At 69.8% G+C, this 115,343-nt stretch carries 97 protein-coding genes and 2 tRNA genes (2 of these 99 cut by a window edge); 52 read left to right on the top strand and 47 right to left on the bottom strand.

Annotated elements, in window-relative coordinates:
- The 3 genes from ACZ6TB_RS25390 to ACZ6TB_RS25380 form a co-directional block, all read left to right on the top strand.
- Positions 1 to 1,255: the 3' portion of an MDR family MFS transporter gene (locus ACZ6TB_RS25390; RefSeq protein WP_465557655.1), read on the top strand. Its footprint begins 332 nt before the window's first position; 1,255 of the gene's 1,587 nt are visible here — the last part of the coding sequence; its start codon lies off the left edge, out of view; its stop codon occupies positions 1,253 to 1,255.
- Positions 1,256 to 1,410: 155 nt separating this feature from the next.
- Positions 1,411 to 2,994, top strand: coding sequence for a tetratricopeptide repeat-containing diguanylate cyclase (locus tag ACZ6TB_RS25385; protein WP_465557653.1), 1,584 nt, complete (start codon positions 1,411 to 1,413; stop codon positions 2,992 to 2,994).
- Positions 2,995 to 3,104: 110 nt separating this feature from the next.
- Positions 3,105 to 3,914 (top strand): SAM-dependent methyltransferase, encoded by an 810-nt coding sequence (locus tag ACZ6TB_RS25380; protein WP_465557651.1) that lies wholly within the window; start codon positions 3,105 to 3,107, stop codon positions 3,912 to 3,914.
- A 591-nt stretch (positions 3,915 to 4,505) separates the two neighbouring features.
- On the opposite strand, the gene ACZ6TB_RS25375 is transcribed toward ACZ6TB_RS25380, so the two are convergent.
- On the bottom strand, positions 4,506 to 4,760 hold the full coding sequence (locus tag ACZ6TB_RS25375; protein WP_465557649.1) for a hypothetical protein: 255 nt from the start codon (positions 4,758 to 4,760) through the stop codon (positions 4,506 to 4,508).
- 264 nt (positions 4,761 to 5,024) lie between these two features.
- Between ACZ6TB_RS25375 and ACZ6TB_RS25370 the strand changes: the two genes are divergently transcribed.
- Positions 5,025 to 5,261 (top strand): DUF397 domain-containing protein, encoded by a 237-nt coding sequence (locus tag ACZ6TB_RS25370; protein ID WP_433299085.1) that lies wholly within the window; start codon positions 5,025 to 5,027, stop codon positions 5,259 to 5,261.
- Between the two features lie 91 nt (positions 5,262 to 5,352).
- Here ACZ6TB_RS25370 and ACZ6TB_RS25365 read toward each other — a convergent pair whose 3' ends face one another.
- Positions 5,353 to 6,258: a helix-turn-helix domain-containing protein gene (locus ACZ6TB_RS25365; protein WP_465557647.1), complete on the bottom strand. Its 906-nt coding sequence runs from the start codon at positions 6,256 to 6,258 to the stop codon at positions 5,353 to 5,355.
- Between the two features lie 325 nt (positions 6,259 to 6,583).
- On the opposite strand from ACZ6TB_RS25365, the gene ACZ6TB_RS25360 reads away from it, so the two are divergent.
- Complete coding sequence (locus ACZ6TB_RS25360; RefSeq protein ID WP_465557645.1) at positions 6,584 to 6,919, top strand: hypothetical protein; 336 nt, start codon at positions 6,584 to 6,586, stop codon at positions 6,917 to 6,919.
- A complete protein-coding gene (locus ACZ6TB_RS25355) occupies positions 6,916 to 7,104 on the top strand; it encodes a hypothetical protein (protein ID WP_465557644.1) in 189 nt (62 codons plus the stop codon). The genes ACZ6TB_RS25360 and ACZ6TB_RS25355 overlap by 4 nt, the downstream gene beginning before the upstream one ends.
- Positions 7,105 to 7,275: 171 nt before the next feature.
- Here the strand turns inward: ACZ6TB_RS25355 and ACZ6TB_RS25350 are convergent, their stop codons facing one another.
- Together ACZ6TB_RS25350 and ACZ6TB_RS25345 are read right to left on the bottom strand one after the other, a co-directional pair.
- Positions 7,276 to 9,486, bottom strand: coding sequence for an LLM class flavin-dependent oxidoreductase (locus ACZ6TB_RS25350; RefSeq protein ID WP_465557642.1), 2,211 nt, complete (start codon positions 9,484 to 9,486; stop codon positions 7,276 to 7,278).
- Positions 9,487 to 9,539: 53 nt separating this feature from the next.
- Positions 9,540 to 10,280, bottom strand: coding sequence for a potassium channel family protein (locus tag ACZ6TB_RS25345; protein WP_465557640.1), 741 nt, complete (start codon positions 10,278 to 10,280; stop codon positions 9,540 to 9,542).
- A 129-nt stretch (positions 10,281 to 10,409) separates the two neighbouring features.
- Here ACZ6TB_RS25345 and ACZ6TB_RS25340 point away from each other — a divergent pair, with 129 nt between their 5' ends.
- A complete protein-coding gene (locus ACZ6TB_RS25340; RefSeq protein ID WP_465557638.1) occupies positions 10,410 to 10,709 on the top strand; it encodes a DUF3040 domain-containing protein in 300 nt (99 codons plus the stop codon).
- Here the strand turns inward: ACZ6TB_RS25340 and ACZ6TB_RS25335 are convergent.
- From ACZ6TB_RS25335 to ACZ6TB_RS25310, 6 genes are all read right to left on the bottom strand, one after another.
- Entirely contained in the window at positions 10,696 to 11,535 is an 840-nt protein-coding gene (locus ACZ6TB_RS25335; protein WP_465557636.1) for a phosphoribosylaminoimidazolesuccinocarboxamide synthase, read from the bottom strand. The genes ACZ6TB_RS25340 and ACZ6TB_RS25335 overlap by 14 nt on opposite strands.
- Before the next feature lie 94 nt (positions 11,536 to 11,629).
- Positions 11,630 to 12,718 carry an outer membrane protein assembly factor BamB family protein gene (locus tag ACZ6TB_RS25330; RefSeq protein WP_465557634.1) on the bottom strand — a complete coding sequence of 363 codons (1,089 nt, stop codon included), beginning with the start codon at positions 12,716 to 12,718 and terminating at the stop codon, positions 11,630 to 11,632.
- Between the two features lie 77 nt (positions 12,719 to 12,795).
- Positions 12,796 to 13,401, bottom strand: a complete 606-nt coding sequence (locus ACZ6TB_RS25325; RefSeq protein ID WP_465557632.1) for a DUF305 domain-containing protein — start codon at positions 13,399 to 13,401, stop codon at positions 12,796 to 12,798.
- A complete protein-coding gene (locus ACZ6TB_RS25320) occupies positions 13,386 to 14,174 on the bottom strand; it encodes a lytic polysaccharide monooxygenase (RefSeq protein WP_465557630.1) in 789 nt (262 codons plus the stop codon). The genes ACZ6TB_RS25325 and ACZ6TB_RS25320 overlap by 16 nt, the downstream gene beginning before the upstream one ends.
- 55 nt (positions 14,175 to 14,229) lie before the next feature.
- A complete protein-coding gene (locus ACZ6TB_RS25315) occupies positions 14,230 to 15,510 on the bottom strand; it encodes a HAMP domain-containing protein (protein WP_465557628.1) in 1,281 nt (426 codons plus the stop codon).
- Complete coding sequence (locus ACZ6TB_RS25310) at positions 15,507 to 16,193, bottom strand: response regulator transcription factor (protein WP_465557626.1); 687 nt, start codon at positions 16,191 to 16,193, stop codon at positions 15,507 to 15,509. Before ACZ6TB_RS25310 ends, ACZ6TB_RS25315 begins: the two co-directional genes overlap by 4 nt.
- A 51-nt stretch (positions 16,194 to 16,244) precedes the next feature.
- On the opposite strand from ACZ6TB_RS25310, the gene ACZ6TB_RS25305 reads away from it, so the two are divergent.
- From ACZ6TB_RS25305 to ACZ6TB_RS25295, 3 genes are read left to right on the top strand one after another with little or no spacing between them, the layout of a single operon-like run.
- The gene (locus ACZ6TB_RS25305) at positions 16,245 to 16,823 is read left to right on the top strand and encodes a DNA mismatch repair protein MutL (protein ID WP_465557624.1); all 579 of its coding nucleotides are present in this window, start codon (positions 16,245 to 16,247) and stop codon (positions 16,821 to 16,823) included.
- Positions 16,824 to 16,875: 52 nt separating this feature from the next.
- The gene (locus ACZ6TB_RS25300) at positions 16,876 to 17,295 is read left to right on the top strand and encodes a phage holin family protein (protein ID WP_465557622.1); all 420 of its coding nucleotides are present in this window, start codon (positions 16,876 to 16,878) and stop codon (positions 17,293 to 17,295) included.
- A complete protein-coding gene (locus tag ACZ6TB_RS25295; protein WP_465557620.1) occupies positions 17,292 to 17,867 on the top strand; it encodes a DUF3618 domain-containing protein in 576 nt (191 codons plus the stop codon). Before ACZ6TB_RS25300 ends, ACZ6TB_RS25295 begins: the two co-directional genes overlap by 4 nt.
- A 49-nt stretch (positions 17,868 to 17,916) precedes the next feature.
- Here ACZ6TB_RS25295 and ACZ6TB_RS25290 read toward each other — a convergent pair whose 3' ends face one another.
- On the bottom strand, positions 17,917 to 19,062 hold the full coding sequence (locus tag ACZ6TB_RS25290; RefSeq protein ID WP_465557619.1) for an acyltransferase family protein: 1,146 nt from the start codon (positions 19,060 to 19,062) through the stop codon (positions 17,917 to 17,919).
- Between the two features lie 130 nt (positions 19,063 to 19,192).
- Between ACZ6TB_RS25290 and ACZ6TB_RS25285 the strand changes: the two genes are divergently transcribed.
- From ACZ6TB_RS25285 to ACZ6TB_RS25270, 4 genes are read left to right on the top strand one after another with little or no spacing between them, the layout of a single operon-like run.
- Positions 19,193 to 19,795, top strand: a complete 603-nt coding sequence (locus tag ACZ6TB_RS25285) for a hypothetical protein (RefSeq protein ID WP_465557617.1) — start codon at positions 19,193 to 19,195, stop codon at positions 19,793 to 19,795.
- Positions 19,795 to 21,708 (top strand): flotillin family protein, encoded by a 1,914-nt coding sequence (locus ACZ6TB_RS25280; RefSeq protein WP_465557616.1) that lies wholly within the window; start codon positions 19,795 to 19,797, stop codon positions 21,706 to 21,708. The genes ACZ6TB_RS25285 and ACZ6TB_RS25280 overlap by 1 nt, the downstream gene beginning before the upstream one ends.
- Complete coding sequence (locus ACZ6TB_RS25275; RefSeq protein ID WP_465557614.1) at positions 21,705 to 26,534, top strand: DNA repair ATPase; 4,830 nt, start codon at positions 21,705 to 21,707, stop codon at positions 26,532 to 26,534. Before ACZ6TB_RS25280 ends, ACZ6TB_RS25275 begins: the two co-directional genes overlap by 4 nt.
- Before the next feature lie 23 nt (positions 26,535 to 26,557).
- Entirely contained in the window at positions 26,558 to 26,893 is a 336-nt protein-coding gene (locus tag ACZ6TB_RS25270) for a cupin domain-containing protein (protein ID WP_465557612.1), read from the top strand.
- On the opposite strand, the gene ACZ6TB_RS25265 is transcribed toward ACZ6TB_RS25270, so the two are convergent.
- Positions 26,881 to 27,252, bottom strand: a complete 372-nt coding sequence (locus ACZ6TB_RS25265; RefSeq protein ID WP_465557610.1) for a MerR family transcriptional regulator — start codon at positions 27,250 to 27,252, stop codon at positions 26,881 to 26,883. The genes ACZ6TB_RS25270 and ACZ6TB_RS25265 overlap by 13 nt on opposite strands.
- 58 nt (positions 27,253 to 27,310) lie before the next feature.
- On the opposite strand from ACZ6TB_RS25265, the gene ACZ6TB_RS25260 reads away from it, so the two are divergent.
- The gene (locus ACZ6TB_RS25260; protein ID WP_465557608.1) at positions 27,311 to 28,003 is read left to right on the top strand and encodes an SDR family oxidoreductase; all 693 of its coding nucleotides are present in this window, start codon (positions 27,311 to 27,313) and stop codon (positions 28,001 to 28,003) included.
- Here the strand turns inward: ACZ6TB_RS25260 and ACZ6TB_RS25255 are convergent.
- Entirely contained in the window at positions 27,994 to 29,916 is a 1,923-nt protein-coding gene (locus ACZ6TB_RS25255) for a discoidin domain-containing protein (RefSeq protein ID WP_465557606.1), read from the bottom strand. The two genes, ACZ6TB_RS25260 and ACZ6TB_RS25255, sit on opposite strands and share 10 nt — an antisense overlap.
- A 103-nt stretch (positions 29,917 to 30,019) precedes the next feature.
- Between ACZ6TB_RS25255 and ACZ6TB_RS25250 the strand changes: the two genes are divergently transcribed.
- Together ACZ6TB_RS25250 and ACZ6TB_RS25245 are read left to right on the top strand one after the other, a co-directional pair.
- Positions 30,020 to 31,018 (top strand): LacI family DNA-binding transcriptional regulator, encoded by a 999-nt coding sequence (locus ACZ6TB_RS25250; protein WP_465557604.1) that lies wholly within the window; start codon positions 30,020 to 30,022, stop codon positions 31,016 to 31,018.
- 1,108 nt (positions 31,019 to 32,126) lie between these two features.
- The gene (locus ACZ6TB_RS25245) at positions 32,127 to 33,392 is read left to right on the top strand and encodes a ThuA domain-containing protein (RefSeq protein WP_465557602.1); all 1,266 of its coding nucleotides are present in this window, start codon (positions 32,127 to 32,129) and stop codon (positions 33,390 to 33,392) included.
- Between the two features lie 72 nt (positions 33,393 to 33,464).
- On the opposite strand, the gene ACZ6TB_RS25240 is transcribed toward ACZ6TB_RS25245, so the two are convergent.
- From ACZ6TB_RS25240 to ACZ6TB_RS25215, 6 genes are all read right to left on the bottom strand, one after another.
- Complete coding sequence (locus ACZ6TB_RS25240; protein WP_465557601.1) at positions 33,465 to 33,806, bottom strand: hypothetical protein; 342 nt, start codon at positions 33,804 to 33,806, stop codon at positions 33,465 to 33,467.
- 97 nt (positions 33,807 to 33,903) lie between these two features.
- A complete protein-coding gene (locus tag ACZ6TB_RS25235; RefSeq protein ID WP_465557599.1) occupies positions 33,904 to 34,776 on the bottom strand; it encodes a hypothetical protein in 873 nt (290 codons plus the stop codon).
- Positions 34,777 to 34,830: 54 nt separating this feature from the next.
- Positions 34,831 to 36,039 (bottom strand): ABC transporter permease, encoded by a 1,209-nt coding sequence (locus ACZ6TB_RS25230; protein WP_465557597.1) that lies wholly within the window; start codon positions 36,037 to 36,039, stop codon positions 34,831 to 34,833.
- Complete coding sequence (locus ACZ6TB_RS25225) at positions 36,020 to 36,721, bottom strand: ABC transporter ATP-binding protein (RefSeq protein WP_465557595.1); 702 nt, start codon at positions 36,719 to 36,721, stop codon at positions 36,020 to 36,022. Before ACZ6TB_RS25225 ends, ACZ6TB_RS25230 begins: the two co-directional genes overlap by 20 nt.
- Positions 36,718 to 37,752: an efflux RND transporter periplasmic adaptor subunit gene (locus ACZ6TB_RS25220; protein ID WP_465557593.1), complete on the bottom strand. Its 1,035-nt coding sequence runs from the start codon at positions 37,750 to 37,752 to the stop codon at positions 36,718 to 36,720. Before ACZ6TB_RS25220 ends, ACZ6TB_RS25225 begins: the two co-directional genes overlap by 4 nt.
- Entirely contained in the window at positions 37,749 to 38,231 is a 483-nt protein-coding gene (locus ACZ6TB_RS25215; protein WP_465557591.1) for a hypothetical protein, read from the bottom strand. Before ACZ6TB_RS25215 ends, ACZ6TB_RS25220 begins: the two co-directional genes overlap by 4 nt.
- Before the next feature lie 87 nt (positions 38,232 to 38,318).
- Here ACZ6TB_RS25215 and ACZ6TB_RS25210 point away from each other — a divergent pair, with 87 nt between their 5' ends.
- Both ACZ6TB_RS25210 and ACZ6TB_RS25205 read left to right on the top strand, forming a co-directional pair.
- Complete coding sequence (locus ACZ6TB_RS25210; protein ID WP_465557589.1) at positions 38,319 to 38,960, top strand: response regulator transcription factor; 642 nt, start codon at positions 38,319 to 38,321, stop codon at positions 38,958 to 38,960.
- Between the two features lie 7 nt (positions 38,961 to 38,967).
- Positions 38,968 to 40,164, top strand: coding sequence for a sensor histidine kinase (locus ACZ6TB_RS25205; protein WP_465557587.1), 1,197 nt, complete (start codon positions 38,968 to 38,970; stop codon positions 40,162 to 40,164).
- Here the strand turns inward: ACZ6TB_RS25205 and ACZ6TB_RS25200 are convergent.
- The 3 genes from ACZ6TB_RS25200 to ACZ6TB_RS25190 form a co-directional block, all read right to left on the bottom strand.
- Positions 40,093 to 41,559, bottom strand: a complete 1,467-nt coding sequence (locus ACZ6TB_RS25200; protein ID WP_465557585.1) for an aldehyde dehydrogenase family protein — start codon at positions 41,557 to 41,559, stop codon at positions 40,093 to 40,095. The genes ACZ6TB_RS25205 and ACZ6TB_RS25200 overlap by 72 nt on opposite strands.
- Positions 41,556 to 42,872, bottom strand: a complete 1,317-nt coding sequence (gene gabT / locus ACZ6TB_RS25195) for a 4-aminobutyrate--2-oxoglutarate transaminase (RefSeq protein WP_465557583.1) — start codon at positions 42,870 to 42,872, stop codon at positions 41,556 to 41,558. Before gabT ends, ACZ6TB_RS25200 begins: the two co-directional genes overlap by 4 nt.
- A gap of 141 nt (positions 42,873 to 43,013) precedes the next feature.
- Positions 43,014 to 44,420: an APC family permease gene (locus tag ACZ6TB_RS25190; protein WP_465557581.1), complete on the bottom strand. Its 1,407-nt coding sequence runs from the start codon at positions 44,418 to 44,420 to the stop codon at positions 43,014 to 43,016.
- 208 nt (positions 44,421 to 44,628) lie between these two features.
- Between ACZ6TB_RS25190 and ACZ6TB_RS25185 the strand changes: the two genes are divergently transcribed.
- Both ACZ6TB_RS25185 and ACZ6TB_RS25180 read left to right on the top strand, forming a co-directional pair.
- Entirely contained in the window at positions 44,629 to 46,101 is a 1,473-nt protein-coding gene (locus tag ACZ6TB_RS25185) for a PucR family transcriptional regulator (RefSeq protein ID WP_465557579.1), read from the top strand.
- Between the two features lie 150 nt (positions 46,102 to 46,251).
- Positions 46,252 to 46,728 carry a DUF4345 family protein gene (locus ACZ6TB_RS25180; RefSeq protein ID WP_465557577.1) on the top strand — a complete coding sequence of 159 codons (477 nt, stop codon included), beginning with the start codon at positions 46,252 to 46,254 and terminating at the stop codon, positions 46,726 to 46,728.
- Positions 46,729 to 46,968: 240 nt separating this feature from the next.
- Here the strand turns inward: ACZ6TB_RS25180 and ACZ6TB_RS25175 are convergent, their stop codons facing one another.
- Together ACZ6TB_RS25175 and ACZ6TB_RS25170 are read right to left on the bottom strand one after the other, a co-directional pair.
- Positions 46,969 to 47,628 (bottom strand): response regulator, encoded by a 660-nt coding sequence (locus tag ACZ6TB_RS25175; RefSeq protein WP_465557575.1) that lies wholly within the window; start codon positions 47,626 to 47,628, stop codon positions 46,969 to 46,971.
- Positions 47,616 to 48,842 (bottom strand): sensor histidine kinase, encoded by a 1,227-nt coding sequence (locus ACZ6TB_RS25170; RefSeq protein WP_465557573.1) that lies wholly within the window; start codon positions 48,840 to 48,842, stop codon positions 47,616 to 47,618. The genes ACZ6TB_RS25175 and ACZ6TB_RS25170 overlap by 13 nt, the downstream gene beginning before the upstream one ends.
- A gap of 152 nt (positions 48,843 to 48,994) precedes the next feature.
- Here ACZ6TB_RS25170 and ACZ6TB_RS25165 point away from each other — a divergent pair, with 152 nt between their 5' ends.
- From ACZ6TB_RS25165 to ACZ6TB_RS25150, 4 genes are all read left to right on the top strand, one after another.
- The gene (locus tag ACZ6TB_RS25165; protein WP_465557571.1) at positions 48,995 to 49,171 is read left to right on the top strand and encodes a hypothetical protein; all 177 of its coding nucleotides are present in this window, start codon (positions 48,995 to 48,997) and stop codon (positions 49,169 to 49,171) included.
- Positions 49,172 to 49,300: 129 nt separating this feature from the next.
- Complete coding sequence (locus tag ACZ6TB_RS25160) at positions 49,301 to 51,079, top strand: DUF4331 domain-containing protein (RefSeq protein ID WP_465557569.1); 1,779 nt, start codon at positions 49,301 to 49,303, stop codon at positions 51,077 to 51,079.
- Between the two features lie 58 nt (positions 51,080 to 51,137).
- Entirely contained in the window at positions 51,138 to 52,442 is a 1,305-nt protein-coding gene (locus ACZ6TB_RS25155; RefSeq protein ID WP_465557567.1) for a tetratricopeptide repeat protein, read from the top strand.
- A complete protein-coding gene (locus tag ACZ6TB_RS25150; protein WP_465557565.1) occupies positions 52,439 to 54,046 on the top strand; it encodes a HoxN/HupN/NixA family nickel/cobalt transporter in 1,608 nt (535 codons plus the stop codon). Before ACZ6TB_RS25155 ends, ACZ6TB_RS25150 begins: the two co-directional genes overlap by 4 nt.
- Positions 54,047 to 54,123: 77 nt before the next feature.
- Here the strand turns inward: ACZ6TB_RS25150 and ACZ6TB_RS25145 are convergent, their stop codons facing one another.
- On the bottom strand, positions 54,124 to 55,437 hold the full coding sequence (locus tag ACZ6TB_RS25145) for a ferredoxin reductase family protein (RefSeq protein WP_465557563.1): 1,314 nt from the start codon (positions 55,435 to 55,437) through the stop codon (positions 54,124 to 54,126).
- A 312-nt stretch (positions 55,438 to 55,749) separates the two neighbouring features.
- On the opposite strand from ACZ6TB_RS25145, the gene ACZ6TB_RS25140 reads away from it, so the two are divergent.
- Positions 55,750 to 57,375 carry a glucuronyl esterase domain-containing protein gene (locus ACZ6TB_RS25140; RefSeq protein WP_465557561.1) on the top strand — a complete coding sequence of 542 codons (1,626 nt, stop codon included), beginning with the start codon at positions 55,750 to 55,752 and terminating at the stop codon, positions 57,373 to 57,375.
- A 5-nt stretch (positions 57,376 to 57,380) separates the two neighbouring features.
- Here ACZ6TB_RS25140 and ACZ6TB_RS25135 read toward each other — a convergent pair whose 3' ends face one another.
- Together ACZ6TB_RS25135 and ACZ6TB_RS25130 are read right to left on the bottom strand one after the other, a co-directional pair.
- Positions 57,381 to 57,650, bottom strand: a complete 270-nt coding sequence (locus ACZ6TB_RS25135; protein ID WP_465557559.1) for a 2Fe-2S iron-sulfur cluster-binding protein — start codon at positions 57,648 to 57,650, stop codon at positions 57,381 to 57,383.
- Between the two features lie 99 nt (positions 57,651 to 57,749).
- On the bottom strand, positions 57,750 to 58,661 hold the full coding sequence (locus ACZ6TB_RS25130) for a S66 peptidase family protein (protein WP_465557558.1): 912 nt from the start codon (positions 58,659 to 58,661) through the stop codon (positions 57,750 to 57,752).
- A 38-nt stretch (positions 58,662 to 58,699) separates the two neighbouring features.
- On the opposite strand from ACZ6TB_RS25130, the gene ACZ6TB_RS25125 reads away from it, so the two are divergent.
- From ACZ6TB_RS25125 to ACZ6TB_RS25095, 7 genes are all read left to right on the top strand, one after another.
- Positions 58,700 to 59,053 carry a hypothetical protein gene (locus tag ACZ6TB_RS25125; RefSeq protein WP_465557556.1) on the top strand — a complete coding sequence of 118 codons (354 nt, stop codon included), beginning with the start codon at positions 58,700 to 58,702 and terminating at the stop codon, positions 59,051 to 59,053.
- 122 nt (positions 59,054 to 59,175) lie between these two features.
- On the top strand, positions 59,176 to 60,387 hold the full coding sequence (locus tag ACZ6TB_RS25120; RefSeq protein ID WP_465557554.1) for a helix-turn-helix domain-containing protein: 1,212 nt from the start codon (positions 59,176 to 59,178) through the stop codon (positions 60,385 to 60,387).
- Between the two features lie 132 nt (positions 60,388 to 60,519).
- Positions 60,520 to 61,113, top strand: coding sequence for a toll/interleukin-1 receptor domain-containing protein (locus ACZ6TB_RS25115; RefSeq protein WP_465557552.1), 594 nt, complete (start codon positions 60,520 to 60,522; stop codon positions 61,111 to 61,113).
- Complete coding sequence (locus tag ACZ6TB_RS25110; RefSeq protein ID WP_465557550.1) at positions 61,110 to 63,347, top strand: hypothetical protein; 2,238 nt, start codon at positions 61,110 to 61,112, stop codon at positions 63,345 to 63,347. The genes ACZ6TB_RS25115 and ACZ6TB_RS25110 overlap by 4 nt, the downstream gene beginning before the upstream one ends.
- A gap of 3 nt (positions 63,348 to 63,350) precedes the next feature.
- A complete protein-coding gene (locus tag ACZ6TB_RS25105; RefSeq protein WP_465557548.1) occupies positions 63,351 to 64,178 on the top strand; it encodes a hypothetical protein in 828 nt (275 codons plus the stop codon).
- Positions 64,175 to 65,383, top strand: coding sequence for an OmpA family protein (locus ACZ6TB_RS25100; protein ID WP_465557546.1), 1,209 nt, complete (start codon positions 64,175 to 64,177; stop codon positions 65,381 to 65,383). The genes ACZ6TB_RS25105 and ACZ6TB_RS25100 overlap by 4 nt, the downstream gene beginning before the upstream one ends.
- Complete coding sequence (locus tag ACZ6TB_RS25095; protein ID WP_465557544.1) at positions 65,380 to 66,708, top strand: hypothetical protein; 1,329 nt, start codon at positions 65,380 to 65,382, stop codon at positions 66,706 to 66,708. Before ACZ6TB_RS25100 ends, ACZ6TB_RS25095 begins: the two co-directional genes overlap by 4 nt.
- 39 nt (positions 66,709 to 66,747) lie before the next feature.
- On the opposite strand, the gene ACZ6TB_RS25090 is transcribed toward ACZ6TB_RS25095, so the two are convergent.
- From ACZ6TB_RS25090 to ACZ6TB_RS25065, 6 genes are read right to left on the bottom strand one after another with little or no spacing between them, the layout of a single operon-like run.
- A complete protein-coding gene (locus ACZ6TB_RS25090; RefSeq protein WP_465557542.1) occupies positions 66,748 to 67,398 on the bottom strand; it encodes a hypothetical protein in 651 nt (216 codons plus the stop codon).
- 16 nt (positions 67,399 to 67,414) lie between these two features.
- A complete protein-coding gene (locus ACZ6TB_RS25085) occupies positions 67,415 to 67,675 on the bottom strand; it encodes a hypothetical protein (RefSeq protein WP_465557540.1) in 261 nt (86 codons plus the stop codon).
- Positions 67,676 to 67,693: 18 nt separating this feature from the next.
- Complete coding sequence (locus ACZ6TB_RS25080) at positions 67,694 to 69,604, bottom strand: hypothetical protein (RefSeq protein ID WP_465557539.1); 1,911 nt, start codon at positions 69,602 to 69,604, stop codon at positions 67,694 to 67,696.
- A 5-nt stretch (positions 69,605 to 69,609) separates the two neighbouring features.
- Positions 69,610 to 69,867, bottom strand: a complete 258-nt coding sequence (locus ACZ6TB_RS25075; protein WP_465557537.1) for a hypothetical protein — start codon at positions 69,865 to 69,867, stop codon at positions 69,610 to 69,612.
- Positions 69,857 to 72,697, bottom strand: a complete 2,841-nt coding sequence (locus tag ACZ6TB_RS25070) for an ATP-binding protein (protein WP_465557535.1) — start codon at positions 72,695 to 72,697, stop codon at positions 69,857 to 69,859. Before ACZ6TB_RS25070 ends, ACZ6TB_RS25075 begins: the two co-directional genes overlap by 11 nt.
- Positions 72,694 to 74,670: a hypothetical protein gene (locus tag ACZ6TB_RS25065; RefSeq protein WP_465557533.1), complete on the bottom strand. Its 1,977-nt coding sequence runs from the start codon at positions 74,668 to 74,670 to the stop codon at positions 72,694 to 72,696. Before ACZ6TB_RS25065 ends, ACZ6TB_RS25070 begins: the two co-directional genes overlap by 4 nt.
- A 183-nt stretch (positions 74,671 to 74,853) precedes the next feature.
- Here ACZ6TB_RS25065 and ACZ6TB_RS25060 point away from each other — a divergent pair, with 183 nt between their 5' ends.
- Entirely contained in the window at positions 74,854 to 75,135 is a 282-nt protein-coding gene (locus tag ACZ6TB_RS25060) for a hypothetical protein (protein ID WP_465557531.1), read from the top strand.
- A 310-nt stretch (positions 75,136 to 75,445) separates the two neighbouring features.
- Complete coding sequence (locus ACZ6TB_RS25055; RefSeq protein ID WP_465557529.1) at positions 75,446 to 78,259, top strand: RICIN domain-containing protein; 2,814 nt, start codon at positions 75,446 to 75,448, stop codon at positions 78,257 to 78,259.
- Positions 78,260 to 78,531: 272 nt separating this feature from the next.
- Here the strand turns inward: ACZ6TB_RS25055 and ACZ6TB_RS25050 are convergent, their stop codons facing one another.
- The gene (locus tag ACZ6TB_RS25050) at positions 78,532 to 79,260 is read right to left on the bottom strand and encodes a helix-turn-helix domain-containing protein (protein WP_465557527.1); all 729 of its coding nucleotides are present in this window, start codon (positions 79,258 to 79,260) and stop codon (positions 78,532 to 78,534) included.
- A 223-nt stretch (positions 79,261 to 79,483) separates the two neighbouring features.
- Between ACZ6TB_RS25050 and ACZ6TB_RS25045 the strand changes: the two genes are divergently transcribed.
- From ACZ6TB_RS25045 to ACZ6TB_RS25030, 4 genes are read left to right on the top strand one after another with little or no spacing between them, the layout of a single operon-like run.
- Positions 79,484 to 80,146, top strand: a complete 663-nt coding sequence (locus tag ACZ6TB_RS25045) for a DUF4097 family beta strand repeat-containing protein (RefSeq protein WP_465557525.1) — start codon at positions 79,484 to 79,486, stop codon at positions 80,144 to 80,146.
- Positions 80,147 to 80,173: 27 nt separating this feature from the next.
- Positions 80,174 to 81,115 (top strand): ATP-binding cassette domain-containing protein, encoded by a 942-nt coding sequence (locus tag ACZ6TB_RS25040; protein ID WP_465557523.1) that lies wholly within the window; start codon positions 80,174 to 80,176, stop codon positions 81,113 to 81,115.
- On the top strand, positions 81,112 to 81,894 hold the full coding sequence (locus ACZ6TB_RS25035; protein ID WP_465557521.1) for an ABC transporter permease: 783 nt from the start codon (positions 81,112 to 81,114) through the stop codon (positions 81,892 to 81,894). The genes ACZ6TB_RS25040 and ACZ6TB_RS25035 overlap by 4 nt, the downstream gene beginning before the upstream one ends.
- 55 nt (positions 81,895 to 81,949) lie before the next feature.
- Entirely contained in the window at positions 81,950 to 82,810 is an 861-nt protein-coding gene (locus tag ACZ6TB_RS25030) for an alpha/beta hydrolase (protein WP_465557519.1), read from the top strand.
- Here the strand turns inward: ACZ6TB_RS25030 and ACZ6TB_RS25025 are convergent.
- Positions 82,807 to 83,826 carry a macro domain-containing protein gene (locus ACZ6TB_RS25025; RefSeq protein WP_465557517.1) on the bottom strand — a complete coding sequence of 340 codons (1,020 nt, stop codon included), beginning with the start codon at positions 83,824 to 83,826 and terminating at the stop codon, positions 82,807 to 82,809. The two genes, ACZ6TB_RS25030 and ACZ6TB_RS25025, sit on opposite strands and share 4 nt — an antisense overlap.
- 239 nt (positions 83,827 to 84,065) lie before the next feature.
- On the opposite strand from ACZ6TB_RS25025, the gene ACZ6TB_RS25020 reads away from it, so the two are divergent.
- The 3 genes from ACZ6TB_RS25020 to ACZ6TB_RS25010 are packed head-to-tail and all read left to right on the top strand — an operon-like array spanning position 84,066 to position 87,846.
- Positions 84,066 to 85,940 carry a 5'-methylthioadenosine/S-adenosylhomocysteine nucleosidase family protein gene (locus tag ACZ6TB_RS25020; protein WP_465557515.1) on the top strand — a complete coding sequence of 625 codons (1,875 nt, stop codon included), beginning with the start codon at positions 84,066 to 84,068 and terminating at the stop codon, positions 85,938 to 85,940.
- 56 nt (positions 85,941 to 85,996) lie between these two features.
- Positions 85,997 to 86,551: a hypothetical protein gene (locus ACZ6TB_RS25015; protein ID WP_465557513.1), complete on the top strand. Its 555-nt coding sequence runs from the start codon at positions 85,997 to 85,999 to the stop codon at positions 86,549 to 86,551.
- Between the two features lie 26 nt (positions 86,552 to 86,577).
- On the top strand, positions 86,578 to 87,846 hold the full coding sequence (locus ACZ6TB_RS25010; RefSeq protein ID WP_465557956.1) for a DUF4407 domain-containing protein: 1,269 nt from the start codon (positions 86,578 to 86,580) through the stop codon (positions 87,844 to 87,846).
- 4 nt (positions 87,847 to 87,850) lie between these two features.
- On the opposite strand, the gene ACZ6TB_RS25005 is transcribed toward ACZ6TB_RS25010, so the two are convergent.
- The 5 genes from ACZ6TB_RS25005 to ACZ6TB_RS24985 all read right to left on the bottom strand — a co-directional run bounded on the left by ACZ6TB_RS25005 (position 87,851) and on the right by ACZ6TB_RS24985 (position 98,244).
- Entirely contained in the window at positions 87,851 to 89,470 is a 1,620-nt protein-coding gene (locus ACZ6TB_RS25005) for an HEXXH motif domain-containing protein (RefSeq protein WP_465557511.1), read from the bottom strand.
- Positions 89,467 to 90,549 carry an FxsB family cyclophane-forming radical SAM/SPASM peptide maturase gene (locus tag ACZ6TB_RS25000; RefSeq protein WP_465557954.1) on the bottom strand — a complete coding sequence of 361 codons (1,083 nt, stop codon included), beginning with the start codon at positions 90,547 to 90,549 and terminating at the stop codon, positions 89,467 to 89,469. Before ACZ6TB_RS25000 ends, ACZ6TB_RS25005 begins: the two co-directional genes overlap by 4 nt.
- Before the next feature lie 675 nt (positions 90,550 to 91,224).
- Positions 91,225 to 95,121, bottom strand: coding sequence for an FxSxx-COOH system tetratricopeptide repeat protein (gene fxsT / locus ACZ6TB_RS24995; RefSeq protein ID WP_465557509.1), 3,897 nt, complete (start codon positions 95,119 to 95,121; stop codon positions 91,225 to 91,227).
- A gap of 9 nt (positions 95,122 to 95,130) precedes the next feature.
- On the bottom strand, positions 95,131 to 96,366 hold the full coding sequence (locus ACZ6TB_RS24990) for a TIR-like protein FxsC (RefSeq protein ID WP_465557507.1): 1,236 nt from the start codon (positions 96,364 to 96,366) through the stop codon (positions 95,131 to 95,133).
- Between the two features lie 93 nt (positions 96,367 to 96,459).
- A complete protein-coding gene (locus ACZ6TB_RS24985) occupies positions 96,460 to 98,244 on the bottom strand; it encodes a RyR domain-containing protein (RefSeq protein WP_465557505.1) in 1,785 nt (594 codons plus the stop codon).
- A gap of 80 nt (positions 98,245 to 98,324) precedes the next feature.
- Here ACZ6TB_RS24985 and ACZ6TB_RS24980 point away from each other — a divergent pair, with 80 nt between their 5' ends.
- Complete coding sequence (locus ACZ6TB_RS24980) at positions 98,325 to 99,149, top strand: AAC(3) family N-acetyltransferase (protein ID WP_465557503.1); 825 nt, start codon at positions 98,325 to 98,327, stop codon at positions 99,147 to 99,149.
- Here ACZ6TB_RS24980 and ACZ6TB_RS24975 read toward each other — a convergent pair.
- Positions 99,106 to 100,230 carry an FxsB family cyclophane-forming radical SAM/SPASM peptide maturase gene (locus ACZ6TB_RS24975; RefSeq protein WP_465557501.1) on the bottom strand — a complete coding sequence of 375 codons (1,125 nt, stop codon included), beginning with the start codon at positions 100,228 to 100,230 and terminating at the stop codon, positions 99,106 to 99,108. The genes ACZ6TB_RS24980 and ACZ6TB_RS24975 overlap by 44 nt on opposite strands.
- A gap of 103 nt (positions 100,231 to 100,333) precedes the next feature.
- On the bottom strand, positions 100,334 to 100,525 hold the full coding sequence (locus ACZ6TB_RS24970) for a hypothetical protein (protein WP_465557499.1): 192 nt from the start codon (positions 100,523 to 100,525) through the stop codon (positions 100,334 to 100,336).
- Between the two features lie 247 nt (positions 100,526 to 100,772).
- Here ACZ6TB_RS24970 and ACZ6TB_RS24965 point away from each other — a divergent pair, with 247 nt between their 5' ends.
- From ACZ6TB_RS24965 to fxsT (ACZ6TB_RS24955), 3 genes are all read left to right on the top strand, one after another.
- Positions 100,773 to 101,363, top strand: coding sequence for a hypothetical protein (locus ACZ6TB_RS24965; RefSeq protein WP_465557497.1), 591 nt, complete (start codon positions 100,773 to 100,775; stop codon positions 101,361 to 101,363).
- A gap of 145 nt (positions 101,364 to 101,508) precedes the next feature.
- A complete protein-coding gene (fsxC, locus tag ACZ6TB_RS24960) occupies positions 101,509 to 102,681 on the top strand; it encodes an FxsC protein (RefSeq protein ID WP_465557495.1) in 1,173 nt (390 codons plus the stop codon).
- Between the two features lie 108 nt (positions 102,682 to 102,789).
- A complete protein-coding gene (fxsT, locus tag ACZ6TB_RS24955) occupies positions 102,790 to 106,686 on the top strand; it encodes an FxSxx-COOH system tetratricopeptide repeat protein (RefSeq protein WP_465557493.1) in 3,897 nt (1,298 codons plus the stop codon).
- Between the two features lie 4 nt (positions 106,687 to 106,690).
- On the opposite strand, the gene ACZ6TB_RS24950 is transcribed toward fxsT (ACZ6TB_RS24955), so the two are convergent.
- The gene (locus tag ACZ6TB_RS24950) at positions 106,691 to 108,058 is read right to left on the bottom strand and encodes an aKG-HExxH-type peptide beta-hydroxylase (RefSeq protein WP_465557491.1); all 1,368 of its coding nucleotides are present in this window, start codon (positions 108,056 to 108,058) and stop codon (positions 106,691 to 106,693) included.
- 761 nt (positions 108,059 to 108,819) lie between these two features.
- On the opposite strand from ACZ6TB_RS24950, the gene ACZ6TB_RS24945 reads away from it, so the two are divergent.
- On the top strand, positions 108,820 to 109,059 hold the full coding sequence (locus ACZ6TB_RS24945; RefSeq protein WP_465557489.1) for a tyrosine-type recombinase/integrase: 240 nt from the start codon (positions 108,820 to 108,822) through the stop codon (positions 109,057 to 109,059).
- Here ACZ6TB_RS24945 and ACZ6TB_RS24940 read toward each other — a convergent pair.
- Positions 109,037 to 109,534 (bottom strand): hypothetical protein, encoded by a 498-nt coding sequence (locus tag ACZ6TB_RS24940; RefSeq protein ID WP_465557487.1) that lies wholly within the window; start codon positions 109,532 to 109,534, stop codon positions 109,037 to 109,039. The genes ACZ6TB_RS24945 and ACZ6TB_RS24940 overlap by 23 nt on opposite strands.
- A gap of 997 nt (positions 109,535 to 110,531) precedes the next feature.
- Here ACZ6TB_RS24940 and ACZ6TB_RS24935 point away from each other — a divergent pair.
- From ACZ6TB_RS24935 to ACZ6TB_RS24925, 3 genes are read left to right on the top strand one after another with little or no spacing between them, the layout of a single operon-like run.
- Positions 110,532 to 110,849, top strand: a complete 318-nt coding sequence (locus ACZ6TB_RS24935) for a hypothetical protein (protein WP_465557485.1) — start codon at positions 110,532 to 110,534, stop codon at positions 110,847 to 110,849.
- The gene (locus tag ACZ6TB_RS24930) at positions 110,842 to 112,008 is read left to right on the top strand and encodes a putative T7SS-secreted protein (protein WP_465557483.1); all 1,167 of its coding nucleotides are present in this window, start codon (positions 110,842 to 110,844) and stop codon (positions 112,006 to 112,008) included. The genes ACZ6TB_RS24935 and ACZ6TB_RS24930 overlap by 8 nt, the downstream gene beginning before the upstream one ends.
- A gap of 19 nt (positions 112,009 to 112,027) precedes the next feature.
- Positions 112,028 to 112,429 carry a contact-dependent growth inhibition system immunity protein gene (locus ACZ6TB_RS24925; RefSeq protein WP_465557481.1) on the top strand — a complete coding sequence of 134 codons (402 nt, stop codon included), beginning with the start codon at positions 112,028 to 112,030 and terminating at the stop codon, positions 112,427 to 112,429.
- A gap of 9 nt (positions 112,430 to 112,438) precedes the next feature.
- On the opposite strand, the gene ACZ6TB_RS24920 is transcribed toward ACZ6TB_RS24925, so the two are convergent.
- Positions 112,439 to 112,846, bottom strand: coding sequence for a hypothetical protein (locus ACZ6TB_RS24920; protein WP_465557479.1), 408 nt, complete (start codon positions 112,844 to 112,846; stop codon positions 112,439 to 112,441).
- Between the two features lie 249 nt (positions 112,847 to 113,095).
- Here ACZ6TB_RS24920 and ACZ6TB_RS24915 point away from each other — a divergent pair, with 249 nt between their 5' ends.
- The gene (locus tag ACZ6TB_RS24915; protein ID WP_465557477.1) at positions 113,096 to 114,187 is read left to right on the top strand and encodes a hypothetical protein; all 1,092 of its coding nucleotides are present in this window, start codon (positions 113,096 to 113,098) and stop codon (positions 114,185 to 114,187) included.
- Positions 114,188 to 114,285: 98 nt separating this feature from the next.
- Positions 114,286 to 115,032: a DUF7662 domain-containing protein gene (locus tag ACZ6TB_RS24910; RefSeq protein WP_465557476.1), complete on the top strand. Its 747-nt coding sequence runs from the start codon at positions 114,286 to 114,288 to the stop codon at positions 115,030 to 115,032.
- Between the two features lie 170 nt (positions 115,033 to 115,202).
- On the opposite strand, the gene ACZ6TB_RS24905 is transcribed toward ACZ6TB_RS24910, so the two are convergent.
- Positions 115,203 to 115,275, bottom strand: a tRNA-Arg gene (locus ACZ6TB_RS24905).
- 37 nt (positions 115,276 to 115,312) lie between these two features.
- Positions 115,313 to 115,343 (bottom strand) — tRNA-Ser (locus ACZ6TB_RS24900) (it continues 60 nt past the right edge of the window).

Here is a 115,343-nt window from a genome sequence, read left to right as displayed (position 1 = left end):
GGGCCTCGGCATGGGCGGCGTGCAGGCGCTGGTCCAGGTCGCGATCGCCGCGATGATCCCGCCGCGGGAGCGCGGCCGGTACAACGGCTACCTCGGCGGCGTGATGGCCGTCGCGACCGTCGGCGGCCCGCTGCTCGGCGGCCTGATCGTGGACACCGCCTGGCTCGGCTGGCGCTGGTGCTTCTTCATCGGCGCGCCGATCGCCGTCATCGCGCTGGTCGTGCTGCAGAAGACGCTGAACCTCGCGGTCATCCGCCGGGAGAACGTCAAGGTCGACTACGTGGGCGCCTCGCTGATCGCGGCCGGCGTCAGCGTCCTGCTCGTCTGGGTGTCGTTCGTGGACAGCTCGTTCGCCTGGATCTCCTGGCCGACGTTCGCCATGGTCGGCGGCGGGCTGGCGATCCTGGCCGCGGCGGTCTGGGTCGAGACCCGGGTGGCCGAGCCGGTCGTCCCGCTGCACATCGTCAAGCAGCGCGGCACGGCCCTGGCGATCGTCGCCAGCCTCGCGGTCGGCATGGCCATGTTCGGCGGCGCGGTCTTCCTCGGCCAGTACTTCCAGATCGGTCGCGGGTACAGCCCGACCCAGGCCGGCCTGCTGACCATTCCGATGATGGCCGGCGTGCTCGTCTCGTCGACGATCTCCGGGCGGCTGATCAGCAAGACCGGGCGGATCAAGCCGTACATCGTCGCCGGAACTTTGATTTTGGTCGGCGGCTTCGCCGGGCTCTCGATGCTCGACCACGACACGTCCCTCTGGTACGTCGGCGCGGCCATGGCCCTGGTCGGCATCGGTGTCGGCATGTCGATGCAGAACCTGGTGCTCTCGGTGCAGAACACGGTGTCCCTCAAGGACATCGGCGCGGCGAGCTCGACGGTGGCGTTCTTCCGCTCGCTGGGCGGCACGATCGGCGTCTCGGTCCTCGGCGCGGTGCTGGCCCACCGGGTCACCGACAACCTGACCCACGAGCTGGCGGCGGCCGGCGGGCCCGCCTCGTCGAGCAGCGCGGCGTCGTCGAGCACGCTCAACCTGTCGGCACTGCCGGACGCGATCCAGCACCTGGTCCGGGTCGCCTACGGCGACGCCACCGGGCACATCTTCCTGATCTCCGCGGTGATCGCGGTGGTCGGCGTGATCGCGGCGCTGCTGATGAAGCCCACCGCGCTCCGCTCGACCGTCGACCTGGCCAAGGCCGCGGACGAGACCCCCGCGGCCGAGGACGCGGCCCCGATTCCGGCCGAGGCCCTGGCCCGCTGATTCACCCCAAAGGCGGCGCTCCCGACACGGGAGCGCCGCTTTGTGTTACCTGAGGGTTTCGAAGGGCGAGATGGATCACCCGGCCGAGCCGGAGATCTTGCGCTTACCCAGAGCTAGCCTTTGAAGACGGAACGCTGTTGGGGAGGGGTGAACGGTTGGACGGCGACGCGGTCGACGGTTCGGGGTTAGCTGCTGCCCTTCTCGAGCTCGAAGACGAGATCAACTGGGATGCCGACGCCATGCTCGAGCGCGCCCAGTGGCTCGAGCGGGAGGCCAAGGCGCTCGGTGACGAGCTGCTGGTGGCCCGCGCCCGCCTCAGCCAGGCCAACCTGCACATGCGCTCCGGCGATCTGGCCGGCGCGGCCCGGCGCATCTGGAAGGTGCACCAGTGGGCCGTCGAGCACGACGCGCGGCAGCTCACGGCCCGCACCCACCTCGTCTGGGCCAACATCCACCGGCTTCTCGGGGACGCCGCCCAGTGCCTCGAGCACTCGGTGCTCAGCGTCGAGCTGCTCGACGAGACGGCGACCGATCACATGCGCATCTGGCATCGGGTCAAGCTCGCCGACGCGCTCAGCCTCAACGGCTCGATCGACGCCGCCCGCCTGCGGTATCAGCAGGCGGCCGAGCTCGCGACCCGGCTCGGCCGGCCCGACCTGCTGCTGGTGCTGCTCAACAACTTCGCGTACGCGGAGATGGCCGCCGGCAACCACGAGCGGGCCCAGCAGGTCGCCGGCCGGTTGCAGGAGCACGCCCGCACGTTCGGGTTCCGCCTCGACGCCTCGCTGCTCGACACGGTCGGCGCCATCCAGATCGAGAACGGGCAGCACGCCGAGGCCGAGCACACCCTGCTCACCTGCATCGACCAGCACAGCTCCGGCAGCCATGACGACGCCGACGCACTGCCGGAGTACCTGCTCACGCTCGCGCGGGCGCAGCGCGGCCTCGGGGCGTACGACCGGGCGCAGCACAGCCTCGACGAGTCGCACCGCCTCTGCGTCGACCGGGAGCTCGGTCACGTGCTCGTGCGCGTGCACCAGGAGCAGTCCGAGCTGTACGCGGCCCGGGGCGAGTTCGCCGAGGCGTTCGCGGCCCACAAGGAGTTCTTCGCGGCCTACACCCGGCAGCACTCGCTGCAGCGGGAGGCTCAGGCGCGTACGCGTCAGGCGATGTTCGAGACCGAGGAGGCGCGGCAGGAGGCCGAGCGGTTCCGCGAGCAGGCGCGGCGCGACCCGCTGACCGGGCTGCGCAACCGGCGGTTCCTGAACGAGCAGCTGCCGGGGCTCATCGAGTCGGACCCGGCGCTGACCGTGGCGATCGTCGACCTCGACCATTTCAAGCGGATCAACGACCAGCTCTCGCACGACATCGGCGACCGGGTCCTGGTGCAGGCGGCCAAGATCCTGGAGGCCGGGCTGGCGGCGGCGGTGCCGGACGGTTTCGTCTGCCGGCTCGGGGGCGAGGAATTCCTGATGGTGCTGCCCGAGACCCCGGTCGGGCAGGCGGTCTCACTGATGGACGACATCCGGCGTACCGTCAGAGGGTTTGGCTGGGAAACGCTCACCGGGGGCTTGCCGGTTACCGTGAGCATCGGGGTCGCCGGCGTTCCCGATGTCGCGAAACCCACCCAACCAGCACTTTTGTCCATTGCGGACCGCCATCTTTACGCCGCCAAGCACGGCGGACGCGACCGGGTGGTCTACGCGCGGTCACTTCGGGGCCGCGTCTCGGCCGCCTGACCGGCTATAGCGCTCCGTAACCACGTCCACGAGAGCGCTCCCACGCCGAGCCGCTACCCTTTACGACACTGACGAACGTCGACCTCCGGGTCGGGCGAGGAGGCCGGGTCGTGGAGCAGGGCAACGAGGTCGCGCCGCCCGGCGTCAACATCAACGTGCCCCACTCGGCCCGCATCTACGACTACTGGCTGGGCGGCAAGGACAACTTCGCGGTCGACCGGGCCGTCGGCGAGGCCATGATCCAGGCCATCCCGGGCATGCGCCACATGGCCGGCGAGAACCGCAAGTTCGTCCATCGCGCGGCCCGTGACCTGGTCAAACGGGAAGGCATCACGCAGTTCCTGGACGTCGGCACCGGCATACCGACCCGACCCAACCTGCACGAGATCGCCCAGAGCGTCGCGTCCGACGCGCGCGTGGTCTACGTCGACAACGACCCGATCGTCCTGGTGCACGCCCGGGCGCTGATGATCAGCACCGAGCAGGGGCGCAGCGAGTACATCTCGGCCGACATCCGCGATACCCGATCGATTTTGGACGATCCGGTCCTCAAGGACACGCTCGACTTCACGAAGCCGGTCGGCCTCACGCTGATCGCGATCCTCATGCTGCTCTCCGACGCCGACGACCCGTGGGCGCGCGTGGCCGAGCTGCGCGACGCGATGCCGTCCGGCAGCTGCCTGGCGATCACCCACCCGACCGCCGACTTCGCGCCCGACGAGGTCAACCAGGCGGTCGAGGCGGCGATCGGCGCCGGCATGACGCTGGTGGCGCGCGACCGCGAGGCGGTGCAGCGCCTGTTCGGCGAGTGGGAGCTGCTGGAGCCGGGCCTGGTGCCGGTGTCGGCGTGGCGGCCCGATGAGGCGGTCGAGAACCCCGAGGCCGCGTACTACTGGGCGGGCGTCGCGCGTAAGCCCTGATTTCTCTTTTGGTGGGGGCCAGGACGCGAAACCCTGACCCCCACTATGAGGAGGAAGGCTGGCGGGAGGCGGACCGAGGATCGCCCTTGGGTTAGCGATCCCCGGTCGGTACCCCCAAATCCACCGAGCAGGCGTGGGTTGCTCGGCGGCCTATGGACCGGCCGGGCGATCAGGCACGGGGGAACCGGACCGCCCGACCGGCGTTGGGGGCGCCCTCGCGGGCGCCGGTGGGTGTTACGGCGTCACACCCGTAATCGCGGTCTCTTCCGTGCCAGTGGCGCCGGAAGGCGCTCCGCGCGGATCAAAAGCGTGCGTCGGCCGGCATGGCGACCGGCCGAATCGATCTCTACCGCGTCCGCCCGGAGCCACGTGACGCCCTCACGGACGATCTCGCGGCTCCAGTCGACGTGCACGATGCGTAACCGAACAGTTCCCGTTCCATGACGATAGTCCGCCGCCGCAAACTCGTGCGCGGGCCAGATCGGCCGGCGCGGCAGAAGGCGGCCACCGCGATAGACGATCGCGGGCGGCACCGGGACGGGCGGGCCGGGAAAGTGGCCGGCCCGGCGTCCCCGCGTGCAGCGGAGGAGGTCACTCGCGCGCGTCGGACTCATCCTCCTCGCCCGGCCGCCCGTCGGCGGTCCCGGTCACGTCGTGGCGGGTCAGGGCATATCTGACACCGCCGAATCGGTGCGTCACCGCGCTGGCACGGGCCGTCGCGGAGGACACCTCGTCGGTCAGTGGCTCGTCTCGGAAGACGAGCGGCGGGTTTCCCCTCCGGGGGGTTTCCATCCCATCGGGGTCACCCGGTTCCGCATGTTCCGGGCCGATGTTGGGAATCGGCATAAACGTCACCTCTCGCTCGGACGCCCCCGCCAGGGAGCCTCGCGTCGAGGCCGCAGACGCCGTTTCCGCGACCGACCAGTCACTCAAAGATGTCACCGTAAGTGACCCCCATGAGGATGTGTACGTGCGTTATCATGCTCACAATCCCGTGAGTACGCAAGGCCAAATGCACGTGCATTTGCACTACGCGTGATGCGGCAGTTGCCACGAGAGACCACCTGTGTCCGGGCGATCCCCGACCGGACCGAATCAAGGGAGCTACACATGACGCACGCGGTTAACGGCATCCCCGCCGGCGAGTTGGACGGTGTCACCTGGCAGAAGAGCCGGCGCAGCAACCCCAGCGGCAACTGCGTCGAGTGCGCCTTGCTGCCGAACGGCGACGTCGCCGTGCGCAACTCGCGGGACCCTGAGGGCCCGGCCCTGATCTACACCCCGGCCGAGATCGAGGCTTTCCTCGGTGGCGTCCGCGACGGCGACTTCGACAACCTGCTCGGCTGACGCCCTGACGTCCTCCCGCAACGCCAGGCATAAAAGGGGCCGCGATCGTCCACTGACGACGCGGCCCTTTTTCGCTGCTCGGTCCGGCGGATCAGGCCAGGCGGCCGACCTCGTGCAGGAGCTTGCCGAGGATCTCGGGCGTGTGGTTGGGCGCCTCGGCGTCGATGCAGACCCGCTCCATCGCCATCGCGTACTGATCGACGTCCTCGCGCTTGTCGAGGTAGATGGCGCTGGTGAGCTGCTCGACGTAGACCACGTCGGGCAGCTCGGGCTCGGGGAAGCGCAGGATCGCGAACGGGCCGCCGGCCGCGGCGTGGCCGCCCGCGTTGAACGGGATGATCTGAAGGCGCACGTTCGGCTTCTTGGCCGCCTCGATCAGGGCCTCGATCTGCGCCTTCATCACGTCGACGCCGCCGATCGGGCGGCGCAGCACGGCCTCGTCGATGACGGCCCACAGCTGCGGCGCGTCGGGCCGGTCGAGGACCTGCTGGCGCTGGCGACGGAGCTCGACGCGGCGGTCCATTTCCTCCGGGGTGACGCCGGCGTGGCCGAGCATGATCACGGCACGGGCGTAGTCGGGCGTCTGGAGCAGGCCGGGCACGAACTGGATCTCATAGGTACGGATCAGCGTCGCGGCCGCCTCGAGGCCCAGGTACGACTGGAACCAGCCGGGCAGGATGTCGCTGAACTGCTGCCACCAACCGGGGTTGTTCGCCTGGCGGGCCAGGACGAGCAGGGCCTCGCGCTCGGCGTTGTTGTCGACACCGTAGAGCGTCAGCAGGTCGGCGACGTCGCGTTCCTTGAAGCTGACTCGGCCGAGCTCCATCCGGCTGATCTTCGAGCCCGAGGCACGGATCTCCCACCCGGCATCTTCCCGGGTGATCGCCTTGGTTTCCCGGAGACGGCGGAGCTGGGCACCGAGCAGGATGCGCAGCACTGTAGGGCCGCTGCCCGGTGCCTCCTCCTGCGAACCCGCGCTCACTTGACTCCTCGTCATCGCTGTCCTGGGCTGCCGGCCGCAGTCCCTACGCATCCTAAAGGGGAGATCGTCCACAACGAAACAGCACCTGCGTACTTCCGGAGCGTAACGCTCGAGGCATTCGCCCGCTGCGGATGCACGTGCATCCGGCCTTGCGGACGCACTTGTTGGCGAGGATGATAGCGGACACACATGCACCACCTACTGACAGACCGTGTTGAGGGCAGGCCCGTCAGTTAGTTGAGGCGTGTGCACAGTTCGGCTTTCTCGGCCGACAAGTACGGAGGATGGCGCCCCCGCCGCACCTCACGACCAGTCTCCGAGATCTGGGAGGGTCATCTCGATGTCCACGGCACCCCCGCCTTCGTCATCCACGCCGACCACCGCCCCGCCACAGCGCGACCCCGCCGATGTGGCACCCGCCGACAGCTACCACCCCGCGGACCGCGTCTGGGTCTACCGCGACGGCTGGCGCGCCGGCGTGATCGAAGCGGCCTCGCCCCGGGCCGTGACCGTGACCTATCGGCCGACCGAGCACCGCGGGACGGGCGTCGACACGTTCACCGCTCCTTATGTATCGGCCCGCTCGTCCGAGGATCCGGCTCTTGACCGGCGCGATCGCGGCCAGGGCCGCCGGATGACCCCCACGGGCCTCCCGGTGCGAGGCTCGGCGGCATGACCGGCGCGGTGGCGGTCGCGGCCTTCGTCGGTCTCCTTAGCCTGCTGGGCGGCGTCGCCCTGGGCTGGTACCTCCGCCGGTCGAACGACTGGTGCCCGGCCTGCGGCGAGCAGCTCGCCTGCGGTGGCTGCGGCAACGGCGCGGCCTGGCCGAAACGGCCGGTAGCCACCACCACCCATAGATGACCCGAGCCGCCCGCCCGCGGTGCAGGGGAAGCAGAGAAGCCGGCGCTGAGCGCCGGCTTCTTGTGTATCCCCCGTCCGTACCGTCTAACGGGTGAATTCGAGGCGTCGATCCGGAGCCGAACGGGCCATCAGCGGTGACTGTCCGTAGTCGACTGAGCGACCGGGCGAGTCCTAATCACCCAAAGGGTCGATATTGAAGTTGTCGCGGAAGACGTTCGTGGCGTCGTAGCGCTTCTTCAGGGCCCGCAAACGAGCCAAAGTCGCAGGTGGCCACGCCTCTCCGATCCGCTCGGGACGCTGGTCGGTCTCGAACGAGAGATACAGTCCGCGGAAATATGGGGTCAGTTCGGTCCACGCCGCGTCCAATCTCGACGCCGATGCACCGAATGCCACCACCGAGAAGTTTGCCGACCGGTGCGAATACGCCGTCTGGTCATCGGCCACATCGGCCACTGCGCCGCCGACCGAGCGCACCTGGAAGAAGTAAACGGTGCCGGAGGCGATCAGCTCGGCCGCCTTGGCCGCGAACGCCGGGGTCAAATGGTCGATCAGGCCGGAGCGCGCGACCGGATCACCCTGGCCGTCGTGCGGCGCGTCCGGCACGTTCATCACGCCCGCGTACGGCACGAGCTGCACCTGCTGATCGAGCAGCGGCGCGATCCCGGCGATCGGCGTGAGCCGGTCGATGATGATGTCCGGTGTGGACGAGTCGACGACGCCGTACACCTGGGCCAGCGCCTGACCGCGGCGGGGCGGTCCCAGGATCAGGTTGGTGGTGACGTCGCGCGGGGCCGCCTCCATCGCGGCGCCCCACCGCTCGAGCAGCCCGGCCGCGTCCGAGGCGTCGTAGACGAACTGGCCGAAGCCCACGTCGCCGACCTCGTCGACCTGGAACTCGAAGGCGGTGACGACGCCGAAGTTCGCGCCGGCGCCGCGCACGGCCCAGAACAGGTCGGGGTGCTCGGTGCCGCTGACGTGGATCCGCTCGCCGGACGCGAGCACCAGGTCGGCCGCGCGCAGGTGGTCGATCGTGAGCCCGTGCTCCCGGGCCAGCCAGCCGATGCCGCCGGCGGTGGCGAGCCCGCCGACCCCGACGCCGCCGTAGTCGCCGCTGGACAGCGCCCAGCCGTGCGGGGCGAGCGCGGCCGCCACGTCCTTCCAGCGAGCGCCGGCCTCGACCCGCACCAGCCGGTCCTCCGCGGAGAGCACGGTGATCTCGCGCATCGCCGAAAGGTCGATCACGATGCCACCGTCGTTCGTGGACCGGCCGCTGATGCCGTGACCGCCGCTGCGTACGGCCAAGGGAACTTCTTGATCTTTGGCGAACAGCACGGCCTCGGCGACCTGGGCGGCGTCGCGCGGCTGGATGACGAGGCCGGGCGAGCCGCCTCGCATGTAGGTCGAGCGGACCTTCGCGTACCCGAAATCGCCGGGCTCGATCGAGTTCAGCGAGGCCGGAAGCCCGTCGTAGTCGATGCCGTCCCGCCGCAGCGCCAGAGCGGCCGCCGCCCGGACCGGGGCTTGCTCCGGCCGGTCGGCCTGTTCCCGCACGGCCGGAATGACCTCCTCGGCGAAGCGCTGGAGCTCGCCGGGGTCGTCGGTGCCGAGGATCAGGGTGCCGATGCCGTCCTCGAGCACCAACCGGAGAATCTCGTCGACCCACCGCGCCACCGGCTTCGCGGGGTCGCCGACGAGGTTGAGCAGCCGCCGGATCTCTCGCGGGTCGCGCCCGGCCGCCGTCGCCGCCTCGTCGATGATCTTGTTGCCCCGGGCCAGGTCGCCCGGCTTCAGGTAGCCGAGGGAGGGCAGCCAGCCATCGGCCTTGGCACCGACCAGGCGCAGCATCCGCGGCTTGTAGGCGCCCAGCCAGATCGGCACCTCGTGGGCCGGCGCCGGGCCACGCTTGGCCCCCTTGAGCTGGTAATACGTGCCGTCGTAGCGTAATTGCGCCCGCTCGTCGGCGCGCCAGACCTCCCGGATCACGTCGATCGCCTCGGACAGCTGGTCGACGGACTCGGCCGGCGTGCGGCGCGGAAGGCCCATCGCGACCATGGCGTCCCAGAACGCGCCGGCGCCGAGCCCGAGCGCGAGGCGGCCGCCGCTGAGCAGGTCGAGGCTCGCCGCCGCGCGGGCCAGCACGGGCGCGGGCCGCATCGGGACGTTGAGCACGTTCCCGGAGATGTGGATGCTTTCCGTCCGGGCGGCCACCCAGCTCATCAGCGTCCAGGTGTCGAGGAACCCCGGCTGGTACGGGTGGTCCTGGAACGTGACGAGGTCGAAACCGAGCTGCTCGCTGAGCTGCGCCCGGGCGACCGCGGCCTCGGGCGGGTCGTTGACGGGCGTGATGAAGGTCCCGAACTGGAGCGGGTGGCCGTAATCCACGTACCCGAGCCTAGGTTGTTGTTTGCGGTGTCAACCTGAGTCTCGAGCGTGGGTTACTTCTCTTTTCTCAGCTCGGCCACCTCGGCTCGGAGCTCGCGGATCTCGTTCGTCAGTCTTGCCACGTCGGCGCGGGTCGCGGCGCTGTTGGGCCGCTCGTTGTCGGAGATGCGGTCGACGATCCAGCTGGCCAGCGAGCCGGTGGTGAAGCCGATGAGACCGAGGCCGCCGATCATGAGCGCCACCGCGACCATCCGGCCCTCGAGCGTCTCCGGGTAGAGATCGCCGTACCCGACCGTGGTGATCGTGCAGATCGCCCACCAGAGCGCCTGCGGGTAGGTCTCGATCGTGCTGCCGAAGTGGCCGCGCTCGGCCTCGAGCACGGAGAGCGCGGCGACGAGGACGATCAGGCCGGTGGCGGCCACGACGTAGAGCGCGAGCCGGCCGCGGGTCCAGTGCACGGCGTGCCGGTTGATCACGCGGAGGGCGTTGAGCAGGCGTAACGCCCGCAGCGGCCGGAGCACGGGCAGGACCAGGACGGCGAGATCGAACCAGTGGGAGCGGACGAACCAGTTCTTGCGGCGGGCCAGCCGGAGCCGGATGAGGTACTCGACGCAGAAGAGGGTCCAGATGACCAGGTCGCCGATCTCGCAGACGTCCCGCCAGTGCTGGTCCATGGCCGGGTCGAGGATGGGCCACGCGTACACGACGATAAAAAGCACGGACAAAGCCGTCAGGGGGTACGCGGTGGCGCGCTCCCATCTGCGCAGGCGATCCTCATCCGGCTCGAAGGTCATCACCGCAGCTTGCCCGATCGACAACTCACCCGGCGGGAGGTTTTGATCTTTATCTGTCTGGGCAGATGGCGAACGCGGGCGTTTTCACCGGCGTACGCGCGGGTAGCCAGCCGTCGGAGGTGGTCCCCCGTGCTAGAGCCCAACGAGAAAGCCGTCTTCGACGGTTTGGTGACCCAGCTACGCGCCGAAGATCCCCGCTTCTCGCACCGCGTCGACCGGATGTGCCGTCCCAAGCAGCGGCTTTACCTGGTGATGGCGGTTCTGCTCTGGACGATGGCCCCGATCAGCATCATCTACGGCGGCTGGACCGGCGTACTGATGGCGGCGGTGGCCGGCGGCTACGGCGCCCACCTGATGGCCAAGCGCGGACGCGGCGCGGGCGAGTCGATCTGGTCGTCCTCGCGCCGCCCTCGCACTAGCTCCAGCTAGACCCCGTCAGCCGCTCATAGACCTCGACGTAGCGGTCCCGGGTGGCCTCGACCACCTCGTCCGGGATCTCCGGCCCCGGCTCGGTCCGGTCCCAGTCGGTGTTCTCGGTCGCCCAGTCGCGCAGAAACTGCTTGTCCAGGTAACGCTGGGCTCCGCCCGGCTTCCACTCGGCGGCCTGCCAGAACCGGGACGAGTCCGGCGTGAGCAGCTCGTCGGCCAGCTTGAGCGTGCCGTCGGCAGTCATCCCAAGCTCGATCTTGGTGTCCGCGATGATGATGCCCTTGTCCCCCGCCACCCGCTGCCCGCGCCGGTAGACCTCGAGCGTGACGTCCCGCAGCTCGGCGGCGAGCTCCTTGCCGACCTTCTCCTCCACCTCGGCGAAGGTCATAAATTCGTCATGCCCTTCCCCCACGGGCGCCTTGGTCGTCGGCGTATAGATCGGCTCCGGCAGAACGGAGCCCTCGATCAGCCCCGGCGGCAGCGCAACGCCCGAAACGGCCCCGTCCCGCTGATACTCCTTGAGCCCCGACCCAGCGAGATACCCCCGAGCGATGCACTCCACCATGACCATCTCGAGGCGCTCACACCGGATGGCCCGCCCCGCCCACTCCCCCGGCACGTCGGTGCTGGAGATGACATGGTTGGGGATGACGTCGCTGAGCTGCTCGAACCACCAGAGCGAGAGCTGGGTGAGGATCTTGCCCTTATCCGGGATAGGCGTCGGAAGAATCACGTCATAGATCGACACCCGATCCGACGCGACGAGAAGAAGCTCGCCGCCATCGGCGTAGACGTCGCGGACCTTCCCCGAGTGCAACAGCTCCACGTGCTCCCCTTCGCCCGGCGCTTCGCTTGGGCTCACGCTATCGAACAAGGCCGCGCCGACCGTCAACCCCTCGGCGTTCGCGCGATCACCCGACCTACGGCGTATAGCTCGCGAGGACGTTGTTGGTGACCGTCAGCAGCCGGCCGCCCGTGATGGTTTGCACGTTGGACAAGTTCTGGGGCAGCCGGACGCCCGACACCGGGGACAGGATGGGCCCGCCGGCGTAAAGGAGACCCCCGGCTCGCAACGGCTGCACCGCCTTGCCCGACGTTGCTCGGGACCAGGCTCGGCGACCCGTGAGAGCGTTCAGCGCCTCGATCGCCGAGTCCGTCGACCGATAGACGCGGCGGCCGTCCGTGGCCAGGCGGTAGTTCGAAGCGCCAGGAGCGGTCCACTGCACGGCGCCGTTCGCGGCGTTGATGGCGGACAAGGTCTGCGCGGCGTCGATCACCAGGAAACGGTCGGCGGCGGGCGTGGCGGCCTGCGCGGTCCAGAAGGCGGTCTTCGTCCACAGCGCGACGCCGGTGGTGATGGAGACGGCCGATGTCAGGCGCTCGTTGGTGATGAGGATGCGGCCGTTCGCGGAGACACTGGCGCTCGTGTAGCCGGCGCGCCGCCACAGCACGTGGCCGTCGGTTACCCGGTAGGCGACCGTTTCCTTCTCGTCGGACATCGAATAGCCCGACACGACCGCCACGCCCTTGTCGACCACGAACGAATACACGGGAATGCCGAACGCCAACCGCCAGCGCACCCGGCCCGACGTCAGGTTGAGGGCGACCATCTGGCCGTCGGGGTCGCTCGCGGAGTTGCAGTCGTCGGTGGCGGCCAGCAGCGTGTTGCCGGACGCGGCCATGCGCGGGACGTCGGCGTCGCCGGGGTCCTGCCAGTCGAAATGCCAGGATGGGCGGCCGGAGAGAGCGTCGTACGCCGCGATGCCCAGCTTGTCGGTGGCGATCACGCGGCCGCCGGCGACCAGCGGGGCCGAGAAGCGGCCGCAGCTCATGTCGTGGTCACGCAGGCGGACCGACCAGCGCAGGGACAGCTTGCCGACGGTGCCGGCGTTGATCGCCGACTCGTGCGGGTTGTAGTAGCTGTCCTCGGCGTCATAGCCCGCGTGGTCCCACCCGGCGGGCGCGGCGGCCCGGGCCGGGGTGGGACCAAAGACAACGACCAAGGACAAGAACACAGCGACCGTACGGCGAAGAGCGTCCACGACGCCGACGGTAAGCCGCAAATTCCCGTCAAAGTGGCGAAACGTCAGCTGTTCATCAACTTGAGCATCTGTTGCACCTCGCCCTGGCGGGACTCTCTTACCCGTACCGCGAAGGCTTTTACTTCTTTGTTCGAGCCGTTCGTGGTTTCCAGGTGGGCCATCTCGATCGCGTTGTGCTGGTGGGCCAGGAACAGGTTGAGAAAGGCCGTGTCGAAAGAAGCCGCCTTGACGGTCTTGAGGGCCTTGATCTCGGCGGGACCGGTCGCGGGCAGGCCACCGTGGTCGGCGTGCAGGCCCTTGTTGGTGTCGACGTCGACCGGCTTCTTCCACTGCGTCAGCCAGGACGACATCATGTCGAGCTCGTCCTTCTCGGTCGCCTGCACGGCCTGGGCCAGCGTCTTGAGGTCTTCGCTCCGCGACCGGGTCGAGGCCGTCGACGTCATCTCGAGGCCCTGCTTCTGGTGGTAGACCAGCATCTGCAGGAACATCACGTCGGTGTCGTTGAAGTCGTCACCGGCCTGGATCTCGGCCACCGCCTGGGCCGAGACCGTCTGTCGCGGGGACGCCGTGCGGTCGGTGCCGCAGGCCGCCACCAAGAAGAGCGGCAGCGTGGCGAGGATCAGAGCCCGGCGCTTCACCGGGGCAGCCACAGCGCGAGCGTGTAGATCGACGGCTCCCAGCTATTGATCGACTTGTGCGACTGCCGGCACTCGTACTTCTTACCCTGATAAGTCACGACATCGCCAATTTTGTACGAGACGCCGGGCGCCCAGGACGAGCCGGCGCCCGTGGAACCCGAGCCGGTCGAGCCCCCGGAAGTGGCGGTCGGGACAGCGGTGGGAGCGGAAGTCGCGGGAGCAGAAGTCGCGGGAGCAGAAGTCGGCGCAGTGGTCGGCGTGGACGACGCCCCACCCCCCACGTTCAGGTCGATGCAGTTGTAGAAGGCGTTCGCCGTGTCCCCGATGTTCCAGACGGCCAGCACCGTGTGCTTGCCCGGGAACTTGCTCAGGTCGACGGTGTGCGACACCACCGCGTCCGGCTGGGCGTTACCCCCGTCGAACGTGGCGACCTTCGTACCGCCGATGAAGTACTGCCAGTCCGCGGTCACGTGCCGCGCCGTCAGCACCCAGGTGAACGTCACCGAGGTGCCCACGGATTTGGCCGGCCAGTTCCGCGACTCGTCCGAGAGCACCGACCATTGCGCCACTCCGCCATCGCACGACTGCAGTCCCTTCTTTCCCTCCACGCTCTGCGGCTCGAACTGGATCTGGCCGCAGTCCGCGACCGCGCCGGACGCGCACAGCGCCTGCCGGCTGGGCGGCGTCGAGACGTAGCCGTGGGCGAGCGCCGGCGAGGCGATCGCCAGGCTCGAGCCAACCGTCATTCCGAGGGCCACCAGTGGGTAGGCAATTTTCCTGTGCATGCCGGAGACCGTAGGGAGGGCCGCCATAAGGGAGCCTTAACGAACCCGGAAGGGATCATGAAACCAGCGACGAAGTGCCGAACAGGATGCCGACGCGGGCGCCGCCGAGAGGGCTGCGGGAGATCACCATCTGCCCGGACGAGGTCAGCGCGGCCCGGTGCACGATGTCGAGGCCGAGGCCGGTCGAGCCGGCGCCGCTGACCCCGCGCTGCACGGCCCGGGCCGGATCGGCGATGCCGGGGCCGGCGTCGTCGACCAGCAGGCCGTCCGGCGAGATCGAGACCCGGAACGCCGTGCGCTCCGGAGTGTGCGAGAAGACGTTGCCGAGCATCGCGTCGACCACCAGGATCAGCTCGCCGCGCGGCACCGGCAGCATCACCGGCACCTCCCCGCCGACCACCTCCCACGGCCGTTCCTGGTCCTCGGCCAGCACCGACCAGAACGCCAGCCGGTCGGCGAGCACCTCGACCAGGTCGGTGCGCTCCAGCCCGCGGGCCTCGACGCCGAGCCGGGCCCCCGTGATGATCGCCTCGAGCTCCTCGTCGAGCAGGTCACAGGCCTGCCGCATGCGATCGGCCACCGGACCGGGCGGCATCGCCTCGGCATCGAGGCGCAGGGCGGTCAGCGGCGTACGCAATCGGTGGGAAAGGTCGGCGGCCAGCTCGCGCTCCTTGTCGAGAAGGCTGCGCAGGTCGTCGGCCATGGTGTTGAACGCGTTCGCGGCGTCGCGCAGCTCGCGCGGACCGGCCGGCTCGACCCGGGTGGCCAGATCGCCCGAGCCCAGCCGCCGGGTCGAGTTGGCCAGCTGCCGGGTCGCCCGCACGAGCTGGCCGCCGAGCCGGTCGGCGAGCAGCGTCGAGCCCGCGACCAGCACGAGCGCCAGACCGCCGAGGATGAACCAGGCGGAGTACACCCCGCGGCGCATCTCGGCGGCGGGCACGTAGACCTCGACCACCACGGTGCGCCCGTCGGTGAGGACGGTGGGCTGGAGGTAGGCGACGCCGCCGGGCGCGGGCGCCAGCACGGACCTGCGGTCCTGCGCGGCGAGGGAGATCTGGGCGGCGGCGGTGTGCGCGACGCCGATCGGGGAGACATCCGGCAGATGTACGGCGAGACGCCCCGCACTGCCCGCGGTGGTGCTCGCCACCGCGTTCGTCAGCAGCGTCGGGTCGGCATCCACGCCGAGCACCGTGACCAGCGACGTCGCCTGCTGCCGCGCGTCGCTGATGGCCCGGTCGTGGGCGATCTGCCGGGTCGCCACCGCCAGCGGCACCAGGAAGGCGAGCGCGACCATCGAGGTGATCGCCAGCGCCAGCCGATTGAGGGCCCATCTCATCGGGGATCGACCATCATCACGCCGACACCGCGGACGGTGTGCAGGAACCGGGGCTGGGCGGCGGTCTCACCGAGCTTGCGACGCAGCCACGAGATGTGCACGTCGATGGTCTGCTCCTCGCCGATCCGGGCCTGGTTCCACACCTCGTTCATCAGCTCCCGCCGGCTGATCACCTGACCGACCCGCTCGGCCAGGTAGGCCAGCACGTCGAACTCGCGCCGGGTCAGCTGCAGCGCCTGCCCGCTCAGCTCGGCCCGCCGCTGCCGCGGGTGGATCACCAGCTCGCCGACGACGATCTCCTGCTGGGGCTGTTCGGGGGCGGTGCGGGCGCGGCGGAGCACGGCGGCGATCCGGGCCAGGATGTGCCCGCCCGAGAACGGCTTGGTCACGTAGTCGTCGGCGCCGGCGCTGAGCAGGTTGATGATGTCGGCCTCGGAGCGGCGGGCGGTCGCGACGATCACCGGTACGTCGGAGACCGAGCGCATCATCCGCAGGGCGTCGGTGCCGTCGATGTCGGGCAGCCCGAGGTCGAGGATGACCAGGTCGGGCCGCTCCTCGGTGACGATCTTCAGGGCCTCGGCCGCCCGGCCGACCGGCCGCACGACGTGCCCGGCATCGGTCAAGGCCCGGGAGAGCGCGGCCGTGATGATGCGGTCGTCCTCGACCAGCAGGATCAACGCCATGCGGGGAAGCATAGGGGCAGATGAGACCATGGCCGCGTGGGATCTTCGCGGGTGACTCCGATCGCGGGCTGGGCGGCCGCCACGGCGACCAGCATCGTGCTGGCCAGCGCCGCGATCCTGCCGGTGCTGCGCACGAGCGAGCCGCAGGACAGCGCGCTCGCCCAGCTGCCGGCCGCCGCGACCAGCTTCCCGGCGCCGCTGCCGAGCGTCCCGCGGGTGTCGGAAGCGCCCGAGTTCCCGGACGCCTCGCCGACCAGCCGCCGCCCGCGGACCACGGCTCCGGCCACCACCAAGCCGACGACCGCCGCGGGCACGAACCCGCCGGCCAAGGCCACCACGCCGCCGACGACGACCGAGGACGGCTGGACCGTCACCACGGCGTCCGACGGTCTGCGCACGTACGTGCGCTCGTTCCAGGTCGAGGGCGGGCAGGCGGTGATCAGGATGACCTCCGATGGGGTGGTCGCGCTGGTCACGGCGACGCCCGCGGACGGGTGGGCGGTGGAGAAGGTCCAGGACGCCCCGGACAACATGGCCGTCTATTTCAACGAGACGAACCACAGCTTCATCATTCACGCGACATGGTGGGACGACCGCCCGTTCGCCGAGGTGAGCGAGATCGGCCAGTAGCCCCGACCAGGTAATTCGCGCCGTCGGCCGATTACCTCCGTCCTCGCCGGGTATGTCCCCCTGGCGAAGGAGGCACGGCATGACTCAGAGCACGGCGGAACTGGTCAAGGAGATCTCCGAGGAGGTTTCCACCCTCGTCCGGGACGAGCTGGCGCTCGCGCGGATCGAGATGGTCGAGAAGGGCAAGCGGGCCGGGATCGGCGCCGGGCTGTTCGGCGCGGCCGGGGTGCTCGCCCTCTACGGCGTGGGCGCGCTTCTGGTGACGGTGGGCGCCCTTCTCGCGCTGGCGATGCCGGTCTGGGCGGCCGCACTGATCGTGACCGTGGCGGTGTTCGCGGTCGCCGGCGTGGCGGCACTGATCGGGAAGAAGCAGGTCAGCGCCGCGATGCCGCCCGAGCCGGAGGCCGCGATGGCCAGCGGCCGGCGCGACGTCGAGGCGGTCAAGCACGCAATTCAGGAGGGACGTTCATGAGCGGGGACGACAGGTCGGCCGAGGAGATCAAGGCGGAGATCGCCGTGACTCGCGAGGAACTGGGCCGTTCGGCCGCCGCGCTGGCCGAGAAGGCCGACGTCAAGGCCCAGCTGAAGCAGACCGTGGCGAAGAAGACGGCCCAGGCCCGGGAGTCGACGGCGGAGATCAAGCAGGCCACGACCGACAAGGCGGCCCAGGTCAAAGACGCCACGGCCGAGAAGGCGGCCCAGGTCAAGGACGCCGCGGTGGAGAAGGCCGCCCTGGTCAAGGACGTCACGGTCGAGAAGGCGGCCCAGGCCAAAGCGGCCGTGGCCGAGAAGGCCGCGCAGGTGGGCGGGTCGGAGAAGACCGCACACATGCAGCAGGCGACGGCCGAGGCCACCACGCGGGCGGCCGGGATGGCGGCCGACGCGGGCGACCGGATCGCCGAGGTCGCGCACCACGCCCGGCACCAGCTCACCGACCGCGACCCGGTGACCGGCGCACGCCGGCCGATCCCGATGGTCGTGGTCGGCGCGGCCGCGCTCGGCATCGCCGCCCTGGTGGCGGCCGTGCTGCGCAGGCGGCGGTAGGGCCGGAACGTGAGGGCGCCGAGCGCGCCCTCACGGCGCGGCCTCGACGTCAGGTTCGCGCGCAGTGCGCCACCGCGAGCGGCGCCACGATCAGCACCGCCGCCAGGGCCGCGGTCAGCACCGGCCGCCGGAACCCGCGGCCGCGCCGGATCGGGTTCTCCACCAGCGCGTACGTGCACATCGCCAGCACCACCGCGAGCAGCACCAACCCGGCCCGGACCGGGCCCGGCAGCGGGCCGTAGGCCTGCTCGCCGATCATCAGCAGCGGCCAGTGCCAGAGGCACAGCGAGAACGAGATGCGGCCGAGCCACCGCAGCGGCGCCCATCCCAGCACCGCGTCGCCCCGGCCGGCCAGCACCAGCATCGTGGCGCCGACCGGCAGCAGCGCGGCGTGGCCGGGGATGGGCGTGCCGTCGTTGAAGGTGAGCGCCGCGATCACGATCCCGGCCAGGCCCACGCCGGCCATGGCGGCCGCCGGTCCGGCCGGGATCCGGCGCAGGCGGTCGGCCACCAGCGCGAGCAGACAGCCGGCGCCCAGCTCCCAGCCCCGCGTGGCCGGGGAGAAATAGGACCCCGCGGCGTCGGCCCGCCATATCGAGCAGGCCAGCGACGCGGCCACGGCCAGACCGAGCACGGCCGGGGTGGCGTGCCGCAGGCCGAGCCAGATCAGCAGGGCCACCAGCGCCGGCCACAGGAAATAGAACTGCGCCTCGACCGCGAGCGACCAGAAATGCTGGAGCGGCGAGGGCGCGGCCGGCGACTCCAGGTAGTCGACGCCCTGAGCGGCGAAGTTGAAGTTGGAAGCGAACAGCGCGGCCCACCGGCCGTCCGAGGCGATCTCGTCGCCGCGGAGAGAACCGAGCCAGTGGTAGCCGGCCAGGATCACGCTGACCAGCACGACGCTCGACGCGGGCAGGATGCGCCGGGCGCGGCAGCCGTAGAAACGCAGCAGCGAGAGGCCGCCGGTGGTGGCGACCTCGCGCATCATCAGGGAGGTGATCAGGAATCCGGAGATGACGAAGAAGACGTCGACGCCGATGTAGCCGCCCCCGACGCCGGGCACGCCGGCGTGGAACAGGACGACGGCGGCGATCGCGACGGCGCGCAGCCCCTCGATGTCCGGGCGGAACTCGAGGGACGGCCCGGCCGCGCGAATCGCGGCCGGGTGACGTACCTGTGTTCTCGTCTCGGTCATCTCCGAAACGACGTTAGCGACACAAACATCCCTAAACCGGGCACCAGGCCGACTTCGACGCGTTCGGCGGGCCTTTTCCGGAAGTTCGGCACGAACGGCGGATTCGTGTTAGTTGACCACGCCTGTCACCATGACGTCGGTCAAAACGAAACGGGGGCGGCACCGGGCGATGGGCGGATTTGTCGACGCTGCGCTCAGCTTTCCCGCCGTTCTTTTCACTCCCCTTCTCATCATCGTGGTCGCCTTCTGGGCGGTGGTGATCGCCGGTGGCGCCGATCCGGACGCGGACGGCAGCGGCGATCTGCTGTCCTTCGCCGGGCTGGGTGGCGTCCCGGTCTCGATCCCGCTCTCGCTGCTGGTGGTGCTCGCCTGGTTCGGCAGCCTCGCCGGCGGCGTGTTCCTGCCCGGCTGGATCGCGCTGACCGGCGCGATCGTGCTGGCCTGGCTGCTCACCCGGGGCGCCGTCGTCCTCATCGGACGGTTGCGGCCGGACGGCCCGGAAAGCCGCGCCGACTTCCTCGGGCGAACCTGCGTCATCCGCACCGGCCGCGTCACCCGCACCTTCGGTCAGGCCGAGGTGCGGGCCGAGGACGGCGCCTCCGCCATCGTCCAGGTCCGCCAGGCCGGCGACGACGACCTGCACGCCGGCACCATCGCACTGCTTTACGACTTCGACCCCGAAGGCGAATTCTTCTGGGTCGTTCCCGCCGACATAGCCACGAAGGACAATTGATGGACGTAATCTCCACCGGTTTGGGCATCTTGGTTGCCGTCGTCGTTCTCATCGCCCTCGGCGCGGTGTTCTTTCTCAGCCGCATGTTCCGCAAAGTCGAGCAGGGCAAGGCGCTGATCATCTCCAAGGTCCGCCGCGTGGACGTCACCTTCACCGGCGCCGTGGTGCTGCCCGTGCTGCACAAGGCCGAGATCATGGACATCTCGGTGAAGACCATCGAGATCGCGCGGACCGGTCGTGAGGGCCTGATCTGCCGCGACAACATCCGGGCCGACATCCGGATCACGTTCTTCGTGCGGGTCAACAAGACCGTGGAAGACGTGATCAAGGTGGCCCAGGCGATCGGCACGGCCCGGGCCAGCAACGAGATCACGCTGCAGGAGCTGTTCAGCGCGAAGTTCTCGGAGGCGCTCAAGACGGTCGGCAAGCAGCTCGACTTCGTCGACCTCTACACGAAGAGGCACGACTTCCGCGACCAGATCATCGAGGTCATCGGCACCGACCTCAACGGATACAGCCTCGAGGACGCGGCGATCGACTTCCTCGAGCAGACCCCGCTGATGTCGCTGGACTCCAAGAACATCCTGGACGCGCAGGGCATCCGGAAGATCACCGAGCTCACCGCGATCGAGTCGGTCAAGACCAACGACTTCCGGCGCAACGAGGAGAAGGAGATCACCCGGCAGAACGTGGAGGCCAAGGAGGCCATCCTCGAGCTGCAACGCCGGCAGTCGGACGCCGAGATCAAGCAGCGCCGCGAGATCGAGACGATGCGGGCCCGCGAGGAGGCCGAGATCGCCCTCGCGCACGCCGAGGAACTGCTGCGGTCCGAGGGCGCGAAGCTCAAGACCGAGCAGCAGCTGGGCGTGCAGCAGGAGAACAAGGCCCGCGAGATCGCGGTGGCCGAGAAGAACCGCGAGCGGGTCATCGCGATCGAGACCGAGCGGATCGAGAAGGACCGGATGCTCGAGGTCATCGCCCGCCAGCGCGAGACCGAGCTGACCACGATCGCCAAGAACAAGGAGGTCGAGGCCGAGAAGCGCGCGATCGCCGAGGTGATCCGGGAGCGCATCGCGGTCGAGAAGACGGTCGCCGAGCAGGAGGAGAACATCAAGCGCCTGCGGGTGGTCGAGGAGGCCGAGCGCACCCGCCAGGCCGTGATCATCAACGCCGAGGCCGAGGCGCAGGAGGCCCTGGTCAAGGACATCAAGGCGGCCGAGGCGGCCGAGACGGCGGCGAAGTTCAAGGCCCGCGAGGAGCTGCTCCTGGCCGAGGCCCGGCAGCAGACCGCCGAGCTCGACGCCCGCGCCAAGATCCGGCTGGCCGAGGGCCTGCAGGCCGAGGCGGCCGCGGCCGGCCTCGCCGACGTGCAGGTGCGCGAGCGCAACGCCGAGGTGGTCGAGAAGACCGGCAAGGCCGAGAACGTGGTGGCCCGCGAGAAGGCGATGATCGCGGCCGACTCGATCAAGGCGAAGCTGCTGGCCGAGGCCGAGGGCCTGCAGGACAAGGCGGGCGCGATGGCGGCGCTCGACGACGCCACCCGCTCGCACGAGGAGTACCGCCTGCGGCTCGAGGCGGAGAAGGAGATCCGGCTCGCCGGCATCAACGTGCACAAGGAGATCGCCGAGGCGCAGGCCATGGTCATCGCGGCCGGCCTCGAGAAGGCCGACATCGACATCGTCGGCGGCGACTCGGTCTTCTTCGACAAGCTGGTCGGCTCGATCACGCTGGGCAAGAGCGTCGACGGCTTCGTCGAGCACTCGAACGTGGCCCAGGCGCTCGGCGCCCGCTATCTCGACGGCGAGGGTGACCTGGTCGGCGATCTGACCAAGACGCTGGCCGGAATGAGCACCGAGGACGTGGCCAACGTCAGCGTCGCCGCCCTGCTGGCCAAGCAGAATCACGCCAAGTGACCGATTTTCCGGGGGCTGAGCCCCATCTCGACGCGGGCACCTACGAGGTCCTGGGCGCCCGGCTGGGCGCGCAGGCCAAGGACCTGGCCGCCCGCGCGGAGGCGCTGAACGACAAGCGGGTGGAGACGTTCGGCGGCCGGCCGATGACGCTGACCGGCACCGAGCGGATCCGCACCGAGAACAACTGCGTGCCGCGGGACATCGCGCACGTCGGCGGCGCGATGCTGTTCGGCTACAACGTCTTCATCGGGCTCAAGGCCGAGACGTCGATCGCCGACGTCTTCGCGGTCCACGACTTCGAGAACGGCGCGTTTCACGAGCAGGCGGTAACAGGCCTCCTCGACGACCCGCAGTTCCAGCGGGACTTCGCCGAGCTGTACCGCTACTACAAGGAGACAAAGCTTCTCCAGCTGCGCCGGCTGGAGGGGCTGCTGCTCGCGGTGTTCCAGACCGGGGCGCGCGGCGACGACGTCAAGGTGCTGCGCTGGCGGGTGACGGCCGACGGCACGGTGTCCTATCTCGACAACCGGGGCGAACGGGACCACGTCTTCCCGCCGGCCCACGACTTCGAGTGGACGCCGACCACCCGCGACCACCACGTGCAGGGGCGGCACCCGCACGTCTCGATCGAGGACGCGGTCTTCGTCGAGACGGTCGGCGGCGATCTCACGATCAAGGTCGAGAACAACACCGAGAACGGCGAGGGCATCTACGCCGAGCCGGTGGCCGAGCCCCTGCAGAGCCTGGCCGACGCGGAGATCGCGTACGCCCGCATCGGGCCCTTGATCTTGCTTCGGGTCCTGCCCTACAAGGAGACGCAGCGCCGCTACCTGGTCTTCAACACGCGGACCCGGGATGTGCGCCGGCTCGACGGCATCGGGCAGGCCTGCCAGCGGCTGCCCGAGGACCAGGGGATCATCTTCCCGGGCGGCTACTACCTGGCGACCGGCGTGGCCAAGACGTTCGACGCGGACACCGGCGACCTCGAGTTCGAGCGGGTGATCCGGTCGGTCAACGGCGAGGACGTGCTCTACGTCTTCCACGCGCGGGAGGCCGGGCGCTACCTGCTGCTGCCCTACAACGTGATCCGCAAGGAGGTCGCGACGCCGATCACGTGCCACGGCTGGTCGCTGTTCGACGACGGCACGCTGATCGCGTTCCGGCACGACGGCGACGAGCCGAGCCGGGTGCACCCGATGCAGATCTGGCAGACGCCGTACGTGTCGGACACGTTCGCCGCCGCGCAGCCGACCGGCGCCGGGCCGCTCGAGCGCATCGGCAACGCCGACCTCGTGCGCGGCATCGCCGATGCGCTCTCGGTGGCCCGGATGGTGGACGAGATGTCCCCCTCGGGCGCGGTGTTCGAGGCGATCATCGCGGCCTGCGGACGGCTCTTCGACCACTACTTCTGGCTCGGCGAGAACGAACTGGAAGACCTGGCCACGCCCGTACGCGAGGTCCGCGCGACGGCCGAGCAGGTGCTCGACGAGTTCGAGTCGGTGCAGCAGCTCACCGCCCAGGCCGCGACCGCCGTCGCCGTCGCCGAGGAGCAGGCCGCCGCGCTCATCCGGCGGGCCCAGGCCGAGGCCCCGACCGCGACCGATGGCTGGATCACGCTGCTCGCCGAGCTGCGCGGGCAGCAGGGCCACGCCGTCACGCTGCGCGAGATGCGCTACGCCGACCTGGCCCGGCTCGACGCTCTCACCGCGGCCCTCGCCGGCGAGGTCGACGCCACCGCGCGCCGGGCCGTCGAGTTCCTGCGCCGCGAGGACGCGTTCGCCGGTTACCAGCAGGCCGTTTCCGATCTGGCCGCCTCGGCCGCCGCGATCGAGACGGTCGCCGCCGCCGAACCGGTGACGGCCCGGCTGAACGAGCAGGCCGACGGCCTGCAAGTGGTGATCGACGTGGTCGGCGGCCTCGACATCGCCGACGCCACCGTGCGGGTCGCCATCCTCGAGCGCATCGGCGAGGTGCTCGGCGGCATCAACCGGGCCCGGGCCACGCTCGACGGCCGCCGCCGCGCGCTGGCCGAGTCCGAGGGCCGGGCCGCGTTCGCGGCCGAGTTCGCGCTGCTCGGCCAGGCGATCACGGCGGGGCTGGCGGCGGCCGACTCGCCGGCCCGGTGCGACGAGCAGTCGGCGAATCTCATGCTGCAGGTCGAGGCGCTCGAGTCGCGCTTCGGCGATTTCGACGACTTCGTCGACCAGCTCGCCATCAAACGCACCGACCTCTACGAGGCGTTCGCCGGGCGGCGCCAGGCGCTGCTCGACGAGCGGGCCCGGCGGGCCGAGCGGCTGGTGGCGTCGGCCCAGCGCACGCTGACGAGCGTCCAGCGGCGGGTGGCATCGCTGTCCACGCTGGACGAGGTCAACACGTACTTCGCGACCGACCCGATGGTGGGCAAGCTGCGGTCGGTCGCCGACGAGCTGCGAGGGCTCGGCGACACCGTACGCGCGGAGGAGCTGGACGGCCGGGTCAAGGCGGCCCGGCAGGAGGCCGGGCGGGCCCTGCGCGACCGGCTCGACCTCTACGGCGACGGCGGCCGCACGATCCGGCTCGGCCGGCACACGTTCGCGGTGAACACCCAGCCCATCGATCTGACCCTGGTGCCGGACGGGGCCGAGCTGGCCTTCACGATCACCGGCACCGACTATCGCGCGCCGATCCGCGATTCGGTTTTCATCGCCGACACTCGCCCGTTCTGGGAGCAGGCGCTCGTCTCCGAGAACCGGGAGATCTACCGGTCCGAGCACCTGGCCGCCGCGATCTTCGAGGCTTCTCCGGCGGGTGCGGCGGCCGCGCTGGCCGATGGTTCACTACGCGATCTCGTACGGCGGGAAGCCGAGTCCCGCATCGACGAGGGCTACGAGCGGGGCGTCCACGACGCCGACGCCGCCCTGATCCTGGCCGCGGTGGTCCGCCTGCACGCGGCGGCCGGCCTGCTGCGTTTTTCGCCCTCGGTGCGGGTCGCCGCCCAGTTGTTCTGGGCCTTCTCCACCACACCCGAACAGCGCGCGGCGTGGACGTTGCGGGCGGGGTCGCTGGCCCGGGCCCGGTCGGTGTTCGGCGCTCCCCGGCTGCTCGACGATCTGGCGGTCGAGTTGTCCGAAGCGGCGGGCTCTCCGGTCGGTGACTATCTCGCCGAGGAACTGGCCACCGGCAATTCCGGATTTATCACGGCGAGTGGGGCGCGAACCTTCCTCGATCGGTTCCACCGGGCCGGGCGCGGCTATCTCGACGACCTCGGTGGCCTGGCCGACGTCGATGCCCGCCGGGCGCTGATCACGGGATGGCTGAGCGCGTTCCGGGCCGCCAACCCGGAGAGCGGCACCGAGGACGACCTGACCGAGGCCGTCGCGATCGAGCTGTGCGGCACCCAGCTGACTCGCTACGACTCGGCGGCCGCGCTGACCGAGACCGTCGAGGGGCTGCTCGGCGTCCACCCCCGGATCGACGGCGGCCGGCTCACCGTTCGGCTCGACCGGTTCCTGGCCGCGACCACGGCATTCCGGCAGGTCACGGTCGCGGGCTTCCGTTCGTACCAGCAAAAGCGGACCGCCCTGGCCGCCGCCGAACGCACCCGCCTCCGCCTCGCCGAGTTCGAACCGGCGGTCCTGACCGCCTTCGTCCGGAATCAGCTGCTCGACCAGGTGTACCTGCCGCTGATCGGCGACAACCTGGCCCGGCAGATCGGCGCGACCGGCGACGCCAAGCGCACCGACCAGTCCGGCCTGCTCCTGCTGATCTCGCCGCCCGGCTACGGCAAGACCACGCTGATGGAGTACGTCGCGAACCGCCTCGGCCTGATCTTCGTAAAGGTCAACGGGCCGTCGCTCGGGCACGACGTCACCTCGCTCGACCCGGCCGCCGCGCCGAACGCGACCGCCCGGCAGGAGGTCGAGAAGATCTCGTTCGCCCTCGAGATGGGCAACAACGTGCTGCTCTACCTCGACGACATCCAGCACACGTCGCCCGAGCTGCTGCAGAAGTTCATCTCGCTCTGCGACGCGCAGCGGCAGATGGAGGGCATCTGGGACGGGTCGACGAAGACCTACGACCTGCGGGGCAAGCGGTTCGCGGTGTGCATGGCCGGGAACCCGTACACGGAGAGCGGCCAGCGCTTCCGCATCCCGGACATGCTGGCCAACCGGGCCGACGTCTGGAACCTGGGCGACGTGCTGGCCGGCCGATCCGACCTGTTCGAGCTGTCCTACCTGGAGAACGCGCTCACGTCGAACCCGGTGCTGGCGCCGCTGGCCACCCGCTCGCCCGAGGACCTGCCGCTGCTGGTGCGCCTGGCCGAGGGCGATGAGACGGTGCGACCCGACCGACTGTCGTACGCGTACTCCGCGGCCGAGCTCTCACAGGTGCTCGCGGTGCTGCGGAAGATGCGGCGGGTCCAGCGCGTGGTGCTGCGCAACAACCAGGCGTACATCGCCTCGGCCGGTCAGTCCGACGAGTCGCGCACCGAACCGCCGTTCCGGCTCCAGGGCTCGTACCGGAACATGAACAAGCTCGCCGAGCGGATCGTGCCGGCCATGAACGACGACGAGATCGAGTCCGTGCTCGACGACCACTACCTGGGCGAGGCGCAGACGCTCACCACCGGCGCCGAGGCCAACCTGCTCAAGCTGGCCGAGCTGCGCGGACGGATGACACCCGCGCAGGTGACCCGGTGGGCCGAGGTGAAGGCGGCCTACCTGCGGGCGAAGTCCCTGGGTGGCGACGGGGACGACCCGGTCGCCCGGGCGGTCGGGGCGGTCGGCCTGCTCGCCGATCGGGTGGGTGACGTCTCGTCCGCGATCGGCCGTCTCCGGCAGCCTTGATCATTCCCGGTTATCGTTCGGGCATGGATGGAGTCGAGGTCTTCCGCCTGGCCGACGTCGCGGTCAAGCACACCCCCGCGCAGGCTACGGACGTGGTGTCGGGCGCACCGACGCTCGGCACCACGAGGATCACCGAGCTCGGCGACTCGGGCGTCGAGATCGGCGTCTGGGAGATGTCGGTCGGCGTCGCCCGGGACGTCGAGATCGACGAGGTCTTCCTGGTGCTGGCCGGCGCGGCGATCATCACCGTGGGCGAGGCCTCGGTCGAGGTCGGCCCCGGCGACCTGGTGCGACTGGACGCCGGCACCGAGACCACGTGGGAGGTGACCTCCCCGATCCGCAAGCTCTACGTAGCCTGAATGGTGCAGCCGCTGCGCTCGGGGCTCTCGGTCAACTCGATGATCGCGTCGAGCCGGTCGCGGGTCTCGGTCAGCTCCGCGATCTGCCGGTCGATGCGGTCGCGCTCGGCCGCCAGCCGGCCCCGCGACGCCGGCGTGCTGACCTTCGCGTCGACGCACGGCAGCAGCTCGGCGATCGTGCGGCTGGCCAGGCCGGCCGCGTACAGGCTCTGGATCAGGCGCACCCGGTCGACCGCGGCCTCCCGGTACTGGCGCTGCCCGCTGCCGCTGCGGTCGCTGGCCAGCAGCCCCTGCTCCTCGTAGTAACGCAGGGCCCGGACGCTCACGTCGGACCTGGTGGCGAGCTCGCCGATACGCACTGTGACCTCCGTCGCCATACTTGCCTCTAACGTCAACGTCAGGTTCTAGCGTAGCGGCATGCACATTTCCGGATCGATTGCCCTGGTCACGGGCGCTAACCGCGGTCTCGGCCGCGAGTTCGCCACCCAGCTTCTCGCCCGCGGCGCCACGAAGGTGTACGCCACGGCGCGTCGCCCGTCGCTCGTCGACATCCCGGGCGTGGAGGTGCTGGCGCTCGACGTCACCGACCCCGCCTCGGTGGCGGCGGCCGCCGCGGTTGCCACGGACGTCACCCTGCTGGTCAACAACGCCGGGGTGTCGACCGGCGCCGACCTGGTCGGCGGGGACCTCGAGCTGCTCCGGCGCGAGATGGACACCCATTTCTGGGGAACGCTGCGGATGATCCGGGCCTTCGCGCCCGGGCTCGGCGGCGGCGCGATCCTCAACGTGCTGTCGGCGCTCTCCTGGTTCGCCTATCCGGGCGCGGGCGGATATGCCGCGGCGAAGGCGGCGGCCTGGAACCTCACCAATGGCGTACGCCTGGAGCTCGCGGCCCAGAAGACGCTGGTCACCGGCCTGCACCTGGGCGCCGCCGACACCGACATGATGGCCGGCTACGACGGCCCGAAGACCGCGCCGTCCACGGTGGTGGCCGCCGCTCTGGACGGGATCGAGGAGAACCGGCTCGAGGTCCTGGCCGACGAGTGGAGTGCCCAGGTGAAGGCCTCTCTCGCCGCGGACCCGAGCCGGTTCTACACCTCTCAGCAGTAGGCCCGGACGTCCGCCACCGACCACCAGCTGCCGGACTCGCCGGTCAGCGTGATGCGGACGTACCGGACCGGGTTCCGCGGGTAGCCGGTCGCGAATTGTGCCGCGCCGACCGACCGCACCGGCCCCCAGGTCATGCCGTCGGTCGACGCGGTGATCGTGTAGCCGCGCGGGTAGTCGCCGGTCGAGGCGCCGGTGTCGAAGACGATCCGGCCGATGCGCCGGACCTTCCCGAGATCGACCTGCAGGTACTGGCCGGGCTGCTGGGCGGCGCCGGAGCTGAAGCGGGTGCTGGCGTCGTCGTCGACCGCGTTGGCCGGCACGTCGGTGGCACTCGCCGGGCTCGCGGTGGCGGTCCAGCCGGTGGGCGCGATCGGGCGGTCGTGGTTGTCCTTCTTGCTTCGCCACACGAAGGTCGCGAGCGCGCCGCCGGGCAGCGTGTAGGCGAACTGCTCGTCGCCGAACCGGACGTTCACCGCCTGCGGGTTGTCGTTCTCGTTGTGCGCGAGCAGGACCGTCTCGCCGTTCGGGTTCACGAACGCCACGTCCATGACCTGGCCGTTCCAGCCCGTCGTGCCGAACGAGGTGCTGGCCACGCGGGTCGCTCCCGGTCGGACAAATCGGGTGAGATGCCCGAGTGTGTAGTACTCGGCGTTGTATGTGACGTTGTTGCCCACGGTGATGACGCCCGTGCAGGTGCCGCAGCCACCGGTGTGCGGGCCGTTCGTCTCGTCGAGGGCGAGGTTCCAGTTGACGACCGTCTTCGCCCAGTTCCGGGTGTTGCCGATGATCAGGTTCCGGGCGTGCCACTTGAGCGTGTCCGAGAACGTGTCGGCCGGGTTGCCGGACTGGCTGCCCGAGCACTCGGTGAAGTAGATGTCCTTGCTCGGGAACTCGTCGTGCAGGGCGGTCATCGCGCTCGGGTCGCCGGAGTAGCAGTGGTACGCGGTGCCGTCGACCCAGCGGGCGGCCGGCGAGGCGAGCAGTTCCTGCGGGTAGTGATTGATGTCGGCGGTCTCGTCCGGCGGCGTGTTGGCGGCATCGTTCGGATGCTCGGTCCAGTTGTGGTCGTACCCGAGAATCTTGGTGTTGAGGTGCTCACTCCGCAGCATCGGGCCGAGCTGCTCGATCACCTTGGCGGCCTGCCAGGACGGCAGATCCATTCCCGGGTAACCGGATGGCGCCCGGTTCTGGGGCTCGTTCTGCAGCGAGAGGTAGTCGACGCGTACGCCCTCCGATTGATATGCCTTGATGAACTTCACCAGATAGGCGGCGTACGACCGGTAGATCGCCGAAGTGTCGATCAGGCGGCCGCCGACGAGGGAGTCGTTCGTCTTCATCCACGCGGGCGGCGACCAGGGCGTGCCCATGACCTTGACCTCGGGGTTGAGGCGCTTGGCCTGGCGAAGCAGCGGCAGGATCTGGGCGCGGTCGTGCGCGACGCTGAAGTGGCGCAGTCCGTAGTCGGTCTGCCCGGCCGGGACGTCGTCATAGGTGTAGGCCGGCTCGTCGGTGAAGTCGGAGGCGCCGATCGGCTGGCGGAGGAAGTTGAGGCGATCCTCCTGGAAGATCGCTTTCATCGCCGCGTCGCGGGCCTGCGGGTCGAGCCGATAGAGCACCGCCGCCGAGGAGTCGGTGATGGACGCCCCCGCCCCCACCATCTCCTGATATTTCCGGTTTTGGTCGATGACGATGGTCGGGGTCGTTCCATCGACGGCGTTCCCCGCCTCAACCGTGCCGGCGTCGGTCATCTTGTACTGACCGTCGGGCGTGGTGAGCCAGACGTGGGCCGCGGTGGGGTGATTTTGGTGCTGCTTTTGCTGTTGCGCCGCCACCGGCTGCTTTTGCTGTTGCGCCGCCACCGGCGTGGCGACCAGGACGAGGGCGGTTAGAGCGGCGGTTCCGAGGCTGGCCATGGGCTCTCTCCCGATGTAACAAGCTGAAACAACCACGAAACGTTTCTGATATCGGTCAGGTAACCACTGACCTGCGCCGCACGTCAATGTCTATGCTGCGGTCATGAAACGTGTGACGGTCCGGGACATTGCCGCCCATGCCGGGGTGTCCATCGCGACGGTCTCGCGGGTCCTCAACGACCAGTCCCATGTCGCCCCCGAGACGCGCGATCTCGTCCAGCGGACAATCTCGCAGCTCGGCGGTTCGGTCTCCTCCCGGCGCCCCTCCCCGCCGGGCGCCATCTTCCTGCGCTGCCCCTACCTTTTGACGGACTATTTCGGACTTATCGTGTCATCGATTGCCGAAACGCTAGATTTGCATGGACGCCAGGTTTTCCTCAATGCGGGCGAGGCCACCCAGGAGCACGACGTCCTCCCCACGCTCGCGTCCCGCCCCGGCATCGCCGGCGCGATCATCGTCCTGCCCCCCGAGCCCGGCGCCGCGTTGCTGTCCCTTCAGGAGGCCGGCTTTCCCTTCGTCGTGGTCGACCCCCGCGAGACCGTCCCCCGCGACATAGCCGCCGTCTCGGCAGCCCACTTCGCCGGCGCCCGCAGTCTCACCAATCACCTGGTAGAGCTCGGCCACCGCCGTATCGGCCTGATCGCCGGCCCCGACAACTGGCTGGCCAGCACCGCCCGCCGAGCCGGCCACGTCTCCGCCCTGGCCGACGCCGGCGTCCTCCCCGACCCGTCGCTGGCCCTACCGGGCGAGCCCACGGTCCGCTTCGGTTACGAGGCCGCCCAGCGCTTGCTCGACTTACCGGACCGCCCCACCGCGTTACTGGGCTTCAACGACAAGGCCGCCTCGGGCGCCCTGGCCGCCGCCGCCCAGCGGGGTCTTCGCGTGCCCGACGATCTCTCGGTGGCCGGCTTCGACGACATAGATTTGGCCCAGGCCACCCGCCCGACGCTGACCACCGTCCGCCAGCCGTTGCAGGAGATGGGCAGGATGGCCGTAAGCCTCCTGCTGCGTTTGCTGAATCGCCACCGCCTGGACGCGTTGCACATCGAGCTGGCCACCGATTTGATAGTCCGCGATTCGACGGGGCCGGCGTCCCGTTAGGACTCCGCCCCGGCTCTGCCCGCCCGTTGTGGACCGCGTCCGCGCGCCGTCCCGCCCCGCTTCTGCACGTGCAGCTCTGCTTACGTCGGCGCGCCACCCGTCAGCCTGTGCAGCGCCCGTCGCAGCACTCGCCCGCGCAGCTCTGCTCACCTCAGCGCGCCACCCGCCACCCGCGCCGCACTCCACCCGCGCCGCACTCCGCTCGCGCAGCTCTGCTCACCCCGGCGCGCCACCCGCCACCCGCGCCGCACTCCACCCGCGCCGCACTCCGCTCGCGCAGCTCTGCTCACCGCGGCGCGCCACCCGCCACCCGCGCCGCACTCCACCCGCGCCGCACTCCACCCGCGCCGCACTCCACCCGCGCAGCTCTGCTCACCTCGGCGCGCCACCCGCCACCCGCGCCGCACTCCGCCCGCGCCGCACTCCACCCGCGCAGCTCTGCTCACCTCGGCGCGCCTTTCGGCCGCCGCTCCACCCGCGGCCCGAGCCGCCCGCTCCGCCTGCCGCCCGCCGGCCATCTTCGGCCCGCGCCACAATGCGAGCGGTCACCCATCGCCGTGCCGTGAGCCACCACATGCGGCCGCCACGCAACGGCCGCCCGGCGCGATCCTTACGGCTCTGCTCACCTCGCGGCCCAACTCACCCCCACCCTCGACTGGGTGGGGCCAAATTAGAGCCCGGGTACGACGCTTCTTTCGAGTTATCCCCACCCACCTGCGCTGCTCACGCAAGCGCGCCCATGCACCCCGGCTCCAAGCTCACGCGACCGCCAACGCCTCCCGGCCCTGCGCGCCTCGCGGCCTAACACACCCCCACCCTCGACTGGGTGGGGCCAGATTAGAGCCCACCTACGACACTTCCCACGAGTTATCCCCAGCCACCCGCCCACGTTCACGCCCCTGTCACAGCGCACCCGGGGCAAGCAGAGCAACGAGCACCAACACCCCCACGGCGCGCACCCCACCCCCAACCCCCAACCCCCACCCCATCCTTCGGAAGTTAGTTTAACTATTAGGGCTCTTAACCTTGTGATACCAGACATCGATGCCTGAGGATGTGAGCCAGCGGCGCCGCTTCCCCTACCGCTCTCATCCCCGAGGTATGGATCGTGGCGAGAAGACTGTTCAGACGCGCCCTCGTGGCGGCAATTTCCCTGCTCACGGCGGTGTCGACCGGGCTGGTCGTGGAAACCGCGGCAGCGGCGGCGGCCACGCCGTTCAAGGTGCTGGCCTTTTACAACGGCACCTGGGACGCGGCGCACATCGACTTCGACAAGGAAGCCAAGGAGTGGTTCCCGAAGGCCGGCGCCCAGTATGGCTTCAGCTGGGAGGCGACCACCGACTGGAGCCGGCTCAGTGCGAGCGGGCTGGCCGGGTACCAGGTGATCATGTTCCTCGACGACGGGCCGCCGGTCGAGCGGCGGGCCGCGTTCCAGCAGTACGTGCAGAACGGCGGCGGGTTCCTCGGGTTCCACGTCAGCGCGTTCACCACCAGCGCCGGCGACTGGAGTTGGTACTACAACACGTTTCTGGGGTCGGGGAACTTCGTCTCCAACACCTGGGGGCCCACGGCCGAGACGCTGAAGATCGAGGACCGCAACCACCCGTCGACCGCGGGACTGCCGGCGACCATCCAGTCATCGGTCAGCGAGTGGTACTCGTGGAGCAACGACCTGCGGCAGAACCCGAACATCGACATCCTGGCCTCGCTCGACCCGTCCACGTTCCCGGTCGGGAGCGACCCGAACCAGCAGTGGCGCAGCGGTTACTACCCGATCATGTGGACGAACAAAAACTACAAGATGTTGTACGCGAACTTCGGTCACAACGGCATGAACTATGACACCAACACGCGTACGTCGTCGACGTTCGCGTCCGCCCAGCAGAACCAGTGGCTGATAAACGGGCTGTTGTGGCTGGGCGGCCAGGGCACGACGACGCCGCCCCCAGCCGATCCGACCTGGAAGCAGCTCGTCAACAAGAACAGCGGCAAGTGCGTGGACGCCAAGGCGGCCGGAACGACCAACGGCACGGTCATCCAGCAATATGCCTGCAACGGCACGAACGCCCAGCAGTACCAGCTCGCCGACGTGGGCAGCGGCTACGTCCGGATCAACAACCGCGGCAACAGCGCCCAGGCCCTCGACGTCACCAACGTGTCCACCGCGGACAATGCGAAGATCCAGACTTGGGCGTACGGCGGGGGCCTGAACCAGCAGTGGCAGTCCGTCTCCGAGGGCGGCGGCTACTACCACCTCGTCAACCGGAACAGCGGCAAGTGCCTGGACGTCCCGGCGGCCAGCACGGCGGACGGCGTTCAGCTCGTCCAGTACGCCTGCAACGGCACCGCCGCCCAGAGCTTCCAACTGCTGTAGGAGCGCAGCGCGGTAAAGCGGTGCGGGTCGATCGGCTCGCCGAACATCGAGCCGATCGACCTGTGCCCCATCTCAGCGGAACTTCTCGAGGCCCACCAGCTCGGCCACGGGCATCAGATCGAGCGCGATCGTTGCCGCCTGATCGGCCTGGATGCGGCGCTGGTAATCGCGGCTGGAGACGGCCACGACGGTCTCGCCGGCGAGGATCCGCCAGCTCCAGGAGGACGCCCCGGCGCGGACCATGACGATGCGCAGCTCGCCGGCGTGCCGCTGGAGCCAGAGCACGGCCGCGTGGCAGGCCTCGACGCTGAGATAGGCGACCGGCGCCCGGCCGAGGTCACGGTTGTTGGTGGCGAGCAGGCGCCAGGTGATGACCGACCGGTGTTGCAGGATGCGAAATCGTGCGGCAGCCACGGAACTCCTCGAGGTGCGCGAGGATCGTCGGTCGCGCGTCCCAGAGAGTGGCGGCCGTCCGTACACGGCCGACGCACAGCGCGTGAACGGCAGGCGGTCAGGAAGCAAAACCCGAAGCGTCGGAGCGGTTCGCGGGCCGCAGCGCCGGAGACGTCCAGAGCTCGGCCGGTCCGGCCATCGCCCACCCGATCAAGCCGGTCAGGGCGAGAGCCAGCATGGCGATCAGATACATCCAGGCGTACGGCGAGGCCCAGTCCACCTCGCCGGCCCAGCGCAGCATCGCCAGGACCGCCGCGCCGCCCGCGACCAGGTAGTTGATCGCGCCCACGCGCTGCCGGTCGGGGTCGCCCTCGCGGATGGCGAGCATCGACCCGATGCCGAAGACCAGCGCCCACGCGCCGAGCGCCGAGACGTCCAACTCGGACACCGGCCACGGCCAGCGCGGCGCCACCTCGACCGGGAACAGCAGCGCGAGCAGGCCGGTCACCGTGCCGATCACGGCGACCACCGCCACCGGCAGCACCGTGAACCAGGCTCGCGGCTCGGCGCGCGGCGACGGGCGGCCGGGCGCCCGCAGCTGGCCGATCAGCAGCACCACGCCCACAACTACGGCCGCCGCGTGCACCAGCAGCCAGCCCCAGGCGTACCCGAACGCCACGATGTCGCCGCCGCCGAGGTGGGTCGCGCCGCGGTGGCGCAGGGTGACGGCGAGCATCAGAAGCATCAGCGACAACGTGTTCACGTACGCGAGGCGTACGTCCACCCATCGCCGCAGCCGCACCGCCGCCGCCAGCATGGCCAGGCCGCCCAGATAGCCCGCGCCCATGGTGGCCGCCGAGGCCGGCGAGCGGAAGTCCCAGGCGAACCGCCAGCCCCCGAGCAGCAGGAGGACCAGCACCTGAAGGCCGGCGCAGGACGCCAGCGGGATCATGAATCCGCCGCGTGCGGAGGGCGTGAGGAGGCGTTCCATCCGGCCACGTTACCGGTGAGTAACGTGGCCGGACAATACTCACCGCGGTCGATTTCAGACGGTGCGTAGCGCCTCGGTCGGCGACAACCGCGCCGCCCGCACGGCCGGGACCAGCCCCGCGATCGCGCCGATCAGCACGGCCGCCGCGATGCCGCCCGCCCACGCCTCGACCGGCACCACCACCTGCCAGCCCTTGCCGCGGGCGTACACGGCGGTGGCGATCAGCCCGGCCGCCACCCCGGCGAGACCGCCGAGCACGGTCAGCAGCACCGCCTCGGCCAGGAACTGCGCCCGGATCTGCCGCCGGGTCGCGCCGAGCGCCCGGCGCAGGCCGATCTCCGACCGCCGCTCCAGCACCGAGATGATCATGATGTTCGCGACGCCGACCGCGCCCACGATCAGCGCCACCACGCCGAGCCCGAGGAAGAGGCTGTCGAACGCGCCCTCGGCCGCCGCCCGCGCGGTCAGCGCGTCGGACGGCTGGCCGATGTCGACCTCGTTCGGCGACTCCGGGTTCGCCGTCCGGGCCAGCAACGCCTGCACCGCCGCGACCCGGTCGGTGTCGGCCCGCACGTAGAGCTTGTCCGGCGGCCCGGCGACGGCCTGGCCGCCCTCGATCTCGACGTAGCCGAGATAGTGCTCGGCCGCCGCATATCCGATGAGGACACTGCTGTCCAGCTCGTCGGCGAGCAGGGCCGGCGCGAGGATGCCGGCCACGTAGAACCACTGACCGCCCAGCCAGACCCGCAGGCCGGGCGTGACCCGGTCGAAGCCGAGCCGCCGGGCCGCGACCGCGCCGAGCACCGCCACCGGCCGGGTGGCGGTCGCCGCGTTGAGCCAGCTCCCCCGGGCCATCCCGGTCGCCACCACGTCCGGCAGGTTGAGGCTCGCGGCCCGCACCCGCAGCGCGTTCGTGCTGATCGACGGGATCAGCGGCGTCCGGTAGACCTTCGCCTCGTCGATCGCCGCGGTGTGCGCGACCTGCCGGACGGCGTCGAGGTTGCCGACCCGGGCCGGGGCCGCCGACGGCAGCTGGGCGGCGCCGCCGGCGAACGACTGGCCGCTGCTCGCGGTGAGCAGGTTGGTGCCGAGCCGGTCGATCTGGGCGAGCAACCCGGCCTGCGACGACGAGGAGAGTCCGAGCACGGCCACGATCGCGGCGACGCCGATCGCGATGCCCAGGGCGGAGAGCGCGGCGCGCAGTTTGCGGGCACGCACCCCGACGCTGGCCACCCGCGCCTGGTCAGTGAATCGCAGCCGCATGACTGTCCCTCACAATCCGGCCGTCCAGCACCTGCACCCGGCGCGGCATCTGCCCGGCCAGGTCGTGGTCGTGGGTGATCACGATGATCGTCGCGCCGTCCGCGTTGAGCTCGTGCAGCAGCTCGACGATGGTGGCGCCGGTCGCCGAGTCGAGGTTGCCGGTCGGCTCGTCGGCCAGCACGATCGCCGGGCGGCCGACCAGCGCGCGGGCGATCGCGACCCGCTGCCGCTCGCCGCCGGAGAGCTTGCCCGGGCGGTAGCGCACGCGGTGGGCGAGGCCGACCCGGTCGAGCGCCTCGGCCGCCCGACGCCGGCGGGTGCCGGCGTCGACCCCGGCGTAGAGCATGCCGTCGGCCACGTTGTCGAGCACGCTCGCGTGGGCGGCCAGGAAGAACTGCTGGAAGACGAAGCCGATGTCGCGGGCGCGCACGTCGGCCAGCCGGCGGTCGCCCCTCCCCCGGTTGCCCAGCCCGGCCACGTCGACGCCGTTGATGCGTACGGTCCCGCTCGTCGGCCGTTCGAGCGTGCCCATGATGTGCAGCAATGTGGACTTGCCCGACCCGGACGGCCCGACCACCGCGACCAGCTCGCCGGCGTCGACGCGCAGGTCGATGCCGTGCAGCACGGCCACCTCCTCGTACCGCTTGACGACGCCCGCCAGCTCGAGAACCGGCTCGCTCATGAGGACGGCACCACCACTCGGTCGCCGGCCCGCAGCGTGCCGCCGCGCACCTGCACCATCCCGGCGCCGTCGTCGAAGAGGCCGAGCTCGACCGGCACCGTCTCGCGCCCGCCGTCCGCGCCGACCCGCTCGACCGCGAAGCCGCCGTCGCCCGCCCCGATCAACGCCGTCACCGGCACGATCAGCGCCTTCGTCACCCCGGCCGTGATGATCTGCACCCGCACCGGCGCGGCGTCGAGGGTGCCCGCTTCTTTCGGCTTGTCCAGCGTCAGGTAGACCGGGATGGTCGCGCCGTCCTTGCTCTCGACCGCCACCGAGCCGATCCGGCTCACCCGGCCGCCGGCGACCCGGTTGTCCGGCAGCGTGATCTGCGCCCGGTTGCCCACCTTGACCTGGGCCTGCTGCGCGGCGTTGAGCTGCACCACGACCTCGCGGCGGGTGGTGACCGCCGAGCCGAGCGGCGATCCCGGCACGGCCCGGCCGCCGAGCTGCGCGGTCACCGCGGCGATCCGCACCGGCCCGGGCAGCACGACCGCCTCGCCGACCTCCAGCGTGTCGTCGTCGAGCAGGTCCTCGAGCCCGTCCCGGGTCGCCCACGTGAAGTCGTCATCGGCGTCGGCGTCGTACCCGAGACCGCGCAGGTTGCGGTTGAGGATCGCCACGTCCCAGCCGTCGTCGCCCCGCTCGAGGTCGCGGTAGAGCGGACGGTTGCCGCAGAGCAGGAACACCGGGTCGTCGTCGACGTAGTAGAGGACCTGCCCGCAGGCGATCACCTGACCGGCCGCCGGCAGCTTCGTGTAGACGCCGGCCGCCTGGTTGACGATCGGGTAGTCGCTGCCGTCGGCCTGCGCCGCGTACGACAGGGTGCCGTTCTGATCGACCCGCCCGCTCAGCGATCCCTCGCGCGCGGTCGCCACCGCCGGCGTGCCGTCCCGGGCGACCGGGGGCGCCGCCTCGCCCGATCGGGACCAGTAGAGCGCCCCGGCCCCGATCAGCGCCACGCCGAGCAGGATCGTCGCCCACCGCCTCATCCCATGCCGCCCGGCGCCAGGTCGCGGCACTTCTGCTGGGCGTCCTTGAAGGCCTGCGAGTCCGGGTCGGCGCCGTTCCCGCCGGTGAACAGCATCCGGCCGTCGGGCTGCGGGTCGGGCATGTTCGGCACGCCGTTCTGCCGCATGCACTGCACCCACTTGAGCGCCTGGGCCTGCTGCGCGGCGCCCTGGCCCTGCTGCTCGGCGCCCGGCGGCTGGTACTGCTTGCAGGTCTCCTGCGCCTTCTTGAACGTCGCGCTCTCCGGGTCGAGGTCGCTGCCCTTCTCCGCCCGCAGCTGGATCCGGCCGTCGACCGGGTCGGGGAAGCTGGGCACGCCGTTCTCCCGCATGCACTGCGAGTACTTCACGGCCTGCGCCTGTCGGTCGGCCGAGCTCGGTGTCGCCGTGGGTTCGTCTCCGTTGCCGCCGCAGCCGGCCGTCACCAGGACCAGCAGGACGAGCAGGTTTCTCATTCGCATGGTTGTCGGTTCTACGGATCGCGCGGTCACAGGACGGTCCGCGATTTAGTGACCTCGGTGTGACGCCCGATCCGGCACGCTGGGCCGATGCGGGTGCTGGTGGTGGAGGATCAGGCCGAGTTGGCCGACTCGATCGGGCGGATGCTGCGGCGCGAGGGCATGGCGGTCGACGTGGTGTACGACGGCGGTGCGGCCCTGGACCGGACCATCGCCACCGACTACGACGTCCTGGTGCTGGACCGGGACATCCCGGTCGTCCACGGCGACGACGTGTGCCGGCAGGTCTCCGGTCCGCGGGTGCTGATGCTGACCGCGTCGGGCACGCTCGCCGATCGCGTCGAGGGGCTCAATCTCGGCGCGGACGACTATCTGCCGAAACCGTTCGCGTACGCGGAACTGATCGCCCGCGTCCGTGCGATAGCGCGCCGCACCCAGCCCGCCGCGCCCGCCGTGCTCATCCACGGCGACCTGCGTCTCGACCCGGCCGGGCGGGTGGCCACCCGTGGCGGCGTGCGCCTGGCGCTGACCCCGAAGGAGTTCGCCGTGCTGGAGTACCTGCTGGCCGCCCGGCATCGCGCGGTGCCGGCCGAGGAGCTGCTGGAACGGGTCTGGGATGAGGCCGCCGACCCGTTCACCACCACGGTCAAGGCGACCATCAACCGGCTGCGCGGCAAGCTCGGCGAGCCGGCCCTGATCGCGACGGTCCCGCGGGCCGGATACCGGATCTGAGGGCGAGATGACCTTTCCCGTACGCGCGAAATTGACCCTGCTTTACAGCGCTCTCGTGGTGCTGGCCGGCGCCGCGATGCTCGCCATCACGTACCTCCTCGTCTCGAATGCCCCCCGCAAGCTGATCGTCCGCAATGTCGAAGCCCTCGGCACACCCCCGCCCTCTCTCGAGGACATCGCCGACCAGGCCGCGGCCGAGGCCGAGCGGCAGCACCAGGCCACGCTGCACGCCCTGCTCGTCTACTCGGGCGTCGCGCTGGCGATCACGGCGGTGCTGGCCTTGGTTCTCGGCTGGCTGCTGGCCGGCCGCATCCTGCGCCCGCTGCGCACGATGGTCACCTCGATCCAGCGGATCTCGGCGCGCAACGTGCACGACCGGCTGGCGGCGAGCGGCCCCCGCGACGAGCTGCGCGAGCTTTCCGACACGGTCGACGGGCTGCTGCACCGGCTGGAGACCGCGCTCGACGCGCACCGGCGGTTCGTCGCCAACGCCGCGCACGAGTTGCGCACTCCGATCACGCTCGAGCACGCGCTGATGGAGGAGACGCTGACCGACCGCACGGCCACCCTGCCGCAGTACCGGTCGCTCGTCGAGCGCCTGCTGGACCTTCGGCAACAGCAGGCGGCGATGCTCGAGTCGCTGCTCACCCTGGCCGGCAGCGAGCGCGGTCTCGCGCGGCGCGATCACGTCGATCTCTCCGAGATCGCCGAGCGGACGGTGGCGGCCTACCGGTCGGTCGCGCTTGCTTCGGGCGTACGCGTGGACGCGCGCATCGAGTCGGCCTGGACCACCGGCGATCCGGCTCTGGTCGAGCGGCTCGTGGTCAACCTGGTGGACAACGCCGTCGGGTACAACGTGCCGGACGGCTCGATCAAGGTGACCACCGGCGTCACCGACGGCCATGCGGTGCTCGTGGTCTCCAATACCGGCGCGCCCGTCCCGCCGGACCGGATCGACGACCTCTTCGAGCCGTTCCAGCGGCTCGACCGCTCGGCCGGGCGGGCCGGTCATCACGGTCTCGGCTTGTCGATCGTGCGAGCCATCGTGGCCGCGCACGGCGCCTCGCTGGCCTGCTCGCCCGGCCCCGACGGCGGGCTGCGGGTCTCGGTGTCGTTTCCCGGCGCGCTGGCTTTATCGCTGCCAACCACCATCTACCCGGCGCGGGATGCGCCAGGGGTCGGCGTCGCGGAGAGCGGGCGGTAGCGCCGCGTCGGGCGCGTCCTGGAACGTGATCGGGCGGACGAAGCGCTGCAGGGCCGCGGCGCCGACCGAGCTGTGCGCCGGTGAGGTGGTGGCCGGCCAGGGCCCGCCGTGCTGCTGCGCCCAGCCGACCGCGACGCCGGTGGGCCAGCCGTTGACCACGACCCGTCCGCAGCGGCGCGAGAGCTTCTCGACCAAGCCGGGGAGGTCGGGGTCGTCCGCGGCGGCGTGCACCGCCGTGGCGAGGCTGCCCGGGAGGACGTCGATCACTGCGGCCAGTTCCTCGGGGCCGGCGTACTCGGCGACCAGCGCGACCGGGCCGAAGACCTCCTCCAGCAGCTTCTCGTCGGTTTTCAGCTGGTGGGTGGTCACCGCCAGAACCGTCGGCTCGGCCCGCCATCCGGCATCGGCCGCTCTCGTCTGCGCGAGCACCCGAGCCTCCTGCTCCCGGTGTGCGACGCCATCGGCGTACGACATCGCGATCTGCTCGGTGAGCAACCACCCCCGCGGCTCGGCGGTTCGCAGCGCCTCCGCCACCTTCTCCGGAAAGCCGGCGCCGGCGGGGGCCAGCAGCAGGCCCGGCTTGGTGCAGAACTGTCCCATCCCGAGGGTGAAGCTCGCGACGAAGCCTTGGGCGATTTCCTCGGTTTTGTTCCCGGCGGCGACCGTGACCACCGCCGTGTTGACCGTGCCCATCTCGGCGAAGACCGGGATCGGGTCCTCCCGGGCCGCCGCCGCCCGCCACAGCGCCAGCCCGCCACGCTGGGATCCGGTGAACGCGACCGCCCGAATGCCCGGGTGCGCGACCAGCCGCTCGCCCGCCGCGAAGCCCGCGACCAGACCGAACGCGCCCGCCGGAGCTCCCGCCTCGTCGAGGGCGCGGATCGCCAGCGCGGCCAGCTCGGCCGACAGCCGCGGATGGGCCGGATGCGCCTTCGCCACCACCGGGCAACCGGCCGCCAGCGCGGTCGCCGTGTCGTGGCCGAGCACGCCGAACCCGAACGGAAAGTTGCTGGCCCCGAATACCGCGACGGGCCCGAGCGGCACGTTCATCCGGCGCAGATCCGGCGGTCCGTGATCAATTGCGGCCCCGAGCCAGCCACCTTCCCGCACGACGCCGGCGTAGAACCGGATCGTCTCCGCCGCGCGCCCGCACTCCCCCGTCAGCCGGGGCAGGCCAAGCGCGACCTCCTCATCCGCCTTTTCTGCCAATGTCTCGATATTTCGGGTTAGGGCGTCGGCGATCGCGTCAAGCCAGCCCGCCCGCTCATCCGGAGTCGCGGCGGCCAGCTCGGTCGAGGCCGCGACCGCCGCGGCCACGGCGTCGTCGACATCGTCCGGCGTCGACTCCGGCGGCGCGTCCAGGGCCGCGCCCGTGCGTGGATCGAAGGAACTCATGCCGCTACCTTGCGCACGGCCTCGGTCAGCACGTCAACCGCGTCGTCGAGCAGCCCGAAGTCGATCACCAGCGGGGGCAGCAGCCGGATCACGTTCGCATAGGTGCCGCAGGTGAGCACGAGCACGCCGCGCTCGTGGCAGTAGCGGGCCACCGCGGCCGCCGTCTCCGGCGCCGGAGTCGTTCCGCCCGGCTTCACGAACTCCATCGCGAGCATCGCGCCGCGGCCGCGGACGTCCCCGACGGCCGGCACCTCGGCCGCGACCGCGTGCAGGCGCGGCAGCACCCGATCACCGATCGCGGCGGCCCGCCCGGCCAGATTCTCCTTCTCGATCGTCTCGAGCGCGCCGAGGGCGGCGGCGCAGGCGATCGGGTTTCCCGCGTACGTTCCACCCAGCCCTCCGACGTGCACGGCATCCATGATCTCGGCCCGCCCGGTGACCGCGGCGAGCGGCAGTCCCCCGCCGAGCGCCTTCGCCGTGCAGATCAGATCGGGGACGATGCCCTCGTGCTCGACGGCGAACAACGTGCCGGTGCGGGCCAGGCCGGTCTGCACCTCGTCGGCCACGAAGACGATCCCGTTATCCCGGCAGAACTCGGCGACCCCCTGGAGAAACCCCGGCGCCGGTACGACGAACCCGCCCTCCCCGGCGATCGGCTCGGCCACCACGCAGGCGACCCGGTCCACGCCGATCTGGGTGCGCAGCACGTCCCGGAACCGCTCCAACTCGCCGCCGGTCCCGCGGAACGGGTCGGCGGTCGGCACCCGGTGGATCTCCGGCGAGAACGGCCCGAAGGAGTGCTTGTACGGCATCTGCTTGGCGGTCATCGCCATCGTCAGCGAGGTACGCCCGTGATAAGCGTGGTCGAAGACGACGACCGCCGGCCGCCCGGTGTACGCGCGCGAGATCTTCACGGCGTTCTCGACCGCCTCGGCGCCGGTGGTGAACAGCGCCGTGCGCTTCTCGTGCCCGCCCGGCGTGAGCCGGTTGAGCGCCGCCGCCACGTCGACGAACCCGTCGTACTCGGTGACCATGAAGCAGGTGTGGGTGAACAGTCCGGCCTGCTCCCGAACCCGATCGACCACCCGCGGCTCGGACGCGCCCACGCTGGTCACCGCGATCCCGCAGCCCAGGTCGACCAGGTGGTTCCCGTCGACGTCGACGACGATGCCGCCCCCGGCCCGCTCGACGAAGATCGGCAGCGTGATCCCGAACCCGGCCGGAACCTCGCGCTGCCTCCGGGCATGGCGTTCCCGGGACCGCGGCCCGGGAATCTCGGTACGAACGATCCGGCGCTGCTCAATCTCCGACATCTCAGGCCCTCTCCCGGGTTAGGTCACGCCATTTCGGGGGTACGCCGCTGTCAGCGGCCGGGACACCGGTTACGGGCCCCGGCCGCTCATCACATTCGGCCCGCCGCGGCCGGGGCCGCCGGTCCGCCCCCGGCACCCACCTCACTCGACCGCGGCGGTGTCGCCTTTCGGGATCGCATCCCCCGCGGGGGCGTTGCTGCGGTCGTGCGGCTTGGCGGCAAACAGGTAGATCAGGCCGACCCCGATCACCAGCACCGCCGACAGGATCACCAGGTAGTTGTCGTACCAGGCAGCGTCCGGCGTCCGCGGCCACGCCATGTTGATCGCCGCCAGCACGCCGTAGACCAGCGCCGCCACGTTCACCGGCAGGCCCCAGCGGCCCATGCTGTACTTCCCGGACGGCACCCAGCCCTTGAGCCGGGCCCGCAACGCCGCCAGCACGATCATCTGGAATCCGATGTAGATGCCGAGCGCCGCGAACGACACGATGCGGGTCAGCGCGCTCGCCGACAGCGTCGAGCCGAGAATCACCAGCGCCGGGACGACGGCCGTCACGGCGAGCGCGAACGGCGGCACGTGCCGGACCGGCGACAATTTCGACAGGTACCCGCTGCCGAAGATCATCTTGTCTCGCCCGTACGACTGGAGAAGCCTGCTCCCCGCGGCCTGAAGGCTGAGGGCGCAGGACAGGAACGAGATCAGGACGACACCCAGGACGATCCGGGTGCCGACGCTGCCGAACGCGTTCTGCAGGACCGTGTAGACCGGGTCGGCGTCCTCGCCGCTGATCACCTTGCCGAAGTCGGGCACCGCCAGGATCAGGGCCAGCGCCACGAAGATCGAGGCCGCGCCGCCCACGTAGATGGTCATCCGCATCGCGCGGGGGATGCGGCGGCCCGGGTCGTTGACCTCTTCGGCCACGTCGCCGCAGGCCTCGAAGCCGTAGTAGAGGTAGACACCGATCAGCGACGCGGCCAGGAACGCCGACGCGTACGAGCCGCCGGAGCCGGCCCCGAACGTGTGGAAGATGGCGCTGATGTTGTGCTCGCGGTGGGCGGTGAGCAGCCAGATGCCGACCACGACGGCGCCGGCGAGCTCGGCCGCGAAGCCGAAGATCGCCGCCTGGGTCAGCAGCTTGGTGCCGCCGAGGTTGAGCAGGGTCGCGATCGCCACGACGACGATCGCGCAGATCACGGTCGTCGTCGTGGACGGGTCGAAGCCGAGCATCAGGGCGACGAACGGGCCGGCGCCGTAGCTCACCGAGGCGATCGTGGCGAGTAGCGCGAGCGCGTACACCCAGCCGGCCAGCCACGCCCAGCGCCGGCCCCAGAGCCGCCGGGCCCAGGGGTAGATGCCGCCGGAGACCGGGAACTGCGAGACCACCTCGCCGAAGACCATCGAGACGAGCAGCTGGCCGAGGCCGGCGATGACGAGGGCCCAGATCATCGGCGGGCCGCCGGTGGCGAGGGCGAAGCCGAACAGGGTGTATACGCCGACGACCGGCGAGAGATAGGTGAAGCCGAGGGCGAAGTTGCCCCACGGGCTCATCTCGCGGCGGTATTCGGAGGTGTATCCGAGGGCGGCAAGAGCGGCGGCGTCGTCACCGCTTGCGCCTTGGGTGATTGATTCGGTTCCGGCCATAGGGGGTGCCTCCTGGATCGACCCCGCTGAATTGCTGTCACTGTAAGTTCGCGCGACCTTCACCTGGTCACGCCGGATTGTCGAATTGGCGGTCGCCGGACACTACGATCCGTCCATGCCGGTCGCCGCCGCCGAGATCCTCGAGCTCGCCACGCTCGGGCTGAAGCTGGTGTGCGGCAAGCCGTCGGCGACGATCCGCTGGGCGCATGCGGTCGAGCTGGCCGATCCGACGCCGTGGCTCGCGGGCGGCGAGCTGGTGCTCACCACGGGACTGCGACTACCAAGATCAATAGAAGGCCAGCGGTCGTACGTGGACCGGCTCGCCGACGCGGGCGTGACCGGTATCGGCTTCGGCGTCGGGCTCGGCCACGACCGCATTCCGCCGGCGCTCCTTCGCCAGTGCACGGCCCGGGGACTTCTGCTGATCGAGGTGCCGCTGCCCACGCCGTTCCTGGCGATCAGCGAGGCGGTCGCCGATCTGCTGGCCCGCCAGGCGAGCGCGGCCGTTCGCCGTACGCTCGAGCACCAGCAACGACTGGCCCGGGCGGCGCTCAACGCCGGGGTTGCCGGCATCGTCCGCAGCCTGAGCCGGGCGCTCGACGCCGAGGTCGTGGTGACCGACGCGCACCACCTCGTGCTCGCCGCCGCACCGGGCGACGGCGCGGCGTTGCTGGCCCGCGCGACGGCCGAGCTCGGCGCCGGGGCCCGTTCCGGCGGCCCGCTCGGGCTCAGCGTCTCGGCCGGCGACGAGCATCTCGTGGTGCGCTCGCTCGGCATCGGCGGCACCCGGCAGGGCCTGCTCGCGGTCGCCACCCATCACGCCTTGCACCACCCCGACCAGCTGCTGCTCACACACGCGGCGTCGCTGCTCTCGCTCGAGCTGGAACGTCCGCGCGAGCTGGTCGAGGCCCACCGCGGCCTGCGCTCGGCGGTGCTGGGCGTGCTGCTCGGCGGCGATCTCCCGGCCGAGGTGGCGCACCGCCCGCTGCGGTTCTTCGGCTTCGCCCCCGACGACCGTTTCGTGGTGGTGCTGGCAACTTCTTCGCGGCCCGGCCTGGCCCACCGGGTCGAGCAATGCCTCGACGGTCTGCCTTTCTTGCTGGCCGGCCGCTCGGAGGGCGTGGTGGTCGCGGTGCGCGCCGACGATGGCGAAAGCGTGGTCGCGGCCTTGGACTCGGCCGACGTGACCTTAGGCCTGAGCGGCGCGGCCCCGGCCGGCGGTTTGCCCGCGGCCCTGCGTACGGCGGTGGCAGCCGCCGCCGAGGCCCGCTCCCGGCGCCGACGGGTCGCCCGCTTCGGCGATCAGCGGCTACCCGCCCTCCTGTCCCAGGAGGCAGTCCGAAGCGCCGTCGCCCACCTGGCCGACGACCTGCTGGCCCCGCTCTCGGACAGCCCCGTGCTGTGCCGCTCGCTGGACGTGTTCCTCCAGCACAACGGCGTATGGGAGACCGCCTCCCGGGCACTAGGCATCCACCGCCACACGCTGCGCAACCGCATGGCACGAGTGGCCGAGCTGACCGGCCTCGACCTGGAATCGGCCCACGACCGAGCCGCCCTCCTCCTGGCGTTGCTGTCCCGCAAGGTCTGACCCCCCGATCGGCCCACCCGCCCAGCACCCAACTTTGCTCTGCTTACCCATACGCGCCTGGCCCGGCCGCCGAGCCCGCCTTGCTCTGCTTACCCATACGCGCCCGGTCGGGCCGTCGAGCCTTGCTCTGCTTACCTATACGCGCCTGGTGTGACCGACGCCCTGTCACGCCGGCGCGGGCTGGGTCGTCCACCGGGCATGACTGTTCTGATCAAGCGGGCGGCAGCGCTCGTACTCGCCCTCTCCGCCCTGTTCGTCGGCGGCTGGGCGGCCGCCGCCCCCGTCACCTTTTATCGCGATTTTCCGCTTTCGGGCCGCGCCTGGGTGAGCACCCTCGGCCCCTACAACGAGCACCTGATCCGCGACGTCGGCGGCCTCTACCTGGCGCTCCTCGTGCTGAGCGGATGGGCTTTCCTGCGACCGAGCGATCAACTGCTGCGCGTGACCGGCCTGGCCTGGCTCGTCTTCGGCGTGGAGCACCTGGTGTTCCACGCCGCCCACCTGGAGATGTTCTCGACCGCCGACCGCGTAGGCATGATGGCCGCGCTGGGCGGAACCGTGCTGCTGGCCGCACTGTTGCTGCTCCCGACCGGCGGCACTTGGCGGATCGAGTCGCAGCCGGAATAGAGAATGGCCCCACCGAACCCGGCAGGGCCACCCTCGCTGTGCACCTCAAGGGCATTCTGCACGTCGGAGCGGGTGTAGTCGAGATCACCAACCGCACGAGTTGATCTAACCGCGGCACTGCCCGTCACCCCGCACCGCGCGCCCCACTCGGTTGGGACAGCCGCGACAACGACCCCGAACCGGACGAGCGGTTCGCATTCGGCATACCCGACACGACCCCACGCACTCGCCCGGCCCCGATCAGCCTCGGCGGCGGTCGTCCTCCAAGTAGCGGAGAACCGCCGTCACCCGACGGTCCGCCTGATCGTCAGGCGCGAGATCGAGCTTGGCGAAGATGCTGCGTATGTGTTTGTGCACCGCCCCTTCGGTCACGACCAGCCGTTCGGCGATCGCCGTATTGCCCAGCCCCTCCGCCATCAGCGCCAATACGTCTCGCTCCCGCGGACTCAACCGCTCCAGCGCCCCGTCCGGCCGGATCCGGTTCATCAACTGCCCGACCACGTCGGGGTCGATGGCCGTGCCGCCCCCGGCCACCCGGTGCAACGCCCCGAGGAACTCCTCCACCCGCCCGACCCTCTCCTTGAGCAGATAGCCGAGCCGGCTCGCCCCGCCACCAAGCAGCTCGGTCGCGAACGCCTGCTCCACATAGGCCGACAGCACCAGCACGGCCAGCCCCGGCTGCCGCCGCCTCGCCTCGACCGCCGCGACGATCCCCTCGTCGGTGTGCGTGGGCGGCATCCGCACGTCGACGATCGCCACATCGGGCCGATGCTCGTCGACCGCGGCCAGGAACGCCCCCGGCTCCTCGGCCGTCGCCACCACGTCGAGCGACTCGGCCCGCAACAGCAGCGCCAGCCCCTCCCGCAGCAGCGCGTCGTCCTCGGCGATCACGATCCGCATGGCAACTCCACCCGCATGGTCGTCGGCCCCCCGGCCGGGCTGGTCAGGGACAGCCATCCGTCGTACGCCTCGACCCGCCGCCTGATCCCGACCAGCCCGGACCCTCGCCCCTCGTCCGCGCCTCCGTGACCGTCATCCTCGATGCGCAGGTGCAGTCGATCACGTTCGCGGCGGATCGCGACCGTCGCGATCGTCGCGCCGCTGTGCTTGGACACGTTGGTCAGCGCCTCCGCCACGACGAAGTAGGCGGTCGCCTCGACCGATGCCGCGCACCGCCCCGGCGCCTCGACGTCGACCCGGCAGTGCACCGCACAGTCGCGGGCCAGCCCCTCGACCGCCTCGGCGAGCCCGCGATCGGCCAGCACCGGCGGCAGGATGCCGCGCGCCACCGTCCGCAGCTCGGCCAGCGCCTGCTCGGCCGCGTCCTGCGCGCGGGCGAGGATCTCGTCGGCCGCGGCCGGATCTCGGGCCAGTTGCCGTCGGGCCGCACCCAGCAGCACATTCACCGCCACCAGCCGATTCTGCGTGCCGTCGTGCAGGGATCGCTCGATGCGCCGCAACTCGACCGCGTGCGCATCAAGGGCCGCCGCCCGCGTCGCGGCCAGCTGCTCCACCCGGAGCGAGAGATCGGCGCCCGCCCGTGGCCCGAGCAGCGATCGGCCGAGCCCGCCCTGAACCCGCGCCAGCAGCGGGATGGCAACCACGGCGACCGCGACCCAGGCCACGCCGAACAGCCCGACGGCGATCGCATCGGCCCACGTGTCCACCGGCCAGAACGCGACACCCGGACCGCTGCTGCCCGGCGTCGTGAGCCACCACCAGAGGGGATAGGTCACGTCCTGCACGGCATAGAGCGGCAACGTCAGCCCGAGCAGCCCGATCGCGAACCCGAAGGTGGCGTGCATGGCCAGCCAGGCGAGCTCGCGCCCGACCTCCCGATCGGTCAGCGCGGCACGCAGCCCGCTCGGCGTCGGCCCGGGCGAGACCATCTCCGGTCCCCAGCGCGACAGGCGTGCCCGCTCCCGGTCGGCGACCACTCGTATCGCGTGCAGCGTGCCGGGCACTAGCGGCAGGCCGATCCCGATCAGGCTGAGGACCGCGACGGCGACGACCCAGAGCAGCGCGGCGAGCGCCAGGACGGCGGTCGCCAGGCCACCGGCCAGGTGCTCCAGGGCATCGATCGCGTGGCGTGCGCGGCCGGTCAAAGTCGTCATCGGTCACCTCCGCGGCCGAGGTTAGACCGGATCGGCGCCGAGCGAAGTAGTGCTGGCTATACCTCAAGACGGGCGCTGGCTATATCGCCGGCGGCCTCCCCAATCCCTAGCGTCGTCGGCATCGCAAGCCACCACTTCGGAGGGAAGAGGCCATGACCGAGCAGACCAAGCGCGCCGCCCTGTGGATCACCCTGGCTCTCAGCGCCGTCGCCAACGGCGTCGCGTCGATGAGCGATCTCAACCCGTTCATCGGCGTCGGATTCGGCCTGATCACGCTGGCCTGTGCCGTCACGCTCGTCCGGCAGCACCTCAGGCGTCGCCGGGTCTGACGCATCGAGGCAATTCGTCGCCGTTCCGGCTCCGGATGGGTCGGCGACAGCAATCTCACAAGCTCCAAGCCGCGGCACTCGCGGTGGCGAACTCGTGCCAAGAAGTCACCGGCACGGAAGGACACCATCATGACGGTCAACCCGGCCCCCCGGCGCCGGCGTGTGGCGGCCGCCCTCGGCGTGGCCGCGATGCTCGCCGGCACGGTGTACGGGCTCGGTCCCGGCGCCGCGACCGCGTCGAGTCACCGCGAGGCCCCGCTCGTCGCCGCCGACCCGGCCATCGACAACACCGACCTCTATGCGTTCGTCAGCCCCGAGCGTCCCGGCTACGTCACGCTCATCGCCAACTGGCAGCCGTTCGAGGAGCCGAACGGCGGCCCCAACTTCTACCCGTTCGCGACCGACGCGACGTACCTCATCAAGATCGACAACGACGGTGACGCCAAGCCCGACGCCGTCTTCCGCTGGAAGTTCAAGAACATCGACAAGCGTGGCAACAACACCTTCCTCTACAACAACGGGCCGGTCACCTCGGTCGACGACGACAACCTGCTGTTCCGCCAGACCTACACGCTCGAGTCGTCGTTCGGCGGCGAGCCGTTCAAGATGCGGGCCCAGGGCGTGCCGGTCGCGCCGTCGCGGGTCGGCCAGGCGTCGATGCCCGACTACGGCACGCTGCGCAGCCAGGCGACCCGCACCCTGCCGGGCGGCTGGAAGACCTTCGCCGGCCAGGCCGACGACCCCTTCTTCCTCGACCTGCACGTCTTCGATCTGCTGTACGGCGGAGACCTGAGCGAGACGGGCCAGGACACCCTGTCCGGGTACAACGTCAACACCATCGCGCTCCAGGTCCCGTTCAAGGACGTGGCCCTCAAGGGCGACGCCGCTCGCAACCCGGTGGTCGGCGTCTGGACCACCACCGAGCGCGACCGGGTCCGGGTCGCCGACGGCTCGTCGTACGGCGGAAAGGTGCAAGTCTCGCGCCTGGGCAACCCGCTGGTCAACGAGGTGGTCGTCCCGGCCGGGCTGAAGGACACCTTCAACGCCACCCCGCCCGAGCGGGACGCGAAGATCCCGGCGCTGGTCAAGCGGGTCACCAATCCCGAGGTGCCGCAACTGCTGCAACAGATCTACAAGATCCCGGCACCGGCCACGCCACGCAACGACCTCGTCGAGATCTTCCTGACCGGCATCACCACCAAAGCGAACGGGCCGATCAAGGCCGACCTCAACTCGCAGCTCAACAACGCCGACGTGTCGGCCGGCCGGTTCACCCCGGCCGAGGAGCTGCGGCTGAACCTGTCGGTCCCGGTGACCGGCCAGCCCAACCGGCTGGGTGTCCTCGGCGGCGACCTCCAGGGCTTCCCCAACGGCCGGCGCCTCACCGACGACGTGGTCGACATCGAGCTGCAGGCCCTGGCCGGCGCGGCACAGACCGGCAAGCTGGTCGACGCTCTCGCCGCGGGCGACCGGGTCGATGCGAACAACCAGCAGTTCGGCGGCAGGTTCCCCTATCTCGCGCTGCCCAACGCGGTCGGCGTGAACACCCAGGCCGGTGGCAGCCAGCCGCCCGCCGCCGTGCAGCCGCAGGCTGCCGTGCCGTCCACCGACCCGTCGACCGGCACCGAAGCGGGCGCCGGCACCGGCAGCGGAACGGATCCCAACGCGGTCGGCGCCGGAATTCCCGACACCGAGCAGTCCGAGGCGGCGGCCGCACCGGCCCCGACCACCGATACCGGCGAGGGGTGGATGACCAAGCCGGTGGCGTACGCGACCGGGGCAACCGGCCTCGGCGCCCTGATCCTCGCCTTCGGTCTTCTCGCCTTCCTGCGGCGACGCCGGCCCGCACCGGTCCAGCCGCAGCCCCCGACCGGTAACTACGACCCCGACAAGACCGTCCCGATGTAACCGGCTCCGGGTGGGTGCGAGCTCTCGCGCCCACCCGGCGTCCCCTTTGGAGGCTCACATGCGCCGCATCCTGACCCGCCTGGCCCTGGCCGCCGCGCTCGCGGCCACGGTGCTCGCGGTCGCCGGCATCGTGGCCCGGCCGCACGCCGCGCCGTCCGAAGAGGCCGTCCCGGTCGCACAGCCCGTGGATGTCCTCGCCGACCGGGTCGCCCGGGCCCAGCAGCACCTTCGTGACGTTCCCGGCGACTGGACCGGCTGGGCCGCGCTCGGCGCCGCCTATCTGGAACAGGCTCGCGTCACCGCCGACCCCGCCCTCTACCCCCAGGCCGAGCAGGCCGCCCGCAAGTCCCGGCAGCTGCGCCGCGACGGCAACGGCGACGCGCTGGTCGTGCTCGGCGCGCTGGCGAACGCGCGCCACGACTTCGGCGCCGCGCGCGACCAGGCTCGCGCCGCGCTTCGGATCGACGAGTCGGACGCCGACGCGTACGGCGTGCTCGCCGACGCCCTCACCCAGCTCGGTGACGCCACGGGCGCCACCGAGGCCGTGCAGCGGATGCTCGACACCCGGCCCGGGCTCGCCGCGTACGCCCGCGCCTCCTACGACCTAGAGCTGCGCGGCCGCATACCGGAAGCGGCGTCCCTCATGCGGCGCGCGCTCGACGACGCGGCCGACCCGCACGATGCCGCGTTCTGCCGCACCCAGCTCGGCGAGCTCGCGTTCGGCCGCGGCGACCTCGCAACGGCCGGCGAGGAGTACGCGTCCGCGCTCGCTGCCGACCCGGCCTCGATCGCCGCCCAGCGCGGACGTGCCCGGGTCCGAGCCGCCCGGGGCGACCTGACCGGCGCGATCACCGACTACGCCGACCTCACCGCCCGGTTGCCGGGGCCCTCGTATCTCATCGAGTACGCCGAGCTGCTCAACGCCGCCGGCCGGCCCGCGCAAGGCCGCGAGCAGCTGACCCTGGCCGCCACGGCGCAGCAGCTGTTCACCGCGAACGGCGGCCGCGACGATCTGGCCACCGCCGCGCTGGCCCTCGCCGACGGGCGCCCGGCCGACGCCGTCACCGCGGCGCGCGCCGAGTGGTCGCGCCGACAGCATCCCGACGTCGCCGACACGCTGGCCTGGTCACTCCACGCCGCCGGACGGGACGCGGAGGCGCTGACCTATGCCCGGCGCGCCGTCTCCGGTGGTGCGCATCCCGCGACGTACGCCTATCACCTGGGTTTGATCAACCTGGCGCTCGGCAACCGGTCCGCGGCCCGCTCCGAGCTCAACCGCGCGCTCGCCACCAACCCGTATTTCTCCCCGGTCGACGGACCCGCCGCCCGCCGCGCCCTGGCCGCCCTCGGAGGCCCGAGATGAACCGGCTTGTTCGCCCGCTGATCGTCGCCGCCGCCGTGCTGGCGGGTCTGCTGGCCTTCGCCGCGCCTGCCGAGGCGCACCCGATGGGCAACTTCTCGATCAACCAGTACGCCGAGCTCACCCTGCGTCCGGACCGCATCGACGTGCTGGCGCTCGCCGATATTGCCGAGATCCCCACCCTGCAGGAGAAGCCCCTGGTCGACACCGACCACGACGGCTCACTGTCGGAGGCCGAACGATCGGCGTACGCAGCCGCGGAGTGTCACCGCTACGCCGACGCGTTCGTCGTCAGCGCGGGCGGCGACCGTCTGACATGGACTGTGAGCGATCCGTCCTTCGGCGTGACGGCCGGGGCGGGCGGCCTATTCACGAGCCGGCTTTCCTGCTCGCTCTCGGCCGGCGCCAAGCTCGGCGCCGAGGCGACCGTGCGGCTCGACAACCGCTACCGGTCCGGCCGGGTGGGCTGGCGCGAGCTCACGGCCCGAGGAGAGGGCGTACGCGTATCCAGCTCGCTGCCGGCGGAGAGTGTGAGCGGCCGGTTGACCTCCTACCCCCGCGACCTGCTGACGTCGGCACCCGATGTCCGGACCGCGACCATCCGCGTCGGCGGCCCGGCGGGTGCGGCTCCCGCCCCTGCCGCGACGGTCCCGACGATCGCCGGCCCGAGCTGGCTGACGACCGCCCAGGCCCGCATCGAGTCGGTGGTCGGCGGCCATCTGACCCCGGTCGTGGTCGCGCTGGCGTTCCTGCTCGCGCTGCTGCTGGGCGCCGGGCACGCGGCCCTGCCCGGCCACGGCAAGACGGTGATGGCGGCCTACTTCGCCGGTCGCAGCGGCCGCATCCGAGACGCCCTGGCCGTGGGTGGCACGGTGACGCTTGCTCACACCGGCGGTGTGCTGCTCGTGGGCCTCCTGCTGAGCACATCGACCGCCCTGGCCGGCGACCAACTCCTGACGTGGCTGAGCGCCGCAAGCGGCATCCTGGTCATCGCGGTCGGCGTGGGCATGCTCATCTCCGCCCGCCGCTCCCGCCGACCGACCGGCCATCACCACGAGCACGGGCACGGGCACGAGCACAGGCACGCCTCGGCGCACGGCCATAACGACGGGCAAGACCACGACGGCGGGCACGGCAGCAGCGAGGGCCACGGCCACAACGAGGGCCACGACCACAACGACGGGCACAGCCATGGCCACGGGCGCTGGCTAAGTGGTCACGGCCACTCTCACGGCCCCGGGCACGATCACCACCGGCCCGGCGGCCGTCTGGGATTGGCCGGGATCGGGCTGGCCGGCGGTTTGGTGCCCAGCCCGTCCGCGCTCGTCGTGCTGCTCGGCGCGATCGGGCTGGGGCGGGCCGGACTCGGCGTTCTGCTGGTGCTGGCCTATGGCATCGGCATGGCCGGGACGCTCACCGCCGTCGGTCTGCTGCTCGTCGTTGCCCAACGCAAGCTGGGTGTGCTCGTCACGCGCGGCGGTCGCTCGGCTCGGCTCGGCGGCCTGCTCACCCGGGTGACCAGCCGCGTCTCCGCCGGGGCGCCGACCGCTACCGCCGCGCTCGTGGTTCTCGTCGGGCTCGGCATGGGCGTCCGGGCGGTGGCCTGATGCGGCTCGACTCCGCTCGCCATCTGAGCCGCCGGCCGGACGAGCGGCCAACCGACGGCGGCGCCGGCGGCCCGGAGTTACCAGGCGAAGCGCTCCCGGTGCAGGTGGGACGGCGGGACGCCCAACTGCCGGGCCGCCTTCAGCACCGCGTCGGTCCAGGGGTCGGGGCCGCAGACGTACACATCATGGTCGGCTATGTCGGGGGCGAGCTGCTGCAGGGCCTCGGCGTCGCTGTAGTCGGCGTACTCGGAGGGCAGCCACGACGTGTCGGACAGGCGCGGGCCGACCAAGGGGACCACCCGCACGCCCCGCTCGCGGGCCAGCCACTGGAGCTCCCGGAGGAACGCCAGGTCGTGCGGGTGGCGGGTGCGGTAGACCAAAGTCGCCTTGCCCTGGCCGTAGGGCAGGTCCCAGAGCAGGGCCAGCAGCGGGGTCACGCCGATGCCGCAGGCCAGCATCGTCACCGGGCCGCCGGAGTAGTTGGCCGCGGTCATCCGGCCGTACGGGCCCTCGATCAGCGCTCTCGTGCCGGGGCGCAAGGTTGCCACGCGGGCGCTTCCGTCGCCTACCGATTTGACCGTGATGCGCAATCGGTCGCCGTCGGGGCGGCCGGACAGCGAGAACGGGTTGCCGCGCAGCACGCCGGGACCGTCGGCGAACCGCCAGACGAAGTATTGACCGGCGCGCGCCGGAAGGCGGTCCAGCCGGCGGCCGCGAAGGTAGACCGAGACCAGTCCGGGGGCCTCCGTCACCACCGTGTCAACGGTCAGCCGGTGCCGCAGCGTGCGCCACACGGGCAGCCCGATGCGGAAGATCAGCGTCGAGGCGGTGGCCGCCGCATACAGCGTCCACCAGTAGCCGCGCGCCGCCGGGGAGCGGAAATCGTGGCCGAGCCCGATCTCGTGCGGCAGCGCGAAGACGACGCCCACATACGCGTACAGGTGCAAGAGATGCCAGGATTCGTAACGCAGTCGCCGGCGCGCCTTTCGCACCGAAGTCGCCACCACGAGCACAAAGGCGAAAAGCGACAACCAGGCGAAAACAATGCTTTGGTACGCGGTGAGCAGCTCCCACGTCTGACGGAAAACGTTCGTCCCGGCCCGTTGCGCCGAGCCGATGAGGGCCAGGACCACGTGGGCGAGCAGCAGGTGGAACGACGCGAAGCCGGTGACCCGATGCCATCTGGCCAGCGTGTCCTGGCCGAACGACCGCTCCAGCCACGGGATGCGAGCCATCAGGACGACCTGGATCAACAGCAGATCGGCCGACCAGAGGGCGACCAGACGACCGACCGCGGCAATTCCCGTCGGTGCGTCGCCGAGGCCCCCGATCCACAGCACGGTGACGATCAGCAGGCTGAGTGCCGCCGCCCATCTTCCCGCTCTCCGCACGGCGTCTGAAATTACAAACACCCAGGCTTATTCGGCAGGTCTTGTGATCATCCAGACGCTTATCGGAAAAGTCGTTATCGGAGCGAGCAAATGCCATCGCCCGCGGTCTGGAAGTTTCGATCGACCATGGCAACTTGCAGCGACGAATGCCGGGTTGTCCATCGGACCGACGCACCGCAACCCCCCGCGACGTGCATGAAGGATCACCGGAAGTTTCCGAGAAGTATTGACTGGTTTCGATGGTTGCCCGGAGACTGAGGCGAGCTCATCCGGGAGCGCTCCCAAACGGAAGAGCAACGAGAGGAGAGCCCAGTGACCACCGACTCGGGCCGCTCCAGGATTCGATCGACGATCGTGGCCCTCGCGGCGACGCTCACGATCAGCGGAGTGGTAACCACCATCCCCCACATCACCAGGGCCGAAGCCGCGGCCGGCGTCGAGGACGAGGGCGCCGGCTGCTCGGTGCCCAACGTTCCCGAGGGCAGCGCCAACGCCAAGCTGCCCGACCCCTTCAAGCGGATCGACGGCACCCGGATCACGACCACCGCCGACTGGACCTGTCGCCGCGAAGAGATCAAGAAGCTGTCCGAGAAGTTCGTCTACGGCGAGAAGCCCGGCAAGCCGCAGAGCGTCACCGGCACGGTGAGCAGCACGAACATCACCGTCAACGTCAGCAACCAGGGCAAGACCGCCAGCTTCTCGGCCTCGGTGAGCCTGCCCAGCGGCACCGGCCCGTTCCCCGCCGTCGTCGTCCTCGGCGGCTTCGGAGCGGACACGGCGACGATCAAGGCGGCCGGCGCGGCGGTCATCAACTACGACCCGTACGCCGTGGGCAAGGAGGGCACCCCGCGCACCAACAAGCAGGGCGCGTTCTACTCGATCTACGGCTCGTCCAGCCCGACCGGCCTGCTCATGGCCTGGTCCTGGGGCGTCAGCCGGATCATCGACGTGATCGAGCAGTCCGGCGGCAGCATCCTGCGGGCCGACGCGACCGGTGTGACCGGCTGCTCGCGATTCGGCAAGGGCGCCTTCGTGATCGGCGCGTTCGACCAGCGCATCGCCCTCACCATGCCGATCGAGTCAGGGAGCGCCGGCGTGCCGATCTTCCGGGGCATCCCGGGCGAGGGCGCACAAAGCCTGAGCAGCGCGTACGGCGAGCAGCCGTGGCTGGGCGACGCGTTCGGCTCCTACACGGGCGCCCCCACCAGGCTGCCCATCGATACGCACGAGATCGTGGGGATGGTCGCGCCACGCGGCCTCTTCATCATGGACAACCCGCACATCGTCAACCTCGGGCCGAAATCGGGCAGCGTCGCGGCCCTGGGCGGCGCCGAGGTCTACAAGGCGCTCGGCGCGGGCGACAACATCACCTACTGGTCGGACATCGCGGACGGCACGCACTGCGCGAACCGGCCCGAGTGGCGCGACCCGCTCACCAAGAACATCAAGAAGTTCCTGACCAGAACCGGCAACGACCCCGGCACGATCCGGATCTCCAGCAAGGCCCAGGGCCGCCTCTCCGACTGGGCCGACTGGACGACGCCAAATCTGGGCACCGGCCCCACGACCCAGCCCACGACACCACCGACGACCCAGCCGACAACACCGCCCACGACACCACCGACAACATCACCAACACAAAGCCCACGCGGCTGTACGGCGACCGTGTCGCTCAACTCCTGGACCGGTGGCTTCGTGGCGACCGTCCGGATCACCGCCGGCGCCGTCCCCGTCAACGGCTGGTCCACGAGCATGACCCTGCCGAGCGGCGCCACCATCAGCAACGCCTGGAACGCCAACCGCAGCGGCAACAGCGGCCCGGTCCAGTTCACCAACGTCGCCTACAACGGCCAGATCCCGGCCGGCGGATACACCGAGTTCGGCTTCCAGGCCACCGGAAGCGGCGCCGGCCTGACCCCGACCTGCACGGCGACATAGAACGGCTAGAGATCCAGCACGAGCCGCGGCCTCAACGACCGCGACACACAGATGAACATCGTTTCCTGCGCGGCCTGCTCTTCGGGGGAGAGCAGGCCGTCGCGGTGCTCGACCTCGCCCTCGAGGATCGGCGTCTCGCACGACCCGCACGTGCCCTCGGTGCACGAGAACGACACCGGCACACCGGCCTCGTCGGCGACGGCGAGGATCGACCGGTCCGCCGTCACGGTCAGCGTCAGCCCGCTGCGAACCAGCACGACCTCGAAGGATGCCATCGCCCCAGTCTGCCCAGCCGCTCGCCCGACACGGATATCGCGAAGCGCAACCTCAGCTTGCGCACTGGGAAGAAGCGATAATCGGCGGCAAGCTGGGCATCAACAGCCGGCGCGACCTCCGGAATGTGCTGGCCGAACGGTAAGCGTCCCGCCGTCGGCGTCGAGAACGGCGGGCACACCGAGACCCACGGCCGTCTGCGACTCACCGTGACCGATGGGCAAATTTCCCAGCACGGGTACGCCGAGAGCGCCGAACCGCTCGATCAGCACCTGCTCGACGGAGGTGGTGTGCCCCGGGTCGACGCAGTCGGTGAACTGCCCGATCGCGACGCCCGCCAGCCCGTCGAGCCATCCGGCCCGCCCGAGCTGCACGATCGCCCGGTCGATCCGGTACGGCTCCTCGTCCACCTCCTCGACCAGCAGGATCGCGCCCGACATGTCCGGCGAGTGGCGGGTGCCCGCGGTCGCGGCGAGGATCGTGAGATTGCCGCCGAGCAGGACGCCCTCGGCCCGGCCCGGAACCCGCGGTCCCGGCTCGGCCCGGACGACGATCGGCTCGTCGAGCATAAGCGCCCGGCGCGCGCCCTCGGCGCCACGCTCCAGATAGGACGCCATCGGCCCATGCACGGTGGCCAGCCCCGCCTCGCACCACAGCGCCAGGTGCAGGGCCGTGATGTCGGAGAAGCCCATGACCAGCTTGGGGTCGGCGGCCACGGCCGCGTAGTCGACCCGGTCGACGATCCGCTGCACGCCGTAGCCGCCGCGCAGGCAGACGATGCCGCGCACCGCGGGGTCGCGCAGGGCACCGTTGAGGTCGGCGAGCCGCTCGTCGTCGGTGCCGGAGAAGAACGAGTGCCGCCCGAGCGCGTGCGCCCCGACCCGCACTTCGAGCCCCCACCCGGCCAGCGTCTCCTCGGCGCCGGCGACCCGCTCGACCGCCTTGAGCCCACCGGCCGGAGCCACAATCGCCACGAGGTCCCCGGGCCGCAACGGCCGCGCTCGCACTGTCATGATCGCCAGCCTAGAGAAGCACCTGGAAGAATCCGTCCATGGCGATCGAGATCCATCTTCAGATGATCCAGGCGGCGATCGCTCGGATGTCGACACACTCCTCGACCATCAAGGGATGGTCGGTCACGGTCAGTGGCGCCCTGCTCGGCTACTCTGCGACCGCCAGCACGCCCGTCGTCGCCGCGATCGCCGCCTATGTGATCGTCGCCTTCGCCGTTCTCGACGCCTATTATCTCGCGCTCGAACGGCAATATCGGCTGCTCTATCACCGCACGGCGACAGATGGTCGCACGCCCTGGCAGATGGAGATAGAACAACCGTCGAGCAAACAGGTCGTCAGTGCGTTGCGTAGCCCGTCATTCTCATTCTGTATGGCAGTTCGCTGGCCGTAGCGGCGGCTGTCGGGGCATACCTGGCGCTCAAGTAGCGACTTTGATCCGACAGATGGAACAACCCCTTTCGATGCCACCATGGGCAATGTCGGTCGTCGTCGGTCGATGCGGAAAGGGGAGTCGTGAGCACCTTCGGACAAGAACTGCGCCGGCGACGTCTCGAGCGCGGGCTTTCTCTGAGCCGGCTGAGCGAGCTCTCGCACTACAGCAAGAGCCACCTCTCGAAGATCGAGAATGGGGAGAAGCGCCCCGGCCGCGAACTGGCCCGGCGGCTCGATCAGGTGCTGTCCGCCGGTGGTGCCCTGGCCCGCTTGCTGCCGGATGCGCCGGCCACGATGTCGGCCGAGGACCTGGAGGCCTGGGCGCCGCACCCCCCGGCGATGACGACCGGGCATCCGGACGCCGTCGACCTTCCGCTGAACGTCGGCGAAAGCACCTTTGACGCGTACGCGGCCCTGCTCCGTGATCTTCGCGTGCTGGGCCAGCGCACCAGGCCCGCGGATGTGCTCGCGGTTGGCGCGCCGTTCGTCGAGACGTTGTGCACCATCGCGCAGCTGTCGGACGCCGATGACCGAACCACCGCGCTCCGCCTCGCCAGCCGCTATGCCGAGTACCTCGGCTGGATGGCGCAGGAGAACACCGACGACAGCGGCGCGGTGTGGTGGATTCGCCGGGCCATGGCATTGGCCGGGCGCTCCGGCGACACCACCATGAGCGGCTACGCGCACATCCGGATGGCGGAGCTGGCGATCTATCGGGACGACGCGGTGGGTGTGCTGCGGTACGCGGGATTTGCGCTGAGCGATGCGTCCGACAACCGGACGAAGACGGCGGCATACCAGCGCATCGCCCAGGGCCACGCGATCCGCAACGAGGAGACCGACTGTCGCCGGGCGCTCGACCAGAGCAACGAGACGGGCGAAGATCTCGCCCCGCCGGACCGAGTGCCACCTCTCGGCGGGACGACCATGCCCAACCCCGCGGCGTTCGTGCGCGGCTGGTGCATGCTCGACCTTGCCCGGCCGACCGAGGCGATCGAGTCGCTCGAGCCCCAGTTCGCCGAGATCTCGGACGAGGCGATACGGGTCCGCGCCCGCTGCGGCGCCCGTCTGGCTCTCGCCCTGGCCAGCGCCGGCGAGCTCCACCAAGCGTGCGAGGTGGCCGAGCCGACCATCGCCGCAACGCTGACGGCCGATTCGGCTACCGCACGTTCCGACCTGCGCTCGCTCGCCCGCGAGCTGCGTCGCTGGGGCAACGACCCGCACGTGCGGCGCATCCAGCCCGGCCTGGCCGCCGCTCTGCATCGGGAGCCGATGCCTCGCCATTTCGACTAGCGCTCACGGTCGTCCGTTGTCCGCCTGAGCGGGCACGGACAACCCGTTGTCCGCCCTCCGATCGCGCCGGTAGATGTATGAACCGAGGCCCCATTCGCCTCGATCAATAACCACCGGCGCTCGGAGGCGAACGTGGCTGAGGTCTTCATCAATTACCGCACCGGGGACGGCGAATGGCCGGCCGCCTTTCTGGACGACAAGTTCAAGCGCCGCTACGGCCACGACCGCGTCTTCCGCGACGCGACATCGCTCGAGGCGGGCCACGATTTCCGGGGTGAACTGCAGCGACGCCTGGATCGCTGCACCGTCCTCGTGGTGATCATCGGGCCGAACTGGCTGACGGCTCGGGACGAGGCCGGTCGCCGGCGTCTGGACAACTCCGGTGACTACGTACGGATGGAGATCGCCGAGTCTCTCCAACGCAAAATCCGGGTAATGCCGGTCACGCTCAACGCCGTTCGGCTTCCGCTCTTCGACGAGTTGCCGGTGGAGATCGCCGACCTCGCACACCGGCAGAGCCGAGTCTTCCGTAGCCGGAACTATCAGGCCGACTTCAAGGAGATCGTCGCCGTCATCGACGACGAGATCCCGAAGGCGACCGAGAATCGCGACGCCGAGAACGGCCGCGCGGAGTCGGCCGGCGACCTCGGCGTCGCGAGCATCAAGGCCGACCGCAGCGCGATCTCGACGCACGGTCCGGCCACCTACAACGAGCGTCGGCGATGACCGACGGCGCCCCGGACGACGAGCAGGCCGAAGCGACCGAGGCACCGGCCGCCGAGGCACCCGAGCCCTCCGGCGATCCTCCGCCGTCGGAGGAACCGGATCGCACCGCCGACGACGCCCGCGGCAAACCCGCGAGCAGTGAGGATCGGCCGGACGACATCGGCGGAGACGACGACGGCGACCCGGTCGGTCAGGTCGGCGCGCTGCAGAAGTCGAAACAGTCCGGCGACCGGACCATCGATCAGGCCCGGCGCAGTGCCATCTCACAGGGAGACGGCCCGGCCACGTACATCGAGAAGCAGGAGATCACCTACTCCGGCCGCCGGGTCTTCGTCCAGAAGCAGATCCTCGAGAAGCAGGATGACCTCCAACGCGAGTCCGAGACCTACGTGCCGGTGGCCGGCTTCGACCGTATGCACGAACGCCTCGACTTCACCGGCTTGGTCGTGCTGCTCGGGGGGCCCGGCACCGGCCGCAACGCCACGGCGCGCATGTTGTTCCACGAGAGTCATTGCCGTCGTGTCGGAACCCTGTCGGTCAGCACTGACGAGGATCTGTTCTACCTGCTCCACGACCACCTGACGAGTCCGGCAGCGGGCACGAAGCCCCTGATGACGACCGGTGACGGCTACATCATCGAGTGGACCGGAACCTTCATTCCGAAGAGCCCCCTGAAGGGATTCGCCGATGCGGTGAAGGCCGCCGGAGCTCGGGTTGTGGTCATCGTCGACAGCGCGGCGGACGCGGAATCGCCCACCTCCGAGTTCGAGCAAATCCACCCCTGGCCCGCCTCGCGGACCGAGGTGATGGCCAAGCACCTCGACGTCCATTTACGGAAGCATCGAGAATGCTGCTCCCCGGAGCTCCTGGACGAGCACCGGAAGCAAATCCTCGACCATCACCTCGTCCAGAGTCGGCTGAACCTCGCGCCGTCCGTGCTGCGCATCGTCGAGATGGCCCGCTTCCTCGGCAAGAACGCCCACGAGATCGCGAAGAGGGGCGTCGGGCAGCTCGTCGGCGAATGGGACGACTCGGCCCGGGTGCTGGCCCGAGAGATTCTCCGGGGCGAGGCGCCTCCCGAGAAGCCGCACCTCATTCCGCAGCAGCAGGCGTTCCGCATCGCGTACACGGTCTTCCATGAGCAGCCCCTGGCATACGTCTTCGAGACCGCCGATCTGCTGCTGGAAAAGCTGATCAGCGTTGAGGTCCGCAAGCGGCCGGCGAAGAGCCGGGTCTTCGATCGCAGCGTCGAGGCGCTGATCCACCCGAGGATGGCGGCCCGGACCGCCGGTAGCGAAGAGGATCAACCGCGGTGCGCCCGTCTCGCCGACGAATCGCTGATGGTCTCCGTTCTCGAGGTGGCGTGGCACGAATACGCCCAGCTACGCGTGCCGCTGCGAGCATGGCTGAACGACCTCGCCGGGCGACCCAACACCGATGTCCGGGTACGCGCGGCTCAGATCGCCGGTCTGCTCGCGACTTTCGACTACTCGGGCGTTTACGAGCTGATGATCAAGAATTGGGCGCAGGGGAAAGCGGTCTTCCGAGACTCCGCCGCGCTCGCGATGGATCAGATCGCCCGGCACACACCGCTCGAGTCCCGGGTGAATCGCCGGATCGAGGAGTGGACCCGAAGCAAGCTCGTGACGGAGCAGGACACCGCCGCCAGGTGGCACGGCCGGCGCGCGGACAAGAGGGCAGTCCTCAAGGCGGTCGAGGAACTGGGCACGATCGGTAGCCGGCCCGACCTCCGGCGGGGCGCCAGCATCGCCGAGGCGATGTCTCTGCTGTTCCTCAACGGCAACGTCGACGAGGTCGTCGACAGCCTGGGCCGATGGATCACCTCGGAGAACCCCTACCTGCCGCACCACGCCGTCCGGACGCTGCTGATCCTCACCGACAAGAGGGGTGCGGCGAAGCAGTCCCGGGACCAGCTCTCCGAGCTCGCGGCGAAAAGCGTGGAAAGCGAGCTGGCCCTCGTCCGGATGTGGCGCCGGGCGCTGATCAGCCGAACCGTCGGCGGCTTCGCGTGGAGCGCGATGCGCGAGTGGGTCCTCGGCGCCGACGGACAGGAGGACCAGTCCGCGGTGATGGAGTCCATGGCCGACCAGATCTTCACCGGCGCGCTGATCCCGCGGGCGCGGTTCAACCTCATCCTGTGGCACAAACAGCGGCCCGATGTCGAGCTCATCGGCCGTCTCCTCGGTCGGCTGTCCAACTCGAGAGGAAACTGAGCGATGGGCCTACGAAACTGGATCAGTGCGGTTTTCCGGCGACCACCCCCTCCGGAGCGCACCGCGACCTACGAACCCCCACCGCACACCGCACCGCTGATCGTTCCGGCTCAGGGCGACGTCTTCGACCTGCACGTCATCGTCCACCTCAAGTGGAGCTGCGACACACTCGGCAGCGAGGAGCTGGAGGAGCTGGCACTCGAGCGCCGCGAGGGTGCGCTCTACTCGATCGGGCGTACCATCCGTGACCTCGCGCGATCGCTCGATCCCTTCCAGCCGGCGCGGGCCCAGGCGGTGATCAACGGCTCGGAGGCTCTGCGCAGCGGCCTGTGCTACGACGAGGACGGGCACATGGTCACCTGTCGCCCCCTGGCCCAGGTGCTGATGGATCCGAGACTGCGTGACCAACTGCTGCCGTTCGCGACGCAGCGGGTCGCTCTCCGCGAGCAGCACCGGCTCGGCCAGCTTCGTGACCAGCACCTGCGCGAGAGGGCCGAGGACTGGCTCCAGGCTTTCCAGCGGCTGGAGGAGTTCCCGCAACTCGGCAAGGACGAACGACAATTCCTCCTGCGGTACGCGGCCAGCTTGGTCGACAAGGACTTCGCCGAGGTCATCGAGAAGATGGCCGGCGACCGGTACGTTCTCTACTCGCATTTCGCCGATGTGCTGGGTCGAGCCACGCGCGACCACGAGCGGGTCGGGTTGTTCGAGTTCGCCGCCGCGTACGACAAGTCGCTGCAGACCTTCTGCCGGCAGATGGGCGTCAGCCCGGCGTCGTTCCTGCTCTCCGACTTCGGCGAGGAGAGACCGCCGCAGGAGCGTGTCCCGTGACGACCCTCCGCCTTGCCACGACCGTCCTCGTTCTCGCCGGCCTGACTCTGGTGGGCTGCGACCGATTCCAGGGACCGGTATCCGCGCAACCCTGCGACTGGATGTCCGGCGAGGCCTCCGGCGGGCGCACCGCGTTCCTGCTGGACGTCTCGAACTCGACGCGTGGGACCGGCCGATCGGGTTCCGCCCCGGATTACGCCGGCGCTCTAGCCGAGCCGATCGCCGAAGCGGTTGACCGGCTGGACACGGTGTCGGTCGCGGCCTTCAGCGGCCGGGTGAGCGACCTGGTGTGGGCGGTGCGCGACCTGTCCACCGACTACAAGGCCGACAACGACAACCCCGACAACCAGAAGGACCGCCGGGCGGAGGCGCTGACCTGCACCGCGCGGTCGATCGCCGGCGCGCAGGCCGCGGTTCCGGCGGCCGCCGGAACCGACGTTCTCGGGGCGATCCGGAACTCGATCGCCTGGCTCGACGCCGGTCCTGGGCCGAAAAACCTGGTCGTGGCCACCGACGGCCTGGTGACGACGGGCTGTGCCGACCTCACGAAGTCGTCCTTCACCTCATCGCGGGAGATCGGCGCCGTCACCGCGCTGTGCACGCAGCGGGGCGAGCTCGATCCGGCCGCGCTCGGGGGCGTGCGGATAACGATGATCGGGATCGGACGGCCCTCGTCGGACCAGCCCGTGCCCACACCGCAGCAGGTCAAATGGCTCAGCGCCCTGTGGCAGTCGCTGTGCGGGAAGACATGCTCGCTGAGCGGCGACCCGGTGGCGGGCAAGGGCGGACGGGCGGCCAAGGCCCGCGAAATCCAGGATCCGGCGGTGGGATTCCAGCGCGGCAAGCAGGTGTACGCGCTGCCTTCGCTTTTCCTCTTCGACACCGACAGCTCCACCTTGAAGCCGGAGGCCGTCCCGATGCTGCAGGACATCTCGGTCTCGATCCGCACCACGGACTACGCGCGGGTCGACGTCAACGGCTATGCCGACCCGCGCGGCGACCCGGCGCACAACCGGACGTTGTCGCGGCAGCGAGCCGAATCGGTGGCCCGCGCATTGGGGCCGGGGCTCGATGGGCGACCCCACGGCATGGGGGCGACTAGGAGCTGCCCGTACGCCATGGCGGTGGCCGAGCCCGCGAGCGGCGACGATCTGCCCTGCGCTCGCCGAGTGGAGATCGTCGTGACGACTAGGGACGGCCGATGACCGCGCCGACGGATCGCAACGGCGCGCATTGGCCGTCGCCGGTCCCCTGCCCGCGGCTTCCCCTCGAGCAGCCCTTCGACGCCCTCGACCTGCACTCCGTCGAGGCCGGGGCCGAGGAGAACATCGACGCGCTCGAGGCGGCCGCGCTGATGGATGCCTTCGACCAGGGCAACGCATCGTTGCGGCATTCACTGCCGCACATCGACGATGCCGCCGGCAAGGTCGAGGCCGACTTCCAGAACGCGGGCGGCGCGATCGACGCTCTCGACCGCCTTCGTGACACGCATAGCGTCGAGGAGGCCGCCGATCTGCACGCGAAGGTGCTGAAGCGGCACGCCGACGACGGACCCGAGGACCGTCGCCGCCGGGGCTTCTTCCGACCGTGGATGGTCTGGGTCGTGCTGGTCGCCGCGGCCGTCTTCGACGCCTCCTTCGTGGGAAACCTGACCCAGCGCATCCTCGGGGTCGGCCCGCACAGCCTGATCTATTACCTCGCCTACCTGCCGGGCATCGGCATGGCCCTGTGTCTGCTGGCCGCCGGAACCTTCCTGGCCGAGAACCTGTACCGCCGGCGCATGTGGATCAGCCGCCGGCGACGTCGCGGGCCCCTCACCCCGTGGCGCGTCCTGCGCCGGGTCCTCTGGTGGTGGCGGGAGGAGCCGCAGACTCGCGAACCGGACGACCTGCCGTGGTACCGGGTCACCGTGCCACTGATCTATGCGGTGGCGACCGTGGGCCTGCTCGGCGTGATCGCCTACATCCGCGCGTTGCGAGCGGGCGCCCAGTTCGCGGCGCTGCGTGACCTGCAACCGGTATTCGTCGTCCTGCTGCTCCTGCTGAGCATCGCGGCCATCGCTCTCAAGGTGCTTTCGCACAATCCCTGTGCGGACAGTGCCGAGGAGGCCGGCAAGGGTCTGAGGCGAATGTCGAAGCGAGTCGAGCACGACACCGCGACGGCCCGGTCGGCCGTCACCGAAGCGGTCAAGTCCGCGAACCACCTGACCACGTTGATAGTCAGCGCCGAAAGCGAGGCCCGCAGCACCGTCGAGCGCGCGTGCGCACGCATGTTGGCCGAGCGGGGCCGGCGAGACCGGGCGGGCGAGATCATCCTGCCGCTGGTGTACCTGAGATGGCCGACTGGGATCGACACCCCGGCATACCAGACCGAGCTGCCCGGCCTGAATCTGGCGCTCCTCGACGATGCGAGGCGAAAGTCCGACAAGTACCGGCCGGAGGTTTTGAGCAGTCGCCTCGCCGAGACGGTGCAGGAGATCCATCAGCAGTTCCACCCGGCCAACGAGGGCCGGCACCGGGCCAACCCGTAACGCCCGTGGCGGCCGTCGCCCGGCGGCCGCCCCGGCCGATCACCGAATGAGCGGGCCGTCGTCCCCTCGGCGGCGTCTCGGCAAGTGGCGCTCGATCACGTCGTCCATCTTGTCGCGGCCCTTGTCAAGGCCGCCGTCGATGTTGGGCTCCGGATCCCGTACGCCGAGCTCGTCTTTGACGAGCTCGCCGGCGGCGCCGTAAAAGACGTGGGTGACCACGTTGCGACCGGCCGCCTCCGGAGTCGAGGTGACCTTCGCCTCCCACGCGTTGGCGACGGCCTCCATCGAGTACTTCACGCCTTCGCCGTATCTGTGACCCATGTAGTGGGCGGCGAGCCGGGTCCCGTTGATGCCGAGGCCGTGCACGGTCGGCGACAATGCCGGATCTTCCCTGATCAACGGACCCTCGCGGGGGCCACCGCTGATGGGCGACCCGGCCGATCCCTCTGTTCGCGGCCTCGGCAACGGCGCCGGGCGGCGCCGGGGTGACCCGGGCTCGGGCGGCAGGCCCACCGCTTCCTGCAGCCCGGCCCGCTTCGTCTGCGCCACGGCGTCGCGGACGCCCTGACGCTGGGCTTCCTTCCGCGCCCGGATCAGATCCGCCCGTCCCTGAACGTCCGGGTCGGGGGTGGTGCGCGGCGGGTCGGTACGTGGCGCGGAGCCGTCGCCGGTCGGTGGCTTGTCGCTCATCGGATCACTCGAACCGTCACTGGTCCTCGAAGAAGAACCGGAACGCGGCCTCGAGCTCGCGGTACATCTCCTCGTCCGTGCCGAAATAGACCGACGTCGCCTCGCGGAACTCCTCGTGCGTCATCGTGCGGTTGCGCAGCAGGTCGGCGAACTCCGCGCGGGCCGACGCCACACCCTCCGCGCCACCGTTGTAGAGGCTGGTGCGCAACATCGGCCGGTCGTCGATCAACGCCTCGTTGAAATAGACGCTGAGCATGTCCAGGGTGGGCGAGCTCATGGTGCTCCTCACTGACGGTCACGGCCGGAACGAGGACGGGGGTTCCGGATACATCGTACGAAGGGTCAGGTCGCCATTCGGTGCGCGGTTGTAGACGGCGACGATATTCCCGCCTTCGAAGTTCGCGGGTTTCACCTGACCCGGATTCGCCGGATCGAGGTAGACGCCGGACATCCGCTGGTGCGCGTCCGGGCCCAGAACCTCGCTGATCGGTCGCTTGACGATCGGGAAGCCGGTCGCGGGCACGTGCTGCCGCAGGTACTTCTCGGCGGCGACGTAGTCGTCACCCGAGTCGATCCGGCTCGCGATGGCTTCGCAGCGATGCTTCCGGTCGGGGTTGGTCGCATCCGCGTCCGCGTCCCGGGTCGAATTGGTCTCCGGATCAATCTTGTTCGTGGACTCGACGTAGCCATCGCCGGTGAGCTTCGGGGTGCCGTCACTCTTCATGACAGCGTCCCCGAGCCGCTTCGCCATCTTGTCGTCGGTGATGTCATGGTGGCGCTGCGGGCCGTGACCCTCGTTGCGTAGCTCGCCGAGCCGCTGGCCGGTCTCCGCCGAGTAGTCGGCCCGGTTGCGCGGCTCGGCCTTCTCCTGGTTGGTCTCGGTCTGTTGCGGCCGCCGCAGGTCGTGCGCCGGGTCAAGATGCCGAGCCTCGTAGTGCCGCCGCTCGGGTCCGGTGTACTTCCCGTCGCCCGGCCCACCCGGACCGTCACCCGGCCCGCCCGGACCGCCCGGTCCTTTCGGCCCGTCGCCCGGACCACCGGGACCCTTGGGCCCGTTGGGTCCGTCACCGTTGCCCGTCTCGTTCGACTTCTTGGGGCCCTCGCCGCCGTTGGCCCCCTCGTGCGGCGTCTTCGGCCCGGACGTGCCGTCGCCCTCATGGCCGGACGCCGTGCGCTTGCCATCGCCGTTTCCGCCGCCGGCCTCGCGCGTCGTCTTCGGCGTCTGCTCGGTTCCGGCCGCATTCGCGACCCGGTTCTCCGGGCGGGGCGTCTGGTTCTCCACCTTCGCCGCGCGGTTGTCCACGGCCTGCCCGGCGTCCTGCCGCGCCTCCTTCTGCGCCCGGAAGGTGTCCAGCTTCTGCTGGAACTCCGGCGACGGCCTCAGCCCGTCCGGCTCGCCCGAATTGTTCCGTGGGCCAACCTCATGGGGCCGCGTCCCCTCGGCCGGCCGTTGCTGCGGTTGCGAGTCGGCCTGCTGCTTTCCCGCGCCCTCGGTCCGTTGTGGCTGGTGAGGCCCCTCGGTCCGCTGCGGCGGCCGAGCCGCGCCCTCGGCCTTCGGCTGCTGCGTCGCGCCCTCGGCCCGCGGCTGCTGCGTCGCGCCCTCGGCCTTCGGCGCATTCCGGCCAGCCTCGCGCGCCGCCTGGTTCTCGGCCTTCGCGGCGCGATGGTCCACGGCCTGCCCGGCGTCCTGCCGCGCCTCCTTCTGCGCCCGGAAATCATCAAGCTTCTGCTGAAACTCCGGCGACGGCTTCAATCCGGGCGGCTCCGGCGACCCGTTCCGCCCCGCGTTCTCCGTCCGGCGCGCCGCCCCATCGCCCTCGCCCACCCGCTGCTGCGGCGGCCGATTCCCCTCGACCCGCTGCTGCGGCGAGACGACCTCCGCACGCTGCGAGGATCCGACGTTCTCGGCGCGCTGGTGCCGCGGTGCCGACGCGACGTTCTCCGGCTGCTGCGGTCGCTGCGATGCGCTATCGGCCTTCGGCGTCTGGTTCTCGGTCTTCGGCGCATTGCGGGACGCCTCGCGGGCAGCCATGTTCTCCGCCTTGGCGGCACGGTGATCCACCGCCTGGCCGGCGTCCTGCCGAGCCTCCTTCTGCGCCCGGAAAGTGTCCAGCTTCTGCTGCATCTCCGGTGACGGCTTCAGCGACTCCGGCGGCTTCGGCGGCGGAGGCGGCGGCGTGTCGGTACGGGTAGGCGTGTCGGCCACAGGTCCTACAGTCCCAGTTCCGGCGGCTTTCGCTCCAGGCCACGGTTCATCGGGCCCGGATCCGCCTTCTTGTTGTCGGTCGGCTTCGGCTTCTCCTCGGACTCCGTCCCCTTCAGTTTCGAGACTTCGGCCTCCCAGTTCTTCTGCTTGGTCATCTCGACCGCCGCCTGCGTCATCTCCGCCCGGCGGCCGCCGCTCGCCTGGTCGGGCTTCGGGGCGGGAGTCCGATCGGTGTTCTCGGGCCGGTGGGGGTTATCCGGCATGGGTACCGCCTTCCAACGAAACGAACAGGTCCTGGATCCACTCGCCGGTGCGGAAGGCCTCGGCCGCCGCCAACGCCAGCCGGTTCGGCCAGTCCGGTGAGGTCAGCGTCGAACCCACCGCCTTCTCGATCGCCGACGGTGTCTCGGTGCCGAAGATGATGTGCCGGCGGGCATCGGGGGCGCCGAGGTCGATGCTCATCCAGAACCGGACCCATTCGGCCTGCTCACCGATGGTGTCACCGGCTATCTCGCGGGAGATCAGCGACGCGATGCGGGGATCGGCCGGCGCATCCTGCGGTTGCGCGAGCAGCAGATCAAGGACGGGACCGCAGCGGTACGCCGGCGCGACGAAGCCGGGCTCGTCGGCCGGGCAGCCGTCGCGCACCGCCGCGACCACGTGGGCGGCCAGCGCGAACGGGTCGGTCCCGGTGCCGAGCACCGCCGACCGGACGCCGACCGCCGTCTCGACCGCCTGCGACAGCACGCAGTCGAGGACCCGCGGGTCGAGCTCGCGGAGCAACACAAGGTGCTCGTCCCAGAGCGCCGGGCGTGGCTTGCCGGTCAGGTGCGCCACGACCATCGACTCGGCCAGCAGGGTCAGCCACGGATGGTCCTCGATGACGCGTTGCGACGTGCGGATCGTGCGCAGCGTGCAGGCCTCGGCCAGGCACGACGCGCCGCACGTCGAGCTGCGCCGCCCGATGATCGGGGACGGCGAGGCGGTCGGGGTGCTTCCGCCCCGCTCCCGCGCCGTGCCGTCGGGCAGGCGTACGAGAACGGGTTGGTCCATGCCGTCGGCGAACGTCGCCGCCGTGCCCGGCGGCAGGGTGACCAGGAACTGGGACTGGCGCTCGGTCAGGTTCACCGTCGCGCCGACCGCTTCGCGATCGTCGGCGGCCGGCAGGCGATGCATGAACTTCACCGCGGTGTTCTTGATGACGTCGGGGACCAGCTTGCTCGGGATCTGCTCGGCGATGATGAGACCTTCGCCGTACGCGCGAATCTCCGCCAGCAGCGACGCGAACAGCTCCACCGCGTGGGCCGCCGGCCCGGGTTGCTCCTGGCGGCGCAGCAGCCGGTGCGCCTCCTCGAAGACGCTCAGATGCCGTAGCCCGCGGGTCAGCAGTGCGGGATCCTGCCGCGTCTCGACGCGAAGATGCTCGGTGAGCTGGATGAGCAGGCCGCCCATCAGGAACGCCTTGTCCCGGTCGTCGCCCACGTCCTCGATCTCGAAGACCACGTTGCGCCGCATCAGCGCGGCGAAGTCCAGCGGATGACCACCGTCGAAGAACCGCCCGGTCGTGCCCAGGCGCAGGCTCGACAGCCGCACCCGGATGAAGCCGCGGACGTTGTCGGCGATCTCCTTGCCGTACCCGATCCGGTCGACCACCAGCTCGGCGACGCGTTGCAGGTCGCCCAGGGTCGGGTAGCGCGGCCGATGACCGGCCGTCCGCGGCTCGCCGAGCGCGAGATCCCAGCCCAGCTCCTCGTAGCAGCGGGTCAGCGCCGCCGCCAGCACCTGCGGGAACGGCTCCTCGGCCTCGAACGCGGCCAGGAACAGCGACCGGGTCAGGTCGAGGTGGGTCTGCAGCGGGAAGCCGGCGGCGGGTTGAAGCGGGTTGAAGCCGGCCGGCGGCGCGAACGGGTCACCGGGCCGGATCGTGATCACGTGGTCGGCGCCGATCCGGTCCGCCATCTGCCGGTACTCGGCCTTGGCCGGCTCGACGACCATCCACGGGATGCCCTGCGCGGTCGCGGATTCGAGCAGGTGGCGCACGGTCTGCGACTTGCCGGCGCCGGTCGCGCCGCAGACGAAGGTGTGCCGGTTGAGGCTGGCGCGCGGGATCTCCATCGGGCTGACCGCGGTGTCCGTCCGGTCGAGCACCGATCCGACCGTCAGCGACTCCGGCCCGCGGCCCGCGGTCTCCGGCGTCACGTCGAACTCCGACCGCATAACGTACCGCAGGCCGGGCACCTCGTCGGTGGGCGCGACGGCGAGCGAGGCGAGCAGCGGCGAGCCGGCCAGCACCGGCGAGTCCGGCACCTCGTCGAGGGCCAGCACCTTGTCCAGGTCGCCGACCACGCCGGTGGGCGCCAGCGCGTACGGCTGCCGCCCGAGATCGGCCGAGGCGCAGAGCAGCCCCGCGATGGCCGACGCGGCCTGTGCCGTCTCGCCGCCGACCAGCAGGTGCACCCGCCACATCCCGGTCGAGCGGCCCTGCTGGAGCTCGCGGTGCCGGCGCTGGAGGCGGGCCGCCGCGATCGCGTGCTCGGGGGACTGGGCCTTCGACTGGGCCTGGCGTTCCTCGAGCGCGACCTGCCGGGCGGCCTCGAGCACGTCGGCCGGCGCCACCGGTTCGGCCAGCACGAACCAGGCGAACCCGGCGTGCCAGACGTGCAGCAGGCATTCGTCGAGCGTGGGCCGCGGGTCCTCGTCGCGCAGCGTCGGATCGTCCGCGAGCAGCCCGTCGGTCAGGCCGGCGACGCGGGTCCACTGGGGCATCGCCCGCAACGACCCAAAAAGATCACTTTCGCCGTACGGGTGACCGAGCGCCCCCGGCGGCAACGAGAGCGGCACCCGCCCCCGCCCGTCCGGTTCGCCGGTCACGCCGCCGGACGTGAACACCTCGACCGGCCGCCCCGCGGACCCGCGATGCCAGCCGAGCAGCAGGCTCGCACCGCCGTGGTAGGCCGACACGATCCCGGCCAGCCGCTGCCGGCGGCTCACGTCGGCGCCCTGGTCGTCGCGCGACGACGAGGGCGGCCGGCGTGGCAGCTCCAGCACTCGGTTGACCGGCAGCCGGGCGAACAGCTCGGCGGCGCCGGTCACTGCTGGCCGCCCCAGGGTCCCTGGTAGGGCTGCTGCGGGTACTGCGGCTGCGGCTGCCCGATCGGCGCCTGGCCCCAGCCCTGCAGCGACGGGCCGGCCGCGGTCTGCGGGCTGGCCTCGTGCGCGGCCAGCGGCTGCGGCTGGGAGACGGTGACCTGGCTGGGCTGACGCGTCGCCGGGATGACCGCCTCGTTCGGGTCGGGCAGCGGGGGCAGGTCGAGCGGGCCCATCGAGACCCGGGGCAGCGTCACGATGCCGGGGTCGACCTCGACGGCCTGGATCACCGAGCCCCGGCCCTGGCCCTTGACGAGCACCATCGCGTACTCGGGAAGGTCCTGGAGAACGCGCGGTTCGAGGGCGTACTCGTAGACGCGCTGCACCGAGCTGGCGTCGCTCCAGTTGGTGCCCTTGGCCGTCGACTCGGTCTGGCTCCAGTTCCGGCTCTTGCTCCAGTTCGTCCCGTACGACGTGCTCTTGCCGTGCTTGCTGTAGCTCTTGCTCTTGTTGCCGCCGTGCGTCTCGGTCTCGCCGTAGGTGTCGGCGAGCGTGTGCGTCTCGTTGCCGCCGAGCGTCCGGGTGAGCTGGCTGAGCACGAATTTGTGGCCCTTGCCGATGTACTCGGCGGCCTGGTTGGCCTCCTGGTGATTGCCGAGGCGCATCAGCGCGACCTCGCCGCCACCGATGGTGTGCAGCGATTCCTCCCGCAGATGACCGAAGAACAGCACCAGGCGTACGCCGCGGCGCTCGCACAGCGTGCTGAGCTTCTCGATCGAGCGGTGGTTGACCTCGTCCGCCCCGAGCAGCACCAGCGACCCCATCGGCGCCGCGTCGCGCCGCACCTGGCGGGCCAGCCACTGCACCATGAGGTCCTTGAGCAGCTCGTTCTGCGCGTTGCCGCCCTCGCCGTCGGCGACCAGGCAGGTCAGGTCGGTGAGCTCGGGCAGGGACGACTCGCTGCCCATCGACTCGAGCGGCTGCAGGAACGCCTCGATCCGGCGCAGGTGCGAGTGCATCTGCCGGCGGCTCTCGTCGGGCTGCAGGTCGAGCAGCCGGCCGCTCTCATCGGCGGACAGCGCCGCCTGCACCGGCCGGTCGGTGAGCACCCGCAGCGCGGCCAGCAGCCGGGCCATCGTGATGGCCGGGGCGAGCACGTCGCAGATCTCGCGCAGCAGCAGGCTGTCCTGGTGACGCTCGGCCCGGTTGGCGCCCTGCCCGTCGCCGTACATGGCCTCGACCAGGCAGTCGACCAGCTCGCCCGGCTCGAGCCCGGCGACCAGGTCGAAGCGGGCCAGCTCGGAGGGCAGCCGCAGCTCCTGCACCGAGCGCTCGGTCATCGCGGCCAGGTCCATCAGCTCGCCGCAGAGCGCCTCGCCGGTGAAGTCGACGAGCGTCATGTGCCCGCGGGTGGCGAGCAGCGAGCCGCCGAAGACGGTGAGCACGGCCTCCCAGCCGTACGTGGTGCCGCCGATGATGTCGACCCGGCGGGTGCCCGGCGACGGGGTCGCGGCGGCCCACTCGAACATCGTGTCGACGGTCTGTTGCTGCTGCTGGTCGTACCACTGGCGCCGGCCGTCCCAGTCGGCGAACTGCCGCGCGTACTCCTGCTGGATCCGCTCCTGTTCGGCCTGGATCGCGTTCTTGGCCAGCTGCGGCATGATGCCGAAGACGACCGCGCCGACGACACCGGCCCCGAAGGCCAGGAACGCCAGGAACCCCACACCCGCGCCGACGTTGCTGCCCTGCTGGCCGAGCGACGCCATGCCACCGCAGCAGCTGATCAGGACCGCGAGGCCGATGCCGGCGCCGAGCGAGATCAGGATCCGCTTGGCCATGCCCCGCTGCGCGCGGTTGAGCCGCTCCAGCAGATGCGGCTGCACCATGCCGGGCTGCGGCGGCGCCTCCATGAACTTGCGACGGTAGAGATTCCGGTCGTTGAAGATCCAGCCGAGACGCTCACCGGGTGTGGCGAGCATCGGAAGCGGATTTGACTGAGGCACGACGTCGGTCATCGGGGCGGGCTGCCTTCCGAGGCTTTCGGGGATTTGATTTCATTGGAGCCAATCACCAAGCGCGTTGAAAAGACCACGTACATCTAGGGTGTACGTTTTTGGTCAATCGGGGACCACGGCCCGGCCGAACGGCGGAGATGAAAACCCATGAAGTGGCTGTTGCTCCTCCTGCTATTCCTGCTGATCGCGGGCGTGCTCGCGGCGGTCGTCAACACGGTCGGCGACACCCGCTTCTTCCTGCGGTTACGCCGCCCGAGCTGGGATCGGGCCCGCCCCCGGCCGCGTTGCCTGCAGTGCCGCGGCACCGGCTGGATCAACCGCGAGCCGGAGCGAACCCTGAACTTCGTCGGTGACGGCTTCGAGGACCGGCACGCTCCCGCCACTTTGTGCCCCGCATGCGGCGGCACCGGCATAGCGCCGGAACGCTGACGCCATTTCTTTTCGTCCGGCCGATTCCGCTCATACCTCGTATCACGCGGCGGTCGGTAGCGCCGATTCGTACCGCGGAATTCCGCCTGAACGGACGAGTCCCCATTCTTTCCGGCGACCACCATCGGGTGACCGGCTCACCGGCGCCACCGGCTCATCCCCACCCGGGAGCGACCTGCGGTGGTTCGGAAGGGCAGCTTCGCTGCGCGCTCGGGTAGTCACTCATTTACAGGCGTGAATTCATCTTTTAACATCCTGTACGCAAAGGCTCGCACATTTTCGAGCACGAGCGCACACAGGAGGTCTCCCCGTGGATCGTCGTACGCTCCTGGCCTCGGCCGCCGTCGTGGCAGTCGCCGCTCCCTTCGCCGACACCGGTCGCGCGCTCGCCGCCGCCCCCGGTTACGTCGCCAACCGGGCGCCGCTGAAGGCCGACGCCTTCCTGCGGTTGCCGCCCGGCGCCACCAAGGCCGGCGGCTGGCTGGCCACCCAGCTGGGCTATCAGCTGAACGGGATCAACGGGCGGATGACCGAGATCTCGCACTTCCTCCAGTACGACAACACCGGCTGGATCCACCCCAACCTGGTCGGCTGGGAGGAGCTTCCGTACTGGCTGAAAGGCTTCTCGAGCCTCGGGTACGTGACCGGCGACTCCCGCGTGCAGACCGAGACCACCAAGTGGGTCAACGGCGTGCTCGCGACCCAGGCCGGCGACGGCTTCTTCGGGCCCACGGGACTGCGCACGAGCCTCGGCGGCGGCCCCGACTTCTGGCCGCACATGCCGATGCTGCACGCGCTGCGGACGTACGCCGAGTTCACCGCCGACGCCCGCATCGTGCCGTTCTTCACGCGGTTCTTCCAGTTCGTCAACGCCCAGGGGCCGAGCGCGTTCAACCAGAGCTGGGGCAGCCTGCGCTGGGCCGACACGCTCGAGGTCGTGTTCTGGACGTACAACCGGACCGGCGACGCGTTCCTGCTCGACCTCGCCCGGAAGATCCACGCCAACTCGGCGAACTACCTCAACAACCTGCCGTCGCTGCACAACGTCAACCTCGCGCAGGGCTTCCGGGAGCCGGCCGTCTACTCGGTGCTCAGCGGCGATGCGGCGCACCGGCAGGCTTCCTACAACGACTACAACACGATCATGAGCACGTACGGGCAATTCGCCGGTGGTGGTTTTGCTGGTGACGAGAATGCCCGTCCCGGCTTCGGCGACCCGCGCCAGGGCTTCGAGACGTGCGGGATCGTCGAGTTCATGGCGAGCCACGAGATCCTCACCCGGATCACCGGCGACGCGATCTGGGGCGACCGCACCGAGAACCTGGCGTTCAACTCGCTGCCCGCCGCGCTCGACCCGCAGCAGCGCGGCATCCACTACATCACCAGCGCGAACAGCGTCGCGCTGCTGGACCGGCCGGGGCACGCCGGGCAGTTCCAGAACGGGTTCGCGATGCAGGCGTACATGCTCGGCATCGACAACTACCGGTGCTGCCCGCACAACTACGGCATGGGCTGGCCCTACTACGTCGAGGAGATGTGGGTGGCCACCCCGGACGGCGGGCTGGCGGCGACGCTGCACGGGCCGGCGACGGTCACGGCCAAGGTGGGCTCGGGCGTCTCCGTGTCGATCAAGGCGGACACGACGTATCCGTTCGGCGACACGATCACGTACACGGTGACCACGCCGTCGGCGACGTCCTTCCCGCTGTACCTGCGGGTGCCGGGCTGGTGCACCTCTCCGACGCTGACCGTGAACGGGTCGGCGACCGCGGTCGCGGCCGGCCCGGCGTACGCGAAGATCTCCCGCAGTTGGGTCAGTGGCGACAAGGTCGTGTTGCGGCTGCCGATGCAGGCGAAGACGCGCACCTGGACGGCCAACCACAAGTCGGTGTCGGTGGACTTCGGGGCGCTGACGTTCTCGCTGGCGATCACCGAGAACTGGGCGCAGACCGGCGGCTCGGCGACCTGGCCGACGCGCGAGGTGCGGCCGGGGTCGGTCTGGAACTACGGGCTCGACGGCGGGACGCAGTTCGCGGTGACGACCGGGCTCGGCAACGTCAACGATCCGTTCACGCTTGCTTCCGCGCCCATCAAGATCACGACGCCGGCCCGGAAGATCCCGGGCTGGCAGGCGGACGCGGACACGATCGTGACGCCGCTGCAGGACAGCCCGACGCCGTCGAGCGAGCCGGTCGAGCAGATCACGCTGATCCCGATGGGCGCGGCCCGGCTGCGGATCACCTCGTTCCCGACGATCGGCGCGGGCACGCCCTGGTCGACCGGCAGCGTCGCGTTCCGCATCCAGAACCAGAACAGCGGCAAGGTGCTGGGCGTGGACGGCATGTCGACCTCGAACAGCGCCCGGGTCGTGCAGTTCGCCGACAACGGCACGGCCGACCACCTGTGGCGGTTGATCGACAACGGCGACGGGTGGGTGAAGATTCAGAACGTCAACTCGGGCAAGCTGCTCGGCGTCGACACCATGTCCACGGCCGACTCGGCGCAGGTCGTGCAGTTCGAGGACAACGGAACCGCCGACCACCTGTGGCAGGTGCTGGACAATGGCAACGGCTATGCCCGGATAAAGAACAAGAATTCAGGAAAAGTCCTGGCAGTGGCCGGAATGTCGACCGCCGACTCGGCCAACGTCGTGCAGTTCGCCGACAACGGCTCGGCCGACCACAACTGGCGGCTGGTCCCCGACGGAAACGTCAAGTTGCAGGTCACGCACACCGGTTTCGTCCTGGCGATCAACAACATGTCGACCGCGAACGGCGCCCAGCTCCAGCAGTACCCGCCCGTAGGCTCGGCCGACCACGTCTGGAAGTTCCAGGACGCCGGCGGCGGCTACTTCAAAATCATCAGCAACATGGACGGAAAATGTGCCGACATTTCCGCCCAGTCCACCGCCGACGGCGCCAAGGCCGTCCAATGGGACTACGTCGGCGGCACCAACCAGCAGTGGCGCCTGGCCTGGTCGTCCGCCAACGTCTTCGCGATCGTGGCCCGCCACAGCGGCAAGGTTCTCGAGGTGCAGGGCCAGTCCCCCACCGCCGGCGCCGACGTAGGCCAGTGGCCCGACCTGTCCTTGCCCAACCAACGCTGGCGCATCATCCCCGCCTGACCAGCACCGTCCGTAGCCCGCGCTCGCCGCCGACCCCCCGCCGCCCGCCTCATCCGCCTGACCATCCCCCGCCCCGGCCTCGGCCGCCCCGCACCGGCACCTCAACCCCGCCCAAGCGCACCCGGCCGTAGCCCGCGCTCGCCGCCGCTCCGACGCCGCCCACCCTCCACCTCATCCGCTCTAACCCACCCCACCCAGTCACCGGGCGGGGTGGAGTTAAGCGGGCGGGTACGACAATTTCCGCGCGTTGTCCACAGACGAGCCCGCGCGAACTACGGCTTCCCGCCCTCGTCCGGCTTTGTGTACAACACCGCCCGCGCCTGCTCCGCCGCCCGGATGATGGCCTCGGCCACGAAGTCGACGAAGCGGGCGATGTTCTCCAGCCGGGCCGCCGCCGGCGTGCCGGGACCGAGAATCCCGACACCCTGCCGCGCCGTGTCGGCGAGCTGGGCGTTGACGCGGGCGCTCGCGATCATCGACTGGTAGAGGGCGTCGTCGTCGACGGCGTAGCGGTCGCGGCGGCGGTCGTCCTGCTCGCGGCGGATGAGGCCCTGGTGGTCGAGCAGCGCGACCGCCTTGGAGATGGACGCGGCGCTCACCTGCAGGCGCTGCACCAGCTCGGACGCGGTGTGACTGCCCGCGTCGCTGGTGTAGAGGCAGGTCAGCACCCGGGCCGCGATGTTCGGCAGGCCCGAGGCCATCATCAGGGTCGTGAACGTCTCCTGATACTCGCGCACGGCCTCGGGATCGCGCCCGAGACCGTCCGCCGCCGGCGCCTCGCCTCGCGGCACGGCTGCCTTGCGCCGGTGGGCGCGGCGCTCGGTGGCGCGGTGGGCCAGGTCGGCGCGATAGCCGGTGGGGCCGCCGTTACGCATGACCTCGCGCGTGATCGTCGAGGTCGGCCGGTCGAGGCGCCGGGCGATCTCCGCGTACGCGAGCCCGTCGGACACCCCCAGCGCGATCTGCTGGCGTTCCTGCTGGGTGAGCCTGCCTCCCGGCATCGCGATCTCCCTTCCCGCGTCCCGATGTCGCCAGCATAGCGTTCACGTCTCGGCCAATGCAACGGCCCAGCCGAATGGCGTTGCGTTGAAATCCAAACTGTTGCAACGATATTTGGGCGTTGAGCTGCTATTTCGGCGCAGAGGTGCAACAAGCATGTTGCCGAGATAGTGAACGCAACGTAGCGTTTCCCACATCGGAAACAACGAGTGCAAGGAGCGCACGATGACCACCTACCCCACCACCGCCCCGATCACCGCCGTCATCGACATCCCCGCCGGCCGGGTCCAGCTGATCGCCGCCGAGCGCACCGACACCGTCGTCGACATCCAGCCCGCCGACCCCACCAAGACCCGCGACGTCAAGGTCGCCCAGGAAACCACCGTCACCTACACCGACGGCGTCCTGCGCGTCGACGCCTCCACCAAGAACCAGCTCTTCGGCCCCTCCGGCTCGATCGAGGTCACCATCCAGCTGCCCACCGGCTCGGCCGTGCAGGCCACCACCGCCGCCGCCGCATTCCGCGCCGTCGGCCGCCTCGGCGACGTGGTCTTCGACGGCGCCTACGGCGAAGTCAAGCTCGACGAAGCCGGCACCGCCCGGCTCAGCGTCTCCGCCGGCGACGTCACCATCGGCCGCCTCACCGGCCCCGCCCAGATCAGCGTCCAGAAAGGCGACATCACCGTCACCGAAGCCGTCCGCGGCGAGGTCGTCCTGACCACCCAGGCCGGCAGCCTCACCATCGACGCTGCTCCCGGCGTCTCCGCCACCCTCGACGCCGGCACCAGCTACGGCCGCATCCACAACACCCTCAAGAACGACGGCGAACCACAGCTCGCCATCCGCGCCACCACCTCCTACGGCAACGTCACCGCCCGCAGCCTCTAAGACGACGAAGAAGAAGGAGCACCAGTCATGTCGAACCTGGCCATCGCCGCCACCGGGCTACGAAAGTCCTACGGCGACAAGGTCGTCCTCGACGGCGTCGACCTGACCGTCCCCGAGGGAACCGTCTTCTCCCTGCTCGGCCCCAACGGCGCCGGCAAGACCACCGCCGTGAAGATCCTGTCCACCCTGATCTCGGCCGGCGCCGGCTCCGGCGAGATCCGGATCGGCGGTCACAACTTGGCCACCGACCCGCAGGCGGTGCGCGCCGCGATCGGCGTCACCGGCCAGTTCTCCGCCGTCGACGGCCTGATCACCGGCGAGGAGAACATGCTGCTCATGGCGGACCTGCACCACCTGCCCCGCCGTGACGGCGCCCGCGCCGCCGCCGAACTGCTCGAGCGCTTCGACCTGGTCGGGGCCGCGAAGAAGCCGGCCTCCACCTACTCCGGCGGCATGAAACGCCGCCTCGACATCGCCATGACCCTGGTCGGCAACCCCCGGATCATCTTCCTCGACGAACCCACCACCGGCCTCGACCCCCGCAGCCGGCACAACATGTGGCAGATCATCCGCGAACTGGTCGCCGACGGCGTCACCGTCTTCCTCACCACCCAATACCTCGACGAAGCCGACGAACTCGCCGACCGGATCGCCGTCCTCAACAACAGCAAGATCGTCGCCGAAGGCACCGCCGAACAGCTCAAACGGCTCGTCCCCGGCGGCCACGTCCGGATCCGCTTCACCGACCCGGCCGCCTACCACGCCGCGGCCACCGCCCTCGACAACGCCGTCCACGACGACGAGTCGCTGTCCCTGCAGATCCCCAGCACCGGCGGCCAACGCGAACTGCGCTCGATCCTCGACCGGCTCGACACCCACGGCATCACCGCCGACGAACTGACCCTGCACACCCCCGACCTCGACGACGTCTTCTTCGCCCTCACCACCACCCAGGAGGCCACCCGATGAGCACCGCCGTACACGACTCCGCCACCATGCTGCGCCGCAACCTCCTGCACGCGCGCCGCTACCCATCCCTGACACTGAACCTGCTCCTCACCCCCGTCATGCTGCTGCTGCTATTCGTCTACATCTTCGGCGGCACACTCAGCGCCGGCATCGGAGGAGGTGGTCCCGACCGCACGGCCTACATCGCCTACATCGTGCCCGGCCTACTGCTGATGACCATCGGCAGCACCGTCATCGGCACCGCCGTCTCGGTCTCCAACGACATGACCGAAGGCATCATCGCCCGCTTCCGCACCATGGCCATCCACCGCGGCTCCGTCCTGGTCGGACACGTCATCGGCAGCGTCCTGCAAGCCGTACTCAGCGTGGTGCTGGTCGGCGCCGTCGCGGTCGCCATCGGCTTCCGCTCCACCGACGCCACGATCCTGGAATGGCTCGCCGCATTCGGCCTGCTGGTCCTGTTCGCCCTCGCGCTCACCTGGATCGCCGTCGGCATGGGCCTGATCAGCCCCAACGCCGAAGCCGCCAGCAACAACGCGATGCCGCTGATCCTGCTGCCACTACTGTCCAGCGCATTCGTCCCGGTCGACACCATGCCCGGCTGGTTCCAGCCGATCGCCCAATACCAGCCCTTCACCCCGGCCATCGAAACCCTCCGCGGCCTGCTGCTCGGCACCGGCATCGGCTACAACGGCTGGCTCGCCATCGCCTGGTGCCTCGGGCTCGCGTTGCTCGGCTACTTCTGGTCAACCTCGAAGTTCAACGCCAAGAACGACTGACAACCAACCCAGGGCGGCGCACACCGATCGGTGTGCGCCGCCCTAGCATGTGCCGGTGATCGCCGACGACGAGCTGGCCGCGTTCCTGACGGCCGCCTACGCCCAGCCCACCGCCGACGATCCCGACGTGGCGACGTTGCGGGCCCGCCCCCGCCCCCGCTCGTCGGAGCCGGAGATGCCCACCGCCGACCGGACGATCGCCGGCGTCCCGGTCCGCTTCTACCGGCCGGGCGCCGAAATCGTCATCGTGTACCTGCACGGCGGCGGTTTCGTGATCGGCGATCTGGAAACGCACGATCCGCAGGTACGCCGCCTGGCCGCCGCCACCGGCACGACGGTGGTCGCGGTCGACTACCGCCGCGCCCCCGAGCACCCCTGGCCGGCCGCCGTCGACGACGCGGTTGCCGTGGTCACCTACCTGGCGGCCGACGGCGCGCCGATCGCGGTGGCGGGTGACTCCGCCGGCGGCCTGCTGGCGATCCTGACCGCCCTGCGCCTGCGCGACCGGGTTCCCCTGCTGGCTCAGCTGCTGGTCTGCCCGAACGCCGATCCCACGCTGCGGTCTCCCAGCGTCGAGGAGAAGGGCGAGGGCTGGCTGCTCGACGCGAACACCTTGCGGCGCTGGATTGCGATGTGGCTCCCCGACCCCGCCCAGCGGGCCTCCCCGGCGACCAACGCCCTGGTCGCCGACCTGCGCGGCTTGCCGCCGGCGCTGATCGTCACCGCCGAGCACGATCCCTTGCGCGACGAGGGCGACGCTTATGCCGTACGGCTGAAGGAGGCCGGCGTGCCGGTGATCCACCGCCAGGAACCCGGCTTGATCCACAACTTCCCCACCATGCGCAAGGTCTCCCCCGCCTGTGCCGCCGCCGAGGACCGCTTCCTGCACGACGCCGCCACCCTGCTGCGGCGCTAGCGGCCCGGGTGAATCACCCGATCGAGCGCGCGCTCGCACACCCGCAGGTCGGCCTCGGTCCGGGCCAGGAACCAGACCAGCTCGACGTTGCGGGCCGCGATGACCAGGCGGTTGGCCGCGGTCTCGATCAGCTCCGGCACGACCCGCTCCGGGTCGCCCCCGGCCTCGCCGCATCCCAGCAGCGGAAACAGGACCGAGGAGAGAGGCGGTTCCCAGTACGGCGATTCCGCCGCGACAAGCGCATTCTCGACGCACCGCCCGAGCTCGCGGACCGGCGTGAACCCGGCGCCCGGCGCGCCGTACACGGTGGCCGCGTGGATGATCGCTCGCACGCCGTTGTTCCGGCTCAGCTCGCCCGCGCCCGTGACGATGACTTGGCCCGGGACGAGCGGCGGCTGCAGCTCGGCGACCCGCTCCGCCAGCTCGTCGGCGACCCGATCGACGACGACCCGGCCGGCGCCGTCCCGCTCGGCGCCCTCGTACCGGATCACCGCGGAGATCGAGCGGTCCTGGATGCGGGCCATCACCATGTCGGTGTTCTCCGAGTTCACCCAGGCGTCGACGCCGTGGACCTGCCGGATGTCGCCGGTGATGATGCCGAGCCGGCGAACCTTGCCGTCGGTCGACTCCGGAAGCTCACGGACGATCGTCCGCTGCGTGGTCAGCACCGCGTTGGGGCGGTCCGGGCGCGTCCGCTCCGGGCGACCCATCAGGTCGACCACCAGCCCGAGCTCGTGCTTCCAGTACTCCCGGTCGGTCGAGATCGAGAGCGTCCTGCGATTCTTCCGGGCGGCGACCACGCAGTGGGTCAGGAACGCGTCCACGAACTCCCATGACGGCGGCGCCCCGATCTCGCCCCGCAGGACGGCGTAGAGCTGCGATCGCCCACGGCCGATGGCCTGGTCATCGGCCAGTTCGGACACCTTGGCGCCGCTCTCGCGGCGCAGCTGCGCCAGCCGCTGACAGAACGCCCGTACGTCGGTCGCGGCGGGACCGTACGGCCGTCGTCCGGTCATCGGCCCGGACAATCGGCTGCTGACCTGCCACGACGGCGCCTCGGCGCGCCCCGCGTCCGGCCCGGAACCCGGACTGCCGCATTCCTCGCCATTCTCGTCCTTAGTGCCGAAGGTGCTCGAAGTACTCCCATCACCAGCATGAGTACCCAGGTCACGCAGCTCGGGTGGGGCGGTGTCCGAGATAGGGCAATTGCTACGCCCGGACGACGATTCGCACGTTGTCGCATGGAGGGTCGAACATGAGGACGGTCGTCGCCGGTCAGGGCCGGGCCGCCGCGCGTGCTGTCCGACAGGCCGAGCACGGGCGCGAAGCCATCGACGTCGCCCGCTCGCAGAGCACCCTGGGCGTCATCCGCGCCCGCGCACCACTGTCGATCATGTTGCGGGTGGCGGCCGCGGAGGGCCGGCTCGTCTGGCACGGGCCCGACAGCTTCGCGCTGCTCGAACGGCCGCTCACGGTGCCGGTCCCGGCCGGCGCGCGCGGCGGTCCGCGGCTGCGGCTGCTCCGGCTGATCGATCAGCGCTGGGACATGCTGATCTTCGCCGGACCACCGATCGTCACCCTGACGGTCGCCATGGTCGCGGAAGCGGTCGCCGCCGACCCGCCGATGGGACTGGTCGCGCTGCCGCTGGCCGCGGTCGCGTACGTCGCCTTCTTCGTGCTTGCCCAGGTGGTCACCGAGTGGACGGCCCTGCGCCGGTTGCTCGGCCTGCGGTCGCCGCGATGGGACGAGATCGCGGCCGAGTCGTACCTGGGCGGGAATTGGTCGGTCCGGCTCTGCCACCACACCGCGACCACGCCGGCCGAGCGGCTGCTCCGGGCCACTGCCCACCAGCTTTCCGATCTCGTACGCCTCGACGCCGAGCCGGCGCCGACACCGGCGCGCGAGATCCTGGTCGTTCTGCTGCGCGGGGTGACGACCGAGGCGCTGCGGGCCGAGATCCGCGCGTCGCTCGTCCAGCCGTTCGGCCCCGACTCGCCGATCGCCATCCGGCTGCCCTCCGGCCCGGTACCGGATGCCGGGGGCCCGGCCCCGGACCGGGGCGGCTTCCTGGTGATCTGGATGGGCGGCGTGGCCACGGTTCTCGCCGTCACCGCCTACCTGCTCGCGTCCTGGGAGAGCCTGGCCTGCCGGGGCGCGAGCTGTGCGGGCCGGCCGGTCACCTACGGGACCGCCGCGCACTGGCTGGCCTGGCGTCTGCTCTCCCAGAACCCGCCGGACATCGCCCCCGGCACCGGCCGGGCGATCACCGTCGGCTGGCTGTTCAGCCTGCTCGGACTCATGACCGTCCCGATCGCCGGGGTCTCCGTACGGGTGGCCGCCGACCGGCACCGGCAGGCCGTGGAGGCATTCCGTGCTCCGCTCGCCAACCGGCGCCTGCTGCTGCTCACCGTCACGCCGACCGAACGCGACGCCGTGCTGACCGCGCTCCGCGACGCCACCGGCCGGGCGCCGGAGAGGTCGTTCTCCGGGCGATCCGTGATCTACGACGGCGGCCCGATCGGCCGGACCACCGTGGCGATGGCCCAGTGCGTCCGGCCCGGGTCCGGCGGTCCCGGCGGGGCGCAGGCGATCGCGACCGAGGTCATCGAGCGCTGGCGGCCCGACTTCATCATCATGGTGGGCATCTGCTGCGGCCTGCGCGAGGACGACCGCCCCCCGCAGAGCCTCGGCGACGTCGTGGTGGCGACCTCGGTCTACGACCTCGACCAGTGCATCCGGCACGCCGATCACGTCGAGCAGACCGGCGACCGGATCACCGTGCATCCGGCGATGGCCGGCCGCCTCTCCGCCGCGTCGACCGATTTCACCGTCGCGCGCGTCCACTTCGGTCAGTTGCTCTCGGCGCAGACGCTGCTCGACTCCGACACCCGGCGCGAAGAGATCAAAACAACGAACACCCGAGCCCTGGCGTACGAGATGGAAGCGCACGGCCTCTACGCGGCGGCCGCGGGCGCCCGGTTGCCGTGGATCGTCGTGAAAGCGATCTCGGACTGGGGAGTCGACCGGGACTTCTTCTACGTGCCGGAGCCGGCGGCCCGCAACGCCGCCGCGTTCGTCGTGCACGCCGTCGAGCTCGGCGCCTTCGACCACGGCATCGAATCCTTCTAGCGAAGCAAGACACGTACCCGGAAAGGTCGATCATGTCCCTCCAACCCATCACTCACATGCCGAACACCAGCCTCGAGGAACTGGAAGAGGTGTCGGCCGGCATGCAGGAGTACATGCGCGCCGCGACCGCCGAGTCCCGCGACGCGGCGCTCGAGTCGATGAACCGCCGCGGGGTCATGCAGCGGCTCTTCCCCAACCAGTACGAGAAGGAACGCCAGCGGATCGGCGTCCAGACCCTGCGGCAGATGAGCGAGGCCAAGCGGGACCTGCTCGCCGTCTTCACGCGTACGCAGATCGAGATCGCCCGCAAGCAGGCCGACGCGCTGATCGCCACCCAGGGCATGCATCTGCAGGCCCAGCTCGCCCGGTTCGCGGCCGAGAAGATCCAGGACCTGAACTCGACGATCAACTCGGCCCGGGAGCGCTTCCTGGCCGAGATCGCGCCGCAGTTCGACATGGTCGAGCGGTTCCAGCACCGGCCGGAGATGTACAAGCCGGCGTACCAGTCGCTGCTTCACCAGATCGACGTCTACTTCAGCCACAACGCCGCCCTCCTGGACGGCTTCAACCAGTCGCTGCACAACCGCGTCAACGCCGTTCAGCAGCACTGAATCGTTAGGGGTTGCCAGTGCGTCGCATGCTCCACTGGGTGTCCGGGGCCGACCCGGTGATCCTCGACGACTGCGGTCCGCTGCGGCAGACCGAGTCGATCCGGTTCGCCGCGCTCGGCGCGCTCACCGTGGTTCCGGCCGTGCTCGGGTGCTTCGCCATGACGTACGCGATCTCGACCTTGACCGCCCGCCCTTTGATCTACATTGCGGCCGGGCTGGTCTGGGGCGGCATCGTCCTGGCCATCGACCGCTACCTCGTCGCGACGCTGCACAAATCGGCGCTGCCCGGGCACGGCCGCACCGTGCCGATCATCGCGCGCCTGCTGTTCGCGGTGCTGGTCGGCATCGCGGTCGCGCATCCGCTCGTACTGCTGTGGTTCAACGACAGCATCACCCAGACGATCGACGAGAACCGCCGGGACGCCGTGCAGATCCGCCGGCAGCAGGCCGAGCGCGACGTCGCTTCGGAAGCCAAACCGGCGGCTTCCGTTGCGCCGCTGGTGGATCGCCGGACGGCCCGGCTGGCCGAGGTGGATTGCCTGCGCCGGCTCAAGACGTACGAGCAGAGCAACGTCCAGAAGGCGTTGCCGTGCGGCATCAGCTCGGGCGAGCCGGACTGCGGCCCACGCTGCCGCGACCTGCAACGCCAGATCACCTCGGTGCAGGGCGAGATCGCCGCCCTGGACCGCCAGATCGCGGCCGCCACCACGGCCGACGGGGGAGCGGCCACCCGGTATCGGGACCGGGTGGCCGCGATCCGGACCCAGTCGACGGACGACATCGCCGACATCGACGCCCACTTCAGCCATGACTACCTGGCCCGGGTCTCCGCCCTGGCCCAGCTGGAGAAACGCGAACCGCATGTCCTGGTCGTCGAGCTCTTCATGATCGTCTTCTTCGTGTTCGTCGACATCCTGCCCGTCCTCATGAAGATCACCACGCCGGCCGCCGAGTACGAGCAGGTCCGCGACACCCGCCTGGAGAAGGCGGTCGCGATCCAGCTGGCCCGCCGCACCGTGATCGGCCCGACCGAGGAGGCGCTGGCCCGCGTGTCCGCCCGAGCCGAACGCCTGCTCGGCGAGATGGACGTGATCGCCCAGGTCCCGCTGACCCTCCTGGCCGCCCGCACCCGCCACGTGGCCGACTTCGAACACTCCGCGCGCCGCCTGCGAACAACTTCCACCGGCACCGACGAGGCGGTGACCGAGACCGACATCCTCCGCGCCCGCGACCTGGACCGGGAGGCCTTCACCCGGGCGATGGCCGACACCCGAACCTTCATGAAACAGCCGTGACGCCCTAGCTCGCGCCGAGCCACTCGGCCAGGGCTATCGGGTCGGCCGCCGTTCCGCGCGCCTGAGCTCGGCGCGCCAGAGCTCGGAGCAGGTCGGGTCGTTGATGTACGACCGGCACGCCCACGACCAGCGCAAAGCCGACCCACGCCTCGTCGCCGTCGACCGCGACAAGCCGCTCGGCGTACCGACGAGAGGCGCTGGCGGTGTCGCCGTCCACATATGCCTGATCGGCGGCGTCCTCCGGTCGGCGGCCGGCGAGCGCGCCGCGGATGACGCCGACGATGCCCGGCATGCCGGAAGCCTCGCTTCGAGCATCCGCCCTGAGCAACCCGGACTGTTCGATCGCCGGCGGTTTTCGACCGGCTTCCCAGGCGGCGACCAGGTCGTTCACCTCCGACTCATCGGGACGCCAGTTGCGCAGACGCCAGCGGATCGTTTGCGCCAGCACCATCGCGTCGACGGCACGGCTCACTTCCGGCGGCACCTCGTCCGATTGCCAGGACTCGAGCGAATGGCGTAGCCCGGCCGCGAAACGCTCGCCAAGCGGGGTCAGTTCGCCCGATCGAGCCAGCGTCTCGATCGCCAGCCAGTTCTGCCGAAGCCAGTAGGCGTACTCGACGTCGGCGACGGACGGCGCTTCGGGCGTACGACGTCGCCGCCGCCAATAGTCGGTCACGCCGAAGTGCGCGTAGATGCCCTGCATGAGGGCTCCGACCGGGCGAGGGTCCATGCGCCACGGTGCGAGGAACCGCCCCTTGGCCTCGTCGTGGTGCAGGTCGACGAGGTCGCGGAGGGCATCCAGCTTCATGTGCATGAACTCGTGGAGCAGGAGAAGGCTGAGGTCTTCGGCCGTCGGCGGGATCCCGACCGCCACCGAACCGGAAGCCTGGCGGCAGGCTGCGCTGACGTTGCCGCCGGATGCCGGCGTCATCAGCGGAACCACGACACGCAGCAGAACACGCATTGCCGCCGCGTGTTCGCTATGCCGCGCTGTCAGGATCTGCCATGCCTCGCGCAAGAGCGATGCGAAGCGATCGGCCAAGCCGTCGTCCAGACGCGGTTGCGGCCGCCACTGGTACACGTCCCGGTAAGGCTCCTGATCCTCGATCAAGAGCTCGAAGTCGCGTTCGAGAGCGACGGGACGCGCGGCAGCCCAGCCGGAGCCGCCCAGCCGCACGTGCCCGATGGTGACGACACCCGACTCGTCGCGTCGCACGACCACCTGGTCTTCTGTCGTCACGGTGGCGGCGCCCAGACCAGGCAGATAAAGCTCACCGTGCATGACCGGCACGCCGATCTCGAAGGTCAACGCCGCACCGATCGCTGCCGCCGCGGCCACCTGGGCGAGATAGCCGACGCCGCCATCGGTATGCAGGGCCTGAACTGCCCATGCGTCGATATGCGGATGGCCCAGCACGCGCTCGACGGCGGCGGGACAAGCGGTCTCGGCTCGAAACAGCAACTCCGAGGCCGGCGATGAGCCGTGCCGCGCGATTACCTCGGACAGCAGAAGCTTGCGCTTGGCCATTTGGCCGTCGCGCAGGATCGCGAGCGCGTCCGGGGTGCCGTATCCGGCGGCCAGCCCCTCGAACTGCTCGCCGCTGAGCACGAAGTTGGTCGTCATCGGATAGCCGTCAGATCGGCCCTGACGCGCTGCTGAACATGCCGAATCACCGCGTACAGATCGTCGCAATAGGCCGACGGATGGTTGAACGTCCCATCCTTGTAACGATGGGCTCGCAGGCCCCCGCCACATATCTCGAAGACCGAACACTCCTGGCATTTCTTGGCCACCGTACGAGGAACGTCGAGCAGTGCCATGACGTCGTCCAACGAGTCGTGCGTGACATCCAAGCCGGTTGCCGCGGCACCATCCACTGTGGTCTTGAGCGAGTCTGTCCGCTCGTAGCTTCCGTCGGTCTCGATAACGACGACGCCCGGCTGGTCGCCGCCGATGGCCTCGGTGTTGCTCTGTCCCCCGAGCATGCGCATCATCATCGACTCGAACAGCCGGATTCGCGTACGGGCGACCGGTGCGCTGTACCAGGCGTCGAAGACGGCGATGAGCCAGTCCGCATACGGCATGCCGGAGGCGGGCCGAGGCGGCGGCGTGGTCCAGTTTCCATGAGGCAGCAGCAGGTCGATCGCCGGTGGGTCGAAGGCCAGCAGATCCTCGTAAACCCCGACCGGATCGTTGCGCACATCGACAGTGCAGAGGATGCCGCTATAGATGTCGCGGTGCTCCGGCCGGACCAGCTTCCGCAGCCCCGCCGCGGCCCGGTCGTACGATCCTCGACCGCTGAGGTAGACGCGGTGCCTGTCGTTGGCGGCGGCTCCACCATCGAGGCTTACGCCGACACGGACGCCATACTCGTGAAAGATCTCGAGGAAGCGATCGTCGATCAGGACGCCGTTGGTCTGGATCCCGAAGTGAATCCGCATACCGGACGGTGCGACCGCTCGAAGAGCGGCGAGCGTGTCGGCGACCGCATCGTGCCCCGCCATCAAAGGCTCGCCGCCGTGAAGGACAACGGACAGGTCGGTTGGCTGATGACGCTCGACGTGCTCGGCGATCCGATCGGCAACTCGTTGCCGAGTTACCTCACTCATTGTGAAGGGCTGACGAGTCCATCCCTGGTCAACGCTGTGGTATACGTAGCAGTACGTACACGAAAGGTTGCATCGGCTATGCAACTTCAACACGATCTGACGGACCGTAACGGGCACCCGCGCATCATTCCAGGCGTTGCCGCTTTCGCCCAGTGAATCCCCGCATTCGGGCCACCGTGTTCACTCGATGGCGGTCGGCGCTGGACAGCGCGAATGCCTCATCACCGTCGCCGGCCCGTCGCGGTGCTCGGCGGCACTTCGGCTACCTCGATAGCGGCTTACCTCGCATAGCGGGTTGATTCAGACTCTTCGCCAAGGTATGACTGGAATGGAGAGAACGAATGCTGGGTGTGCAAGAACCGGCGGGTGAGTACACCGCGGAGCACAGGCCTCTGCTGGAGCGTCTGTATCGATGAGCGGGACACGTTCGGTAGGTCCGACTTGACCTCGAGTCCACCATCTGTATCGCCACGCATGATCGAACCTCGCAGAGCCCAGTATTTAAGGTTGATACGGCGGAGCAGGCGAACTGTCCGGCTCGCTGCGCAGAGTGAGCCGGTTGAGTAAATCACAAGACGTGCTCCGTCGTACCCAAATCATAGTTAGCGGCCAAATCGAGATCTTGCGAGGGGCGACCGCGCCTTTGTCGCTGTTCAGGCCGCTAAACGCCCGCTTCGGCGCAGCCGATAGGACAACTGACGGCCTGAGCGCAGCGTCCGATTTCCGCCTTTCGTGAGCTAGTCTTAAGCCTAGGGGCAGTTCGGCGCGTCAGGTAGTCGGCGGCGTGATGTCGCAGTTGAGACGGCGCCTCTCACGCATCGCCAGGACGTTGGGATGGTCGCGTCCAAGCACTTCCGGCGCACGAGCGAGGACGTCGGTCCGGATCTCGCCGGCCCGGCGGTCGTCGCCCGCGGTCCGCAGGCTGATCGAGACGTTGCTGGCCCCCGCGAGCGTGTCGGGATTGTTCGGGCCAAGCACGACGGTCATCGATTGCCATGTCTGCTCGTCGAGTTCCAGCGCCGACGCGTACTCGCCGGCGTCGAACAGCTCGTTGGCCAGATTGACCTGCGCCGAAAGGGTGTAGGGGTGTTCCGACCCCACCGTAGCCCGGAAGCTTTCGAGCACGCTCTCGGTCAGCGCGCGAGACTCGCTCGCTCCGCCCGCCTGCCGCGTGAAGACGGCGACGTTGTTCAAGCCGGCCAGGACGAAGGGGTGATCGGCGGGGTAGGCACGGCGCAGGCCGGCGGTCGCCTGCTCCGCGGTGCGACGGGCGTCCACGAACTGACCCAGCGCCGATTCCTCGCAGGCCCGGTTCATCAGACAGGCCGATGCCTCCGGATGCTCGGAGCCGAGCGTCTCTCGATAGCGGCGCAGCGTGTCGTCGGTCAACGCTCGGGCCGCTATGAACTCGCCCAGCTTACGCAATGTCGTGGCCAAACCCCGGGCAAAGCGAAGCGACAGCAGGCTGTTCTCTCCAAGTACCACCCGGGACCTCGCGAGCGTCGTCTCCAGGAGCTCCCGTGCCTCGCGGAAACGACCGACCGCTCGCAGATCGTGGGCATAGTTGTCGGCGCAGCTCAGCGTGTTGCGATCGTCGGGACCGACGGTCCGCCGGTTCCGGTCGTAGACCTCCTCGTCGATGTCGAGGGCTCGGGCGAAATTCCCCACCAGCCGGAGCGAGACTCCGACGTTGTTGCCGGCCATCAACGTTCGACGATGGTCCTCACCGAACACCTCGGTGGCCATCCTCGACGCCTCCTCCGACAGCGTCAGAGCTTCCGCGTAGCGACCAAGCGCGCGTAGGTCGGCGCCGAGGCTTCCGGCCACCATCACCGTGTACGGATGATCCGTGCCGACTCTCTCGCTGAGCAACTCGAACGCGCGTCTGTCCAATTCGTAGGCGTCCTGGAACCGGGCTTGAAGCCGCAGCACATTGGCCAGGGTGAAGTCCATCAGCAGGGTCGTCGAATCGTCGCCGAATCTGTCGCGCCAGGTCGCCAGTGCTTCCTCGGCGAGCTGCTGGCTGCTGGAGAAGTCGCCGACCTGGTGGAGATAACGAGCCATCTCCACGACCAGCTGACGTACCGCGGGATCCTCGGACTCCAGGGCGCCGCAATGGCGGAGGTGCGGCCACAGCGTTGCGTATGCCGGGTGGTTCTCCTGGAGGTCGGGGTCGCCGCGGTCGTACGACGCCAGCACGAGCTGAACGTCGGTGCGGTTCTGCGCGCGCGTCGCCGGGTCGAGGCTGTTGCTGATCACGGCCTGGACCAAGCGGTGGATCTGGATGCTGGTCTGTGCGGTATTCGTGGCGGCCAGTGCGTACCGCCCGATCTCGCGGATCAGCCGCCCCTGCAGGATCGGATCGCGCAGCGTCGGGTCGAACGGCAGCAACACCTGCGTCATCCGGCTGCTGTAGATCAGCTTGGTCGAGATCGGCTCCGGCGCGAAGAAGGCGCAGACCTCCAGCAGCTTCGCCGCGGCCGGGGTCCGCTCGCGCAACCGGTCCAGCGACAGCAACCAGGTCGCTGCCGTCGTCTTCTCGTAGCCCAGCGGCGGGTTCTCGTCCAGCATCCGCATCAGCTGGGTGTCCAGCAGCTCCAGGTATCGGGGCACGTCCATCGCCGTCGTGTTCAGCCACGACGCGGCCTGCTCGATGGCCAGCGGCAGGTCGCCCAGGCGATCGGCCACCTGCTCGGCGTCCGCGCGATCCAGATGCCGCACCCGCCGGGTCAGGAGAGAGATCGACTCGGCTCGGTCGAACACGCCGAGCTGAACCGCCCGCGCCTCCTGGTTCCACGCCTGGTTGCGGGACGTCAGCAAGATGTGGCCGGCGCCCTGGGGAATGATGTCGCGGATGGTCTCCGGCTGGTCGACGTTATCGAAGATCAAGAGCCATCTCTGGTACGGGCGACCCTGCCGCAACGCCTCGCCGACCACCCGCACCGTCTCGTCGAGGTTCTCGCCGCGCTCCAGATGCAGTTCCTGCGCCAGATCGGCCAGCGCCGAGCGGGCCAGGTGCGGCTGCTCGGCCGAGATCCACCACACCATGTCGTAGTTGGCGGCGAAGCGGTGGGCGTACTCGATCGCCAGCTGGGTCTTGCCGACGCCGCCGAGGCCGAACAGCGCCTGCGGCACGACCGCCGTCACGCTGGCCGACAGCCGGTCGCGTAGCTGCTCCAGCGTCGCGCCGCGGCCGGTGAAGTCCGCGTTGCGTTGCGGGACGTTCCAGATCGGCGGCAGCGTGCCCGGGAAACGTGGGCCGGTCCGCACCGCCTGGGCCGGGGCCGGCGCCACGCCGACCGCGCCGGCCAGCAACTCCCGGGCGCGCTCGGCCGAGGTGCCGGCCAGGTCGGTGGCGACCCGGCTGTTGTACGGCGGTTCCAGCCGGGTGCCGTCGATCCGGATCGGGATCAGCGGCTTGCGGCTGCCCGTCTCCCGGCGAATGATCTGGCGCCACGCCGACAGCGCGTGCGGCGAGTTGACCATGTCCCGGGAGAGCAGGAACAGCGCGTGCCGGGCGCCCGCCAGCACCCGGTCGAGCTCGGTCTCGAAGTCGCTGCTCCCGGCGAACTCGGCATCCAGCAGGGTCGGGTGCAACCCCACCGCGGTCAGCTCGGCGGAGATCCACTCGGCCCACATGCGGTCGGGCGGGGCGTAGCTGATCAGCACCTCGGAGGTCACCGTCGCGCGGCGTCGCTCGAACTGGACGAGCCAGTCGCGGCGCAGCTTGTCGTCCATCGGCGTAAGCTTGCGAACCTGGCCTGCGGTGATCCAGCCGACCAGGCGCTCGTACGCGGCGAGCAGCGAGTTCTCCAGCAGGGGCCGGTCGGCGAACGGGGCGAGCGTCTCCTCGTACGCGAAAAATGCCTTGTACGGAATCTCGACGTCGCCCCAGTAGCGCTCGGCCGCCTCCCCGGTGGCGGTGAGGAACGGCCGGAACTCACTGCGCGCGTAGTCGCGGCCGGCGTCGAGCTTGACCTGTTCGGCGTCCTCGACCCGCATCGGCACCGGCAGGATGCGCACCGGATGGCGATCGCGCTGAGCGGTGATCGACTGGGCCACGGACACGGCGCCGTCGATGCTCTGGGTGCTCAGGGTGAAGCAGTTGACGACCGTGTCGGGCAGCTGCACGGTGCAGATCCCGGCGCTGTCGCTGAGGCCGGTACGGCTGTCGACCAGCACGTAGTCGTAGTGCTGGCGCATGTCCTGGACCAGCGCTTCGATGAACGCGCCCCCGCCCAGCCGCTCCCAGAAGCTGGCCCAGTCGAACGTGCTGACCTTGCGAGCGTACGAGCGGTCCTGCTGACCCGCGGGCAACAGGTCGATCCCGCCCCCGTCGGGGAACTCGGACCAGGTGAGCGACACCGCGTAGTCGAGGACGGCGGCCCGCTCGCGGATCCAGTCGTCGCCCGAGCCGTGGCCCGGCTCGACGGCCGCGGCCGCGAAGTCCCGGACCATGTCGATCACGCCCGGGGAGGCCGTGAGGGCCTTGTCGACCAGGAAGGGGTGCAGGTAGCGGTGCAGGCCCGGCGACTCCAGGTCCCAGTCGACGACCAGCACGCGGAGGCCGTTGCTGGCCAGCAGCCAGGCGGTGTTGGCGACCGCCATGGTCCGGCCGGTACCACCCTTGTAGGAGTAGAAAGTCACGATGTGCCCGTTGCTCATCGTCGCCCCCTAGGGACCTTCGAGGATCGGTCGCTCGACCGGCGGCGGCAGCGTCCGACGGATCACCGGATCGGCGAAGATCCGGTTCTGTGACTCGGCCAGGACCGTCTGCAGCACCGGCTCGAAGTTCTTGAGGTCGAGGACGCGTCGATGAAAACGCGAGTTGTCCCGCCGGCGCCAGTTGCGGGGGAACGTCTGCTGAACGGATTCGTCCAGCTCCCGGGCGTGGTTGTGGCTTTCCTCGTCCGCGCTGTTGACCGGGATCATGACCGCGGCCGAGGGCTCGGTCCGCCCGTCGTATCGCTGCAGGATCTCGCGGTTCTGCGGGATCTTCGTGCTCCAGGCGTCGACCAGGATCACCACGACCTGGTTCTTGTCGCGCGCCTCGGCCAGGGTCTCGTCCAGCCGGTCAACGGAGATCACCCGGGACTGGAGGTCGGCCTGGAACGCGATCCGCATGGCGTACGTGGCGATCGGCTCCGGCGACTGCGGGCGATAGGGGGCCCAGTCCGTCGGATCGTTGCCGTAGTAGGAGACGTCGTGCCGCCCGACGACCGGCTCGGCGGCCGACTCCGCGGTCGGCGCGGACACCACGAAATGCACCTGCTTGGCACTGTCGCCGACCGGCACCCCGTTGATCGCCGGGGGCAGCGGATCCGGCTCCGGGAGCGGAAACGCACTCCGGAGGGCGGGCCAGTCGAGATCGTTCGGTCCGTCCTGCAACGGGTCGTCGTGTGCCGCGTCCACGATGCGCCGGGCCAGCCTCGTGACGAACTCGAGATAGTCGTCGCGATTGCGCGACAGCCGCATCAACTGGCGAACGCCGGGGTTGGCCTGCTGGCCCTCGAGCTGCGGCTCGACGAAATACTGCAGGCGGGCGGCGAAGTCGGGCATGAGCTTCGACGGCACCCACCGCAGCGGGATCAGCGTGGACGGCCGCGTCTGATAAAGCTGCTGATGGCGGCGGATCCGCGCCTCGAAGATCGCCCACTCCCGGCCGCACGGTTCACTCTGAAAAAAGCGCGGAGAACAGAGCGGCAGGAACGAACGGCAGCGGGAAAGGGCCTGCACTAACGTCGCCGCCCAGAGGTCACCCGCCTGGATGTTCTCGTTGTCGAGAAATCCGACCTCCTCGTCTTCCCGCAGGCCGACGAGAAGGCGCACCTCAACGCACAGATCGTTGAAGAAATCGCGCACGTAGAAGTCGTCGCTCCCGCGAGCGTAACTGAGGAAGAAGTACAGCACGCGTTCTCCGGCTAAGGCTCGAACCCCGGCGGCGGACGGTGCCGCATTACGGTCAGTATATTGATCAGGACGATTGGTGGATAGCACGGCGGTCTAAAAGTTGACCGTCGCACTCTCGCCGTCGGCGACGCCCGGGCGCAGGATCGTTTCGGGATCATGGCGCACCCGCACTATGCGGAAACCGGCATCCGCCAGTAGCTCGGGCAACTGCCGGATGGTGTCTCGATCTTTTTCGCGAGCCGCCTCGGACAATTGATCCCACTCGACCAGATCCGGGTGTTCTTTCGTGATCTCGTCGCGGGTGCCCGCACGCTTCCACCCGGCGTCCCGCTGGAAAGCGCACCAGCGCCGGTGCTCGAGCTCGGCCAGGCGCTCGATCATTTCGGCGGTCAGGCACACCGGGTCGCCCCAGACCGGATTCGGGGCCAGGGCACAGCCCACCTCGTACAGCTTGGTGCCGATATCCGCGGCCTGGGCCCGGTTGCCGACCCGCAGCGGCTCGGCGAGATCGGCCCACTCGCGCATGGCCGGCGCCGAGCCCACGGCGACGCCGGATCGCACCTGCTGGAGCAGGTAGCGGTCGTGGATGGCCTTGGCCAGCCGTTCGATGAGGCTGTCCTCGCGCCGATCGGGGTCGATGCCGGCCCGCAACGCGTCGAACAGGTCCAGCGCCCCGGAGACCGGATCGAGCAGGCGTTCGCCGGGACCGTAGAAGGCCTGCCGCAGACGACCCAGCTGCCCGAGCCGGACGATCACCGAGCGGGGGCCGCCCCGCCAGAAGTGGTCCATGGTCAGCGCGAGCTTGAGCCCGACCTCCTCGTCGTCGCAGCAGATGTACACCCGATCGGGCGGCTCGTCGGGCAGGTCGCCGTCGAGCATGGTCACCACGTCCTGGTCACGGATAGTGAACTGACACACCTCGTCGATGAACGGATAGAGCCGGCGCAGGCGCTCGACGGCCGACGTCGCGGTCGCGTCCACCACGATCACCTCGAGGGGAGCGGTGGCCTGGCACAGCCGCCAGATGCGCGCCAGCTCGACCGTCAGCGCGCGGGCGAACCACGACGCGCCCACCACCATCACCCGCGTGCCCCGGTCCCCGTACAGCGGCGGACGCCCGACCGTGAGCAGCTGGTGCGCGGCCTGCTCGTGCCAGTTGAAGAAGTTGACGTTGAGCCGGTCCGGGTCGCGCCGCCCGAGCCGGCGCGCCTGCAGCGCCAGGCACAACTCGGGGTCGTCGACCTGCACGTGCACCGTCAGCGGAACCCGCCGCGGCAGCGCGGCGACGGTCAGCACTATGGAGAGGTTGCGCGCCGTGTCCTCGGAACATATGTAGAGCGTCTCGGCCCGCAGAATGCCGGCGCGGCGCAGCAGGTCGGCACGGCTCGAGTCGCCCGGCACGAACAACTGGCGGCGGCGGCCGACCGCACGCTCCTCGGGGCGCACCACCCGGACCACCCGGCGCCGCCCGCCGGCCAGCCGCGCGGTCAACGCGTCGGCGACCAGGCCGTCGCCGCACACGATCACGTGATCGCGGGAGTGCCGGGCTCGCAGGCGCACCAGCTCCGCCGCGAACAGCAGCCGGATCGTCTCGATCACCGCATAGACCGTCACGGCCGGGGCCAGGAAGCGGGCGACCTGCAACGACGGCGGCAGGCTCCCGCCGTTGTCGAGGGGCGGCGCGCCGAGGACGAACAGCTGGGCGGTGTAGTAGAGCCGATCCCAGACGTCGTCGGCGTAGTCGGTCTGGCCGGCCAGCAGCGTGGACATCCCGAGGAAGCCGAGTACGGCCGCGGTGATCGCGATGGCCGGGAAGAGGAACCACCAGACCTGGCCGACGGCGCGTGACCAGTCCCGTCGTTCGTCGGACGTCGCCACCGCCACCCCCGAGCTTCGGCCGATCAACGTACAGCGATGGGATGATTACCTTACGACGTCATCGATGCCACAATCCACTGGTGGTGATCCACTACGGCGGTCCGGCGCCGCGTACGCGTCAATCGATCTCGGCCGATCTGCGGGCGCTCGGCGTCCGTCCGGGCGGCGTGCTGCTGGTGCATTCGTCGCTGAGCTCGCTCGGCTGGGTCAGCGGTGGCGCGCTCGCGGTCGTGCAGGCGCTGCTGGACGTGCTCGGCCCGGACGGGACGCTGGTCGTGCCCAGCCAGACCGCGGACAACCGGGACCCGTCGACCTGGACACCGCGGCCGCCGGAGAGCTGGTGGCCGGCCATTCGCGACACGCTGCCGGGCTTCGATCCGGCGCGGAGCCCGAGCGTACGGGTCGGGGTGATCGCCGAGCAGGTCCGCACCTGGCCCGGCGCCGTTCGCAGCACCCACCCGCAGACGTCGTTCGCGGCCATCGGGCCACGAGCGGCCGAGCTGATGAGCCGCCACGACACCGACTGCCACCTCGGCGAGGAGTCCCCGCTCGCCGCGCTGGACGCGATCAACGCGGCCACGCTGCTGCTCGGCGTCGGCTTCGCCCAGGCGACGGCGTTCCACCTGGCCGAGTATCGGCAGCCGGAGCCTCCGCGACGCACGTACGCGTGCGCGGTCCGGACGCCCGACGGCGGGCGGCGCTGGCTCGAGTACGAGGACGTCGTGCTCGACGATCACGACTTCGCTCGCCTCGGCCACGACTTCGAGCGGGCGACCGACGCGGTGGTGACCGGCCAGGTCGGGGCGGCTCGATGCCGGCTCTTCGCCGTCGCGGACGCGGTCGCCTACGCCGGGAAGTGGTTCACCCAAAACCGAGGCGCCGGCGGCGCTCGAGGTCGGCGGTGAGCCGTCCGTGCGCGTGGGCGATCAGGTCGTACAGGTCGGGGCAGTAGACGCTGCGATTGGCGAAGCCGGCGCCGTCGTAGCGGTGGGCGTACAGGCCGCCGCCGCAGATGCGGACGACCGGGCAGGCCCGGCAGTCGGGACCCAGGCCGGCCAGCCCGGCCCGCCGCGCCCGGATGCCCGGATGGGCCGCGGCCTCGTCGAACGACGACGTGAGCAGGTGCAACCCGGTCGCCGCGGCGCCCTCGGCGGCGGTCTTGAGGATGTCGCTCTGCTCGATCGAGCCGTCGGTGTCCACCGTGACGATGTCGATCGGATCGAGGCCGAGAGCCTCGGTGCCGCTGTGCCCGCCGAGCAGCAGGTCGAGCAGGCTCTCGAACAGGCGGATCCGGGTCTCCACCCGGGGAGCGCCGTACCAGCGGTCGAACACCGAGATCAACCACGACCCGTAGGCCGACCGCCGCTCGTCGACCGGGCGGGCGGGCGGCGGGCTGACCCGATTGCCGTGCGGCAGCAGAAGATCAAGAGCCGGCGGCGCGTACGTGAGGAGATGCTCGTAGGTCTCGATCGGGTCGCTGTGGACGTCGATCGTGCACAGGATCCCGGCATAGAGGTGGCGGAAGCGGTCGGTCCGCAGCAGGTCCAGCGCCTTGACGACGGCGGGGTGGCTGCTGCGCCCGCCGGCGAAGCGCCGATGGCGGTCGTTGGTCGCCCGCGAGCCGTCCAGGCTGACCCCGACGCGCACGTCCAGATCGTCAAGAACCCGCAGGGCCCGGTCGTCGAGCAGGACGCCGTTGGTCTGTACGACGAATCGCGCCTCGGTTCCGGATGGGACGGCAGCCCTGACAGCGTCGACCGCGTAGGTAAGAAGGTCGACGCCGGCAAGCAGCGGCTCGCCACCGTGCAGAACCACCCTAAGGCCGGGGAGATGGTGAACTCGGGCATGCTCCCCGAGCCGCCGAGCCAACGCATTGATCATTTCTCGGCTCATGGCCGCCGGCTTGTGCCGCCAACTCTGATCTTGATGCCGATACACGTAGCAGTAATCGCACGCGAGATTGCATCGACCGTGAATCTTGACCACGATCTCACTGAACGGCCTGTCCGGCCCGGATCGAGTCACGCCGCATCCCGGCCAAGCCGATCGGACGTGGTTTGCCGGAACGACCTGACGAAGAACGATCCGCTCACCCGGTCTCGCTACCCGGCAGGTCGGGCGCGACACTCGTGAATCCGGACGCGTGCTCTCCGCGCCGGATTCGTGCCACCGCTTCGTCCAACGGCGTCCCCGACGCCGCCTCGCCGGCGAGCAGCTTGGCGAACTCCTGCCTGATGTCCGGCAGGACGATTCGAGGGCTCTGCTCCTCATGGCTGCGCATCAATATCAACTCCCCGCTGGCGGCTCTCCTCGCCCTGAGTCTGACGCGGCAACCAGCCGATCGTCCAGCGCCGACCATACCGAAGGCCTATAGATAGGTGTCGAATGGATGTCATTTAGATCAAGCTGATAGCCAAATCAAACGCGGATCGCTAAATTCTCACCTTGACAGCCGGAGCGACTATTGAGCGTCTAAGGTTGGAGTACTCGCTGACTTTCCGTTAACGGGTTGCGGCGAGGCGTCGCTGATGGGCCGGTATTTCCGGAAGGAGGTGGACGCCGTGCTCGGTGTGGGTATCACCGGTCACATCCACCTCAGACGCCGTACGACACCGCTGGTCCGCCGCGCACTGGCCGACCATTTGCGCAGGTCATCCGCTCCGTTGCATGGCATCAGCTGCCTGGCGCCCGGCCCCGATCAGATGTTCGTCGAGGTGATTCGCGAACTCGGCGGCACCTACGACGTGATCGTGCCCGCACGCGACTACCGCGAACGGGTGATTCGGAGCCGCCAACGTCGCCGTTTCGACGATCTGCTGGCGGGCGCCGTCGAGGTCATGCCGGCGGAGCTCGACCACACCGATCCCGCCGCCTACGCGCTGGCCAACATCCAACTCCTGGAGCGGTGCCGGCTTCTGATCGCGGTGTGGGACGGCGTGGCGGACGAGCGTCCCGGCTCAACTGCGCACGCGGTCGCCCTGGCGCAGCGACGCGCGGTTCCGGTTGTCCGCATCTGGCCGACCGGCTCGGAGCGCCTGGGCCGCCCGAGCGTCGAACCCACGCGTCGGCCGCCGCGGCTGCTGACCGACCGGTTCGCTGTCGGAAGTGCGACAAACTAATGGCCCGGGAAGTGGGGCGTCGGCCTTTTATTGTCCTCAGGGACATGACCGTCCCATTGCCTCTCCCCGCCGAGCGGACGACTGCCTGATGCGTGATCTGACATCGAAAACGGCAGCGGCTCCCGAGGAGCACGTACCGTACTTCATGATCAGTTACGTCCGCGGTGACGACGACACGTACGTCGAGGAATTCTTTCGCGATCTTTGCCGCGAGGTCGCCGCTCTGGCCGGGGTGGGCCGCCGGGTCGACGCCGGCGTGCTGGCCGCCGATCTCGATCCCGGGGTCGCCGCCTGGCCGGCCGCCGATGCCAGCGCCCTGGCCACCTGCCAGGTGTGGTTGCCGCTGTGTTCGCCGCGGCTGCTGCTCAATGCCGGCGCCGGCCGACACTGGTGGATCTTCCGCGAGCGACTCCGGCGGTTCCGCGACGAGACCGGGCGTGAGGCGCCGTCGCTTCTTCCGCTGCGCTGGTCGGCTCTGCGTGATCTGCCCGCCGGCTTTCCCGACTTCGTCGCCGTCGACCCGGCCGATCCGCGCCGCCCACTGCGGCAGTTCGTGCGACTGCGGGCGATGCGGTCGCAGTATCGATCGTTCCTGGGCGGGCTGGCCGAGCGGATCGTGAAGACCGCTCGCCTGCATCCGCTGCGCGAGTATTGGCCGCTGCCCTCGCCGCTCCGGACGCCGAACGTGTTCGCACCGTCCGAGTCCGGCGTCGCCGGCCCGCTCGTCCGGGGCACGCGCAACGTGCGGTTCGTGGTGGCGGCCGGGTCGCGCGACGACATGGAACAGATCCGGGCTCAGGTCGAGTACTACGGAAAGGATTCCGCCGAGTGGGCGCCCTACCGGCCGGCGCAGCCGCAGCCCCTGATCGATCAGGCCAAGGCGGTCGCCGCGGGGCGGTTGCTCGGCTCCGAGGTGGCCGACCTCAAGGACCTGCGGCAGACACTCGACCAGGCCAAGGAGGCCAACGATCTGGTCGTCCTGCTGCTGGACCCGTGGTCCACCCGGCTGCCGGGCAGCCGACGCCGGCTCACCGAGGCCGACCGGTCCGGGCTGGCCGACGCGGCCGTGCTGGTCCCGGTCAACAGCGCCGATCCGGAGAGCGACCTCAGCCGGGACGAGCTTCTCTTCGACGTCCGGCAGACGCTGGCCCGGTTTCTCGGTCAGGCGGATGCTCTCTACCTCGGGCAGCTGCCCACCCCGGAGAGCTTCGACGGCCAGTTGACCGAGGCGCTCGAGGAAGGCCGGAACCGGCTCTACCGCAGCAGCCCGGCATCCGGCGCCGACGCCACCGAGCGCCCGATTCTGCGTGGTCCTTGAATGTAACCCCGAGCGTCGACCGCCGCCGGTGGCGCTTTCGCCCTAGGCTGGACTCGGTGCCCCAGGTGCACCCACTCTGATGACGTCACGGATGACGAGGAGTTAGGTGTGACCGCACCCGAAAATCGCGCAGCCGGACAGGTCGTCACGTTCTACTCGTACAAGGGCGGCACCGGGCGGACGATGGCGCTGGCCAATATCGCTTGGATCTTGGCCGCCAATGGTTACCGAGTTCTCACGATCGACTGGGATCTCGAGTCACCCGGCCTGCATCGATACTTCCATCCATTCCTGCGCGACAAGAACCTGCGGGAGACCGACGGCGTGATCGAAATGATCCGTCGTTTCGCCGACGCGGCCATGGGTGACGACGAGGACCCTCTGGCGATCACTGACTTCCGCGACTACACGGTGTCCCTGGAATGGGATTTCGGCACCGGCTGCCTGGATTTCCTCGGCGCCGGACGGCAAGGACCGCCGTATTCCAAGGTTGTCAGCACGTTCGGCTGGGATGCGTTCTGGCGCGCCCGGGGCAGCGAGCTTTTTCCCGAGCTGCGCCGCCAGATGCTCGCGGAATACGACTTCGTCCTGATCGACAGCCGCACGGGGCTCAGTGACACGGCCGGCATCTGCACGGTGGAGATGCCGGACATGGTGATCGCCTGCTTCACGCTCAACACGCAGAGCGTCGAGGGTTCCGCCGCCGTCGCGAGATCGATCCTGCGGGCTCGCGAGGCGCGAGGTGGACCGACGCCCCGGATCCTGCCGGTGCCCACGCGGGTCGAGGACGGCGAGCAACGTCGGCTGGAGCGGGGACGGGCGTATGCGCAGCGGACGTTCTTGCCGATGATGACCCAGTCGGGTGTGCACGACCTCGACGACTACTGGGGCACGATCGAGCTGCCTTATCGCGCCTATTACGCGTACGAGGAAATCCTGGCAACCTTCGGTGATCTGCCAAACCTCGAGAACTCGCTGCTCGCCCCCTATTTGCGCCTGGCCCGGCGAATCGCCGAGGAGCCGGTGTCGGCCCAGCCGATCGACGAGAACGTACGGCAGCGGTATCTCCGCCTGTTCGAGCGCTCGGACCCGATCGAGCCGAGCCGCATTTTGATCAACTATGTGCCGCTGGACCGAGTCTATGCCGAATGGCTCGGCGAGCAATTGCTGCGCAGCGGACACAATCCGCAACTGCATTTCGCCGGAGCCGCGGCGCCGGATCTCGACGAATTCGACCGAGCCGTCACGTTGGTCTCCCGCGACTACGACACGTTCCCGGAGAACGATCAGCTGGCCGAGGCCCTTCGCCGTCGCGGTGGCGGACTGGACGACGACTTCGCGCTGTCGGTTCAGACCGCGGCGGTGCCACTCCCGGCCGACTTGCGCCGTTATCCCTCGGTGGACCTGACCAGGATCGGCAACGACCGCGCGTTCGACGTGGTGCTCGACGCGCTCAAAATCCAGGCTGACCCCAGTCGTGCCTCCTCGGACGACTCCGACGAGGGCATTCGCTATCCGCGTCTGCAGGCCCGGCACTGGAATCTCCAGCTGGTCCGCAACGCGAGCTTCTCGGGGCGGCACCGGCTACTCGAGGCGCTTCGCGACCAGTTGGTGGCGGCCGATCCCATCGAGGGCGGCCGAATGGCGCTCGAAGGCATCAACGGCGTCGGTAAGACCCAGATTGCGCTTGAGTACACCTACCGGTTCGCCGCCACCTACGATGTGGTGTGGTGGATCTCGGCCGAGCAGACCGATCGTGTCCGCACCAGCCTCGCCGAACTGGCCGAGCGGCTCGGCGTCCCGGGTAATGCCGAGGAGCGAGTGCTTGCGGTCCGCGAGATGTTGCGGCGGGGCGAGCCGTCGTCGCGGTGGCTGATCGTGTTCGACAACGCCGACTCCCCCGAGGATCTTGACGACTTCATCCCAGCGGGAACGGGGCACGTGATCATCACTTCGCGCAATCCGCACTGGTCCGAGAAGTACCACGTGCCGCGACTGGACGTCGAAGTCTTCGCCCGGGGCGAGAGCGTGGAGCTGCTTCAGAGGCGCGTGCGCGGGCTCCACACCGACGATGCGGATCGGATCGCCGAGGCTCTCGGCGACCTGCCGCTTGCCCTCGAGCAAGCGGCGGCGTGGCTCACCCTGACCGGCTCCACCCCGGCCGACTATCTCGACGAGCTGGGCACCCGCACCGCCCAGCTGCTCGACCAGCAGGCGCCGCCCAACCAGGCCTCGACCACGGCGAGCGTCCGGCTGTCGTACGAGCGGCTCAGCCACGAGAACCCGGCCGCCGCACGCCTGCTGCGGCTATTCGCGTTTCTGGCTCCGGAGGCAATCCCGTCCCGACTGCTCGAGTGCGAGCGACTCTCGGAATATCTGACCGAGATCGACCCGGCCATGGACGATCCGCTGCTGCAGCGCACCCTGATCAGCGTGATCGGCCGGTACGCGCTCGCCCGGGTCAGCACGGCCACCGGCGGAGGTGCGGTCGTTCACCGACTCACCCAGAGCATCATCCGCGACGAGCTGAGCCCGGAGGAGCAGAAGAGCACACGCGAGACGCTGTGGCGCATCCTGGCCGGCGTCCGCCGTGGCCCTCGGGAGGACCGCGACAATTGGTCGGCCTACGAGGAGCTGCGGGCCCACCTGGAGGCTTCCGGTGCCGTTGAGGCGTCGCGTAACGACGTCCGGATGCTCTTCCTCGACCTGGCCAGCTATTTGCGCTACCGCAATGACTTCGTCGGCGCCGAGGATCTGGCCACCCGGGTCCACGACCGCTGGGTGGAGCTGCACGGCCGGGACGACAAGCTCACCCTCCGGCTTCGGTCCGAGCTCGGGAACATCCTCCGGCAGAGCGGACAGGCCCGACGGGCCTACGAAATCGACCTCGACGTCGTCGAGAGAATGACCAAGGCACCCGACCTCGGGGAGACACACCCTTACACGTTGATGGCCATCGGCGGCCTGGCCGCCTCGCTGCGGGCCATCGGGGAGTTCAGCCGGGCACGCGAGCTCGATGAGAAGAACAATCCGCTAACCCGGGAAGCGTTCGGTCCGAGTAACGAGCGGACGCTGATGCAACTGAACAACTTGGCGCTGTCCATCCGGCTCACCGGCGACTTCACCGCAGCGCTTCCCGTCGCGGAGGAAGTTGTCGCGAGCGTGTCGCGGTACACGCCGAACGACTATCGCATCTCGGCCCACTTGGATAATCTCGCCGGTCTCCTGCGCGCGGCCGGCCGCCAACGCGAAGCCATGGAGATGCTCGAGCAGTTGTTCGGGCGTCAGCGCCAGGCGGCCGAAGATGACATTCAGACCTGGCGGATCGCGGCCAATCTGGCTGGGGTTCTCCGATTGATCGGCAATCCCGTGCGTGGCTACACGCTGGCCGACGAGGCATACGACCGGCTGGTCACGCTCGCCCTGCCGCAGCACCCCGACACCATCGCGGCCGAACTTGAGCTGGCCTGTGCGCTGTGGTGGTCAGGCCGGCCCGCCGACGGGCGTAAGCATGCCCAGCGGGTGCATGACTACTTCCGTGATCGGCACGGTTCGCGGCACCCGTTCCGGTTCCTCGCCGCCGCTAATCTCGCCATGATCGAACGGGCCGGCGGGGAACTGACTCGATCCCGCGCGCTGGCCGAGGAGGCCGCCACCGGCCTGAAATCGGTGCTGGGGCCCGCTCATCCACACACGCTGGTCGCCCAGATGAGCGTCGCCACCGGTCATTTCAAGAGCGGTGGCTTCGAGGAAGCGCACAACATCGACTCCGACGTCCTACGCCGCCTGACCGACCGCCTCGGCGACCGGCACCCGACGACCTTGGCGGCCGAGGTCAACCTGGCCCTGAGCGCCCGGGAACGCCGGGACGGGCCGCAAGCCCGGGCCGAACTGCCGCGGGTTCAGGAACACTGCGTGGAGATCCTGGGCGCGTCACACCCGTACGCGGTGGCCGCCACCGAGGCCCGCCGCATCGACGTGGACATCGAGCTGCAGCCGACCTGATCGGTCATCCGGCTCCGGCCGACCAGCGCAGAACGTCGCGCGGGTCGGCCGGCCGCACGGCGTCGTAGACGTCCCGGGCCACCTCCGGCCTCGTCGTGGCCGTCATCGCCACCGCGAGGCCGGCCCAGTCGTCGTCCGTGCCGTCGCCCGCCTCGATCAGCCGTGCGTAATGACTGGCGGCGGCACGATCGTCGGCGGCCAGCAGCGCCCGGTCGCCGTCCGTGAGCCGGCCGCCGTTGAGCGCCGACAGCACGCGCGCGTCCCCCGACCGGCCGGCGCGCAGCTCGCCTTCGACACCCGGGGGCGCCGGCGAACCCGCCTCCCACGCCGCGCGAAGCGCGACCAGGTCAGCCTCGGTCAGGGTTCGATGGCCGAGCCGCCACACCAGCTCGGTCATCCGTACGCACACGTCGGCCACGTGCCGATCACCGGCCGACACCGGGTCGCTCGCCCAGGTCCTCAGGGTGGCAAGCATCCCGGCGACGAAGCGTTCCCCATCGTCGGTGAGCTCGCCGCACGTGGTCAGCGTCGCGGCCGCCCGGGTCGTCTGCCGATGCCAGTACGCGAAGAGCCGGGCATCGCGGCCCCGCCAGAACTCGGTCACGCCGAGGTGGGCGTACGTGCCCTGAAGCAGCGATCGCGCCGGCCGGAAGTCGCCTCGCCAGGGCGCGTAGTGGCGGGACCGCCCGTCGCCCCGGGTGAGGTCGACGAGATCGAGCAGCGCATCGAGCTTGAGATGCTGCACTTCGTGCAGTACCAGCCGCGCCATCGCCGACGAGGTGCCCGGCAGCGCGATGGCGATCGACCCGTTGGCCCGGCTGCTGACGCCGCTGCGTTCCATGCCGTCCGAGGTCGGTTCCAGCGGAACGAACGACCGAAGCATCACCGCCACGGCCCGAGCCTGTCCGGGAAACTCACCGGCCAGAAGCAGCCAAGCGTCGCGCCAGCGCGCGCCAAACCCTTCGACATCGACCGGCGACACCGCCACCGGTTCGCCATAGCGGTCGCGATACCGATCCAGCTCCTCGAGCGCGACGACCGGCCCCGCCAGCTCAGTGAGATCGAGCATCCGACGCCGCCGCAGCCGAGCAGGCTCCCCGTCAACGGTGAGCCGGCTCCCGTCGAACTCCAGCCGGCACGAGTCACGATCCGTGTCGACAAGCCCAAGCCCCGGCAGATTCACCACCCCGTCGGCCGCCACCATCCGCAGGCCGAACGGCAGCCCAGCCCGCAGCCCCGCCACCGCCGCAAGCCCACACAGATAACTAAGGTCGCCGTCGCCCGGAAACCCAGCTCCCCAAGCATCAACTTGCGGATGAGAGACCACCTCATCAAAGGCAGCCTCGGAGCGCTCAAGCACCCGCAAAATCAAGCCGACCGGCTCCTCAACGGCCAGCCCCAGCCGCCGAGCATCCCGAACCGCCCCCCAGACAAGCAGCCGCCGCTTAGCCACCTGCCCCGCAACAAGCCGAGCAAGAGCAGACGCAGACCCTTGCCCAGACGCCAAACTGTCGAACTCTCTCCCGCTCAACGGCAGCGTCCGCACGCCTAATCCTGACACGCACAAAGCCCAGAGCAGACACGGCGCAGTAGGCCCCCACAACCGCAAGCGGCGATTCGGTCAGGTTTCGGGGTCAGGTTTCGGGGGTTAGGTTTCGCCGTCCCGACCCCAGCCCCGACCAGATCCACCCAGGCCCCCATCGCAACGCGGGGCGTCCGAGGGCTCGGCCCCCGGAGCAGATATGCCGAGTGGCCCCGGCCCGCGAATTCCGCGAGCAGAGGCCACCCCGACACTCGGCGCGCCCGAAGGGACTCGAACCCCTAACCTTCTGATCCGTAGCCCGCTCCGCAACCTACCTCCCGGCTAGTCGCGCGTCGTGCTAGCTCGGAGGTCGCCGGTCCGGCTCGTTGGCGTCGCGTCCTTCCTGGTCCGCGCCATCCGCATACATGTCCATGATCATTTCCAGGTCCATCAGCCACCGCCGTACCGGAACGTCTCCGTCGGCGCTGGGTCGTCGTCAAACGTCCGAGCACCAGCGGAGCACCACCAAGAGGCGAGCGGGGAAGAGTGGGCGAACACCGGGTTCTTCTTCGTCCGGCCGGATGGGCAGCCATGGCATCCGCAGGTCGTCAGTGACCGGTTTCAACTACCTCGTCAACGCGAGCGGATTGCCGCCGGTGCGGCTGCACGACCCGCGCCACTGTGCCGCCACGTACCTCCGGCACGGCGGCGCCGACATGAAGGAGATCCAGGAGGTACTCGGGCACTCCACGATCGAGCTCACCTCGGACACGTACACCTCGGTGATCCTTGAACTGCGCCGACCGAACGCGGACGCCGCCGCCAATCTCATTCCCCGCAGGGCGGGCTGAGTGCTGCGCTCAGTCCTGCTGGCGGTGCCTTTGCCAGGACCGAGCGGACGCGGCCATCTGCTGTTTTCAGGAGCAGGGGTTCGATTCGCGATCTCTGACCACATCCTGGCCAGAGCTGCGGCAAAGGCGTCCACCGAGCGCGCAGGGGCATCCTGCCAGGCCATCGTCGGAGCCACGCATGCCTCGGCTTGCTCGGAGCATGCCCGGCGTGGATCAGGCGCACGATGAGGCAGCATGGGTCGACGAAAGCCGCTCCGAGCGTCGGCCAAGCCCAGTCGACGAGCCAGGCATCAACGCCGTCGATGAGCACGTTGTCGGGGGCGTAGTCGGTGTGCAGCAGCGTGTGGCCGTGCAGCAGGCTGAGGTCGGCCGGGTCCATGTACGCCGCCCAGCGCTTCTCGGCCCGCTTGAGCTGAGGTACGGCCGGACACCAGATCAATGCCAGGCGGCGCAGCACGTCGACGACCTTGGGCACGTCTTCCGAGCCTGGTGTGTAGTCGGCGTGTCGTCCGGTTGCGGCCTGGTAGCCGAGCAGCGTCCAGCCGTCAGCCTCGGTGTGCCAAAGCAGCTCGGGCGACAGTGGGGCCGACGTACGGGCTGACCACCACCTCGCGGCGCTGAGCGGCGGCCATCGTGTGCCCAGTTGGGAGCCCTTTGACAAAGACCCGGCCGGCGTCGGTCTCCAACAGGGCGGCAATGGCGGAGTTTCGACCAGCCGACGCCGTGACTGCACCTCGCACGGGCCCGGTGTGGGCCTCGATCGCTTTTCGGGTGGAGCTGCTGAGATCTTCCCAGTCGGTGCGCTGCATGATCTTCCCCGCTGCCGTTGACCGGCCGGATACCAGCATCAACCACTGCGAGCGATGGCCGCTACTACAGAGGGCCGCAATCGCTCGAAGATCGAGAGCGGTGGACGTTAAGTGCCAACACCGTAATCGGCATTGCGCGGGAAACGACGTTCGCTTACGGTGATCGAGGGACAGCGGTCCGTTCGCATCCTATATCTGACATGCCGAGCTTCGGCTCGCCGCTTCCTCTCGCGGAGCCCGTCACGGCCGATCGTGCCGAGGGCTGAAGAACCCGCTCGCGGCACTCTCTTCTTCATTTCGACGACTTCGTCTACATGGACGGATCGCTCGTCTCGCCACCGCGTGCGGCTTCACCGCCGCCGCCCATGCGAGAGGAGCAACACCATGTCACCAAACCCGCGCGCAGCACGGGAGAGCCGCGCTGAAGCCTGGCTTGACCGCACCCTTCCGCTACGGATCGGCTTCTGCGCCGAGCTCGGCACGAACCTGCGCAGCCACACAACCATTCCGGTCGACGTTGCCGACAGGCCCTTCTTCGGAGAGCTCATGGAACGCGCAATCGGCCTATATCGGAGAGCAGCGGAGCACCACGCCTCCCAAGAGGGGAGGGGAATCTGGCGAGACGGTCTTACTCTCGGGATTCCAGCCGGAGGGAGGGTTGGCATGGACGGCCCTGGATTTCACGTCGAGATCGACACGTTGAAGTCCGCATCCGCCGGGATCTTGGAGAGTGTGGCCGACCAGAAGGGCTCGGCACTCTCGCACCTCGATCGAGCGGAGAGCGTCTACGGCCACGACCGGCTGCATAAGTCGATGGAGAACTTCTGCGATCGGTGGAGCGACGGCATCGACATCCTGACCAAGGATGCCAAGGTCATCGGGGATCTGCTGGGCAAGGTTGCCGACGCATACCAGGCAGCCGACAATGCCGCGGCCGGTCGGCTGACCACCGATCCCGGTAAGCCGGCCGTCGATGACTGAGCTCGGGCAGACGCACGATCCGCGAACGCTGATCCCCGGCGACCCCAGCGCCATCCGGGCGAACGCGACAACGCTCAAGACGCGATCGGAGCACGTGGAGAAGGCCGGCGACGGACTCGTCAACATCGACACCGGAGCGTGGACGGGCCCGGCGGCGGACGACTTCCGGGACAAATTCAGCTACGAACCCAACAAGTGGTACGTGGCTGCCGATTCGCTCGCGACTGCGGCGGGCGCCCTCAATACGTACGCGCACGTGCTGGAGTGGGCGCAGCAGCAGGCGGCCGAGACCATACGGCTCTGGGACGAAGCGCAGGCGGAGACCCAACGGGCTGAGCAGGCCTACCAGCAGGCGGCCGCCCAGGCGCCGCCTGGACACCCAATCGGCCCGTTCCTCGACAGCGGCGCATCCGGTCGACAGAACGCGATCGACACCCTGAACAACGCTCGCAACCAGGTCAGTTCAGCCGGTGACGTGGCCGCCCGCTTCCTCGACCAGGAGGCGGAATCGGCGCCCAAGAAGTCAAGCTGGCTGGACAAGGTGGGTGGCTTCCTCGAGACCGCGGGCGCACATGTGGTCAACGGGCTGGCCTCGTTCGGTAACGCGATGGTGCACCACCCCGGTGAGACCGCAACGCTCGTCGGCGGCCTTCTGCTGACCGAGGTCAGCATGCTGGGCGAGGGCACCGGTGTTGTCCTCGACGCGACCGGTGTCGGCGCGATCGGGGGTGTTCCGTTGAACATCGCCTCGGCGGCGGGCATCACCATCGGCGCGGGGATGACGGCCACGGCGAGCGGGCTGCTGATGCAGCACGCCGCTTCGGACGACGCGATCACACCGGTGCGCACCGGCCGCTCGGAGCCGGTCGGGCCGACGAAGACGGACAACATGAAGGAACACCTCACCGACCGGGATCTCGACGCGGCACGTCGAGAGTTGAATGGCGAGGTGGTGGCGACCAAATCGAACGGCGTGCCGTGGGACCATGTCGACGAGGTAAGGAACGCCCAGGACGGCCTCGTCAACCGCATCGGCCAACTCAAGCGCCTACTCGGCGACTCGCGAGTGTCGCCCGCGGACCGTGCGCAATACGAGGCCGAGCTGTCCGAGGCGAGCCGGCTGCTCGACCACTCGGAGCAATTCGTTCCCCGGACTTGAGACACGTTAGGGAGAGCCGGTGTCCGAGCCTGACAAGAGCCGGTCACTCGAAGAGATCGAGGACGACCGCTGGGGCGACCCGCCAGCCGACGCCACCCGGTTGGTCAGCACCGCGTACGCGCTGCGCAAGCGTCCCGTCGGTGCGCTCGACGCCGAGGGTCTGCGCCTGCTCATCTCGCAGCAGATCGGGCTGGACACCATCGTCCCCTTGGCGGTCGAACGAGTCGAACGCGAGCCGCTGGCCGAAGGCGACTTCTATCCGGGTGATCTCCTCGACGCCTTAATCCGACGCGTGCCCGACTCCTACTGGCACGCGCACGAAGATCAACGTACGCGCGTGCGCACCGTGGCAAAGGCTCTAGACCCGGAACAGACTTTTGACGTTCTATACAACCGCGCCGCCGAGTTCCTCCGTCGATAGCCCACGCGCTCAGTCGATATCCGGCGTGCCCAGTTCCGGGAAGCGTGCCTGCCAAAGCGCTCGCAAGCGGGCAGGGAGCCAGAGGTGCGGCCACAAGCGCCGCAGAACGGCACTGTCGAGCCATCGACTCAAGTCTTCGCTGGATACCGCCTGGTTCAGGACAGTCTGGTACATGAGCTGCAGGTCCCTAGCATCGTCCAGGTCGTAAATGGCATCGCCAGACCAGTCCAGCGAACGGTCGAGGTTCACCATCCCACCGCGAGGGCCACGCAAATCGCTCAGCCGCGCCGGCACGGCACAGTGCCGCTGATCGGCGTACCGCGAACCCGACGGTGCCCGCACTGCCCTCGTCATCGTCCCCATCTCCTGCACCGATCGTAGATTCGAGAACAGCCGCCAGCCATCGACAAGCGCCACGCGCCGGCCCTCCGGCGAGCGGAAGGACCGGCGACGCTGCCACAGCGACGTCCATCTCGCGGACCGCCCGCCACGGTGCCGGCCGCCAGGCGACCGGGTGCACGAACAGTCGCTCCACTCTTCGCAACGGTCAAGTCGACCGCCGAGAGCTACGGCGGACGGAAAACATTGATCCCAGCACGCGCGTACAGAGGAACGGCGCAGCACCACGGCCCGCCGAAAAGGGACGAAAGGTGTTACCTTCCGTCGATGACGGTCGTCTGGGGACTCGACCATGCCGGTGCCTGGCAGCCTTTGGCGGCGAGCCCATACGCCGCCGAGAAGGTGCTGCAAGACCTTGTCGCACAGAGCCCACAGATGCTGCCGTTGGCGGGTTCGCCCCGGTTGACCGTCCTCGGCACTGAGGTGCAGCTCGGGGCGGGGCGGGCCGACATAGTGGCGGTGGAGTCGTCGGGCCGCCTTGTCGTCATCGAAATCAAACTTGCCGACAATCCCGAAGCCCGCCGGGCCGTGGTGTCCCAGATCCTCGCCTACGCCGCCTACCTGCAAGGCCTCGATCCGCAGTACCTCCAGTCGGCCACGCTGGCCGCGCACCTGTCGCGGCTGGGCAACAGCACGATCTGGGAAGCCGTCCGCAACGACGATCAGGAAGCCGCACTCGACGAGGCGGCGTTCGCTGACGGGTTAGCCGACAGCCTGTCCGAGGGCGCCTTCCGCCTGGTCATCGTCCTCGATCAGGTGCCGGACGAATTGGTCCAACTCGTCGGCTATCTCGAACTGGTGACCGACAAGGTCATCATCGATCTGCTCACGATCTCCTCGTACGAGGTCGGCTCGTCGAAGGTCCTGATACCCCAACGGATCGACCCTGGCCGCCGGCAAGCTGAGCTGTCGTCCGCGGAGGCGACAGCACGCCAAGCGAACGCTGCTCAACCAGGGTCACAGGAGTTCCGCGCGGCGATAGCGGAGGCTCCAAGCGAGTTCCGGCCCTTGCTGGAGCGCCTGCTCGCCTGGGCGGAGAGCCTCAACGCGCTGCCGATGATCAAGCTGGAGACCTACCGCGGCAAGAACCAGATCACCACGCTGCTGCCGAGAATCCGCAGCGACAACGCGGGACTGGTCACTATCTACCTGGATCCGAAGACCGCCTGCATCCAGCTCTGGCCGAGCGTCTTCCAACGGCGAGCACCCGCCAGCATTCCCGCGGTCAACAGGGAACTAGGCGCCGAGATGGCTGCGGGCCGGCGGATCCACGAGGTGTCTGACGGACTACTTGCGGCACTCACGTCCGCGTACGAGGAGGCCGCTGGGCCTGCCCGCACCGTTCCGTCAGGCGAGTGAGGTGGTCAGGCCACGCCACCGTGCGCCTCACGGCCAGCTTGACCGCCACCCAGACGTAGTCCGCGGGCGAAGTCACGCCTGGGCCTGAAGGGAAGCACATGGGCAAGTACGACCCTCTCCGAGATCTACTCGCGTCCCGGCAGCTCGACGAGGTCGTGCTTACGTTCGGCGAGGTCGAGAAGCTGGTCGGGCCACTACCGCCCTCCGCGCACGAACACCGAGCCTGGTGGGCGAACGATTCCAAAGTGCAGGCGCAGGCGTGGCGAGCGGCGGGATGGCACGTTGCGGCCATTGACCAGACGACTGGACGGGTCACCTTCGCCCGAGGAACCGTCGGCGGATCGTTCCTGACCCGCCAGGCCGAACCGGCCACCGGCGGCATGCCATGGACGCGCGGAGAGGCCAACGGGCAAGATTTCGGCTCCGACACGACCGAGGAGACCGTGCAGGGCCGCCTCGTCGCGTACCTCGTCAAGGAGGGGTGGCGAATCCTCCGGGTAGCCCATACGGCCACCCGGGAACGAGGGACCGACGTGCTGGCAACCCGCCACGAGCGCACCCTCGCCGTAGAGGTCAAGGGATACCCCAGCCTTACCTACGCGGACCCCCGACGCGCCGGCGAAGTCAAGCCCACCCAACCCGCCACGCAGGCCAGGCACTGGTACGCCCAAGCCGTACTCAAGTGCATGCTCATCCGCGACGAACAGCCGGACGTCGACGTCGCGATGGCCCTTCCCGACGTGCCCGCCTACCGCAGCCTCTTCCAGCGCACGAAGACCAGCTTGCACCGGACCGGAATTAAGGTTCTCTTCGTTGCCGGGGACGGCGGAGTCTCTGGAGGCTAGGGGGGAGGACCGGCGGCGCGCTCACGACAGCGGCGGCGACACACCGTCACGAATCGACGGAGCACCATCGGAGCACCACCGCCCGCAAGGCGGGAAAGTCGGACCATCATGCGGACAACGAAACGGCCCACGCTCCGCGTTTCCGCAGCTCACGGGCCGTTCCAATCCTGCGCGCCCGAAGGGACTCGAACCCCTAACCTTCTGATCCGTAGTCAGATGCTCTATCCATTGAGCTACGGGCGCTTCAGTGCTCCGCCAGCATACACACCGGCCTTACACGCGGAGACTCCGGGATTCGAACCCGGGAGGGG

The sequence above is a fragment of the Actinoplanes sp. NPDC051537 genome, from assembly GCF_055586105.1.
This window is presented reverse-complemented; position numbering and strand designations above follow the sequence as displayed.

Coding starts and splice junctions, on each gene's coding strand:
- gabT (WP_465557583.1), bottom strand. CDS start 42,872: ATGTCGGAGATTGAGCAGCGCCGGATCGTTCGTACCGAGATTCCCGGG.
- ACZ6TB_RS24910 (WP_465557476.1), top strand. CDS start 114,286: ATGGGCAAGTACGACCCTCTCCGAGATCTACTCGCGTCCCGGCAGCTC.
- ACZ6TB_RS25215 (WP_465557591.1), bottom strand. CDS start 38,231: ATGCGAATGAGAAACCTGCTCGTCCTGCTGGTCCTGGTGACGGCCGGC.
- ACZ6TB_RS25355 (WP_465557644.1), top strand. CDS start 6,916: ATGACCGGCGCGGTGGCGGTCGCGGCCTTCGTCGGTCTCCTTAGCCTG.
- ACZ6TB_RS25155 (WP_465557567.1), top strand. CDS start 51,138: ATGCGCCGCATCCTGACCCGCCTGGCCCTGGCCGCCGCGCTCGCGGCC.
- ACZ6TB_RS25090 (WP_465557542.1), bottom strand. CDS start 67,398: ATGAGCGACAAGCCACCGACCGGCGACGGCTCCGCGCCACGTACCGAC.
- ACZ6TB_RS25185 (WP_465557579.1), top strand. CDS start 44,629: ATGCCGGTCGCCGCCGCCGAGATCCTCGAGCTCGCCACGCTCGGGCTG.
- ACZ6TB_RS25375 (WP_465557649.1), bottom strand. CDS start 4,760: ATGCCGATTCCCAACATCGGCCCGGAACATGCGGAACCGGGTGACCCC.
- ACZ6TB_RS25205 (WP_465557587.1), top strand. CDS start 38,968: ATGACCTTTCCCGTACGCGCGAAATTGACCCTGCTTTACAGCGCTCTC.
- ACZ6TB_RS25365 (WP_465557647.1), bottom strand. CDS start 6,258: ATGACGAGGAGTCAAGTGAGCGCGGGTTCGCAGGAGGAGGCACCGGGC.
- ACZ6TB_RS25095 (WP_465557544.1), top strand. CDS start 65,380: ATGACCGCGCCGACGGATCGCAACGGCGCGCATTGGCCGTCGCCGGTC.
- ACZ6TB_RS25060 (WP_465557531.1), top strand. CDS start 74,854: ATGAAGTGGCTGTTGCTCCTCCTGCTATTCCTGCTGATCGCGGGCGTG.
- ACZ6TB_RS25255 (WP_465557606.1), bottom strand. CDS start 29,916: ATGGCCAGCCTCGGAACCGCCGCTCTAACCGCCCTCGTCCTGGTCGCC.
- ACZ6TB_RS25345 (WP_465557640.1), bottom strand. CDS start 10,280: ATGACCTTCGAGCCGGATGAGGATCGCCTGCGCAGATGGGAGCGCGCC.
- ACZ6TB_RS25135 (WP_465557559.1), bottom strand. CDS start 57,650: ATGGCATCCTTCGAGGTCGTGCTGGTTCGCAGCGGGCTGACGCTGACC.
- ACZ6TB_RS25260 (WP_465557608.1), top strand. CDS start 27,311: ATGCACATTTCCGGATCGATTGCCCTGGTCACGGGCGCTAACCGCGGT.
- ACZ6TB_RS25200 (WP_465557585.1), bottom strand. CDS start 41,559: ATGAGTTCCTTCGATCCACGCACGGGCGCGGCCCTGGACGCGCCGCCG.
- ACZ6TB_RS25165 (WP_465557571.1), top strand. CDS start 48,995: ATGACCGAGCAGACCAAGCGCGCCGCCCTGTGGATCACCCTGGCTCTC.
- ACZ6TB_RS25300 (WP_465557622.1), top strand. CDS start 16,876: ATGTCCCCCTGGCGAAGGAGGCACGGCATGACTCAGAGCACGGCGGAA.
- fsxC (WP_465557495.1), top strand. CDS start 101,509: ATGATCAGTTACGTCCGCGGTGACGACGACACGTACGTCGAGGAATTC.
- ACZ6TB_RS25005 (WP_465557511.1), bottom strand. CDS start 89,470: ATGACGACCAACTTCGTGCTCAGCGGCGAGCAGTTCGAGGGGCTGGCC.
- ACZ6TB_RS25035 (WP_465557521.1), top strand. CDS start 81,112: ATGAGCACCGCCGTACACGACTCCGCCACCATGCTGCGCCGCAACCTC.
- ACZ6TB_RS25105 (WP_465557548.1), top strand. CDS start 63,351: ATGGGCCTACGAAACTGGATCAGTGCGGTTTTCCGGCGACCACCCCCT.
- ACZ6TB_RS25320 (WP_465557630.1), bottom strand. CDS start 14,174: ATGCACAGGAAAATTGCCTACCCACTGGTGGCCCTCGGAATGACGGTT.
- ACZ6TB_RS24935 (WP_465557485.1), top strand. CDS start 110,532: ATGGACGGCCCTGGATTTCACGTCGAGATCGACACGTTGAAGTCCGCA.
- ACZ6TB_RS25315 (WP_465557628.1), bottom strand. CDS start 15,510: ATGAGATGGGCCCTCAATCGGCTGGCGCTGGCGATCACCTCGATGGTC.
- ACZ6TB_RS25310 (WP_465557626.1), bottom strand. CDS start 16,193: ATGGCGTTGATCCTGCTGGTCGAGGACGACCGCATCATCACGGCCGCG.
- ACZ6TB_RS25270 (WP_465557612.1), top strand. CDS start 26,558: ATGGATGGAGTCGAGGTCTTCCGCCTGGCCGACGTCGCGGTCAAGCAC.
- ACZ6TB_RS25190 (WP_465557581.1), bottom strand. CDS start 44,420: ATGAGCCCGTGGGGCAACTTCGCCCTCGGCTTCACCTATCTCTCGCCG.
- ACZ6TB_RS25150 (WP_465557565.1), top strand. CDS start 52,439: ATGAACCGGCTTGTTCGCCCGCTGATCGTCGCCGCCGCCGTGCTGGCG.
- ACZ6TB_RS25045 (WP_465557525.1), top strand. CDS start 79,484: ATGACCACCTACCCCACCACCGCCCCGATCACCGCCGTCATCGACATC.
- ACZ6TB_RS25290 (WP_465557619.1), bottom strand. CDS start 19,062: ATGACCGAGACGAGAACACAGGTACGTCACCCGGCCGCGATTCGCGCG.
- ACZ6TB_RS25085 (WP_465557540.1), bottom strand. CDS start 67,675: ATGAGCTCGCCCACCCTGGACATGCTCAGCGTCTATTTCAACGAGGCG.
- ACZ6TB_RS25360 (WP_465557645.1), top strand. CDS start 6,584: ATGTCCACGGCACCCCCGCCTTCGTCATCCACGCCGACCACCGCCCCG.
- ACZ6TB_RS25040 (WP_465557523.1), top strand. CDS start 80,174: ATGTCGAACCTGGCCATCGCCGCCACCGGGCTACGAAAGTCCTACGGC.
- ACZ6TB_RS25160 (WP_465557569.1), top strand. CDS start 49,301: ATGACGGTCAACCCGGCCCCCCGGCGCCGGCGTGTGGCGGCCGCCCTC.
- ACZ6TB_RS25235 (WP_465557599.1), bottom strand. CDS start 34,776: ATGGAACGCCTCCTCACGCCCTCCGCACGCGGCGGATTCATGATCCCG.
- ACZ6TB_RS25010 (WP_465557956.1), top strand. CDS start 86,578: ATGCTCCACTGGGTGTCCGGGGCCGACCCGGTGATCCTCGACGACTGC.
- ACZ6TB_RS25175 (WP_465557575.1), bottom strand. CDS start 47,628: ATGCGGATCGTGATCGCCGAGGACGACGCGCTGCTGCGGGAGGGGCTG.
- ACZ6TB_RS25125 (WP_465557556.1), top strand. CDS start 58,700: ATGGCGATCGAGATCCATCTTCAGATGATCCAGGCGGCGATCGCTCGG.
- ACZ6TB_RS25065 (WP_465557533.1), bottom strand. CDS start 74,670: ATGCTCGCCACACCCGGTGAGCGTCTCGGCTGGATCTTCAACGACCGG.
- ACZ6TB_RS24930 (WP_465557483.1), top strand. CDS start 110,842: ATGACTGAGCTCGGGCAGACGCACGATCCGCGAACGCTGATCCCCGGC.
- ACZ6TB_RS25050 (WP_465557527.1), bottom strand. CDS start 79,260: ATGCCGGGAGGCAGGCTCACCCAGCAGGAACGCCAGCAGATCGCGCTG.
- ACZ6TB_RS24970 (WP_465557499.1), bottom strand. CDS start 100,525: ATGCGCAGCCATGAGGAGCAGAGCCCTCGAATCGTCCTGCCGGACATC.
- ACZ6TB_RS25130 (WP_465557558.1), bottom strand. CDS start 58,661: ATGACAGTGCGAGCGCGGCCGTTGCGGCCCGGGGACCTCGTGGCGATT.
- ACZ6TB_RS25025 (WP_465557517.1), bottom strand. CDS start 83,826: ATGACCGGACGACGGCCGTACGGTCCCGCCGCGACCGACGTACGGGCG.
- ACZ6TB_RS25020 (WP_465557515.1), top strand. CDS start 84,066: ATGAGGACGGTCGTCGCCGGTCAGGGCCGGGCCGCCGCGCGTGCTGTC.
- ACZ6TB_RS25210 (WP_465557589.1), top strand. CDS start 38,319: ATGCGGGTGCTGGTGGTGGAGGATCAGGCCGAGTTGGCCGACTCGATC.
- ACZ6TB_RS25295 (WP_465557620.1), top strand. CDS start 17,292: ATGAGCGGGGACGACAGGTCGGCCGAGGAGATCAAGGCGGAGATCGCC.
- ACZ6TB_RS25230 (WP_465557597.1), bottom strand. CDS start 36,039: ATGCGGCTGCGATTCACTGACCAGGCGCGGGTGGCCAGCGTCGGGGTG.
- fxsT (WP_465557509.1), bottom strand. CDS start 95,121: ATGAGCAACGGGCACATCGTGACTTTCTACTCCTACAAGGGTGGTACC.
- ACZ6TB_RS25285 (WP_465557617.1), top strand. CDS start 19,193: ATGACGTCGGTCAAAACGAAACGGGGGCGGCACCGGGCGATGGGCGGA.
- ACZ6TB_RS25170 (WP_465557573.1), bottom strand. CDS start 48,842: ATGACGACTTTGACCGGCCGCGCACGCCACGCGATCGATGCCCTGGAG.
- ACZ6TB_RS25225 (WP_465557595.1), bottom strand. CDS start 36,721: ATGAGCGAGCCGGTTCTCGAGCTGGCGGGCGTCGTCAAGCGGTACGAG.
- ACZ6TB_RS25220 (WP_465557593.1), bottom strand. CDS start 37,752: ATGAGGCGGTGGGCGACGATCCTGCTCGGCGTGGCGCTGATCGGGGCC.
- ACZ6TB_RS25015 (WP_465557513.1), top strand. CDS start 85,997: ATGCCGAACACCAGCCTCGAGGAACTGGAAGAGGTGTCGGCCGGCATG.
- ACZ6TB_RS25370 (WP_433299085.1), top strand. CDS start 5,025: ATGACGCACGCGGTTAACGGCATCCCCGCCGGCGAGTTGGACGGTGTC.
- ACZ6TB_RS24915 (WP_465557477.1), top strand. CDS start 113,096: ATGACGGTCGTCTGGGGACTCGACCATGCCGGTGCCTGGCAGCCTTTG.
- ACZ6TB_RS25250 (WP_465557604.1), top strand. CDS start 30,020: ATGAAACGTGTGACGGTCCGGGACATTGCCGCCCATGCCGGGGTGTCC.
- ACZ6TB_RS25110 (WP_465557550.1), top strand. CDS start 61,110: ATGACCGACGGCGCCCCGGACGACGAGCAGGCCGAAGCGACCGAGGCA.
- ACZ6TB_RS25280 (WP_465557616.1), top strand. CDS start 19,795: ATGGACGTAATCTCCACCGGTTTGGGCATCTTGGTTGCCGTCGTCGTT.
- ACZ6TB_RS24965 (WP_465557497.1), top strand. CDS start 100,773: ATGGGCCGGTATTTCCGGAAGGAGGTGGACGCCGTGCTCGGTGTGGGT.
- ACZ6TB_RS25075 (WP_465557537.1), bottom strand. CDS start 69,867: ATGCCGGATAACCCCCACCGGCCCGAGAACACCGATCGGACTCCCGCC.